Consider the following 89,347-nt stretch of genomic DNA (forward strand, 5'->3'; position numbering starts at 1 on the left):
TTTTTAATATTTTCTTTTGGTCCTCATTTACCCCGGGGGGGGGCGGGGGGGTGTGGGCGGCCCGCCCCGCTGCGGAAGAGCCCGCGAATACGCGCGAAAACTCGCGAGAACTCGCGAAGACCCGGTCAAGGCCGCCGATCAGGCGTCGACCTTCTCCATGACCTCGTCGCTGACGTCGAAGTTGGCGAAGACGTTCTGCACGTCGTCGCTGTCCTCGAGCGCGTCGATCAGCTTGAACATCTTGCGCGCGCCCTCCTCGTCGAGCTCGACCTGCATGCTCGGGACGAAGCTGGACTCGGCCGAGTCGTAGTCGATCCCGGCCTCCTGGAGCGCGGTGCGGACCGCGACCAGGTCGGTGGCCTCGCTGATGACCTCGAAGTTCTCGCCGAGGTCGTTGACCTCCTCGGCGCCCGCGTCGAGGACGGCGCCCAGGACGTCGTCCTCGGTCAGCTCGCCCTTGGGCAGCACGACGACGCCCTTGCGGTTGAACAGGTACGACACCGAGCCCGGGTCGGCCATGGAGCCGCCGTTGCGGGTCATGGCGACGCGCACGTCGGAGGCGGCGCGGTTGCGGTTGTCGGTGAGGCACTCGATGAGCACCGCGACACCGTTCGGGCCGTAGCCCTCGTACATGATCGTCTGGTAGTCGACGCCGCCGGCCTCGAGGCCGCCGCCGCGCTTGACGGCCGAGTCGATGTTCTTGTTGGGAACCGACTGCTTCTTGGCCTTCTGGATGGCGTCGTACAGCGTCGGGTTACCGTCCGGGTCGGCACCGCCGGTCCGGGCCGCGACCTCGATGTTCTTGATCAGCTTCGCGAAGAGCTTGCCGCGCTTGGCGTCGATCACGGCCTTCTTGTGCTTCGTCGTAGCCCATTTAGAGTGGCCGGACATCTGCCTGTCTCCTTCGCGTAACCAACTTCTTGAACGAACCCCAGAGATCCTACAAGGACCGGGTCACCGCTCGGCGCGCACCATGTCCACGAACAGCTCGTGAATCCGGTGGTCGCCGGTCAGCTCGGGGTGGAAAGAGGTGGCGAGGACCCTGCCCTGCCGGACGGCGACGATGTGGCCGTCGTGCTCGGCGAGCACCTCGACCGCGGCACCGACGGACTCCACCCAGGGGGCACGGATGAAGACGCCCTCGACGGGGGTGTCTATCCCGGCGACGGTGACGCCCGCCTCGAAGGACTCGTTCTGCCGTCCGAAGGCGTTGCGGCGCACGATCATGTCGATGCCGCCGAAGGTCTCCTGGCCCGAGCGCGGGTCGAGGATCTTGTCGGCGAGCATGATCAGGCCGGCGCAGGTGCCGTAGACCGGCATCCCCGCGGCGATCCGCTCGCGCAGCGGCTCCATCAGGCCGAACAGCACGGCCAGCTTGGAGATGGTGGTGGACTCGCCGCCCGGAATGACGAGGCCGTCGACCTCGGCGAGCTCCTCGGGGCGCCTGACGGGCCTGGCCACGGCGTCAGCCGCGGCCAGGGCGATCAGGTGCTCCCGTACGTCGCCCTGGAGTGCCAGGACACCAATCACGGGAGTGGTGCTCATCGGTGCTTACCAGCCCCGGTTCGCGTAGCGCTCGGCCTCGGGCAGGGTGTCGCAGTTGATGCCGACCATGGCCTCGCCCAGGTTGCGGGAGGCGTCCGCGATGATCTTCGGGTCGTCGTAGAAGGTGGTGGCCTTCACGATGGCGGCGGCGCGCTTGGCCGGGTCGCCCGACTTGAAGATGCCGGAGCCGACGAAGACGCCCTCGGCGCCGAGCTGGCGCATCAGCGCGGCGTCGGCCGGGGTGGCGACGCCACCGGCGGAGAACAGCACGACCGGCAGCTTGCCGAGCTCGGCGACCTCCTTGACGAGCTCGTACGGGGCGCGCAGCTCCTTGGCGGCGGCGTACAGCTCGTTGTTGTCGAAGCCGCGCAGCTTGGCGATCTCGTTCTTGATCTGGCGCAGGTGGCGGACGGCCTCGACGACGTTGCCGGTGCCGGCCTCACCCTTGGAGCGGATCATGGCCGCGCCCTCGGCGATGCGGCGCAGGGCCTCGCCCAGGTTGGTGGCGCCACAGACGAAGGGGGTGGTGAAGGCCCACTTGTCGGAGTGGTTGACCTCGTCGGCCGGGGTCAGGACCTCGGACTCGTCGATGTAGTCGACGCCGAGGGACTGCAGGACCTGGGCCTCGACGAAGTGGCCGATGCGGGACTTGGCCATGACCGGGATGGAGACGGCGTTGATGATGCCCTCGATCATGTCCGGGTCGGACATGCGGGCCACGCCGCCGTCCTTGCGGATGTCCGCGGGGACCCGCTCCAGGGCCATGACGGCGACCGCACCCGCGTCCTCGGCGATCTTCGCCTGCTCCGGGGTGACGACGTCCATGATCACGCCGCCCTTGAGCTGCTCGGCCATGCCGCGCTTGACGCGGGCGGTGCCGGTCTCGGGGGACTGGGGGGTGGTGGAAGGCGTGGTGGACACGGGTACCTCACATGTGACAACGGGGTTGACGACAAGAGCGAGGAAACAGGCCACGACCGGTCCACATCAAGGGCCAATGTGCAGCCGGTGGATCGTTTTCTCAGCTAACGAAGGCTGAGGCGGGTCAGCTGGGACGATCCGCAAGTGCGGCGGGCGGTTCGTCATCCATTTCGAAGGCCATCGGGAACGGGGCGTGGCCGGCCAGCCGGAACCAGCGCACCTTCCGGTGCCGGCGCAGCGCCCGGGCGGCCCGTACGGCGTCGTTGTGGAAGCGCCGGGCCATCGGGACCCGGCGGACCGCCGCCGCCAGCTCCCCGGCCGCCTCCTCGCCGCCGGGCGCCTCCCGTACGAGCTCGACCTGCTCCGGCTCCCCGAACACCGCGCGCAGCGCCTGGCTGAGCTCGCTCTCCGCGACCTCGCGGTGGTCCTCCTCGGCCTGGCGTGCGGCGTGCGCCGCCTCGTACAGCACGATCGACGCGGCCGGGTCGAGCACGCCGGAGGTGGCGAGCTCCTGGGTGACCGAGGCCCGGCGGAGCAACTGCGCGTCGAGCGCGGCCCGCGCGGCGTCGATGCGCGTGTGCAGCCGGTCGAGCCGCCCGGCGGTCCAGCTCAGGTAGACGCCGACGAGGATCAGCGCGACGACGGTCCAGATCAGGGTTTGGGTCACGGGCGCACAGGCTACCGGGGCAGCGGCAGGGTCCCTTCCCAGAGCTCGTGGTCGTGGGCGAACAGGACGCGCACCTGCCGCCCGGCCGCGAGCTCCCCGATCCGCCCGAGCCACGGGCGGTACGGCTTCCCGAACTCGTGCGCGAAGTCGTACGCCTGTCCCGCGAGGACCGTCAGGCGGTCGCCCTCGTCCAGCACCAGCGACTGGTGGCCCTCGGTGTGCCCGGGCGTCGGGACGACGCGCACTCCGGGTGCGATCTCGTGCTCGCCGTCGATCTCCTCGTACCGGACGCCCGGCAGCAGGGAGTCGATGGTGTGGCCGCCGGCGCGGGCGATGGCGAGCTCGGTGCGCTGGACCAGCACGGGGGTGTCGGGGAAGCGCTGGTTGGCGCCGATGTGGTCGAAGTGCAGATGGCAGTTGACCACGAGGTCGACGTCCTCCGGCCCGATCTCCAGGGGACGGCGCACCGGACGGTAGTGCGCGTCGGTCTCGGGAGACCCGGTCCCCATGCCGGTGTCGAAGAGCAGGCGCCCGCCGTCGTGGCGCACGAGGTACGCGAGCACGGGCTCCTCACGGTCGTGGGGGCCGCCCCACTCCGCGGCGGGGCGGACGAAGTATCCGAGATCGAGGCGCTCGACGGAGATCATCGCCCCAGGCTGCCACGGGCCGGCCGAGCGCGGAACCCGTCCCTTCCTCCGCACCTGAGACTCTCGGCGCCGACTCCGGGCGACGCCGTGACCTGCCGGAAGAGCCGCGTGAAGACCTGGTGAAGGAGATGATCATGGGAGGCCGGCCCCGGCTAGCCTGCCCGAATGAAACTCATGTTCGGACGAAGAAGCCGTGTCGCCCGGCTTGCCCTCGGTGCGGCCGTGGCCGCCTCCGTCCTGCTTCCCACCCAGTCCGCGCAGGCCGCCTCGGGCCTTGACCCGTTCGCCGCGAACTTCAAGCTCACCCGCGTGGACGGCGACAAGACGGCCCTCATCGACTCCGCCGAGGCCTCCGGAGTCACCAGGGCGTCCGTCACCGACGTCCTGGGCGCCCGTACCGGACGCCCGGGGCTGTGTCACGCCACCGGTCTGAACGGCGCCCTGAAGCCCGCCGGGTTCTGCTGGGACGACGAGGACGACCGGTCGAACTACGCCGACGCCGCGGGTGGTTGGATGCCGCAGGGCTTCGCCGGTTCGCATGCCGCCACCGCCGACGGGCTGTACGCGGGCCGGTCCCTCACGGCCACCTCCTGGTACCACGGCACGTACGTCAAGGACCGCACTCCGCCCACCGTCGAGGACTACGCGCGGGTCACCATCGCCGAGTCGGCCGGCGGCCAGGTCCGGTACGGCCACATCGCGCTCGTGGAGCCGATCACCGGCAACTTCAAGCAGCTCGCGTACCCCTCGCACGCGGACGGCGTCGCCTGGTACGGCAACCGGCTGTTCGTCGCCAACGGCGCGGAGCTCCAGGTCTTCGACCTGACGCGGATGTGGCGCATGACCGACACCACGAGCGCCCTCACCGGCATCTCGGCGGGCAAGACCTCTGCCCGCTACCACCTCTGGGCGATGCCGCTCGTCGCCCGCTACAGCACCGTCAGCAGCGCCGCGGTCGACGCCCTCTCCACGGCCTACGTCAACAACAGCCCCCGCGCGTGCGGTCCGTCGGTCAACAACGAGCTGTGCCTGAGCAGCCTGAGCATCGACCGCTCGGGAGCGACCCCTGCCCTGGTCTCGGTGGAGAACAGGAGCCAGGGCGGCGCCCGCATCGTCCGCTGGCCGCTGTCGACCCTCGGCACCGGCCTGCCCGCCACGGTCGCCTCGGAGACCACGGGCTACACCTCTCCCGTGTGGGGCATCCAGGGCACCGCCACGGACGGCACCACCTACTACATGAGCGGCACCTGCCCGACGTACTGGCCGGGCGGCACCGAGCTCTACTCCTGCATCCACGTGGCCAAGCCCGGCGAGGCGCCGCACGTCCTCACCCAGGCGCCGCAGCTGACCCAGGGCCTGTCCTGGGACCCGCTCGCCAAGCGGCTCTGGGGGGCCAACGAGGCCCTGGTGGATTCCAGCGGGCCGCGCAGGGTCGTGTTCGACATCGAGCCCGACGCCGGCAAGCCCGTCGACGGCTGGAGCTGGCTCACCAACTTCCACGTGGTGGGCTCCGTCTGTGCGACGCCCCAGGGCAACGGCACCGCCAACGGCACTCCGATCACCGTGTGGACCTGCACGGGATCGGACGTGCAGCGGTGGAAGTACGAGAACGGCCTGATCGTCCACAAGGCGAGCGGCAAGTGCATCACCCCCGAGGCGAACGGCGCCAACACCAACGGCGCACTGCTGACCCTCTGGACGTGCAATCCGGCCAGTGACGTCCAGCGGTTCTCGCCGTCGGCCGACGGCAGCGCCGTGAACGCCTACGGCAAGGCCATCACGCCGAAGGGCAACTCCCTGAACAACGGCGTGTGGCTGACCCTGTGGACCCAGGGCAGCCCCACCCCCGACGCCCAGGACTGGGTGGTGAAGGGCTTCTAGGCCGTTCCTTTCGGACCAGGACCCGGCCAGGATCCGAAAGAGACGGCCTGGTCCCCGCACCCGGTCCCCCGGACGCGGACACGGACGAAGGGGCCGGCCCCTCCCCAGGGCCGGCCCCTTCGTCCTCACGGCTTCCGGCAGGGGGAAGCCCCGGGCCCTACAGGCCCAGCCTGGCCCGCAGGCCGCCGTTCGCGCGTTCGTCCGTGGCCACCGAGGCCGCGCCGTCCGTCACCGTCTCGTAGACGGCCAGGATGTCCGCGCCGACCGTCGACCAGTCGAAGCGGCGGACATGCGCCGAGCCGCGCTCGCTGAGCTCCGCGCGGCGGGTCTCGTCTCCGAGGAGCGCGATCGCGCGGTTCGCCAGGTCGTCCGCGTCCTCGTTGGCGAAGAGCTCGCCCGCCCCGCCCTGGTCCAGGACCTGGGCGAAGGCGTCCAGGTCCGAGGCGAGGACCGGCGCGCCCGCCGACAGCGCCTCGACGAGGATGATGCCGAAGCTCTCGCCGCCCGTGTTGGGCGCCACGTACACGTCGACGCTCCGCAGCAGCCGCGCCTTGTCCTCGTCGCTGACCATGCCGAGGAACTCGACCCTGGAGCGCATCTCGCGCGGCAGGGAGGCGACGGCCTCCTCCTCGTCGCCGCGGCCGGCGACGAGCAGCCGGGTGTCCGGCCGCTCGGCGAGGATCTTCGGCAGGGCCCGCATGAGGACCGGCAGGCCCTTGCGCGGTTCGTCGATCCGCCCGATGAAGCCGAGCGTGCCTCCGGACCACTCCTTCTTGGGCTCCGCCCGGGCGAAGAAGTCGACGTCGACGCCGTTCGGGATGACGACCGCGTCGCCGCCCAGGTGCTCGACCAGCGTCCGCCGCGCGTACTCGCTGACCGCGATCCGCGCGCTGATCTTCTCCAGCGCCGGCTGGAGGATCGGATACGCGGCGATCATCGCCCGCGAACGCGGGTTGGAGGTGTGGAACGTGGCCACGAGCGGCCCGGTCGCCGCCCAGCAGGTGAGCAGGCCGAGCGACGGGGACGTCGGCTCGTGGATGTGGACGACGTCGAAGGTGCCCTCGTGCAGCCAGCGCCGCACCCGCGCCGCCGACAGGAAGCCGAAGTTGAGCCGGGCCACGGAGCCGTTGTACGGCACGGGCACGGCACGCCCCGCCGACACCACGTACGGCGGCAGCGGGGTCTCGTCGTCGGCGGGCGCGAGGACGGAGACCTCGTGGCCGAGCCTGATCAGGTGCTCCGCGAGGTCGCGGATGTGGAACTGGACGCCGCCCGGCACGTCCCAGGAGTACGGGCAGACGATGCCGATCCTCACGTGCGCCGCTCCCCCTCGCGCTCCTCCAGGTCGGCGAGCCACAGCCGCTGAAGCATGTGCCAGTCCTCCGGGTGCTCGGCGATGCCCCCGGCGAAGACGTCGGCGAGGGCCTGTGTCATGGAGGACGTCTTCTCGGCGCGGGTACCTGACTCGGGTACCTCGATCGGTGCGTGGACCTGCCCCCGCATGACGTCGGTGTCGTCGTACCAGAGCGTCACCGGCAGCAGCAGCGCGCCCGTCTGCTGGGCGAGCATCGCCGGCCCCGCGGGCATCCGGGCCTTCTCGCCGAAGAAGGAGACCTCGACGCCGGAGGCGGACAGGTCCCGGTCCGCGACCAGGCAGACCAGGCCGCCGGCCCGCAGCCGCCGCGCCAGCGTGCCGAACGCGGCGCCGCCGGTGTGCGGCAGCACCTCCATGCCGAGGGACTCCCGGTACGCGACGAACCGGTCGTACAGCGACTCGGGCTTCAGCCGCTCGGCGACGGTCGTGAAGGGGACGCCCAGCGCGCGGGTGACCCAGACGCCGGCGAGGTCCCAGTTGCCCATGTGCGGCAGCGCGAGGATGACGCCCCGGTCCGAGGCGAGGCCGTCCGTCAGATGGTGCACGTCCTTGGGGTCGAAGCTGCCGGCGGCCCGCTCCTTGCTCCAGGTCGGCAGCCGGAAGGACTCCATCCAGTAGCGCATGTACGAGCGCATGCCCGCCTTCGAGAGCTCGGCGAGCCGCTCGGGCGTGGCGTCCGGCACGACCCGGGCGAGGTTGGACTCCAGCCGCAGCACGCTCTTGCCGCGCCGCTTCCACGCCGTGTCGGCGATCCGCCGGCCGAGGCCCTTCGCCACCGGCTCGGGCAGCTTCTTCACGGTGGCCCAGCCGAGGCCGTACAGGCCGTCGGTCACACTGTCCTTGACGCTCACGACGCCGCCTCGCTCCCCCGTGCGGCGGCATCGGCCTCCGCCGCCTCCCTGCGTACGGTCACCACCCGCTGCCCGAGGGTCACCGCCGAACCGACCGCCACGATCCACAGGGCGACGGGCAGCAGCACCTGGATGCCGGGCACGCCGAAGGCGTGGAGTCCGGCCAGACCCGCCGCGACCAGCGAGATCACCAGCCGCTCGGCGCGCTCGACCAGACCGTTGACGGCGACCGGCAGGCCAATCGATTCGCCGCGCGCCTTGGTGTAGGACACCACCTGACCGCTGGCCAGGCAGAAGATCGACACCGCGCAGAGCACGTTGTCGTTGCCGCCGCCCGCGTACCAGAGGGCGAAACCGCCGAAGATGGCCCCGTCGGCGACCCGGTCCAGGGTCGAGTCGAGGAACGCTCCCCAACGGCTGGAGACACCGGCCTGCCGGGCCATGTTGCCGTCGACGAGGTCCGAGAAGACGAACAGCGTGATGACGATCGTGCCCCAGAAGAACTCGCCGCGGGGGAAGAAGACCAGGGCGCCGGCCACGACTCCGGCGGTGCCGATGAGCGTGACGGTGTCGGGGCTGACGCCCCGGCGGAGCAGAAACGCGGCGAACGGTGTGAGGACACGCGTGAAAAACGCACGCGCGTACTTGTTCAGCATGGCCTTGAGGCCTTCCCGAGGTTCGTGGGCCGCGCGGCCCCTACGACCACCGGCTCACCCATCGTAGCCACGCGGGCCCCCGCGGGAGCGGCGGCACCCGCCTGTGGCGTCGGCACCCCGGCGGAGGCCCGGCGCCCGCACCGCGCGCGGCCCGTCGCCGCGCCGCGCGCTTGCCCCGATCGTCCCGTCGCCGCGCCGCGTGCGCGTACGACGTATGGACGAGCCATGACGTCGGTGCAAAGCTCGAAGGACACCTCACCGCACGAGCAGTACGCAGCAGTCGGGAGGAAGAAATCATGGGCGACAAGGCGAACCCCCACTCCGGAGCCGCCGGCAGGGCTCCAACGGCCGACCGGCCCTCGGCCGTACGGAACGTGGTGCTGGTCGGCCACAGCGGATCGGGAAAGACGACCCTCGTCGAGGCCCTGGCGCAGACCGCCGGAGCGGTCAACCGGGCAGGACGGGTCGAGGACGGCGCCACGGTCTCCGACTACGACGAGATCGAGCACCGTCAGCAGCGTTCCGTACAGCTCTCGCTCGTCCCGGTGGAATGGGGCGGCTACAAGATCAACATCCTGGACACTCCCGGATACGCCGACTTCGTCGGGGAGCTGAGGGCCGGTCTGCGCGCGGCGGACGCGGCCCTCTTCGTCGTCTCGGCGGCCCAGGAGGCCGACGCGGTGGTCGGCTCGACCCGCGCCGTGTGGGAGGAGTGCGCCGCCGTCGGCATGCCGCGGGCGATCGTCGTCACCCACCTCGACACGGCACGCACCGACTTCACCGCCCTCACCGAGCTCCTCGGCTCGCTCTTCGGCGGCGACGACCCCGACGCCGTGCTCCCGCTGTACCTGCCCGTACGCGGCGCCGAGGGCGCCGACGGGCACGCGCCCACCACCGGTCTGGTCGGCCTGCTCACGGAGCGGATCTTCGACTACTCCACGGGCGTGCGCCGGGAGGACCCGCCCGACGAGACGCAGCGGCCGCTGATCGCGGAGGCCAGGGCCCGGCTGATCGAGGGGATCATCGCCGAGAGCGAGGACGAGACCCTCATGGACCGCTATCTCGGCGGAGAGGAGATCGACCTCAAGACACTGGTCGACGACCTGGAGAAGGCGGTCGCGCGCGGCACCTTCCATCCGGTGCTCGCCGCGGCCCCGGCGACGGACGGCGGGAAACAGGGCCTCGGCACGGTCGAACTGCTCGAACTGGTCACCGGCGGCTTCCCCAGCCCGCTCGAACGCGAGGCGCAGGCCGTGACCACCCCGGAGGGGCAGTCGCGCCCGGCGGTGACCTGCGATCCCGACGGGCCGCTGGTCGCCGAGGTCGTGAAGACCTCCTCCGACCCGTACGTCGGCCGGATCTCGCTCGTCCGGGTCTTCTCCGGCACCCTGCGGCCCGACGAGACCGTCCACGTCTCCGGGCACGGACTGGCCGACCGCGGGCACGAGGACCACGACGTCGACGAGCGGGTCGGCGCGCTGACCTCGCCGTTCGGCAAACAGCAGCGCACCCTCGCGCACTGCGTCGCGGGCGACCTGGCCTGCGTCGCCAAGCTGGCGCGCGCCGAGACCGGCGACACGCTCTCCTCGAAGGACGCGCCGCTTCTGATGGAGCCCTGGACGATGCCGGAGCCGCTGCTGCCGCTCGCCATCGAGGCGCACAGCAAGGCCGACGAGGACCGGCTCTCGCAGGGCCTCGCCCGCCTCGTGGCCGAGGACCCCACCATGCGGCTCGAACAGAACCAGGACACCCACCAGGTCGTCCTGTGGTGCCTGGGCGAGGCGCACGCGGACGTGGCCCTGGAGCGGCTGCGCGGGCGGTACGGCGTGCAGGTCGACACGGTGCCGCACAAGGTGTCGCTGCGCGAGACCTTCGGCGGGCCCTCGGCCGGGCGCGGCCGGCACGTCAAGCAGTCGGGCGGCCACGGCCAGTACGCGATCTGCGAGATCGACGTGGAGCCGCTGCCGCCGGGCAGCGGCATCGAGTTCGTCGACAAGGTGGTCGGCGGGGCCGTACCGCGCCAGTTCATCCCGTCCGTCGAGAAGGGCGTACGCGCCCAGGCGGCCCGTGGCGTGGCCGCCGGCTATCCGCTGGTCGACATCCGGGTCACGCTGCGGGACGGCAAGGCGCACTCGGTCGACTCCTCCGACGCGGCCTTCCAGACGGCCGGCGCGCTGGCCCTGCGGGAGGCGGCGGCCGAGGCGGCGATCCACCTCCTGGAGCCCGTGGCCGAGGTGAGCGTGCTCGTCCCGGACGAGTACGTGGGCGCGGTGATGAGCGACCTGTCGGGGCGGCGCGGCCGGGTGGTCGGCACCGAGCAGGCGGGGCCGGGCCGGACGGTGGTGCGGGCCGAGGTGCCGGAGATCGAGATCGGACGGTACGCGGTCGAGCTGCGTTCCGTCTCGCACGGCACGGGCAGCTTCGACCGCTCGTACGCGCGGCACGAGGCGATGCCCGCGCATCTGGCGGACAAGATGCGCCAACAGGCGGCGAAGGCCGCGTAGCTGACGCGTCGCCGGCCGACGCGTCGACAGCCGGTGCCGCCCGTCCGACTCCCCTCCGGCGGGCGGCATCCGGCCGACCCCTCGTGCATTCGGCCGACCCCTCGCGCTCCGGTGACGCATGCGTCGCCACCCGGTTACGCTGTGGTGCCCAGCTCAGAAGGTGTGCGGGGCGCGGCAGTTGGGAACAGCCCGCACAGGAACCGTGGTGATGGGGGCGGCAGTGACGATCGGCAGTTTCGGACCCGGGGCGCAGATCCCCCTCCAGGGATCGGACGCACAGACGGCGGCGACCCATGCGCTCGCCTCCGCCGCGTACCGCGACAGCCCGGTCGAGGCGATCCTCGACGCCAACAACGAGTGGCACAAGTCCACCGTCAAGGAAGGGAAATGGAAGAAGCTCTTCCGTCCCGACCTCGGCGAGGCCTTCTCCCGCGCCGTCCAGGTCCGCATGCTCGGCGGCGCCCGCAAGCCCCTCATCCAGTCCTTCGGCGCGGACCCCCAGCCGGTCGTCGAGCACTGCCTGGCCGCCACCGGCATCCGCAAGCAGCGCGACATCAAGCTGACCCTGGTCACCTTCTTCTTCGGCGTGCTGTTCCTGCCCGGTCTGCTGCTGTGGCTGGGCGTGATCCAGCTGCGCCGGATCGCCGCGGGCTCCGAGAACAGGCGCACCAGCGCCGTCGGCACCGCCCTGCTCGCCGCCGCCGGCCTCTTCGCCCTGCTCGTCCTCCTCAAGCTGCCGTTCGACGGGCTGCTGCCGAACTATCTGCGCGCCATGATCGTGGCGCCCGTCGTCGGCTGGTTCCTGGCCCGCCGGATCTGCGAGAGGACCGCCCAGGACCTGCGCGAGCGCTGGACCGCGCTGCTCAGCGGCGGCGGACTCGGCGCCGCCGTGCCCGAGGCGGTACCGAAGGACCCGACCGAGAAGGCCGCCGAGGAGCTGCGCCTCAACCTGGAGAAGCTGGGCGCCGAGCAGCAGTCGAACGTCGTCTTCTACGCCGGCCCCAAGGGAATACTGGGCATGGGCACCCGATGGGGCAGCTGGACCCTCGCCGAGGAGCTGGTGCCCCGCGACGGCAAGGAGATCCACGACTTCCGCGCCTGGGACGTCGTCCGGCAGATCCACACCGAGCTGACGCTCCTCGAGCGCGGCTCGCTGAAGACCGGCTTCCCCAAGCCGACCGTGAAGCACTGGATCGTGTCGCCGGTCGGCGAGGGCGCCGACGAGGTCGCCCGCCCCGAGGGCGAGAACATCGTGCACTTCCAGGTGAAGCCGCACGAGATACAGCGCATCTGCAACGACCAGCAGTTCGGCAGCGGAAACCGGCACTACCTGGGCGTTCAGTTCACGCTCTGGGACGGTCAGCTGGTCCTGACCATGATGGTGACGGTCACCTCGCTCCACCACACCCTGCGCGTCGAGGTCACCGGCCACGCCCTCGGCCCGGTCCACTCGCTCTTCACCACCAAGCCGAAGGCGAAGACCAAGGAGGTCTCCAAGACCGTCAGGTTCTGGGAGACCCGGGAGATCAAGCTTCCGCTGACCGACACCGACGACGTCGTGCGCCAGGCCGTGCGCGCCCCGCTCACCTGGTTCCCGCCGGTCCTGGACTTCCTCGGCGGCAAGCTGGTCCTGCCGGAGCCCTTCGGCCTGCGCCACGCCTGGGCCGGCCAGCCCTGGCGGCACCGCTTCATGGCCGACGACGCGATCCGCGCGGCGACGCCGGTGCTGCGGGCGGTGCACGCCGCGACCATCAGGGTGCTCGACGATCACGGCGTGGACACCGAGCGCTTCAGCGCCCGCTCGCTGGTCCTCAGCGGGGGCATCCAGGACCCCGGCCCGAAGAAGGCCGACATCTACGACGCGTAGGGCGGGCGCCGCGGACGGACCCGGATCAGATGCCGGCCGGCCAGGCGTCGGCCAGCATCTTCCGGGTGTCGGCGAGCAGCTGCGGCAGCACCTTGGTGTGGCCGACCACCGGCATGAAGTTGGTGTCGCCGCCCCAGCGCGGAACGACGTGCTGGTGCAGGTGCGCGGCGATGCCGGCGCCCGCGACCGTGCCCTGGTTCATGCCGATGTTGAAGCCGTGGGCGCCCGAGGCCGCGCGCAGCGCGACCATGGCCCGCTTGGTGAACTCGCCGAGCTCGGCCGTCTCGGCCGCGTCGAGGTCGGTGTAGTCGGCGACGTGCCGGTACGGGACCACCATGAGATGGCCGCCGTTGTACGGGTAGAGGTTCAGCACCGCGTACACGCTCGAGCCGCGCGCTATCACCAGGCCGTCCTCGTCCGACTTCGAGGGGATCGTGCAGAACGGACAGCCGTCCTCGGCACCCGGCCCGGTCGGCTTGTTCTCGCCCTGGATGTACGCCATCCGGTGAGGCGTCCACAGGCGCTGGAACGCGTCCTGCGTTCCCACTCCGATCTGCTGCTCCGGCTCAGTCGTCATGCTGTGCAGCATATTGCTTCGCCCGTTCGGAACGTGTCGCCGGGGCGCGGGATCCATGCAGGGGCCATGCTGATCCGATGAGAGAGAGGCCGCCGATCCCGCCCGCGCAGGAGCGCTGGGACCGCTGGATGGAGACCCCGCTGACGGTGACCGCCCTGGTCTTCCTCGGCGCCTACGCGGTGCGGATCCTCGTCCACCACCTGCCGCCGGCCGTGCGCGACCTGTGTCTCGCCCTCACCTTCGCCTCCTGGGCGGTCTTCCTCGTGGACTACGTCGTACGGCTCCGGCTGAGCGGCCTCGGCCTGGTCCGCTTCGTACGGCACCACCTCCTCGACACGGTGGTGCTGGTCCTGCCGCTGCTGCGCCCGCTGCGGATCGTGAGCGTCTACGACCGGGTGCAGCGCCGCCACGACCAGCCCCGGCTCTCGCTGCACGCCCGGGTCATGGCGTACGCGGGGATGACGGCCGGCCTGCTGGGCTTCGCGGGGGCGCTGACCGTGTACGAGGTCGAGTACGACGCGCCGGGCGCCTCGATCCGCACGTTCGGGGACGCGGTGTGGTGGGCGTGCGCGACGCTGGCGACGGTCGGGTACGGGGACGAGGTCCCGGTGACGCCGGTCGGGCGGCTGACGGCGGTGGGCATGATGGGCTGCGGTCTGGCGCTGCTGGGCGCGGTGACGGGTTCGTTCTCGTCCTGGCTGATCCAGGCGTTCACCCGGGAGGACGAGCGGGAGGACGGGAAGAGGCCCCCGGGGGATTCCCCGGGGGCCTCCTAGCCCCGCTGAGGCGGGGAGCAGGACGCGGTTCCGTACACGCGCTGCAGCATCGGCGGACCATCCTCGCTCACGCGGGGAGCACGTCACACCTGGACGCGTCGCTCCACCACGTCAACGAGCTTGGCCAGCGCCTCGTCACGGGGAACCCCGTTCTCCTGCGAGCCGTCGCGGTAGCGGAACGACACCGTGCCCGCGTTCATGTCGTCGTCGCCAACGATGATCATGAACGGCACCTTGAGCTTCTGGTGGTTCCTGATCTTCTTCTGCATGCGGTCCGACGAGGCGTCCACCTCGACCCGCAGGCCCTTCTTCTTCGCCTCGGCGGCGAACTCCTGCAGGTACTCGACGTGCGCGTCGCCGATCGGGATGCCGACCGCCTGCACGGGGGCCAGCCACGGCGGCATGGCGCCCGCGTAGTGCTCCAGGAGCACCGCGAAGAACCTCTCGATGCTGCCGAACAGCGCACGGTGGATCATGACCGGCCGCTGGCGCGAGCCGTCCGCCGACGTGTACTCCAGGTCGAAGCGCTCCGGCAGGTTGAAGTCCAGCTGGATGGTGCTCATCTGCCAGGTACGGCCGATGGCGTCCTTCGCCTGCACGGAGATCTTCGGGCCGTAGAAGGCCGCACCGCCCGGGTCGGGGGTCAGCGGGAGGCCCTGCTTCTCGGCGACCTGCCGCAGGGTCTCGGTGGCCTCCTCCCACACCTCGTCCGAGCCGACGAACTTCTTCTCGTCCTTGGTGGACAGCTCCAGGTAGAAGTCGGTCAGACCGTAGTCACGGAGCAGGTTCAGGACGAAGGTGAGCGTCTTGTCGAGCTCCTCCGACATCTGCTCACGGGTGCAGTAGATGTGCGCGTCGTCCTGGGTGAAGCCACGGGCCCGGGTCAGGCCGTGCACGACACCGGACTTCTCGTACCGGTACACGGTGCCGAACTCGAACAGCCTCAAGGGCAGCTCACGGTAGCTGCGCCCGCGCGCGTCGAAGATCAGGTTGTGCATCGGGCAGTTCATGGGCTTGAGGTAGTAGTCGGTACCACCGTCGAGCTGCATGGGGGGGTACATGCCCTCGGCGTACCAGTCCAGGTGGCCGCTCTTCTCGAAGAGGGCGCCCTTGGTCGCGTGCGGCGAGTAGACGAACTCGTACCCGTGCTCTTCGTGCCTCTTGCGCGAGTAGTCCTCCATGACCCGGCGGATGATGCCACCGCGCGGGTGGAAGACGGCGAGGCCGGAGCCGATCTCGTCCGGGATGGAGAAGAGGTCGAGCTCGGTGCCGAGCTTGCGGTGGTCGCGCTTCTCGGCCTCGGCGAGGAAGTCGAGGTGGGCCTTCAGCTCGTCCTTCGACGGCCAGGCGGTGCCGTAGATGCGCTGGAGCTGCTTGTTCTTCTCGTCGCCGCGCCAGTACGCCGAGGCGTTGCGCATCAGCTTGAACGCCGGGATGTTGCGGGTGGTCGGCAGGTGCGGACCGCGGCAGAGGTCCTTCCAGCACAGCTCGCCGGTCTTGGCGTCCAGGTTGTCGTAGATGGTCAGCTCGCCGCCGCCCACCTCGACGTTCGCGCCGTCGTCGGTCGACGCGGCGCCCTTGATGCCGATGAGCTCCAGCTTGTACGGCTCGCCGGCGAGCTCCTCGCGGGCCGCCTCGTCGGTCACCACACGGCGCGAGAAGCGCTGGCCACGCTTCTGGATCTCCTGCATGCGCTTCTCGATGGCCTTGAGATCCTCGGGCGTGAACGGCTTCTCGACGTCGAAGTCGTAGTAGAAGCCGTCCCGGACCGGCGGGCCGATGCCCAGCTTGGCCTCGGGGAACAGCTCCTGCACGGCCTGGGCCATCACGTGCGCGGTGGAGTGGCGCAGGATGTTCAGACCGTCCTCGGAGGAGATCTCCACGCCCTCGACGACGTCGCCCTCGGCGAGCTCGTACGACAGGTCCTTCAGCTCGCCCGCGACCCGGGCGGCGATGACGGTGCGGTCGTCGGCGAACAGGGCGCCGGCCGTGGTGCCCGCGCTCACCGTCCTCTCCTCTGAACCTGAGGCGGACCGGACGGTCACACGGACTTCAGACACGGGTGCTCCATACATAGGGGCGCGGGCAGACACGAGGTGCCGGCGCCAACGGTGCACGGCAGAGACGAGGTGCCGCGCAGCCTTGATCCTACCCGGGGCGCCCCGCCCGGCCTCAGTCGTCGCCCGGCCCGCAGGCCTCCCCGAAGAAGTCCGGATCGTGGAGCGACTTCATCATCCGGTCCCGTTCGGCCTCGTCCACCTGCACCGGTACGAGGCCGGTCGCGTCGGTCAGGCGGCGGAAGCCGCCGCGGCTCTCCAGCCGGCCGGTGACCCGGACGGGCAGGCCGAGGAGATGGGCGTGGCCGGCGGTGCGGTAGGCGTCCTCGTCGAGGGTGACCCGGACGTGCCCGACCTCGGCCCCGGCGAGGACGCGCAGCCGCACGGTGCCCTCGCCGCGCGGGCCGGAGCGGCGCATGCGGACCACGGCGCCGGTGATCCGCACCGGTACGGCGGGCTCGTCGCGCAGATAGCGGGCGCCGGCCTCGCGCAGCGCCGGCAGGTCGCCGGGCGAGAACTCGACGGGCTCGGGGCGCGCGGCGCAGCCGGCCGGGGTGCCGGCGGCCGGGGACCATGCGAGGGCGATGCTCGCGCCCTCGGTGCCGCGCACGAGCCCGACCAGCGCCTCGGTGAGCTCGCGGCTGACGCCGGCCTCGACGGCGGTGTCGAAGGCCTCCATGCCGCCGGTCGCGCGCCGGTAGTCGACGGCCTCCCGGGCGGCGTGGAGCGCGTGGTACAGCCGCACCGACACCGGGCGGCCGGGGTCGACGGGCAGGAAGGCGGTCAGGCCGCGGCCACCCGGCGCCGCGCCGACGACGACGGACTCCAGGGAGGTCTGCGCCTGCCGCCGGTGCCGGGCCCCGTGGTAGCCGGCGCGGCCGCGTACGGCGAGGGCGCCGGCGAGCAGCACTCCGCGCGCCGCGCTCCTGAGCTGTTCCTGCACGGGCCAGGGCACGGAGCCGGCGGGTCCCGGCGGCACGTCGCGCCACCAGCGGATCTCGTCGCTGGGGACGGCGAGTCCGGTGAGGACCTCGCGGGCGCTGGGGTCGGCGCTTCGGGCGAGGGCGGTCAGCGCCTCGCCGATCAGGTCCTCGCAGTCGGGGAAGGCGCGGCTCTCCGGTACGAGGAGGCTGGTGCCGCGGCTGACCGACGCCGGTCCGGGCGGTGACCAGCGGCTGTAGCGGCCGACGGCGCCGCCGCGGCGGCGCCAGCCGTGCCGGGCGAGCAGCGCGCCGAGGACCCGCGGGTCGACGCCGCCCGGGTCGGGGGCCTCCGCGGCGTCCGCCCAGGGCCCGACGGGCGCGGCGGGGACGCCGCTCCAGTGACCGGGCAGGTCGCCGGGGGCGGGGTGCGGCTGGGGCCGGAAGGAGGGCGGGCCCGGGTGTGCGGGCGGGAGGCCCCGGTCAAGGCCGTGACCGGCCCCGTTCTCGGGTTCGTCGATCGGCCGGTGCATCAGGGTCTCCCTCCCACGCCGACCCGGGCCATGATCTCGCAGAGCGCCCGGTCGTCGAAGATCCGTGCCGTCGGGATGCGCACGGTGGTCCTGCGCCGTCCCGTGACCGGGTGCCCGGCCAGGTTGATCCAGTAGCAGCAGTGCCGCAGGTCGAGCCCGTCGTGCCCGGCCCGCAGCCAGTCCTCCCGGTCGCGCGGCACGAGCATCACGACCAGGATCTTGTGGACCGCCACCGGGGTCCGCGCGAGCTTCACCAGGTGCTCGTTGTCGAGCGTGAAGGCGAAGGACCCGGTCGCGTCCCCGGCCGACCGGGGCGGCAGCTGGTAGGTGCACTTCAGCTGCACCTTGATGGTCACCTCGTCGTCGACGGTGTGACCGGGAGCGCTGTGACTCACGTGCCAGTCGATGCCGTTGTCCGGAAACGGCTGCGACAGCGAGCAGCCCGCCGCCGCCGCGACCGCGTGGAGGTACCCCACCTGGAGGGTCTCCATGCAGGCGGTGGTGGCGAGTGAGCCGCGCAGCGGTGCTGCCCGCTGGGGCGGCAGCCCATCCGACTCGGGCTGGGCGAGCGCCATGTCAATTCCCTTCCCCGTCACCTGTGTTGTGACCGGTCCGCGTACGGCGCAAACAGCCCGGGTATCAACGATTCGGGCAGGGGGATGGCCATCTGCCGCGCACGTGCGAGGAGTTCGGGGATGACGACGCACTGGTACGAAGGGCCCCTGGCGGCATTCGACACGGAGACGACGGGAGTGGACGTCGAGGAGGACCGGATCGTGTCCGCCGCCCTCGTCGTCCAGGACGCGGCGGGCATGCGGCCGCGGGTGACACGCTGGCTGGTGAACCCGGGTGTGCCGGTGCCGCCCGGGGCCACCGCCGTGCACGGTCTGACGGACGATCACCTCCAGCGCAACGGGCGGTGGCCGTCGCCCGTGATGGAGGAGCTGGCCCGCGCGATAGCCGAACAGAGCGCGGCGGGACGCCCGTTGGTGGTGATGAACGCCCCGTTCGACCTGACGATCCTGGACCGCGAGCTGCGCCGCCATCGCGCCTCCTCGCTGGCCCGCTACACGGAGCACGTCCCGCTCTGCGTCCTCGACCCGCGGGTCCTGGACAAGCACCTGGACCGTTACCGCAAGGGCCGGCGGACGCTGACGGACCTGTGCGAGCAGTACGGGGTGGTGCTGGACGGCGCGCACGACGCGGCGGCGGACGCGCAGGCGGCGATGGAGGTCGTACGGGCGGTGGGGCGGCGGTTCACCGCGCGGCTCGAACGGCTGACGCCGGCCGAACTGCACACGCTCCAGGCGGTGTGGCACGCGGCACAGGCCCGGGGCCTGCAGGCCTGGTTCGCCCGCCAGGGCACGCCCGAGGCGGTGGACCCGGCCTGGCCGCTGCGCCCGGAGCTGCGGACGGCGGCGTGAGGCCGCCGGAAACGGCTGAGGCCGGTCCGTCTGACGACGGACCGGCCTCTCCCGGTGGGCGATACTGGGATCGAACCAGTGACCCCTTCGGTGTGAACGAAGTGCTCTCCCGCTGAGCTAATCGCCCGGGCAACGCGTTGAACCATACAGGCCCGACGGGGCTCGGTTCAAACCGGCGGCGGCGAGGCCCGCAGGTGGGCGGCGAGGCCACGGCGTCCGCCGCGCATCATCAGGGCGTGGTTGGCGCGGAACAGCGGCCGTCCGGGCACGGCGAGCGTGCGCATCAGCGGGCTGCGGACCTCGACCTCCTGCTCGTACAGGGCACGGGTGCCGGCGCCCTCGGCGGCGAGGGTCCAGCGCGCCCAGCCGTCCAGGTCGCCGCGCAATCCGACCTCCAGGACACGGGCGGCCGGGTCGCGGCGCAGGACCTCGGTGGCGACCACGAGCTCGTACGGGAGGACGGAGCGGAAGCGCGCGGTGCCGGTGCGGTCGTCGACGGCGACGACCTCGCGGACCTGGGGCCACCAGCGCGGGTAGTCCTCGGCCCGTTCGAGGACGGCGTAGACGGCGTCGGGCGGCGCGGGAAGACGCCAGACGCTGCGGAAGCGGTAGCGGCACCAGTCCATGGGCCCAGTGTGGGCCACCCGGGCACGGGCCGGTGCGGTCGGCCCGGTCACGACCGGCGCGGCTCGGGCAGGGGCCGGTGGGGGCCACTCGGGCAGGGGCCGGTGCGGCTCGCTCGGGCAGAGGCCGGCGCGGGCGGCCCGGGCAGGGGCTACTCAGACGCGGATCTGAGTACGCGCGCGCATCCCCTTTCCCCGTGTCCGGCGTCACACTCCGGCTATGGAATCCTCCCTGCCTCCCGCGGAAGAGCTGGTGCTCGTCGACCGCGAACTGGCCCGACTCGACGCCCGCCGGGCGCAGTTGCTGCTCCGGCGGGACTGGCTGCTGCGGGTGCTGAACGCGCAGCTGCCCGCCGCGCCGGTGCCGCCGGCGCACGCCGCGGCGTCCGTGGGCGTGCCGGCGTCGCCGCGGGCCGAGGCGACGCCGCGCAGCACCCAGAACGTGCTGCTCACCCTGGGCGGGGTGCTGCTGACCGTCGCCGCGCTGGTCTTCACCCTGGTCAGCTGGGGTTCGATGGGCATCGGCGGCCGGTCCGCGGTCCTGGCGGCGGTGACCTCGGCCGCGCTGTCGGCCCCGGTGGTCCTGCTGCGCCGCGGGCTGCGGTCGACCGCGGAGTCGGTGGCGGCGCTCGGCCTGGTCCTGACGGTGCTCGACGCCTACGCCCTGCACCGGGTGGCGCTGCCGGACACGCGCGGACTCGCGTACGCGGCGGTGGCGTCGGCGGTTCTCGCGGGCGTCTGGGCGGCGTACGGCTCGGCCCTCGGCCGGCTGCGGATCCCGCTTCCGGCCGCCGTGGCCGCCGCCCAACTGCCGCTGCCCCTGGGTGTGCTGGCCGCCGGTGGCGGTGTCGTCCCCTTCGCGTGGGCGGTGCTCGCGACGGCGGTCCTGGACCTCGGCGCCGTGCTGTGGGCCAGGCCGCTGCCGGTGCGGGTGACGGCGGGCGTGGGAGCGGCGGGTCTGGGCGGCTGGGCGCTGCTCACGGGTCTGTTCCTGTCCTTCGCGACCCCGCTGCGCGCGGCCCCGCTGCTGCTCGTGTGCGCCGCGGTGCTGCTGTTCCTCGCGGTGCGCCACCGCGGCTCCGCGCTCGCCTCCGCCGTGGTGGCGGGGGTGGCGGTCGTCGCCGCGGCGGGCGGGCTGGTGCGGGCCGTCGCGCCGGAGGCCTGGGAGGTCCCGGCGTACGCGGTGTGCGGTGCGGCCCTGGCGGCCGGGGCTTGGTGGGCGGCCGGAGTCCGGAACCTCTCCGGCGGTGCGGTGCGGGACGGGCTCGCCCTCGCGGGCGGCGGCGTGCTGGGGCTCGCCGTGGCGTGGGCGGTGCCGCCGGTGGCGGCCGGGTCGCTGGGGCCGCTGGCCCGCCGGACGGCGGTGTGGTCGGGTGAGCACTCCGCTCCCGTCCTGGCCGGGTATCCCGCGACGGCTCCGCTGGTGCTGCTGCTCGCGGCCGCGGCCCTCGCGGTGGTGCCCCGCCTGTGGGCCCGCTGCGGCGCCCTCGTTCTCGGCTGGGCGGTGCTCACCGCGCTGCCGGTGTCGCTGGACCTGCCGTACGCGGCGACGCTCGCGCTCATGCTGGTGACGGCGGCGGCGGCCTCGGTGCTCGCCGTCCGCCCAGGGCCGTCGGCACGGGGGCTCAAGCCGGGCGCAGGGGCGCGACCGGCCCCGGCCCCGGATCCGTCCCTTGCCCCGTCCGGTTGGGCGCTCCGCCCGATGGCCGCGGTCGCGCGGGAGGTGGAGCCCACGGCGGTCCTGGGCCGGCTCGCGTTCGCGTGCGGGCTCACGTCCGCGGGCGGGGCGGTGGCGCTGGGGCTGGACGCGCGCGGCGCCACGTTCGGGGTGCTGGGAGTGCTCGCGGTCCTGTTCGGCGCGGTCGCGGTGGCCGGCGAGGGGGCCCGGCGGCTGGTCGGGGCCTGCGCGGCCGTGCTGACGGTGGCGGGTCTGGTCGGTGCCGGGTCGGCGGCGGCCGGGCTCGGGGTGGCGGTGAGCGGTCTCGTGCTGCTGGCCGTGCCGGCCGGGACGGCCGCGGCCGGTGCGTGGCTGCGGCGCCGTCCGGTGGCGGTGGCGGTGGAGGCCACGGGCGCGGCGGTGGGGCTGTGCGCGCTGGTCCTCACGGTGGGGCGGCCCGCGCTGCTCGCGCCGGCGCTGGCGCTCGGCGGGGTGGTCGCGGCGGCGACGGCGGTACGGCCGGAGCGGCGCCCGGTCGCCTCGTGGGTCGCGGCGGGGCTGTTCCTGCTCGCCACGTGGGTGCGGCTCGCGGTCTGGGAGGTGACGGCACCGGAGGCGTACACGCTGCCGGTGACCGTCCCGGCCCTGGTGGTGGGCGTGCTGCGGCGCCGCCGCGACCCGGAGGCCTCGTCGTGGACGGCGTACGGGCCGGGTCTGGCGGCGACGCTGGTGCCGAGCCTCTTCGCCGCCTGGGCCGACCCCCACTGGACGCGGCCGCTGCTCCTGGGCGCCGCGGCGCTCGGGGTGACGCTGCTCGGCGCACGGTTCCGGCTCCAGGCGCCGCTGCTCCTCGGCGGGGCGGTGCTGGCCCTGGACGGGCTGCACGAGCTCGCGCCGTACGTGGTGCAGGCGGTGGGCGCGCTGCCGCGCTGGCTGCCGCCGGCCCTGGCGGGTCTGCTGCTGCTCGCGGTGGGTGCGACGTACGAGCAGCGGCTGCGGGACGCCCGCAGGCTCCGGGAGCGGCTCGGCCGGCTGCGCTGACCGGCGGCGGGCGGCGGTCCGCAGCGGCGGGCGGCGCCGGGAACGCCGAGGGCCCGGAGACGGTGATCGTCTCCGGGCCCTCGGTCCGGGTGGTGGGCGATACTGGGTTCGAACCAGTGACCTCTTCGGTGTGAACGAAGCGCTCTCCCACTGAGCTAATCGCCCGGGCGCACCGCAAACATTACCCCATGTCAGCGGCCCTCCCGAACCACCTCGGGGTCATTGGTCGATCTTCCACGGCATGACGAAGCCGAACTTCCACAGGTAGACGCCGAGCAGCACGGCGATGATGACCAGACCGACCGTGGTGAGGATGATGTTCCGGCGCCGGACCCTGGGGTCGAGGGCGCGCTGGGCCGCCTCGGTGACCTTGCGCTTGGTCCAGCGCAGCACCAGCTGGGCCCAGACGAACTCGGTCGCCCAGATCGCCATGCCGGCGAAGATCACCAGCCAGCCGGGGCCGGGCAGCGGCAGCATCACGATGCCGGCGCCCACGACGGCCAGGCCGACGACGAAGACACCGACCTGCCAGCTCAGGTGCAGGGTACGGCGGGCCTTGATGAACTCCGGCGCCCGCGATCCCAGGGGCGCTTCCTCGGTGCCCTCGGGCACGCTCTCCGTGGTGTCCGCCGGAGTCTCCGGCTTCTGCGCGCCGCCGCCCCCGTTCGCCGCGGACTCCCCGGTGCGCTCGTCACTCTCCGCATTCATGACCCCAACTTACCGGACGGGACCGGCGGGCTGAAATGGCGGTATTACCCAAAGTTACATACGCCCATACGAGCTACCTGAACGATCACAAAACAGACAGAGGGGTTTACAACGGCACCGTAGGTGGCATGTCGATTTCGCCGACGTGCGAATCCCCGAGCGCACACTGAGCGAAAGGCCCTGGCGCTTATGAACACCACGGTCAGCTGCGAGCTGCACCTGCGCCTCGTTGTGTCGAGCGAGTCATCACTGCCTGTACCCGCGGGCCTGCGGTATGACACGGCCGATCCGTATGCCGTGCACGCCACCTTCCACACCGGAGCCGAGGAGACGGTCGAATGGGTCTTCGCCCGCGACCTTCTCGCCGAGGGCCTGCACCGGCCCACCGGCACGGGCGACGTCCGTGTCTGGCCGTCCCGCAGCCACGGCCAGGGCGTCGTCTGCATCGCACTGAGCTCCCCCGAGGGCGAAGCCCTGCTCGAGGCCCCGGCGAGGGCCCTGGAGTCGTTCCTCAAGCGGACCGACGCTGCCGTGCCGCCCGGCACCGAGCACCGGCACTTCGACCTCGACACGGAGCTCTCCCACATCCTGGCCGACAGCTGAGCCAGGCCGACAGCCGCACGGCGCCGTCCGACTCGGGGAGACGGCGCCGCGCGGACAGTCGCGTACCTCCCCCATCGGCGCTTCCCACCGCGCAGCCGGCGCGGTGCGGGGCGCCGATGCCCGTTTCCGGGTCGCGCTAGAGTCAGCGCAATTCCGCGGGCGCCCGCCCGCAGCCGGCCAGGGAGCGAATCGTGCTGATCCCCCACGACACCCGGATCGCCCTCGACACCGTCGTCGATCTGATGAACACCGCCCCGCGGGGTGACCGCGACGACGAGCTCGGGGACGTCCAGGCGCTGCAGTCCTTCGTGCACGCCCACAAGATCAGCGACGTGGGCACGCTCGGACCGGACGACCTGCGCGCCGTGCTCGAGGTGCGCGAACGCTTCACCGCCGTCTTCTCGGCACCCGACGCGCGGATCGCCGCCACCCTGATCAACCAGCTCGTCGCCGGGGCCGGCACCACGCCGCAGCTCACGGACCACGACGGCTACGACTGGCACGTGCACTACTTCGCGCCGGGCGCCTCGGTCGCCGACCACCTGGCGGCGGACTGCGGCATGGCGCTCGCCGTCATCGTGGTCGCGGGCGAACAGGAGCGGCTGCGCCGCTGCGAGGCGCCGGACTGCGGCCGGGCCTTCGTCGACCTCTCCCGCAACCGCTCGCGCCGCTACTGCGACAGCCGCACCTGCGGCAACCGTCTGCACGTCGCCGCCTACCGGGCCCGCCGCAAGGAAGCCGCGGGCTGACCCCCTCCCGCACTCCGCCCGCCCCGTCCGGCACGCTTCCCGTACTTCCCGTACGCGGCCTCACAGCAGGAACAGGTCGTGGACGGCGGCCATGAGCAGCAGGCCTCCGATCACCGCGAGGAAGATCATCAGCGGCGGCTGGGAGAGCGCGAACAGGCAGCCGCGCGGCTCCTCCGGGGGAGCGTGAGTGGGGGTGGGGACGGGGTCCCGCGAGGTATCCAGCATCTCGGGGGGATGATGGGGCACGGAGCACCCCGAAGATCCCGCAACACACCCCGTGACACGCCCCGTTCACCCCATCCCGTGGCGGGCGCGAGCGAGAAGCGTCAGAACCGGTCAGACAGCGATCGGATCCCGGTCATATTCCGTGCTTCTTCAAGATCGCTTCGATGTCGCTGAAGTCCTCGTCCGCCGCCTGCCCCCGCGGCTTCGCCGCCGGACCGCGCTGACCGGAACCGAGCGACGGCGCCGAGGCGGACGGCGCCACGGCGGCCCGGCCCTCTCCCCCGGCGGTCGCCTTCCGGCCGGCCCGGCGCCGCTCTATCGCCCGCGTCGACGAGAAGAGCAGCCACGCCGCGCCCAGCACGCCGAAGCCGGCCCAGGCGACCGGACTGAAGGCCGTCTCCGACAGCCACTCCACCGCGCCCGTCATCACCAGGCCCAGCGGCACCAACGCGTACGCCGCGATCCGGGCCGCGGCCAGGAACCGCTTGCGGAAGGCCGTGATCGCGGCGATGCCCAGGCCCGCCGCGGCCACCGCGGAGCAAATGGTCTCGGCAAGCATCGATCCTCCTGGTCCCGGCTGATACGTCCCTTCCATCGTGCACCGCCCCGCCCCCGCCCGGCCATGCCCCCGACGCCGGATCAGGGAGATCTCCGGGTCGCCCCCCAGGGAAGGCCGGATGGGAGACTCTTCCCATGAGTGAGTCACCCACCCCCGCCTCCCCCGTCGTCCTGGAGGCCTGGTTCGACCTGCAGTGCCCCGACTGCTTCCAGGCCCTCGACGACGTCCGCGCGCTGCGCGCGACGTACGGCGAGCGCCTCGACATCCAGCTGCGCCACTTCCCGCTGCCCAAGCACAAGCACGCCTACGCCGCGGCCCAGGCCGCCGAGGAGGCCTTCGCGCAGGGCAAGGGCTGGCCGTACACGGAGGCGCTGCTCGCCAGGACCGCCGAGCTCGGCGAGCGCGGCGAGCCGGTGCTCCTGGAGGTGGCGCGCGAACTGGGCCTGGACGCCGAGGAGTTCGACACCGCCTTGATCGACGGCCGGCACCTGCTGACCGTCGACGCCGACGAGGCCGAGGGCAAGGCGATCAAGGTCACCGGCACGCCCACGTACGTCATCGGCGGCGAGCGCCTCGACGGCGGCCAGAGCCAGGACGGCCTGCGCGAGCGCATCGAGGAGATCGCGGACGGCCTGCTGAAGGGCTGACCGGCGAGGCACCGCACGGCCCGGGGCGGTCCGGCGGCCCAGGGCTGTCCGGCGGCCCGGGCCACGACCCGCCCGACAGGCCCTACAGCGTCTTGGAACTGTTGAGGTGGGTCGTGCGGTAGCCCAGCGACTCGTAGAGGCCGATCGCCGTGGTGTTGCCCGCGAAGACATGCAGCCCCAGCAGGGTCTCGCCGGCCGCGAGCGCCGCCCGCTCGGCGACCAGCATCAGCCCCCGGCCGTAGCCCTTCCCCCGCTGCTCCTCGGCGACCTCGACCTCGTACACGAAGCCCGTCCAGCGCCCCGGATCCAGCTCGATCCGGCCCGTCCACAGGTGCCCGACCACCCGCTCGTCCCGCACGGCCGCCGCCAGGGTGACGCCCGGCGTGGCCAGGCCCTGCGGCAGGAAACGACGGCGGCTGTCCTCCGCCTTGGCGCGGGCCTGTTCCTCCGGCACCCCGCGGTCGATCCAGCTCTGTGCGAACGCGTCCTTGGAGCGCGCCGACCACGCGGCGAACTCCTCCTCGGTGACGGGGCGGTGGAGGAAGCCCTCCGGCAGCTCCGGCGGCTCGGACGGCAGCTCCTTGAGCATGTTCCGGCTGCGCTCGGTGTAGCCGAGCGAGGCCGCCATGCGCATCGCACCCGGCACGTCCGTGGGCACCGAGATCCGCACCTGTTCGCAGCCCCAGGAGCGCAGCACCTCCTCGGAGGCGAGGGCCGCCACCGTGCCCCGGCCGCGGCGGCGGTCGGGCTCGTCGACCCGGAGGTCCGAGATCACACCCAGGGCGGCCCCGAAGCCCGGGTCCGTGGCGAGGTGGACGGAGCCGACCCGGCGGCTGTTCACGCAGATGTCGTAGGTGCGCGAACGGCCGCCGTCGGCGGACTGCTGGAGCGGCTCGGACGGCCGCAGGGTCGTGGTCATCACTGGTGTTCTACCCACCCCGCCGCCGTCCGTCATCAGGATTTGCGGCGCCGGTCAGCCGAGCCGCGGGTCCCGGTCCCGCGCCGCGCGCTCCTCGAAGATCCGCATCGCCTTGGCCGTGACCGGCCCCGGCGCCGGGGCGAGCTGCCGGTCGTCCACCCGGTGCACGGCCTGGACGTCCCGCAGGGTCGAGGTCAGGAAGATCTCGTCGGCGCTCTCCAGGACGTCGAGCGGCAGGTCGGCCTCCTCCGCGCCGGTCCACTCCACGGCCAGGGCGCGGGTGATGCCCGCGAGGCAGCCGGAGGAGACCGGCGGGGTGAGGATGCGGCCGTCGACGACCACGAAGACGTTGGAGCCGGTGCCCTCGCACAGCCGTCCGGCCGTGTTGGCGAACAGCGCCTCCGAGGCGCCCCGCTCGTGCGCCCGGGCGAGCGCGACGACGTTCTCCGCGTACGAGGTGGTCTTCAGGCCGGTGAGCGCGCCGCGCTCGTTCCGGGTCCAGGGGACGGTGATCACGGCGGTGGAGTCCGGGCGGCGGCTCGTCCCGCCGAGCGCCACGACCAGGCTGGTGCCGGAGTCACCGCGCTCGGAGCCGAGCGGCGAGACACCGCCGGTGTACGTGATGCGGAGCCGGCCGAGCTCCGTCGGGTTGGCCTCGAGGACGGCGGCGCAGGCGCGGCGGACCTCGTCGAGGTCCGGGTCCGGCAGGCCGAGGCCGCGGGCGGAGCGGGTCAGGCGCTCCAGGTGCAGGGTGAGAGCGAACGTTTCGCCACGCTCGGCCTTGACCGTCTCGAAGATGCCGTCGCCGACGGTGAGACCGTGGTCCAGGACGGACACCCGGGCGGTCTCCGCGTCGTGCAGTCCGCCGTTGACCCAGAGTTTCATCGAGATATGGCCTTTCCGCTCGCCTCGTACGCGCCCGACGCTATCGCGACCAGACGGGCGGCCTTCAGCTCGGTCTCGGCCCACTCGCGCTCGGGATCGGAGCCCCAGGTGATGCCGGCGCCGGTGCCGAAGCGGAGCATCCCCTCGGCACGGTCGATCCAGAAGGTGCGTATGCCCACCGCCAGCTCGGCGGTGCGCCGGTCGGCGTCGACCCAGCCGATGCCGCCGCAGTAGGGGCCGCGCGGGACGGTCTCCAGGGCCTCGATGATCCGCAGGGCGCTGGACTTCGGGGCGCCGGTGACGGAGCCCGGCGGGAAGGTCGCGGCGAGCAGGTCACGCCAGCCGGCCCCGGCGCGCAGCTCGCCGCGCACGGTGGACACCAGGTGGACGAGCCCCGGGTGGGGTTCGACGGCGCACAGCTCGGGCACCGTGACGGAACCGGTCGCGCAGACCCGGCCCAGGTCGTTGCGGACCAGGTCCACGATCATCACGTTCTCGGCGTGGTCCTTCTCCAGGAGGTCCTCGGCCGTCCTGCCGGTGCCCTTGATCGGACCGGACTCCACGGTCGCGCCCGCGCGGCGCAGGTACAGCTCGGGAGAGGCGGTGGCGATCTCCACGCCGTGCGCGGGCAGCCGGACCGTTCCTGCGTAGGGCGCGGGGTTGCCGCGCGCGAGGAGGGCGGTGAGCGCGTCGACGTCGGCTCCGGCCGGGTCCGGCAGCGGTGCGGACATCACCCGGCAGAGGTTCGCCTGGTAGACCTCGCCGCGCGCGATGTGCTCGCGCACGCGGCGCACGCCCTCCGTGTACGCGGCGCGGTCGAGCGAGGACGTCCAGTCGCCGGCGGCCGGTCCGTGCCAGGCGCCCGGCACGGGCGCGGGGACCGGGTCGGGCCGGACGTCACCGAAGCGCGCGCAGGTCAGCCGGCCCTCGAAGTCGGCGACGACGGCCCAGAAGCCGGAGGAGTCCAGGGCCTCGGGGTCGTGGGTGACGTCCCGGAGATCGGTGGCGAGGAGGCCGCCGAAGCGGGCCAGAGGAGCGAGGGAGTGCACATGGCGAGTCTAGGGCGGCGGGGGCGGGCAGGGCCGATGAGAGCGAGGGGACGGAAGGGCCCGGTGGGAAGTCTGCGACAGAGGGGGCGCGGGAGGCGCCGGGAGCCACCTCGGGAACACGTGGAGTGAACGCCGTACGAACGCTCCCGGACCCGTCGGCGGGGGCGCAGGTCAGCACGCTGCGGAAACGCGTTTTTGTGCTGGCCCAGGAATCCGCTAGAGTTCAACACGTCGCCGGGACGCGCAAGCGAAACGGAAACGACAAGCGGACGTGGCTCAGTTGGTAGAGCATCACCTTGCCAAGGTGAGGGTCGCGAGTTCGAATCTCGTCGTCCGCTCGATGTGGGGGATCATCCCGAACCCCCGTATTCACTCCTGGTGGAGTGGCCGAGAGGCGAGGCAACGGCCTGCAAAGCCGTCTACACGGGTTCAAATCCCGTCTCCACCTCCAAGGACGATTAGCTCAGCGGGAGAGCGCTTCCCTGACACGGAAGAGGTCACTGGTTCAATCCCAGTATCGTCCACTGGACCTTCGGGTCCCGGATCCTCGGATCCCCCGCGCGATTAGCTCAGCGGGAGAGCGCTTCCCTGACACGGAAGAGGTCACTGGTTCAATCCCAGTATCGCGCACGCAGTACCCGCACCTCCGGGTGTGCCCGCGCGATTAGCTCAGCGGGAGAGCGCTTCCCTGACACGGAAGAGGTCACTGGTTCAATCCCAGTATCGCGCACCAGAGAGAGCCCCCGGCCGTCCATCGGCCGGGGGCTTCTTCGTGTGTGTCGCGGGCGGGCGGACCCCCGAAGGGGCCCGCGCCCGGCGTCAGGAGGAGAACAGCATCCGGCCGAAGCCACGGTGGTGGCCGCCGTGGTGACCGTGGTGACCGCCGTGGTGCGGAGCGCCCCAGGCGGGGGCCGCGGGCTGCGCCGGGTAGGCCGGCGGGGCGGGCGGGGCCTGCTGCACCCACTGCGACTCCAGGCGGGTCAGGGCCTCGAGCTCCCCGTAGTCCAGGAAAATGCCGCGGCAACCGCTGCACTGCTCTATCTGCACGCCGTTGCGGTTGTACGTGTGCATGGGCGCGTGACACTTCGGACACTGCATGCGGATTCAACTCCCTGCCGTTCGAATGGTGCTCTCACCCTATGGGGACGCCGGCGGAGCCAACTCGGTTCGGAGCGTCGCGATTCGGGCGCAGGTGTCGATCATCACCTGTTCCACCTCGTCCAGCTGGCGGCCCTCGGCGGTGGACTTCGCGAGGGCGAGCGCGGCGGTCTGTACGGTCAGGGCGCGCGCGGGGATGTCGAGGCGGGCCCAGGGGTCACCGCCCGGGCTCCCGGTCGCCGGGCCGCCTGCCGACTCGTACGCGGTGAGGAAGCGCGACCAGACCTCCGGCGGCAGCAGGCCGGCCGCGAACCAGGCCGCCGGGCGCGCCAGGTCCCAGGCGGGGTCGCCGACGCCGAGGTCGTCGACGTCGATCAGCCGCCAGCGCGGGTCCGGTCCTGCCTGCCCGAGCCGGACGAGCTGCCCCAGGTGGAAGTCGCCGTGACAGAGGGCCTGCGGGGCCGGGAGGTCGGGAAGGGTGTGCCAGGCGTGGAGCACCGTGGCCGTGGCCGGATGGCCGGGGACCGCGCGGCGCATGCGCTCCACGGCGAGCGCCGCCTTCACCGGGGCCCGCATGGCGGGCAGGCCGGGCGGGGGCGGGGTCCGGTGCAGGGCGGCGAGCAGTCGTGCGGCCTCCTCCCAGGGCGCGGCGCCGGGCGCGTCCGGGTCGACGGGCGTGCCGTAGGGCCAGGCCGTGAGGGGGCGGTCACCGAGTTCCCGGCGCGGTCTCGGCAGGGGTGCGAGCAGGACCGGCGCCAGGGCGGGCTCCGCCGCGAGCGAGATCCGCGACCGCAGCTCCTCCTGGTGGCCGTCGGGCGCGTGCGCCTTCAGGACGAGGCCGCCGTGCCGTACGACCGTGCCGTCGTCCCGGTCCGCGAGCAGGCCCACCGGGCAGCGACAGGCCGTCGCCCCAGCGGGATGTGCGGCCTCGCGCGCGAGCGCGTGCAGCTGTACGAGAACGGTCTCCTCCACGCGGGGAGCCTACGCGGGGCGGGGAGGCGGGAGGCGTGGGGGCGGGGCCGCGGGGGCGGGGCGGGGCGGCGAGCCTACGCGGGGCGGAGAGGTGGGAGGCGTGGAGGCGGGGGGCGGCGCCGCGGGGGCGGGGCGGCGAGCCTACGCGGGGCGGAGAGGCGGGAGGCGTGGAGGCGGGGCCGGGGCGGCGGTGCCGGGTGGGGCGTGACGGAGCGCGTCCAGGTCGCGTCCGGTCGTCGGGGTGCCCGCCGGGACGGAGTCCGGGAAAGCGCGAGGGCCGGTCAGCTCCCCAGCTGACCGGCCGCACGCTGCCGTCCGCCGCACCCCCGTCCCCACGGGGTTGATGGCCGGATGTCCCCGACCCGGGCCGCTCTCCCGGGTCCGGAGCGCCGCTCAGCGCCCCAGCATCACGCCCACGGACGACGCCTGAGTGACCACCGCGTCCCAGCCGCCGAAGACGACCACGAGCAGGGCCGCGAGAGGGAGGACCATGGCGGTCGCCACCAGCGGGTGACGGCGGCTCGAAGGGCGGGTGTTCATCCGCGGGGCCGGGTACGCCATGGTTCCTCTCCTGTCGTGTCGGACGCGGCGGGTGCGGTGACCTCGGGGGACGAGTGCTGCACCCGCCGCTCGACAACCAATCTAGGCAGCGGCGGGGCCCGGGGCGTCCTGCCTGCGTACCGGCTTCCGGGCCTCCCGGAGGATGACGGCCCTCCGCTCGGCGTACTCCCCTGGGTGGAGACGGGCACCCCGGAGTGGGGGTCTTCCCTGAGGGGACGGCCCGGGGGCGCGGGGAAGGCGAACGGGAGATGGCCGCGGAGCGGCCGGAGGGCGAACGGGTGGCCGGAGGCCGGCCCCCGGAGACGGTGCGTGACGTCGCTCACGTTTGGCGCGGACGGCCGGGGTGTCGGCACGGCGGAATCCCAACCTCCTTGATATGAGGGAGTGTTGGCGAGTGGCGCGACTGACCCCTCCTCAAGTGTCCCCCTCAGCACTGACAATCGATGCGGCCATGAGGGCGCGGCCTGTGAGCACGCCGGGGCGGGGCTACGTAAGCTGTGCCACGTCGAACGGACGAGGGGACGGACATGGCGATGATGCGGCTCCGGCGCGAGGACCCGCGGATCGTCGGGTCGTTCCGGCTGCACCGCAGGCTGGGCGCCGGCGGTATGGGGGTCGTGTACCTCGGCTCCGACCGGCGCGGGCAGCGCGTGGCACTCAAGGTGATCAGGCCCGACCTGGCCGAGGACCAGGAGTTCCGCTCCCGGTTCGCGCGCGAGGTGTCCGCCGCCCGGCGGATCCGCGGCGGCTGCACCGCCCGCCTCGTCGCCGCGGACCTGGAGGCCGAGCGGCCCTGGTTCGCCACCCAGTACGTGCCCGGCCCCTCCCTGCACGACCGGGTCGCCGAGGAGGGTCCGCTGCGGGCCTCCGACGTGGCGGCGATCGGCGCCGCCCTGTCGGAAGGGCTCGTCGCCGTGCACGAGGCCGGGGTCGTCCACCGCGACCTGAAGCCGTCGAACATCCTGCTCTCCCCCAAGGGCCCCCGGATCATCGACTTCGGGATCGCCTGGGCCACCGGCGCCAGCACCCTCACCCACGTCGGCACCGCCGTCGGCTCCCCCGGCTTCCTCGCGCCCGAGCAGGTCCGGGGCGCGGTCGTCACGCCCGCCACCGACGTCTTCTCGCTCGGCGCCACCCTCGCGTACGCGGCGATGGGCGACTCCCCCTTCGGGCACGGCAGCTCGGAGGTCATGCTCTACCGGGTCGTGCACGAGGAGCCGCTTCTGCACGGCGTCCCGGACTCCCTCGCCCCGCTCGTCCGCGCCTGCCTCGCGAAGGACCCGGAGGAGCGGCCCAGCACCCTCCAGCTGTCCATGCGGCTGAAGGAGATCGCGGCGCGGGAGGCCCAGGGCCTGCCCGCCGCCGCCCGGCCGCCCGGCCCGCGGGAGCGCGTCGAGGAGCGCGGCGCCGTGCGGCCCACCGAGCGGTACACGGAACGGACGACCGAGCGCACGACGGAGCGGGCCGTGGACCGGCCGTCGGACCGCTCCACGGAGCGGGGCGGCGAGCAGGGCGGCGAACGGCAGCCGGTCGCGGACCGGCCCACGGGCGGGCAGGGCCGTCCGGGCGGCTCCCGTTCCGCCGCGTCGCGGCCCTCCGCCTCCCGGCCGTCCTCGTCCCGTACGGGCGGGGGCTCGCGCGCGGCGCAGTCCCGCACCGGCACACGGCCGGGCACCCGGTCCGGGGCCCGCTCCACGTCCACCGGACGGCGGCCCGCCAACCCCAGGCTGCTGCGTCAGCGGCTCTTCGTCTTCGTGGTCGTCACGCTCGTCGTCGCACTCGGCATCGCGGCGGCGCAGGCGCTCCAGGGGTAAGGGATAGCCGGGGACGGCCGGGGCTGCGGACCTTGCCCGCTTGAGCAGGTGGTCGGGTCAGCGCTGCGGGCGGCCGGACAGGCCCTAGCGCTGCGGGCACCCGGCTACAGCTGCGGGCGGCCGGCTAGCGCTGCGGGCACCCGGCTACGGCTGCAGGCGCCCCGCTACGGCTGCGGGCGGCCGCTCGTCACCGCGTAGAACGCTACCGCCGCCGCGGCGCCGACGTTCAGCGAGTCCACGCCGTGCGCCATCGGGATGCGCACCCACTCGTCCGCGGCCCGCAGCGCCTGCGTCGACAGGCCCTCGCCCTCGGCACCGAGCATCAGGGCCACCCGGTCCAGCTTGTGCGGCGCGGCCTCGTCGATCGACGCCGCCCGGTCCGCCGGCGTCAGCGCCAGCAGCTTGAAGCCCGCCTCCCGTACCGCCTCCAGGCCGCGCGGCCAGGTGTCGAGACGGGCGTACGGGACGGAGAAGACCGCGCCCATGGAGACCTTCACCGAACGGCGGTACAGCGGGTCCGCGCAGTCCGGGGACAGGAGCACCGCGTCCATGCCGAGCGCGGCGGCGCTGCGGAAGATCGCGCCGATGTTGGTGTGGTCGTTCACCGACTCCATCACGGCCACCCGGCGGGCGGAGGAGAGGAGGTCCGTCGCCGTCGGGAGCGGCTTGCGCTGCATCGAGGCCAGCGCGCCCCGGTGGACGTGGTAGCCGGTGACCCGCTCGGCGAGGTCCGGCTGCACCGCGTACACGGGCGCCGGGACCTCGTCGATGACGTCGCGCATCACGTCCACCCACTTGGCGGAGAGCAGCATGGAGCGCATCTCGTAACCCGCCTGCCTGGCCCGGCGGATCACCTTCTCGCCCTCGGCGATGAACAGCCCCTCGGCCGGTTCCCGTCTGCGCCGGAGCTCGACGTCGGTCAGTCCGGTGTAGTCGTGCAGACGCGGGTCGTCGGGGTCGTCGATCGTGATGAGTTCGGCCACGGGGTGATACTGCCTTGTCCTGGGGGTGGTGCCAATGCGTGCGGGGCCCTGTAGGGGCCCGGGGGTTCTAGGCGAGCGGCTTGTCCGGGCCCTCGTTCACCACGTCGCCGATGACGATCACGGCCGGCGGGCGGACCTCCTGGGCCTTCACCGTCTCCGCCACCGTCGCGAGCGTGGCGTCCACGCGGCGCTGGGTCGCCGTGGTGCCCTCCTGGACCAGGGCCAGCGGGGTGTCGGGCGACTTGCCGTGGGCGATCAGCGCCTCGGCGATCTTGCCGATCTTGTCGACGCCCATGAGGATCACCAGCGTGCCCGTGAGCTTGGCGAGGGACGCCCAGTCGACGAGGGAGCGCGGGTCGTCGGGCGCCACATGGCCGCTGACGACGGTGAACTCGTGGGCGACGCCGCGGTGCGTGACCGGGATGCCGGCGGCCCCCGGGACCGAGATCGAGCTGGAGATGCCCGGGACGACCGTGCAGGCGATGCCCTCGGCGGCGAGCGCCTGGGCCTCCTCCATGCCGCGGCCGAAGACGAACGGGTCGCCGCCCTTGAGGCGGACGACGGACCTGCCCTGCTTGGCGTGCTCGATCAGGGCGTTGTTGATGGCCTCCTGGGCCATGAACCGGCCGTACGGGATCTTCGCCGCGTCGATCACCTCGACGTGCGGGGGCAGCTCGCTGAGCAGGTCGCGCGGGCCGAGGCGGTCGGCGATCACCACGTCCGCCTCCGCGAGGAGCCGGCGGCCGCGGACCGTGATCAGGTCGGGGTCGCCCGGGCCGCCGCCGACCAGGGCGACGAACGGGGTGCGGGCGCGGCGGGCGGGCGCCGCGAGGGAGCCGTCGCGCAGGCCCTCGACGACCGCGTCCCGGACCGCTGCCGAGCGGCGCGGGTCGTGACCGGTGAGGACAGCGACCGTGACGCCCTCGCTGTGGCCGGTGGCCGGGGTCCAGGCGGTGGCCGCCTCGGCGTCGTCGGAGCGGACGCACCAGGTCCGCGTGCGCTCGGCCTCGGCGGAGATGGCGGCGTTCGCCGCCGGGTCCGTGGTGGCGACCAGGGCGTACCAGGCGTCGGCCAGGTCGCCCTCCTGGTAGCGGCGCTTGATCCAGGTGATCTCGCCCGACTCGGCCATCGCGTCGACGGAAGGCGTCGCGGAGGGCGAGATCAGGGTGATGTCGGCGCCCGCCGCGATCAGGGCGGGAAGACGGCGCTGCGCCACCTGGCCACCGCCGAACACGACGACGCGGCGGCCGGCGAGGCGGAGTCCGACGGGGTAGGCGGGGTGCTCGGCGTGGTCGGCGTGCTCGGCCATGGTGCGGGCGGCTCCTCTGGAGGCGGTGCTTGGCGCACCTCACGATATCGGTGGCCTGCGGGTTTCACTGTGTGACGGATGTCCCCTTGGCCGAGCGCCGTCGGTCGGGTGGGTGGGGCACGTTCCGGGCCCCGCGTTCGGGACTGGATGATTCACGGCGCGGATCTGGCGCCACGTTGCTGAACGTCCTTGTTCCGCGCCCCACATCACGCTGCACGTGCCGAACGCGGGGCCCTCCACGTCCCCCGCTCCCGCCGGTGGGGCGCAGGGGACGTGTCGCGGGTTCTGGCTACTTCTCCGTGACGCCCGCGGAGTCGAAGGTCGCCACCTCGTGCATCGCGCGGGCGGCGCTCTGGACCACCGGGAGGGCGAGGAGGGCGCCGGTGCCCTCGCCGAGGCGGAGGTCCAGGTCGACGAGCGGGCGCAGGCCCAGCTTGTTGAGGGCCGCGACGTGGCCCGGCTCGGCGCTGCGGTGGCCGGCGATGCAGGCCGCGAGGGACTCGGGCGCGATGGCCCGGGCCACGAGCGCCGCCGCGCCGGTGGAGACGCCGTCCAGGATGACCGGGGTACGGAGCGAGGCCGCGCCCAGGATCAGGCCGACGAGCGCCGCGTGCTCCAGGCCGCCGAGGGCCGCGAGGACGCCGATCGGGTCCGCCGGGTCCGGCTTGTGGAGGTCGAGCGCGCGCCGGACCACGTCCACCTTGCGCGCGTGCATCTCGTCGTTGATGCCGGTGCCGCGGCCGGTGACCTCGGCCGGGTCCACGCCGGTGTAGACCGAGATGAGGGCTGCGGACGCGGTGGTGTTCGCGATGCCCATCTCGCCGGTGAGCAGCGCCTTGTTGCCGGCGGCCACGAGGTCGCGGGCGGTCTCGATGCCCACCTCGATGGCGGCGACCGCCTCCTCGCGGGTCATCGCCTGGCCGATGGTGAAGTCGGCCGTGCCCGGGCGGACCTTGCGCGGGAGGAGACCGGGCGTGGAGGGCAGGTCGGAGGCCACGCCGACGTCGATGACGCAGACCTCGGCGCCCACCTGGTTCGCGAACGCGTTGCAGACCGCGCCGCCGCCGAGGAAGTTCGCGACCATCTGGCCCGTCACCTCCTGCGGCCAGGCGGTGACGCCCTGGGCGTGCACGCCGTGGTCGCCGGCGAAGATCGCGACGGCGGCGGGCTCCGGGATCGGCGGCGGGCAGACCCGCGAGAGGCCGCAGAGCTGCGCGGAGATGATCTCCAGCATGCCCAGCGCCCCGGCGGGCTTGGTCATGCGCTTCTGGCGCTCCCACGCCTCGCCGAGCGCCTTGGCGTCCAGCGGGCGGATGTTGGCGACGGTCTCCTGGAGCAGGTCGTGCGGCTCCTCGCCGGGCAGGGCACGGCGGCCGTACGTCTCCTCGTGGACGACCCAGGACAGCGGGCGGCGCTTGGACCAGCCCGCCTGCATCAGCTCGGGCTCCTCGGGGAACTCGTCGACGTAGCCGACGCAGAGGTACGCGACCACTTCGAGGTGGTCGGGCAGGCCGAGCGCGCGGACCATCTCGCGCTCGTCGAAGAAGCTCACCCAGCCGACGCCGAGGCCCTCGGCCCGGGCGGCGAGCCACAGGTTCTCGACGGCGAGCGCGGAGGAGTACGGGGCCATCTGCGGCTGCGTGTAGCGGCCGAGGGTGTGCCGGCCGCCGCGGGTCGGGTCGGCGGTCACGACGATGTTGACCGGGGTGTCGAGGATGGCCTCGATCTTCAGTTCCTTGAACTGCTTCGCCCGGCCCTTGGGCAGGGACTTGGCGTACGCCTCGCGCTGCCGCTGGGCCAGCTCGTGCATGGTCCGGCGGGTCTCGGCGGAGCGGATGACGACAAAGTCCCAGGGCTGCGAGTGGCCGACGGACGGTGCCGTGTGGGCCGCCTCCAGGACGCGGAGGAGGACCTCGTGCGGGATCGGGTCGGAGCGGAAGCCGTTGCGGATGTCGCGGCGCTCGCGCATGACGCGGAGGACCGCCTCGCGCTCGGCCTCGTCGTAGCCCGGGGCGCGGTCCCGCGCCTCTTCCTCGGCGGCCGGGACCTCGGCCGGTCCCTCGGCCGAAGCGTCTTCGGCGGGCTGCTCGGCGGCCTGCGGCGCGTCCGGCCGGGGCTCCTCGGGCCCGTCCTGGAGCTGGGGCTCCTCGGCCGCGGGTGCCTGGGCTGCCTCGGGCGCCTCGGCGGCCGCTTCCGGCTGCGACTCCGCGATGTCGTCCGGGACGACCGGGATCTCCTCGGCGACGACCTCGACCGGGGCCGGAACAGCCGCCGCCGGGTCCTCCGGGGCGGGCGCGGGCTCTTCGGACGCGCCTTCGGCGACCGGGGCCTCGGCGACCGCGGGCTCGACGACGGCCGGCTCGGCGACGGCCGCGGGCTCGGCTACAGCCGGCTCGGCGACGGCGGGGTCCGCCACCGGGGCCTCGGTGACCGCGGGCTCCGCCACCGGGGCCTCGGCAGCCACTGCCTCGGCCGCGGGCGCGGGCTCGGCGACGACGGCCTCGACGGGAGCGGCGTCGACAGCGGCGGCCTCGGCCGGCACCTCTACCTCGGCGGGAGCCTCGGCCGGGACCTCGGCGGCGGCCGGCTGCGGCTCCTCGGCCGGGGCCTGGGCTTCCGCCTCGGCCTCGCGGGGGGCGGGCACCGGAGCCGGGGCCTCCATGACGACGGCTTCCTGGGCGACGACTTCCTCGGCGGCGGCGTCCGGAACGACGGCATCCGGAACGACGGCGTCCGGAGCAACGCCCTCCGGGAGGGCCGGCTCGGGAGCAACGGCCTCCTGAAGAGCGTGCTCCGCAGCGACAGCCTCCTCGGGGGCGAGCTCGGAAGCGACGGCCTCCTGCGGAGCGGCCTCCTGAGCGGCCGGCTCGGCGGCCGCGACCTCTTCGGCCACGGGCTCCTGAGCGGCCGGCACCTCGACGACGACCTGGGCGGGCGACTGCTGCGGGTCCTCGGCCGGAGCCTGAGCCGGAGCCTCGGTCGGGGTCTCGGCCTGGGCCGGGAACTCCCCCGCCACCGCATTGGCGGCGGCCGCGACGGGCTCCGCCACCGCCGGCTGCTCCTGCGGTGCCGCCGGGTCGGGCACCGCGGTCGGGGCCAGGTGCGGGGCGGTCGGGAGGGAACCCTCGACCGGGACGAACTGCGCGACCGGCGGGACCGTTTCTGCGGGGGCCGGAGCCTGGGCCTGCTGCTCCTGCGGCTGCGCGGTCCACGGCACGGCCCCCTGCGGGGCGGTCTGGCGGTCCTGCGGCGGCACGTCCAGGTACTCGGGCCCCGTGGTGGGCGGGCCCGGGGTGCGGACCGGCATCGGGGCGGGCGCGGTCGCGGCGACCGGAGCGGGCTGCGGGACCGGGGCGGCGGCCGGGCCGCGGTCGGCGAGCGAGCGCACCACGCCACCGGTGGCGTCGGGGAGGGGCGGACCCATGTGCAGCGGGCGGCGGGCGGGCGGCGGGGTCGGCGCGGTGACGGGGCCGGGCATGCGGACCGCGCTCAGGTCGACGGAGCCGGAGTCGCGGCCGGCCGCCTCGTGGGCGCCGGTGTCGAGGATGCCGGGCTCGTAGCCGTGGTCGACGACGGGCTCGTGCGGAACACCGTGCGCCGGGGTGGCGTGCTGGGGCACCGGCACGCCCTGCGGCGGGGTCGCGGTGACCTGTTCGATGGGAGCGGTCAGCGGGTCCACGGCCGGAGCCGGCACGGCGACCGGCGGCGCGGGCACGACGCCCGGCTGGTGCTCGCTCCAGGCGCCCTGGGCGCCCGGCATCAGGAGCAGGTCGTCTTCCTCGGCTGCGTGCTCGGAGGGGTCCAGGAAGGTGTACGCGCCCGGCGCGGGGATGCCCGGCTGCTCGACCATGCCTGCGTTCTCCGGCAGCCCCTCGCCGGGGACCTGGCCGGTGTCCGTCATGCTGCGTACCCCTCGCCCATCGGTTGTGCTCCTTCAGACCTTCGCCCGTCAACAAGAACGAGCTCGCGCGCCGCGCGGCACGAAGGACGCGCTGACACCCATGCATTGTCGCGGCCTTCGGCCATCCTGGCAGGCGGATCCGCCACGGTTCGCTGTGGACTGCGCCACGTCGCGCCGCCCCCCCATTGCTCCGTACCACATCAGCGGCCCAATGGGGCCGCTACTTCCGGACATTGGCGAACAAACCACCGAACGTCCCGGTGCGGTACAACAATCGGCCAGCCTACCCCGCCCGGCGGGCGGCGCGATCACGGGTGGGGCTGCTCAGGCCCGGCGGCCGGACAGCAGGAAGACCACGGAACGGTCCCGTTCCGTCCAGTCCGCGGGGTCGAGCCCGACGGTCTGCAACAGGGCGCATTCGACCTGGTAGCCGCCGTCGGTCAGGGCCGCGCCGATGGCCTCGGCCTCGTCGCGGGTGGCGGCGTGCGCGACGATCCGTTCGGGCCTGCGGTCACTGCAGGCGGTGACGACCGGGACTCCCCCGCCCCCGATCCGTACGACATCGGGTTCGGGCAGGCGTTCCAGGACGTGCGGGGCGCAGCCGGGCACGGTCTGGAGCTGGACGCCGGCGGCGCGGGCGGCGGCCTCGGTGCGGGCGCAGGCGTCGGGGTCGGCGTCGACGGCGATGACGGCGGCCCCGAAGCGGGCGGCGTCCACGGAGAAGGCGCCGCCGGCGCAGCCGATGTCCCAGACGAGGTCGCCTTCGCGGGGGCCGAGGCGGGCGAGCTGGGCGGCGCGCAGGGTGGCGTCCTGGCCGGCGTGGCCGCCGGTGTCGTCGGCGGGCAGGGCCCAGCCGCGGGTGGCGGGGGTGTCGTGGCCCATGAGCCAGCCGCCCGTGGTGCCGGCGCCGATGCCGCCGATGACCAGGACGACGTTCGGGTCGCGCCAGGCGTGGTCGGCTGCCTTGTCGGAGGTGACGACGGTGACCTGTTCGCGTGCGGTGCCGAGTTCCTCGCAGATGACGAACGTGCGGTGGATCCCGTCGAGGAGCAGGGCGAGTTCGGCGGGGCCGGCGCCGGGCGAGGTGAGGACGGCGACCTTGGGATGGGCGCGGCAGACGTTGACGGCGCGGCGCAGGGTGCGCTGGTGGGCGACGACGATCCGGGCGTCGTCCCAGGGCATGCCGGCGCGGGCGAAGGCGGCGGCGACGGAGGAGACGGCGGGGACGACCTCGACCTCGAGGCCGTGTTCGGGGGCGCGCAGGGCGCGGACGACGCCGAAGAACCCGGGGTCTCCGTCGGCCAGGACGACGGCGGTGCCGCGGTGGCCGGCGATCCGGCGGGCGGCGAGGTCGACGCTGCCGAGGCGGACGCGTTCGGCGCGGGCCGGAACCTCGGGGAGGGCGAGGTGGTGGGCGGCGCCGGCCACCAGGGTGGCGGCGGCGAGCGCGGACCGGGCCGCCGCGGTGAGGGGCGAGCCGTCCCAGCCGATCACCGTGACCCGGTCGGCCATGTGTGTCTGTCTCCCTGGGAGTGTGTGCAGGTCGGGGCGGTGCCGAGCCTACCCGTGCGGTCAGCTCCAGTCGGCGTAGGTGGAGAGTCCGGCCTCGGCCATCTGGTCGGCGACGCCGTCGAGGTCCTCGGGGAGGAGGCTCCAGACGATGAGGTCGGTGCGGAACTCGGCCCACTCGCCGGTCTCGGTCTGGCTGCGCGCTATCCAGGCGTTGCGGAGCACGCCCTCGCTGATGCAGCCGATCTTCTGGGCGACCTGCTGGGAGGCGGTGTTGTCGGCGGCGGTGCGCAGTTCGAGGCGTTCGAAGCCGCGGTCGCCGAAGAGCCACTGGGCGACGGCGAGGACGGATTCGGTGGCGTATCCCTCGCCGCGGGCCCAGGGCGCGGTGACGTAGGCGACCTCGGTGGCGCGGGTGCGCCAGTTGGTGCCGTGGAGGTGGACGGTGCCGACGAGGCGCTGGGTGAGGAACTCGGTGACGGCGAAGACGATGCCGCGGCCCTCGGCCCGTTCCGCAGGAGCGATCCTGCGCACCCATTCCTCGGCGTTCGCGTGTGTGTACGGGTGCGGGACGGAGGTCCAGGCGACCACGAGCTCGTCGTTCATCATCTCCGTGAACGCGGGGATGTCGGCCTCTTCGTACGGGCGCAGCACCAACCGGTCCGTGCTGATGGAGATGGACGGGAAGGTCGTAGTCATGCGCAACTCCATACGTGAAGACCGTGAACGCACAGCATGCAGCATGCGGTGGCCGCCGCGCATGCGCGGGTCAGCCCGAAGGCCCCGGGCGCCGGACGGGGCGCGCGGGGCCTTCGGACGGGAAGGACCGTGGTCCGACGGCTACTTGGCGGGGGCGCCGAAGGCCGGGATGACCGATCCCTTGTAGGTGTCCTCGATGTACTTCTTCACCTCGGGCGAGTTGAGGAGCTTCACGAGCTTCTGCACGCGGGCGTCCTTCTCGTTGCCCTCCTTCACCGCGAGGAAGTTGGCGTAGGGGTTGCCCTCCGCCTTCTCCAGGACGAGGGCGTCCTTGGCGGGCTCCAGCTTGGCCTCGATGGCGTAGTTGCCGTTGATGACGGCGGCGTCGACGTCGTTCAGGGCGCGGGGCACCGTGGCGGCCTCCAGCTCCTTGAACTCCAGGCCCTTCTTGTCGGTGATGTCGGAGAGCTTGGCGTCGGTGCCGACGCCCGCCTTGAGGGTGATGAGGCCGTTGTCGGCGAGCAGGTGGAGGGCGCGGCCCTCGTTGGTTGTGTCGTTGGGGACGGCGATGGTCTGGCCGGCCTTGATGTCCTTCACCGACTTCAGGCTCTTGGAGTAGAGGCCGAGCGGCTCGAGGTGGACGTTGACCACCGGGACGATGTGGGTGTTGTTCTTCTTGTTGAAGTCGTCGAGGTACGGCTTGTGCTGGAAGAAGTTGGCGTCGACCTGGCCGGTCTCGGTGGCGGTGTTCGGCAGGACGTAGTCCGTGAACTCCTTCACCTCCAGCTTCAGGCCCTCCTTCGCGGCGAGCTTGTCCTTGACGTAGTTGAGGATGTCGGCGTGCGGCGTCGGGGACGCGGCGACGACGAGCGGCTTGTCGGCGGAGCCGGCCTGGTCCTTGGCGGAGGACGGGTCGGACGAGGTGCCGCAGGCGGTGAGGCCGAGGGCGAGTGCGGCGGTGGCGGCGATGCCCGCGGTGAGCTTGATGTTGTTGCGCACGAAGAGTGCCTCTTTCCGGTGGAGCGGTGTGTTCGCCTGGACAACAAGTCCGGGCTCTTCTTCGGGTTGCGAAGTCTGAGGTGCCGTCAGGCGGGGCCGTCGGGCGGGGCCGTCACGCGGTGCGGCCGCGGCGGGCGAGCAGGCGGACGATGCCGTCGCCGATGAGCTGGACGACGGTCACGATCACGACCAGGACGACGACGGTGACGAGCATGAAGGTGGTGTCGAAGCGCTGGTAGCCATAGGTGACGGCCTTGGAGCCGAGGCCTTCGCCGCCGACCGCGCCCGCCATGGCGGAGTAGCCGATGAGCACGATGACGGTGGTGGTGACGGCGGAGACCAGGGAGGGCAGGGCCTGCGGGAGCAGCACCTTGCGGACGATGGTGGGAATGCCGCCGCCCATGGCCTGGACGGCTTCGACGAGGCCGTGGTCGACCTCGCGGATCGCGGTCTCGACGAGCCGGGCGAAGAACGGGATGGCGCCGATGGCGAGCGGCACGATCATCGCGGTCGGGCCGATGAAGGTGCCGACGACGAAGGTGGTGAAGGGGATGAGGGCGATCAGCAGGATGATGAAGGGCAGCGAGCGGCCCACGTTCACGATCGCGCCGACGACCTTGTTCACCGGCCGGTTCTGCAGCAGTCCGCCCTTGTCGGTGAGGACGAGGAGGATGCCGAGCGGGAGTCCGCCGAGCACGGTGACGACGGTGGCCCACAGGACCATGTAGAGGGTGTCGACGGTGCCCTGCTCGAGCAGGGGCTGCATCTCGGACCAGGTCACTTGGCACCTTCCTTCACCAGCGCGGGCGCCTGGGCGGGCACGGGCCGGTCCTGCTGTTCGACGACCTCGACCTGGAGGCCCTGCTCGCGCAGGAAGCCGACCGGGACGACGTTCTCCTCGTAGCTGCCGGGGAGTTCGATGCGCATGCGGCCGATCTGCCGGTCGCCGACGGTGTCCATGGCGGCGCCGAGGATCGAGATGTCGATGTTGTACGTACGGGAGAGCTGGGAGATCACCGGCTGGGTGGCGGTCTCGCCGTGGAAGGTGACGTCCACGACCGTGCGGCCGGGCGCGGTGGCGGCGCCGCTGACCGGGAAGAGCTCGGCGGCGAGCTGGGAGCCGGGCGTGGCGAGCAGTTCGCCGACGGTGCCGGACTCGACGACGCGGCCGTGCTGCATGAGGGCGGCGGAGTCGCAGATGGTCTTGACGACGTCCATCTCGTGGGTGATGAGGAGGACGGTGAGGCCGAGCTGCTGGTTGAGGTCGCGCAGCAGCTGGAGGATGGAGCGGGTGGTCTCCGGGTCGAGGGCGCTGGTGGCCTCGTCGGAGAGCAGGACCTTGGGCTTGCCGGCGAGGGCGCGGGCGATGCCGACGCGCTGCTTCTGGCCGCCGGACAGCTGCCCGGGGTAGGCCTTGGCCTTGTCGGCGAGGCCGACGAGGTCGAGGAGTTCGAGGGCGCGGCGGGAGCGTTCGGCGGCGGAGACGCCGAGGATCTCCAGGGGGAGCTCGATGTTGTCCTTGACGGTGCGCGAGGACAGCAGGTTGAAGTGCTGGAAGACCATGCCGATGCTGCTGCGGGCGCGGCGCAGGTCCCGGCCGGCGCGCCGGCCCTTCCCGGCGAGGGCGGTGAGGTCGACGCCGTCGACGGTCACGGTGCCGGAGGTGGGGCGCTCCAGGAGGTTGACGCAGCGGATGAGCGAGGACTTGCCGGCGCCGCTCTGGCCGATCACGCCGAAGACCTCGCCTTCGCGAACGTGGAGGTCGACGCCGTCCAGAGCGGTGACCTGGCGGCCTCGCGACTCGTAGACCTTGGTCAGGCCCGAAGTGGTGATCACAGGGTTTCCGTCACTGTCGAGTGCGCGGCGCATGGGTCCGCCGTGCACGGCATTCGTCTGTCGGACAGTCAGGCGCAGGGCGGCTGGTCGCGGCGGTGGGCCGGGAGGCAGCGCGTGCGCGGGGCGTGCTCGGTCCGGCGCGGGGAAGGCGCGGAACGGCTCGGCCGTCGGGGTCTCGCTTCGGGGCGCGAGGCTCTGGCGGGGGCCCTCAGTTGGCGCACATTCGACACGTACAACGAGCACCGGGCGTCTGGTTCGCCTCGGTCGCAAGGGTGCGGCTGCTCGTCGTGGTCATGGCTGCAAGTAAAGCATGCAAACGTGCGAACGAAAGGCGGCTGTCCGAATAGCGGACATCACTGAGACGCCATGCGGACAGTCCGGGGCGGCCCGCGCGGCCCGGAACCCGGGAGGCAGCGGCCCCGGACGGGGTGGAGCGCGGCGCGTCCCGGTCGTCGGCTGTGGCCAAGGCCACGGTGCGCGGGGCGGGGGCCGCGCGCATCGGGCCATTCGGCCCGTAATACCCTCGGGCGCATGCTTGACGCCCTGACGGTCGCAGTCTCGGTGGCCGCGCTCGCCCTCGCCGCCTGGTGCGGATTCGCCGCCTACCGGAACCAGTCCACCAAGGACTGGCACTTCATCGGCATGGCCGTGGTGACCTTCCTGGCCCTCGTGCAGCTGGTGGTCGGCATCGTGCAGCTGGTCCGCGGCGAGAAGGCGGAGGAGGGCACCACGATCTTCGTCGCCTATCTGCTGGGCGCGCTGTGCGCGGTGCCCGCGGCCGGGCTGCTGTCGCTGACCGAGCGCAGCAAGTGGGGCTCGGCGACGGTGGCGGCGGGCGCCGTGGTGCTCGCGGTGCTGGAAGTGCGTCTCTTCGACATCTGGACGGTGGGCTGACCATGACCGCGACCGATCGCGAGGCCGGAAGCGGGACCGGGAGCGGGACGGGGACCGAACCCGGGAGCCCCCGGTCCGGCCGTCTGGTGAAGGGCCCGGGCCTGCTCGTGGTCTGGCTCTACGGCGTGATGTCGGTGGGCGCGGTCTCGCGCTCGGCGTTCCAGATCGCGACCGAGTTCGACCGGGCGCCGCTGGCCTACAGCCTCTCGGCGGTGGCCGCCGTCGTCTACGCCTTCATCACGTACACGCTGGTACGGGGCGGCGAGACGGCCCGCAGGGCGGCGCTGGTGTGCTGCGCCGCCGAGCTCGCGGGCGTCCTGGTCGTCGGGACGTGGACGCTGCTCGAACCCTCGGCGTTCCCGGACACGACGGTCTGGTCCCAGTACGGGTACGGCTATGTCTTCATCCCGGTGCTGCTGCCGCTGACCGGCATCTGGTGGCTGCGGCGCTCCCGCACGGCCTGATCCGGCCGGATCCGGCCCTGAGCCGCCGGACCCTGAGCCGCGTGCCCCGACCCCGGCCCCGGTACGCCGGACCGGCCTAAAGCGCGGCCAGGACGAGGGCGAGGGCGCCGCAGGCGTCGAAGACGCCGCACCATTCCGACCACTGCCGGGGGGCGACCCGGGCCTTCCGGAAGTGCACGGCGTCCCACACGGCGTGGCCGAGCCAGCCGGCGGCCAGGACCAGCAGCGCGAGGGTGCCGTCCACGGTCACGGCCAGGAGGGCGACGGCGGCGAAGCCGGCGAGACCGGCGAGCTGCACGGCAAGGACGCGCGGGGGCCGCAGTTCGCCGCGGAGTGCGCCGAAGAGCAGGTAGAACAGCGGCATCGCGGCGAGGACCGCGGCCAGGAACCCGGGCGCGGGCATTCCGTCGAGGAAGGTGAGGGCCGCGAGCGCCAGGGCGATCAGCGTGGGCCAGCGGTGCGCGAGCGTGGGCATCGGGTGCCTCCCGGGAGCGTGCCTGTGGGCGGTGCGGCGGCGACTGGACGAGCGCGGCCGTGCGGGTGGGTGCGGTGGGACCACTGTCCGCGGCGGGCGGTCCGCCGGACAGCGATGTGCGGCCCGGTGTCCGTTCCCTTGGGGTAGCCGTCCTTCCGGCATAGGGTCGGGCGCATGGCGGAGCGGCTCATGGTGGTGGTCGGGTACGAGGCGGCCGAGCTGTTGGACATCGCGTGCGTGACCACGACCCTGGCCATGGCCAACGGGATCGGCGCGCCCGCGGTCCCGTACCGGGTGCTCCTGGCGGGTCCGGGCGGCGGGCCGATGGTCTGCGGCTCGGGCCTCGTCCTCGGCAGCGAGCGGTCGCTCGAACGGCTGACCGGCCCTCTGGACACCCTGATCGTCTCGGGCGGTACCGGCTTCGAGCGGGCGGCGGCGGACACCCGGCTCGTCGGGCACGTGAGGCGGCTGGCGCGGGAGAGCCGGAGGGTGGCGTCGGTGTGCACGGGCGCGGGAGTGCTGGCCGCCGCGGGGCTGCTCGACGGCCGGCGGGCGACCACCCACTGGCGGTTCGCACGGCAGCTCGCCGAGCGGCATCCGGAGGTCGTGGTGGACCCGGCCCCCATCTACGTCCGCGACGGGCACGTCTACACGGCGGCGGGGGTGACCAGCGCGCTGGACCTCACGCTCGCCTTCGTCGAGGAGGACCACGGTCCGGAACTGGCCCGCCAGGTCGCCCGGGACCTCGTGGTCTATCTGCAACGGCCGGGGAACCAGGCACAGATGAGCCTGTTCACCGCGACTCCGCCGGCCCGTGACGACATGCTCCGGGGGCTGGTCGAGCACATCGCGGCCCGTCCGGACGGCGACCTGAGCACCCCGGCGCTCGCCGCCCGGGCGGGCGTGACGCCCCGCCATCTGAGCCGTCTCTTCACGGAGCAGCTGGGCCTCTCACCGGGCCGCTATGTGCGGCAGGCCCGTACGGAGGCCGCCGCGCAGCTGCTCGCCTCGACGACGCTGCCGATGGCCGGGGTCGCGGCGCGTTGCGGCTTCGGCAGCGCGGAGGCGCTGCGGCAGGCGTTCACCGAGCGGTTCGGGATCGCCCCGTCCCGCTACCGGGCGGCGATGCGGCCCGCCTGAGAGGGCGGGCCGACGGGACGGGACAGTCCGAAGGGACGGGACTGGACGGTCGGACCGGACGAAGACAGCCGGCCGGGAGGGGGCGGGGCGGCCGGAGCGGAGCCCTAGGCGGCCTTCTCCAGGGTGACCAGGGTGAGCTTCGGGCCCACCTCGTGGGTGGCGACCTGCGCGTAGCCCTTGCTGCGGTAGAGCCGCAGGTTGCCCTCGCTGCGGTGGCCGGTGAAGAGCTGGAAGCGCTTGGCGGCCGGGGCCGGCTCGGCCGCGTAGTGGCCCTCGATGGCGTCGAGGAGACGGCCGCCGATGCCGTGGCGCTGCATGCGCGGGTGGACGATGAGCTTGGCGATGCGTACGGTGCCGTCCTCGTCGAGCCGGCCGCGGACGGAGGCGACGATCTCGTCGCCGAGGCGGGCGACGAAGGCGCGGCCCTCGGTGAGTTCGGCGCGCAGGGCGTCCAGCGACTGGGTCAGCGGCTCGATCGACCAGTCCTGGTAGATCTCGGCCTCGCGCTGGTAGCAGAGGTACTGCAGCTTCAGGATGCTCTCCGCGTCCTGCGTCGCGTCCGCCGCTGAGATGGTCACGCTCATGCCCATGTGCGCATGCCTCCCGCTCATCTGGTCCGCCGTGGGTCTACGGCACCCTTCCCCGCGCGCCCGCGCCGGGAACCTCCGCAGCCAGCATTCTGCGCAGGCATCCCAGGCAACGGGAACGCATCGGCCCCAGACTCCCCTGTGAGATACCCAACGCCCCTGCGATTTCCCGGTAGGTGGGGTCGCCGGGATGGAGCATCGCGGTGAGCAGCCGCGGGCAGTGGCCGGGCGTGCGGCGGACGGCGGCGCGCAGGGCGCGGCGGCGCTCGGCGACGAGGGCGTGGCTCTCGGGCGACCGTCCGGCCTCGTGGGCCGGTTCGTCGTGGTAGGGCCGTTCGCGGAGGCGCGCCCGGCGGGCGCGGCGGGCCTCGGTCCGTACGGCGCGGCGCAGCCAGTCGGCGGGGCGCTCGGGGGCGCCCTCCTCCTGGAGGCGCTCCAGGAGCCGCAGCCAGACGGCCTGTTCGAGGTCTCCGGCCTCGACGCCGGCGGCCGGCGCCTCCGCCCGGGACTCGGCGGCGAGCAGCGGCGTGAGGGTGGCGAGGAGGGTTTCGCGGGAGGTCATGCCCGGCACGATGCGAGGCGGTCCGGGCCCGGTTGCGGGCCCGGCCGTAAACCACCCGGTCGGGGGTACGGGCCGGGCCGCGCGACGACGGGAGGTGTCCGGCGGACCGATCGGGACGGGCCCGGGCGGGGATCAGCGGTCGCGGAAGTCCGCTGCCGCGAGCAGCGCCGTGTCGGCGTTGTCGGAGAAGATCCCGTCGATCCCGGTCGCGAAGAACCGCCGGAGGGCGCCGAAGGCGTCGCCGTACGCCTGCGGGTCGGTGCCCCGCCGGTACTCGGCCGGCAGGAAGGTGTTCTCGTTGCGCTGGGTGTACGGGTGGAGGATCAGGCCCTCCGCGTGCGCGTCGCGCACCAGGGTGGTCTCGGCGCCGAGCCGTCCGCTCGCGTCGCGGGGCAGGATCAGGTCGAGGGTGGGGCCGATGCCCTGCGCGTACGAGGCGATCCAGCGCAGGCCCTCGGGCTTCACGAGGTCGGCGACGGTGCGCGGGTCGCCGGCCTGGACGAAGTCCCAGGGGCGGCTGCCCGCGGCGGAGAGCAGCACGACGCGCGGGGTGTCCGCGAGGCGGGCCAGGCGCTGGATGCTGCTGGGCTCGAAGGACTGGAGGAAGACCGGGGAATGCGCGCGGTGGCGGCCGTGACGGCGCAGGAGCCGGGCGAGCCGCTCCTCGAGGCCGAGGCCGAGGGACCGGAAGTAGGTGGGGTGCTTGGTCTCGACGTGCAGCCATACCTCGCGGCCGCGGCGGCGGCCCTCCTCCTCGGCCCAGCGCAGCACCTCCTCGAAGGTGGGGACCGCCCAGCGGCCGTCGTAGAGCGTGTTCTCCTGGCGGGTGGCCGGAATGCGCTCCTTGGCCCGGAGGGTCTTGAGCTCGGCGAGCGTGAAGTCCTCGGTGAACCAGCCGGTGAGGGTGGTGCCGTCGATCGTCTTGGTCGTGCGGCGGGCGGCGAACTCCGGGTGGTCGGCCACGTCGGTGGTGCCGGTGATGTCGTTCTCGTGGCGGCAGACCAGGTGGCCGTCCCTGGTGGGGACGAGGTCCTGCTCGACGACGTGGGCGCCCATGTCGAGGGCGAGCTGGTAGGAGCCGAGGGTGTGCTCGGGGCGGTAGCCGCTGGCGCCGCGGTGGGCGATGACGGTGGGGACGGGCAGGGAGCGGTAGCCGTGTCCCCGGCCCGCGGTCCCGGCCCCCGGGTCGGTGTCGGCGGCGACGGCGGACTGCACGGCCTGCGCGGTGCCTCCGGCGAGGACGGTCGAGCCGCCGAGGACGGCTGCTCCGGCGGCTCCGAGGACGGCTCGTCGGGCCGGGGTCCGGCGCTCGGGCTGTGTCATGAACACTCCTTCGATGGTGATGTCCCGTGTGATGTCCCGCACCTGTCAACTACGGGCCCGACGCTAGGCAAAGACCCCCTACGAACGGCAGACCTGCGGGGAACATGGCGGAAACACACGTCAACACCGCGTATCCACTCCGTGAACCCGATGTGCGACGCGCCGTGACCCGCGAGTATCGTCGCGATCTGCACTTGTCGGCTCCGCACGAGCCGCCCGCCCGACACCGGAGGAACCGTTGTCCCGTCTCGCGATCATGAAGGCCACCCTCGGTCCGGTCCTGCGCCTCATGTTCCGCCCACGCGTCGAGGGCGCCGAGAACGTCCCGGGCACCGGGCCGGTGATCCTCGCGGGCAACCACCTGACCTTCATCGACTCGATGATCATGCCGATCTGCCTGGACCGCCAGGTGTTCTTCATCGGCAAGGACGAGTACGTGACGGGCAAGGGCGTCAAGGGCCGGCTGATGGCCTGGTTCTTCACCAGCGTCGGCATGATCCCGGTGGACCGCGACGGCGGCCGCGGCGGTGTGGCCGCGCTGATGACCGGACGCCGGGTCCTGGAGGAGGGCAAGATCTTCTCGATCTACCCGGAGGGCACCCGCTCCCCCGACGGCCGCCTCTACCGGGGCCGCACCGGCATCGCCCGGCTCACCCTGATGACGGGCGCACCGGTGGTGCCGTTCGCGATGATCGGCACCGACAAGGTCCAGCCGGGCGGTGCGGGCTTCCCGCGCCCGGGCCGGGTGACGGTCCGCTTCGGCGAGCCGATGGAGTTCTCCCGCTACGACGGCATGGACCGCGACCGGTACGTGCTGCGGGCGGTGACGGACTCGGTCATGGCCGAGGTCATGCGGCTGTCGGGGCAGGAGTACGTCGACATGTACGCCACCAAGGCGAAGGAAGCCGCGTAACGCCCGAGCCGGCCGCGTCACGCACGCGAACGCGAAAGGGCGCCCCCGTGGATCGGGGGCGCCCTTCGCGCGTACTGGTGGGCGTCAGTGCTCGACGCCGTCGGCCAGCTTCTGGCCGCGCAGCAGGAACCAGGCCGCGACCGCGGTCGCGAGGAGGACCGCCGCGCCGGCGCCGGCCGCCATGCGCAGCCCGTCGACGAAGGCGTCCTGGGCGGCCGAGACCAGCGCGCCGGCCTGGGCCGGGGCGAGGCCCGCGGAGGCCTCGACGGCGCCGCCGAGCGAGTCGTGGGCCGCGGCGGCGGTGTCCGCCGGGACGCCGGCCGGGGTGGTGAAGCTCCGGTAGACGCCGGTGACGATGGAGCCGAGCACCGCGATACCGAGGGCCGCGCCCAGCTCGTACGCCGTCTCGGAGACCGCGGAGGCGGCACCGGCCTGCTCCTTGGGGACGCTGGAGAGGATCACGTCGGCGGTGACGGTGAACGCGAAGCCCGCGCCGACGCCGACGACGAGCAGGCTCGCGCCGAGCAGCGGGTAGCCGGTCGTCTGTCCGAGCGTGGTCAGCACCGCGAGGGCGAGACCGATGGCGGCGAGACCGCCGGCGACGACGGACCGCACGGAGAACCGGCGGGCGACGTTGCCCGCGACCAGACCGGCCGTCACCGCGCCGATAGCGGCGGGCAGTTCGGCGAGCCCGGCCTCCAGCGGCTGGCGGCCCTGGACCAGCTGGAAGAACTGGGACAGGAAGAACACCAGCCCGGAGAGGCCGAGGATGGTCAGCAGGTCGGCGAGGACGGCACCGGAGAAGCCGCGGTTGCGGAACAGGCGCATGTCCAGGAGCGGGGCCGGCAGCCGGAGCTGGCGGCGGACGAACCAGGTCAGGCCGCCGATGCCGACCAGCGCGGCGGCGGCCACGTCGAGGGTGACGCCGTGCGCGGCCAGCTCCTTGACCGCGTAGACGACGCCGATCATGCCGACGAGCGAGAGGCCGACGCTGGGCAGGTCCCAGGGGCCCGGGTTCGGGTTCTTCGACTCGGGGATGAGCCGGGCGCCGACGAGGACCAGGACGGCCATGACGGGCAGGTTGATGAGGAAGACCGACCCCCACCAGAAGTGCTCCAGCAGGAATCCGCCGACGACCGGGCCCACGGCGGCACCGGCCGAGGCCATGGCGCCCCAGATGCCGATGGCGAGGCTGCGCTCGCGCGGGTCGTGGAAGAGGTTGCGGATCAGGGCGAGGGTGGACGGCATGAGGGTGGCGCCGGCGACACCGAGCAGGGCGCGGGCCACGATCATCATCTCGGGGCTGGTGGCGTAGGCGTTGAGCACGGAGACGGCACCGAAGGCGACGGCTCCGGTGAGCAGCAGCTTCTTGCGGCCGATGCGGTCGCCGAGGCTGCCCATGGAGACCAGCAGGCCGGCGATGACGAAGGAGTAGACGTCGCCGATCCACAGCAGCTGGGTGCCGGACGGCTTGAGGTCCTCGGAGAGGAAGGGTGTCGCCAGACCGAGTACCGTGGCGTCGACCGCCACGAGCAGCACGGCCAGGACGAGCACGGCGAGGGCGAGCCACCGGCCGGGACGGCGCACGCCCTCGGTATGGCTTTCGAGCTGCTTCGCCCTCGTGACGCTGTCGGTGATCACTTCTCCACGCTCCTACGCGCTCCGCCGAGCAGCAGCTCGGCGATCATGTACTGGAAGTCCTTGGCGGCGACCCGCCCGTCGGCGACGGCCCAGGCGCACGAGCCGACGAGCCCGTAGAAGGCCTCGCTGAGCCAGGCGGGGGTCAGGTCGATCCGGAAGACGCCCTCTTCCTGGCCGCGCCGGAAGAGTCCGGCGATCCGGGCGTCGAGGCGGGCCCAGCCCGCGTTCTGCTGGTCGCCCTCGAAGAGCTGGTTCTCGGTGACGAGGAAGGCCAGCAGCGGTGCGACGGGCTCCGAGGCGCCGATCAGCCGGCGTACGGCCTCGTCGGCCGGCCCCTCGTCGATCCGGGCCGCGTCGAGCGCGGCCTCGGTCTCCTCGATGCACATCTGCTCGAGCGCCCGCACCAGCGCGTCCCGCCCGGCGAAGTGCCGGTGCAGCGTGGCCCGGCCGATCCCGGCGGCCCGCGCGACCTCGTCCATGGTGGCGGTCGCCTTGCGGGAGAGCAGGGCTGCGGCGGCGTGGAGCACCTGGGTGCGGTCGACTGACATGAGACAACCATACACCGACTGAGACATGAATGTCTCATGTGAAATTTCGATGCCTCACCTCGAGACGGGGAGGAATGCTGTGGACATGACGAAGCCGCTGCTGCTGATCGACGTGGACGGGCCGCTGAACCCGTACGCCGCCCAGGCCGAACGCCGGCCCGAGGGGTACACGACCCACCGGATGCGGCCGGGCGGCTGGTTCGAGACCAGGCCGCTGCGCGTGTGGCTCAACCCGGACCACGGCCGGGAGCTGCTCGCGCTGGCGGACGCGTACGAGCTGGTGTGGGCGACGACATGGAAGGGCGACGCGAACGACTGGATCGGGCCGCGCCTCGGGCTGCCCGAGCTGCCGTTCGTCGACTGGCCGAAAATGCACGGGGCCGCCCCGCGCGGGACGTTCTGGAAGACCCAGTACATCCTGGAGTACGCGCAGGGGCGGCCGTTCGCGTGGGTGGACGACGACATCACGTCGTACGACCACGAGTACGTGGAGCAGAACCACCTCGCCGCCGCCCTGCCGCTGTACGTCGACCCCCGGCTCGGACTGCTCCGGCCGGACTTCGACGCACTCGCGGACTGGGCGGCGGCGCTCTAGGGAGGGTGCGGTTCAGTTCTTGGCGGTGACCCAGGCGTGCTGGATCACCAGGTCCGCCTTGACCTCGACCAGCTGGGCGGCGACCGCCGAGGGTGCCGTGCCGCCCCGGCCGTTGCGGGAGGCGAGGGCGCCGGGAACGTTGAGCACCGTGCGGACCTCGGGGGTGAGGTGCTCGGAGATCTTGGCGAACTGCTCGTCCGTCAGCTCGTCCAGCTCCTTGCCCTCCGCCTCGGCGACCTTGACGCACTCGCCGGCCACCTCGTGCGCCACCCGGAACGGCACGCCCTGCTTGACCAGCCACTCGGCGATGTCCGTCGCGAGGGAGAAGCCCGCCGGTGCCAGCTCCTCCATGCGCTCCCGGTTGACGGTGAGCGTCGCCATCATGCCGGTGAAGGCGGGCAGCAGGACCTCCAGCTGGTCGCAGGAGTCGAAGACCGGCTCCTTGTCCTCCTGGAGGTCCCGGTTGTAGGCGAGCGGGAGCGCCTTCAGCGTCGCCATCAGACCGGACAGGTTGCCGATGAGCCTGCCGGACTTGCCCCGGGCCAGCTCGGCGATGTCCGGGTTCTTCTTCTGCGGCATGATCGACGAGCCGGTGGAGAAGGCGTCGTGCAGGGTCACGAAGGAGAACTCCTTCGTGTTCCAGATGATGATCTCCTCCGCGATCCGGGAAAGGTTCACCCCGATCATCGCCGTGATGAAGGCGAACTCGGCGACGAAGTCCCGCGAGGCGGTGCCGTCGATGGAGTTGCCCGCCGAACCCCGCTCGAAGCCGAGGTCCTTGGCGACCGCCTCCGGGTCGAGCCCCAGCGAGGAACCGGCCAGCGCGCCGGAGCCGTACGGCGAGACGGCGGTCCGGGTGTCCCACTGCCGCAGCCGCTCGGCGTCCCGGCCGAGCGCCTGGACGTGGGCGAGGACGTGGTGGGCGAAGAGCACCGGCTGGGCGTGCTGGAGGTGGGTCCGGCCCGGCATGGCGACGTCCGGGTGCGCCTCGGCGAGGCCGACGAGGGCGTCCTGGAGGTCCGCGATCAGCCCGCCGATGATCCGGGCGTGGTCGCGCAGATACATCCGGAACAGCGTGGCGACCTGGTCGTTGCGGGACCGGCCGGCCCGCAGCTTGCCACCGAGCTCGGCGCCGAGGCGCTCCAGGAGACCGCGCTCCAGGGCGGTGTGGACGTCCTCGTCGGCGATGGTGCCCACGAAGGAGCCGTCGGCGACGTCCGCCTCCAGCTGGTCGAGACCGGCCAGCATGCGGGTGAGCTCGTCCTCCGTGAGGAGCCCGGCCTTGTGGAGCACGCGCGCGTGGGCACGGGAACCGGCGATGTCGTACGGCGCGAGCCGCCAGTCGAAGTGGACGGACGCGGACAGCTTCGCCAGGGCCTCGGCGGGGCCGTCGGCGAACCGGCCGCCCCAGAGCCGGACGTCACCGTTGTTGCTGCTCACTGCTGTGCTCCTCAGGACAGTGTCTGGATGTGCGGCCGCCTCCCTGCCGCGTACAGCAGGGAGGCGGCCTGTTCAACGTGCGGGGGTCAGCCCAGGTCGCGCTTGGCGGCGATCTTCGCCGAGAGGGCGAAGATGTCGATGAAGCCCTGCGCCTTCGACTGGTCGAACGTGTCGCCGGTGTCGTAGGTGGCGAGGTTGAAGTCGTAGAGCGACTCCGCGGACTTCCGGCCGGTGACGACGGCGCGGCCGCCGTGCAGGGTCATCCGGATGTCGCCGGTGACGTGCTGGTTGGCCTCGTCGATGAAGCCGTCCAGGGCGCGCTTCAGCGGCGAGAACCACAGGCCGTCGTAGACGAGCTCGCCCCAGCGCTGCTCGACCTGCCGCTTGTAGCGGGCCAGCTCGCGCTCGACGGTGACGTTCTCCAGCTCCTGGTGGGCGGTGATCAGGGCGATCGCGCCGGGAGCCTCGTACACCTCGCGGGACTTGATGCCGACGAGGCGGTCCTCGACCATGTCGATCCGGCCGATGCCCTGGGCGCCGGCGCGCTCGTTGAGCTGCTGGATGGCCTGGAGGACGGTGACGGGCTTGCCGTCGATGGCGACCGGGACGCCCTCCTTGAAGGAGATGACGACCTCGTCGGGCTCGCGGGCGACCGCCGGGTTCTGGGTGTACTCGTAGATGTCCTCGATCGGGGCGTTCCAGATGTCCTCGAGGAAGCCGGTCTCGATGGCGCGGCCGAAAACGTTCTGGTCGATGGAGTACGGGGACTTCTTGGTGGTCGCGATCGGCAGGTTCGCCTTCTCGGCGAAGGCGATGGCCTTGTCGCGGGTCATCGCGTAGTCACGGACCGGGGCGATGCACTTCAGGTCCGGGCCGAGGGCCTGGATGCCGGCCTCGAAGCGCACCTGGTCGTTGCCCTTGCCGGTGCAGCCGTGGGCGACGATCGAGGCGTCGTGCTTCTTCGCGGCGGCGACCAGGTGCTTGACGATGGCCGGCCGGGAGAGGGCGGAGACCAGCGGGTAGCGGTCCATGTAGAGAGCGTTGGCCTTGATCGCCGGGAGGCAGTACTCGTCGGCGAACTCGTCCTTGGCGTCCGCGACCTCGGCCTCGACCGCACCGCAGGCGAGCGCGCGCTTGCGGATGACGTCCAGGTCCTCGCCGCCCTGGCCGACGTCCACGGCGACGGCGATGACCTCGGCACCCGTCTCCTCGGCGATCCAGCCGATGGCGACGGAGGTGTCCAGACCGCCCGAGTAGGCGAGTACGACGCGCTCGGTCACGGGTTTCTCCTAACCTTCCAACCACTGATGGGTATAACTATGCAGTCCTCCGTATGTTTTGTCAACGAGGTGCGGGGAGAGGTGGAAAACCGCAGGCGGGAGGAGGTGCGCGGGCTCTACGCTCCGCGCATGAGGAGCGAGGACACACCGCTGGACGCGGCGATACGAGGGCTGGCGAGCGGCGCGCGGAAGCTCGCCCGGGTCGTGGACGTGACGCGCCCGGAGGCGTGGACCGCGCTGGACGAGGGCATCCGCATCGCGATCGGCTACGGCGAGATCGAGCGCCCGGCGCACCCCTGGACGAGCACGGGCCGGCTCCCCGCCGCCCTGCGGGCGGTGCTGCGCGCCCCGGCGCCCACGGAGGCGGGGCTCGCACTGGCGCTGTGCGACCCCAGCGGGCTGATCCGGGAGGCCGCCCTCCCCCATGCCGCCGGGCGGCCCGCCGTGCTGCCGCTCGTCGCGATCCGCACCACCGACTGGGCCGCTCCCGTGCGCGAGAAGGCCGAGACCGTCCTCGCCGAAGCCCTGCGCGGGGCCGACGCCGGCACGCTGGCGCTCACCGCCCCGGTGATCCTCCGGATCCGGCGCCGGCTGCGCGGCGGCACGGCGGCCGCGCTCCTCGACGAGGCACTGCGCGCCGCGCCGGCCGGCACCGTCTCCGCCCTGCTCCTGAACCCGGACCGGACCACCCGGCGGTTCGCCTTCGGCATCGCCGTCGAGCGCGGGCTGCTCACCCCCGCCGAGCTGGCCCGCACCGCCGCGTACGACGGCGACGTGGCCGTCCAGGACATCGCCGCCACCGCGGCCCTCGCCGCGGGCCTCCCCGACGACACCCTGCCCCTGCTGCTCGCCGCCCGCTCCGGCCGGGTGCGCTCGGCCGGGGTCACCGCCCTGCGGAAGGCCGGCCGGGCCGCCGAGGCCGAGCCGTTCCTGCACGACCGGTCGGGGATGGTGCGGGCCTGCGCCCTGTGGGTGCTCCGCCAGGACGGCCGCGACCCCGTGGCGCGCTACCGGGCCGCCTGCGCGGATCCGGCGACCGTGCCCGACCGGGCGCCGCTCGGACTCGCCGAGTGCGGCGACCCGAAGCGGGACGCGGAGGCGCTGTGGGAACTGTCCGGGCACGAGCGGGCGTTGGTCCGTTCCTCCGCCGTCGCCGGCCTGCGCATGTTCGAGGTCGCCGACTTCACGCGGCTGCTGCCGCTGCTCGACGACCCCGCGTCGGGCGTCGTACGGGAGGCCGCCCGCGCCCTGCTGCCCTGGGCGGACCGCCTGCCGGAGGAGGAGTTCCTGCGCCGCACCGGCCCGGGCCGGCCGCCGCACGTGCGCGTCCGGGCGCTGCTCCTGCTGCGCGAGCACGGCTCGGCGGTGTACGAGAAGACGGCCCGGCGGCTGCTCGACGACCCCGATCCGGTCCTTCGCGTACGCGTCCGCAGCGCCCTCGGCATCGAGGAACCGGCGCCGCGTCCGCAGGGCGGCCCCGGCAGGTTCTGGCGCACCTGAGCGACCCGGGCGACGAAGGCCGGGGCGCCGTCACGAGAATGGCGCCATGGGAAAAACCTATGAACGCATCGACGGACGTCTCCGTGCCTTCATCGAGGACCAGCCGGTCTTCTTCACCGCGACCGCGCCGCTCGCGGGTGACGGCACCATCAACCTCTCCCCCAAGGGGCTGTCCGGCTCCTTCGCCGTCATCGACGAACACACCGTCGCCTACCTGGACTTCGCCGGGTCCAACGCCGAGACCGTGGCACACCTCCGGGAGAACGGGCGGATCACGCTCATGTGGTGTGCCTTCCAGGGGCCGCCGAACATCGTGCGGATCCACGGACGCGGCGAGCCGGTGTTCCGCGACGACCCGCGCTGGGCAGAGCTCATGGGCCACTTCGGCCGGATCGACCCGGAGCCGCACGGACTGCGGGCGATCGTCGTCGTGCACGCCGAACTCGTGCGGGACACCTGCGGCTACGCCGTGCCGTTCATGACCTACGACGAGGACCGCGACCTGCACGCGAAGCGCTTCGCGCGGGAGGACGACGCCTCGCTCGACGCGTACTTCACCAAGAAGGAGCACATCGCGTCCAGCATCGACGGGCTGCCCGGTCTGCCGCTGCCGCTGCCGCCGCTCCCCCACCCGGCCGAGTAGCCTCGCGGCGGCCCCGCCCGGCGCCTAGCGTCGCGCCATGCGCATCCTTCTCGCACTCGGGGTCCTGGCCGCGACGCTGGCCGCCGCGCCCGGGCCCGTACCGCTCCCGGAGCGGATGGCGCACACCGGCGGCGGCTCGCAGCTGATCACCGCCGAGGCCGCGGATCCGGCCGCCACGACGGGCACCCTCACCTGGTGGGACCGGCGCGGCCGGAGGTGGGTGAAGGCCGGGTCGGCGCCCGCGCGGTTCGGGGCGAAGGGGCTCGCCGAGGGCACGACCCGGCGGCAGGGCACGAACACCACGCCGACCGGCCTGTACGGCCTGCCGTACGCCTTCGGGATCGCACCGGCGCCCGCCGGGACCGCCTACCGCTACGCGCGGGTGACCGACCGGTCCTGGTGGTGCCAGGACAACAGGTCACGCGCGTACAACCGCTGGGTGGAGGGGCTGCCCCGGGACTGCCGGGCCGCCGAGGCCGAGCACCTCGTCGCGTACCGCGCGCAGTACGCCCACGCGCTGGTGATCGGCTTCAACTACGACCGTCCGGTGCGCGGACGCGGCGCCGGGATCTTCCTGCACGTCGACGGCCGCGGGGCGACGGCCGGCTGCGTGTCCGTGCCGGCGGGCGCGATGCGCCGGATCCTCGCCTGGGCGGATCCGGGCCGCCGGCCGCACATCGCCGTCGGCACGCGGGGCGGGCCGACGGCGATCACGCGGTACTGAGGCAGGGCCCTGAAAGGCCCGGCCTGGACTCCGCCCAGGGCCTGGCCGGCCTGATCCGGCGGACAGGCCCTAGCGTTCCTTCTGCGCGAGGCGGAGCAGGTGGTCGGCGAGCGCCTGGCCGCCGACCGGGTCGCGGGAGATGAGCAGCAGGGTGTCGTCACCCGCGATCGTGCCGAGGATCGCGTGGAGTTCGGCCTGGTCGATGGCCGACGCGAGGAACTGCGCGGCGCCCGGCGGCGTGCGGAGCACCACCAGGTTGGCGGAGGCCTCGGCGGAGATCAGCAGTTCGCCGGAGAGGCGCCGCATGCGCTCCTCCTTGGCGGACTCGCCGAGCGGTGCCTGCGGGGTGCGGAAGCCGCCCTCGCTGGGCACGGCGTAGATGAGCTCTCCGCCGGTGTTGCGGATCTTCACCGCGCCGAGCTCGTCGAGGTCGCGGCTGAGCGTCGCCTGGGTGACGCTCAGCCCGTCGTCGGCGAGGAGCTTGGCGAGCTGGCTCTGCGAGCGCACCGGCTGCCGGTTGAGGATGTCGACGATCCTGCGGTGGCGTGCGGTGCGGGTCTGCGGAACGGACGGCCCGCCGTGCTCGTTCTCCTGCGCGTCGGTCATCGTCGTCTCATTCTCCGGTTCGTCCTTGCCCGTTCGCCTCGTCCAGGACCCCGGGCAGCGCCTGGAGGAAGGCGTCCGCCTCGGCGTCGGTGAGGACCAGCGGAGGCATGATCCGTACGACGTCGGGGGCGGGCGCGTTGACCAGGAGGCCGGCGTCCTGGGCCGCCTGCTGCACCTGGGGTGCGAGGGGCCCGGTGAGCACGATACCCAGCAGGAGGCCCGCACCACGGACGTGGGAGACCAGCGGATGACCCAGAGCCTCGATTCCCTGGCGCAGCCGCTCCCCGACCGCCTTCACGTGGTCGAGGGCCGCGTCGGCGCCGAGGGTGTCCAGGACGGCGAGTCCGGCGGCGCAGGCGACCGGGTTGCCGCCGAAGGTGGTGCCGTGGTGGCCGGGCGCGAAGAGCTCCGCGGCCTTGCCGAAGGCGACGGTCGCACCGAGCGGCAGTCCGCCGCCGAGGCCCTTGGCAAGGGTCACGACGTCGGGCTCGACGCCTTCGTGGGCCTGGTGCTCGAACCAGTGGCCGCAGCGGCCGATGCCGGTCTGCACCTCGTCGAGGACGAGCAGGGTGCCGGTGGCGCGGGTGATCTCCCGGGCGGCCTCGAGGTAGCCGGGCGGCGGGACGACGACGCCGTTCTCGCCCTGGATCGGCTCGATGATCACGAAGGCGGTGTCCTCGGTGACCGCGGCCCGCAGCGCTTCCACGTCGCCGTACGGGACGTGGGTGACGTCGCCGGGCAGGGGCAGGAACGGCGTCTGCTTGGCGGGCTGGCCGGTGAGCGCGAGCGAGCCCATGGTCCGGCCGTGGAAGCCGCCGTCGGTGGCGATCATGTGCGAGCGGCCGGTGAGCCGGCCGATCTTGAACGCGGCCTCGTTGGCCTCGGCGCCCGAGTTGCAGAAGAAGACCTTGCCGGGCCGGCCGAAGAGACTCAGGAGCCGTTCGGCGAGCGCGACGGGCGGCTCGGCGACGAACAGGTTCGAGACGTGACCGAGGGACGCGATCTGCCGCGACACGGCCTCGACGACGGCCGGGTGGGCGTGGCCGAGCGCGTTGACGGCGATGCCGCCGACGAAGTCGAGGTACTCCTTGCCGTCGGCGTCCCAGACCTTGGCGCCCTCGCCGCGGACCAGCGGCAGCCGGGGCGTGCCGTAGTTGTCCATGAGCGAGCCCTGCCACCGCCGGGTCAGCTCGGTGTTGCCGGTCATCAGTCCCCCTGTCCGTCCGGCACGACCATCGTGCCGATGCCCTCGTCGGTGAAGATCTCCAGCAGGATGGAGTGCTGGACCCGGCCGTCGATGACGCGGGCCGTGGTGACGCCGTTGCGCACGGCGTGCAGACAGCCCTCCATCTTCGGCACCATGCCGCTGGAGAGCTCGGGCAGCAGCTTCTCCAGCTGGCTCGCGGTGAGCCGGCTGATGACCTCGTCGCTGTGGGGCCAGTCCTCGTAGAGGCCCTCGACGTCGGTCAGGACCATCAGCGTCTCGGCGCCCAGCGCAGCAGCGAGTGCCGCAGCCGCCGTATCAGCATTGACGTTGTAGACATGGTCGTCGTCCTGGGAGCGGGCGATGGAGGAGACGACGGGGATGCGTCCGTCGTCGAGGAGCGCCTGGATGGCGCCGGTGTCGATGGCGGTGATCTCGCCCACGCGGCCGATGTCGACCTGCTCGCCCTCGATGAGCGGCCGGTGCTTCGCGGCGGTGATGGTGTGGGCGTCCTCACCGGTGATGCCGACGGCGAGCGGGCCGTGCCGGTTGAGCAGGCCGACGAGCTCGCGCTGGACCTGGCCGGCGAGCACCATCCGAACGACGTCCATGGCCTCGGGCGTGGTGACCCGCAGGCCGGCCTTGAACTCGCTGACCAGGCCGGCCTGGTCGAGGGCGGCGCTGATCTGGGGGCCGCCGCCGTGCACCACGACCGGCCTGAGGCCGGCGTGGTGCAGGAAGACGACGTCCTGGGCGAACGCGGCCTTGAGGTCCTCGTCGATCATGGCGTTGCCGCCGAACTTGATGACGACGGTCTTGCCGCGGTGCCGGGTGAGCCAGGGCAGCGCCTCGATGAGCGTCTGGGCCTTGGGGAGCGCGGTGTGCTTCCGCGTGGCGTTGGTCATGACGAGTAGGCGCTGTTCTCGTGGACGTAGTCGGCGGTGAGGTCGTTGGCCCAGATGACGGCGGACTCGGTGCCGGCGGCGAGGTCGGCGGTGATGACGACCTCCCGGTAACGCATGTCGACGAGCTCGCGGTCCTCGCCGACGGAGCCGTTCCGGCACACCCAGACGCCGTTGATGGCGACGTTGAGCCGGTCCGGCTCGAAGGCGGCGGAGGTGGTGCCGATGGCGGAGAGCACCCGGCCCCAGTTGGGGTCCTCGCCGTGGATGGCGCACTTGAGGAGGTTGTTGCGGGCGATGGACCGGCCGACCTCGACGGCGTCGTCCTCGGTGGCCGCGTTGATCACCTCGATGCGGATGTCCTTGCTGGCACCCTCGGCGTCGCCGATGAGCTGGCGGGCCAGGTCGGCGCACACCTCCTGGACGGCCTGGGCGAACTCGTCCTGGGCGGGGGTGACGCCGGACGCGCCGGAGGCGAGCAGCAGGACGGTGTCGTTGGTGGACATGCAGCCGTCGGAGTCGACCCGGTCGAAGGTGAGCCGGGTGGCCTGCCGCAGCGCGGCGTCGAGGCCCTTGGCGTCGACGTCGGCGTCGGTGGTGAGGACGACGAGCATGGTGGCGAGGCCGGGGGCGAGCATGCCCGCGCCCTTGGCCATGCCGCCGACGGTCCAGCCGTCCTTGGCCGCCACGGCGGTCTTGTGGACGGTGTCGGTGGTCTTGATGGCGATGGCGGCCTTCTCGCCGCCGTGGACGGAGAGCTCGGCCGCGGCCTTCTCCACGCCGGGCAGGAGCTTGTCCATGGGGAGCAGCACGCCGATCAGTCCGGTGGAGGCGACGGCGACCTCGCCCGCGCCGGTCTCCGTGCCGCTCGCGGTGAGGACGTCGGCGACCTTCTCGGCGGTGGCGTGGGTGTCCTGGAAGCCCTTCGGACCGGTGCAGGCGTTGGCGCCGCCGGAGTTGAGGACGACGGCGGTCAGCTCGCCGTCGGCGAGGACCTGCTGGGACCAGAGGACGGGCGCGGCCTTGACACGGTTGGAGGTGAAGACTCCCGCGGCGGCGCGGCGCGGCCCGGTGTTGACCACGAGGGCCAGGTCCGGGTTGCCGTTCTCCTTGATCCCGGCCGCGATGCCCGCGGCCGTGAATCCCTTCGCTGCGGTGACACTCATGGAGCGACTCCCATCGTGGAAAGTCCGGTCGTCTCGGGAAGTCCGAGGGCGATGTTCATGCTCTGCACCGCGCCGCCGGCGGTGCCCTTGGTGAGGTTGTCGATGGCGCTGATCACGATGATCCGGTTCGCCGCCGGGTCGTGGGCGACCTGGATCTGCACCGCGTTGGAGCCGTAGACGGAGGCCGTCGCGGGCCACTGCCCCTCGGGGAGCAGGTGGACGAACGGCTCGTCCGCGAAGGCCTTCTCGTACGCGGTGCGCAGGGTCTCGCCGGTCAGGCCGGGCCTGGCGGTGGCCGAGCAGGTGGCGAGGATGCCGCGGGGCATCGGCGCGAGGGTGGGCGTGAAGGAGACGGTGACCCGCTCGCCCGCCGCCTCGCTGAGGTTCTGGATCATCTCGGGCGTGTGGCGGTGGCCGCCGCCGACGCCGTACGGGGACATGCTGCCCATGACCTCGCTGCCGAGCAGGTGCGGCTTGGCGGCCTTGCCGGCGCCGGAGGTGCCGGAGGCGGCGACGATCACGGCCTCCGCCTCGGCGAGCCCGTTCGCGTACGCGGGGAAGAGCGCGAGGGACACGGCGGTGGGGTAGCAACCGGGCACCGCGATGCGCTTGGCCCCCTCCAGCGCGGCGCGGGCGCCCGGCAGTTCGGGGAGGCCGTACGGCCAGGTGCCGGCGTGCGGGGAGCCGTAGAAGGCCTCCCAGGCGGCCGGGTCCTTCAGCCGGAAGTCGGCGCCCATGTCGACGACGAGGGTGTCCGGGCCGAGCTGTTCGGCGACGGCGGCGGACTGGCCGTGCGGCAGGGCGAGGAAGACGACGTCGTGGCCGGCGAGGGCCTCGGCGGTGGTCTCCTCCAGGATCCGGTCGGCGAGCGGCAGCAGGTGCGGCTGCAGTCCGCCGAGCCGCTGGCCGGCGTTGGAGTGGCCGGTCAGGGCGCCGATCTCGACGTGGGGATGGGCCAGGAGGAGGCGCAGGAGCTCTCCGCCCGCGTATCCGCTCGCGCCCGCGACTGCTGCTCGTACCGTCATCGAAACCCTCCTCATGGATGGCATGACTATACGCAAGAGCGCAGTTTTATGCAAAGCCCTTCGCGTGCCCCCGCCGGCGCCGTGTCACATCCGCGCGCACCACGACGTCACTCAGGTGCACCGACCGCACCGACCGCGGCGGCCACACCGACCGCGGCGGCCACCCTCAGGCACCGACCCGCCCCCGGCACACCAGGAGTGAGACCCGATGGACGAGGAGACCTTTCTGCCCGCGCACCCCGCCGGGGATCCCGTACGGGACCGGGCCCTCGTGGACGTGTTCCTGAGCGCGGTGCGCCACCGGGACCCGCGCGCGCTGGCCGCCGTGCTCCATCCCGAGGTCGTCGCACGCTCGGAGCACGGCACGGCCGTCGGCGCGCCCGCCGTCGCCGAGGGAGCCGCGTCCGCACTGTCCCGGCACACGGCACGGACGGCCCGTGCGGCGCTGGTCGGCGGCGCCCTCGGGGCGGTCGCCTTCGACGGCGGACGACCGGTCACGGCGGTCGCGTTCACCCTGCGCGAGGGACGGATAGCGGCGCTCACCATTACGACGGGCGAGGACCGGGTACGGGCGCTGGGCCTGCGGTTTCCCGAGCAGTGAGGCACCTTCCGGGAGCGGCCGGAGCAATCCTGCGGGGAATGCGGGGGGGGCGGCCGGAGCAACCCGGCGGGAACACGGGAGGCGACCGGTCCCACCCCGGGAGAAAACCCGATGCGTCCGGCCGGCCCGCTCCCGTAGCCTGGAGCACATGTCTACGCCCCGAATTTCCTAGCCAAGGACCCGCTTCCACGCCACCCGTGTGTCCTTGGGTTGTTCGGAGCGTAATCCCATGATCACCGTTCGCGGTGTCGACGTGCGCGTCGGCGCCCGCCTCCTCCTGTCCGGCGTCTCCTTCCACATCGCGCCCGGCGACCGCGTCGGGCTCGTCGGCCGCAACGGCGCCGGCAAGACGACCCTCCTCCACACCCTGGCCGGGCTGCGCGCCCCGGCCGCCGGCAGCGTGCTGCGCACCGGTCCCGTGGCGCACCTGGCGCAGGACTCCCGCGCCGCCGATCCCGCCGTGACCGTCACCGACCGGATCCTGTCCGCCCGCGGCATGGACGTCGCCGTACGGCGTCTGCGCGAGGCCGCCGAGCGGCTCGCGGAGCACGCCGACGACCGCACGATGGACGCCTACGCCCGCGCCGAGGCGGCCTTCGAGGCCTGCGGCGGTTACGCGGCCGAAGCCGAGGCGGCACGCGTGGCGGCGGGGCTCGGGCTGCCCGCCGAGGCCATGGGGCGGCCGGTCGGCACGCTCTCCGGCGGTCAGAAGCGCCGCGTCGAGCTGGCCCGGATCCTCTTCGCCGGGCACGGCCGCGAGGGCACCCTGCTGCTCGACGAGCCGACCAACCACCTCGACGCCGACTCGGTCGGCTGGCTGCGCGGCCATCTCGCCGCGCACCAGGGCGGCCTGGTCCTCATCAGCCACGACCTCGACCTCATCGAGGCGACCGTCAACCGGGTCTTCCACCTCGACCCGCGGCGGGCGGCCATCGACGTCCACAACACCGGCTGGACCGCCTACCTCACCCAGCGGGAGGCCGACGAGCGCCGCCGTACCCGCGAGCGCGCCAACGCCGAGCGCAAGGCGGCCGCGCTCCACGCGCAGGCGGACAAGATGAAGGCCCGCACGTCGACCTCGGTCACCGCCCGCAGCATGGCCCGCCGTGCCGACCGGCTCCTGGCCGGCCTGGAGGACGTGCGGCGCGCCGAGCACGTGGCGCGGATCCGGCTGCCGGAGCCCGCGCCGTGCGGCCGCACGCCGCTCGGCGCCGTCTCGCTGACCAAGGGCTACGGGGGCGGGCGCCCGGTCCTCGACGGCGTCGACCTGGCGGTGGACCGGGGCTCCCGGCTCGTCGTCCTCGGTCTGAACGGCGCGGGCAAGACGACGCTGCTGCGGCTGCTCGCGGGCCAGGAAGCCCCGGACTCCGGCCGCGTCGTCCACGGCCACGGCCTGCGCGTCGGCTACTTCGCCCAGGAGCACGAGACGCTCGACCCGGACCGCACGGTCCGGGAGAACCTGGCCGCGGCCGCCCCGCACCTGACGGACGGCGAGGTCCGTCGCGTCCTCGGCGCCTTCCTGTTCCGGGGCGACGACGCCGACAAGCCGGCCGGGGTCCTCTCCGGCGGCGAGAAGACCCGGCTCGCGCTCGCGGGCCTGGTCCACTCGGGCGCGAACGTGCTGCTGCTCGACGAGCCGACGAACAACCTCGACCCGGCCTCGCGCGACGAGGTCCTGGCCGCCGTCGGCACGTACCCGGGCGCGATCGTCATGGTCACCCACGACGAGGGCGCGATCGACGCGCTGCGCCCGGAGCGGGTGCTGCTGCTGCCGGACGCCGAGGAGGACCTGTGGAACGAGGGCTACCGGGAGCTGGTCAGCCTCGCGTGACGTCCTGGCGGGCGCCGGCCGGCTTGCCGGCCCTCTTCACGGCTCTGAGGACCACGAACTTCGGGTCGCTCGCGACCAGTTCGCTGTTGCCGAAGATCCGCCGCAGGGTGACGTGGTAGCCGAGGTGCCGGTTGCCGACCACCCACAGCTCCCCGCCGGGCCGCAGGGCCCGGCGGGCGTCGGCGAACATGCGCCGCGCGGTGTGGTCGGTGGTGGCCTGGTGGCTGTGGAACGGCGGGTTGTTCAGGACGAGGTCGACCGATCCGGGGGCCACGTCCGCGAGGCCGTCGCCCACGGTGAACTCGGCCTTCCGGCCGTCCCCGGCGTGCGTGCGGAAGTTCTCCTCGGCCGAGGCGACGGCCTGGTAGGACTCGTCCGTGAACAGCAGCTCGGCCTCGGGCTCGGCGAGGGCGACGGCGAGCCCGACGATCCCGTTGCCGCAGCCGAGGTCGGCCACGCGGGCCCGTCCGACGCCGGTCGGCAGGTGCTGCAGGAAGAACCGCGTCCCGATGTCCAGCCGGTCGGCGCAGAACACGCCCGCCTGATTGACGACCGTGCGGCCGGCGAGCCCGGCCGGAGCGTCGCCCGGCAGCGCGTACCGCAGCGGCCACGGATTGGCTCCCGGCCCGCGCCGCTCCCCCTCCGCGCCGGGCGTCGTGTGGATGAGCCGGGCCTTCTTCACCGCCAGCGACGTCCGCGTGGGCCCGAGGATCCGCTCGAACAGCTCCAGCGTCGAGGTGTGGATCTCCTTCACCATCCCGGTGCCGACGATCACCGTGTCCTCGTGAACGGCGGGAGCGAGCCGGTGCAGCTGGTCCTCCAGGAGCGCGAGGCTCTTGGGCACCCGTACGAGCAGCACGTCGACCCGCTCCGGCGGCGGGTCCTGGGTGGTGAGCAGCGTGACCGCGTCGGGGGCGGCGCCCGAGCGGGCCAGGTTCGCCGCCGTGGCGCTCCGCCCGAGGTACGAGTCGGAGATCTGCGTCAGCTGCCCGGCACCGCCCGCCCCGGCACCGCCCACCCCGGCGCCGGCGGCGGCGCGCGCCGCGGCGAGCGCGGTGACCAGCGCCCCCCACCGGTCGCCGACCACGGCGACGGCCCCGGACAGACCGGTGCCGGACTCGGCGAGGTGGTTCAGCAGGTACTCGTCCGCCGCGTCCCAGGCGCGCAGCGGGTCGCGCGGGTCGGCGGGGAAGCGGGTGAGCGGGAAAGTGCCCCATGACGTGGTCAGACGGTTCATCGTGCCACCAGGCTAGCCGGTCAGGACACGGCCGCCGCCAGCTGAAGGTGCCACAGTCCCGGGCGGCCGGTGAGGGTGACCGTGGACAGCGGGCGCACGTCGACGTTCCAGTACGTGGCGGGCGGGGCCTTCAGCGCGTAGACGAGGGCGGCGCGGACGACGGCCGGCTCGGCGACGGCGACGATGGCGCCGTCGTCGGCGGGCCGGGTGTCGAGCCAGCCGCCGACCCGCGTGATGAACGACAGAAGCGTTTCTCCGCCGTGTGGCGCGGTCCGTGGATCGGTGAGCCAGGCGTCGACCGCAGCGGGTTCGAGCGCGGCCACCTCGGCCAGGGTGAGGCCGCGCCAGCGGCCCATGTCGCAGTCACGGAGGGCCGGCTGGGCGAGCGGCGCGTAGCCGAGGGCGGTGCCGGTGGCGCGGCTGCGGGGCGTCGGGGAGCAGTAGCGGAGCTCGGCGGCACCGAGCGGAATCAGCCGCGGCGCGGCGAGCTGCACCTCGTACCAGCCGGCCTCGTCGAGCGGCCGGTCGTCGTCGAAGCGTTCGGCGAGCAGGGAGGAGCTGCGCGCCGCCGCGACGAGCGTGACCCGAAGACCCATGGCCGCGATCGTGAGGCCGGTGGCCCCGCAGGTCAAGGGGTCAATGACACGGTTGCGCGAGGGCCTTGCTCACTGCTGTCCGAGTGCCATCCACTTGTCCGGATTCTGCAGTGGCGTGAAACCGACCTTCTCGTAGACGCCGTGGGCGTCGGCGGTGGCGAGCATGATCCGGCGCAGCCCGTACGGCTCGAGGTGGTCACGGACCGCGGCGACGAGGGCGGTGCCGAGGCCGGTGCCGCGGGCGGGCCGGTCGACGTAGACGTCGCAGAGCCAGGCGAAGGTGGCGTAGTCGGTGACGACCCGGGCGTACGCGGCCATGGCTCCGCTCTCGCGGTCGTAGGCACCGAAGTTGAGGGAGCCGGCGATGGCCGCGTCCTGCTTCTCCCGAGGTCGCCCCATGGCCCAGTAGGCGTCGGTGGAGAGCCAGTGGTGCACTCGTGCGGCGTCGATACGGGCGGGGTCGGCTGAGATCTCGTACGTCCCGTGCATGACGGCGGCGCCCGAGGCGGCGGTGTCGGTCATGGCGGCAGGCTGCCAGGAGCGCCGTCCTGTGTCAGGCGAATTTGCCGGGGGCGTGGGTGGGGCGCGCGGCCGGGCGCGTACGGCCTTCCGCGCGCCCGGTGGGTCACCCGGTGAGCTCGTCGACGGCCGCGCGCAGCCGCCGCACGCCCTCCGCGATCTCCGTGGCGCCCGCGACACCCGCGAAACTCAGCCGGATGTGGCCGGCGGGCGGCTCGGCGCAGAAGTAGGGGCGGCCGGGAGCGGCGGCGACTCCGGCGCGCAGGGCGGCCGCGAGCAGACCGGCTTCGGGGAGGGTGTCGGGGAGCCGGAGCCACAGGTGGTAGCCGCCGGAGGGGATGTGCGGCAGGGCGAACTCGGGCAGGTGGTGCGCGACGGCGCCGGTCATCGTGTCGCGACGGCTCTTCAACTCCTGGGAGACGGCGCGCAGATGGCGGCTCCAGGCGGGCGAGCCGACGAGTTCGAGGGCGGTCTCCTGGAGTGGCCGGGGGACGAAGAAGCTGTCGACGACCTGGATGGCGCGGAGCCGTTCGAGGACGGGTCCGCGGGCGGCGAGCGCGCCGACCCGGAGGCTCGCCGAGGTGATCTTGGTGAGGGAGCAGACGTGGACGACGACGCCGTCGGGGTCGTCGGCGGCGAGCGTTCCTGGCAGCGGGCCGGCGTCGGCGTGGACGAGGCGGCGGGCGAAGTCGTCCTCGACGACGAAGGCGCCGGCGGCGCGGGCGATGCGGACGACGGCCGAGCGGCGTCCGGCGGCGAGTGCGGCGCCGGTGGGGTTCTGGAAGAGCGGCTGGCACACGAACACCCGGGCGCCGGTCGCACGGAACGCGGCTTCGAGCAGCTCGGGCCGGACGCCGTCGGCGTCGGTGGGCACGGGTACCGGCCGCAGGCCGGCGGCGCGGGCGACGGCGAGCATGCCGGGGTAGGTGGGCGACTCGACCAGGACGGGGGTGCCGGGCGGCGCGAGGGCGCGCAGGGCGGTGGTGATGGCGGACTGGCCGCCGGCGGTGATGAGGATCTCGGCGGCGGTGACGCTGCCGCCGATCTCGCGGGCGAACCACTCGCGCAGTTCGGGCAGTCCGTCGGCGGGCGGGCGGCCCCAGGCGCCGGGCCTGCGGCCGGCCCGGGCCAGGGCGGCGGCGAGGGCCCGTTCGGGCTGGAGGGACGGGTGGAGGTAGCCGCCGTTGAACTCGACGACCCCGGGCGGCGGCGCGGCGAGCGTGACGAGGACACCGGAGGCGTCGACGGCGCGCGGGACGAGTTCGGTGGCGGTGTCGGCGCTGAGGGCGAGCTCCTGCCAGGAGGTGTCACCGACGGCGGGTGCGGCGGCGCGGGGTTCGGCCCGGTAGGCGCCGGCGCCGGGACGGGTGACGACGAGCCCTTCGGCGGCGAGCTGGGCGAGTGCCCGGGTGACGGTGACCGGGGAGACGCGGTGGCGCTCGACGAGGGTCCGGCTCGACGGCAGCTTCTCTCCCGGTGAGTAGCGGTCAAGCTCCGCTTTCAGGGTGTTGGCCAGGTCGGCGACACTGCTACGCTCGTGCATGACAGCACAGAATAGCGCTACTACTCCGAACACGATAGCGGTCGCCACCCCCGCGGGCACGACCCCGGCGGGCACGGCCCCCGTGAGCGCGGCCCCCGCGACCGGGGCCCGGGGCGGTTCCGCTCCGGCCGCGCGGAGCGGCACCCTGCTCGCCGCGCTGGGAGTGGTGTCCTTCTCGCTGACCTTCCCGTCCACCGCGTGGGGCCTGGAGAGCTTCGGGCCGTGGTCGCTCGTCGCCGTCCGCTCGGTGCTCGCCGCGCTCGTCGCCGGCGCCTTCCTGCTCGCGGGCCGGGTGCCGCTGCCGGACCGGCGCCACTGGGCGGGGCTCGCGGTCGTCGCGGGCGGAGTCGTGGTCGGCTTCCCGCTGCTGACCACGCTCGCCCTGCAGACCTCCACCACCTCCCACGCCGCCGTCGTGGTGGGCCTGCTGCCGCTGACGACGGCGACGTTCGCCGCGATCCGTACGGGCCGCCGCCCGTCCCGTACGTTCTGGATCGCGGCCGTGTCCGGAGCGGTCGTCGTGCTCGCCTTCACGCTCCAGCAGAGCGGCGGCGCGCTGTCGACCGGAGACCTCTACCTTTTCGGGGCCCTGCTGGTGTGCGCCGCCGGCTACACGGAGGGCGGACGGCTCGCCCGGCTGATGCCGGGCTGGCAGGTGATCGGCTGGGCGCTGGTGTTCTGCCTCCCGCTGATGACGGCGGGCGCGGCCGTGGCCCTGTCGTACGAGCCGGTGCGCCTCACCGCGCACGGCGTCGCGGGCCTGGTGTGGGTGGCCGTCGGATCCACCTTCTTCGGTCTGTACGTCTGGTACCGCGGCATGGCCGTGATCGGCATCCCGCGCGCCAGTCAGCTGCAGCTCGCCCAGCCTCTGCTCACGCTCTTCTGGTCGGTGACCGTGCTCGGCGAGGACCTGGCCCCCGCGGCGCCGGCGGCGGCCGTGGCGGTGCTGGTCTGCATCGCCGTGACCCAGCGGGCGAAGAGCTGAGAGCCAGGTCACAATGGCAGACGTAGGCAGACGTGGGCTCGTCAGCAGGACGAGCCGCGGGCGAACCCGGCCGCGAGGAGGTCACGCCGATGCGTGCGAGCGTGGGCGACAAACTGCTGGTGCACGGCCGGACCGTCGGTCAGCACGACCGTACGGCCGAGGTCCTTGAGGTGAAGGGCGAGGACGGTGCTCCGCCGTACCGCGTCAAGTTCGACGACGACGGTCACGAGGCCCTGATGTCCCCGGGCCCCGACACCGTCGTACGCCACCACCAGGAGCCCGGGAGCATGTAGCCCCCGGGCGGCCGCTCCATCGAACACTTACGGGAAGCGAGAAGGCGTCAGTCGTCGGCGAGGACGGCGGTGAGCGCGCCCAGCGGGTCCTTCGCGACCTCGCGGGCCGCGAAGTAGCAGTGCCCGCCGACACCCGGGTAGCCGCGGGCGAGTTCCACGTGGCGGGCGAGCTCCCCCGGGTCCTGCCACGCCGCCGGCTGGGCGGGATCGCCCACCTTGTACAGCGCCTCGCCGAGGTAGAGCCGTACGCCGGCGCCGCGCGCGGTCCGCTCCCACCACGGCACGAGCTTGGCGTAGTCGGCGGACGGGAAGCCGATGTGCCAGTAGAGCTGCGGCATCACGTAGTCGATCCAGCGCTCGGTGACCCAGCGCCGGGTGTCGGCGTACAGGTCGTCGTAGGTCTGCACGGCCAGGGCGGTGTCGGAGCCCGCCGGGTCGGTGGTGGCGTGGCGCCAGACGCCGAAGGGGCTGATGCCGAAGGCGACGCCGGGCTTGGTCCGCCTGATCCGTTCGGCCGTCCCGGAGACGAGCAGATCGGTGTTGTTCCGCCGCCAGGCGGCCCGGTCGGCGAATCCCGCCCCGTACCGCGCGAAGGCCTCGTCGTCGTCGAGGGTCTGCCCCGCAACGGGATACGGGTAGAAGTAGTCGTCCCAGTGCAGGGCGTCGACGTCGTAACGGCTCACGGCGTCGAGCATGGCGTCCTGGACGTGCCGCCGGACCTCCGGCAGGCCCGGGTTGTACAGCAGCCGCCCGTCGTAGCTGAGCGCCCACTCCGGGTGGAGCCGGACCGGATGGTTCTCCGCCAGGCGCGTGGGGTCGGTGTGGTTCGCGACGCGGTACGGGTTGCACCAGGCGTGGAGCTCGAGGCCGCGCGCGTGGGCCTCGGTCACGGCCGTGCCGAGCGGGTCCCAGCCCGGGTCGGCGCCCTGGACGCCGGTGAGGCACTGGGCCCAGGGCTCGTACGGCGAGGGCCACAGGGCGTCGGCGGAGGGCCGGATCTGGAACATGACGGCGGTCATCCGGCGCCGTACGGCCAGGTCGAGCAGGGCGACGAGTTCGGCGCGCTGCTCGGCGGCGCTCAGTCCGGGCCGGGACGGGAAGTCGCGGTTGGTGACGGTGGCGATCCACATGCCGCGGAACGCGGCACCGTCGGCCTCGACCGCCTCCACGTCCTCCGCCCCCTCCGCCGCTTCCCGGGCCTCCCCGGCCTCCACGGCTTCCCCGTTCTCGACGCTCGTGGAGGCGGCCGCCGGCTTCCCCGCCGGACCGAGACCGAGGCCCGTGAGCGCGGCCCCCGCCCTGGCCATGAACCCTCTTCTACCGATCGGCGGCATTTGTCACCCCTCGCTATCGGATACGTCACAGCCCATCGGACAGCATGCCCACCCCAGAACGATCGATCATCGGGCGTGTCGGGAGTAACGTCGTGGAGTCGAGGCGGACGCACCGGAATCACACGGGCCCCCGCCGCCAGCAGAGAGCGAAAGGCACGAGGTGACGGACTCCATGGCCGACATTGAGCGCGTCGGAGTGGTCGGCTGCGGCCAGATGGGCGCGGGCATCGCGGAGGTGTGCGCCCGCAGCGGTCTTGACGTGAGGGTCGCCGAGACCACCGGCGAGGCGCTGGAGATCGGCCGCACGCGGCTCTACAACTCGCTCGCCAAGGCCGCCGAACGCGGCAAGATCAGCGAGGAGGAGCGCGACGCGACGCTCGCGCGGCTCAGCTTCACCACCGACCTGGGCGAGTTCGCCGACCGCGACCTCGTGATCGAGGCCGTCGTGGAGAACGAGCAGGTCAAGACCGAGATCTTCCAGGTCCTCGACCAGGTGGTCACCCGGCCGGACGCCATCCTGGCCTCCAACACCTCGTCCATCCCGCTGGTGAAGCTGGCGGTGGCGACCTCCCGCCCCGACCAGGTCATCGGCATCCACTTCTTCAACCCCGCGCCGGTGCAGAAGCTGGTCGAGCTGATCCCCGCCCTCACCACCTCCGAGGGCACGATCAGCCGGGCCCAGCTGTTCGCCGAGAAGACCCTCGGCAAGCACGCGATCCGCGCCCAGGACCGCTCGGGCTTCGTGGTGAACGCGCTGCTCGTGCCGTACCTGCTCTCCGCGATCCGGATGTTCGAGTCGGGCATCGCGAGCCGCGAGGACATCGACAACGGCATGGAGTTCGGCTGCGCCCACCCGATGGGACCGCTGAAGCTGTCCGACCTGATCGGCCTGGACACCATCGCCTCCATCGCCGACTCGATGTACGCCGAGTACAAGGAGCCGCTGTACGCCGCGCCGCCGCTGCTCCAGCGGATGGTCGACGCGGGCCGTCTCGGCCGCAAGTCGGGGTCGGGCTTCTACCCGTACTCCTGAGGACCTCGGTCCTCACCCCTGAGACCTCGGCTCCGCTGCCGAGAGGACGGCCCGTACACCGCACAGGTACGGGCCGTCCGCCCTTTCCGCGGCCCCTGCTCAGCCCAGCCTCAGGTGGCGCAGCATGAGCAGCCCGGCCGCCATGTTCGCGGCCGGGACCTCGCCGCGGGCGATCATGTCGGGGACGAGTTTGAGCGGGACCCATTCCAGGCGCGAGGACTCGAAGGCGTCCTGCGGCGGGCCCGTCCAGGTCGCCTCCTCGCTCCAGTAGAGGTGGTGACGGGCGTCGGTGAGGCCGTTGGAGGGCTCGACGGTGAGCAGCGGGCGCAGCGGCCCGGGGCGCCAGCCGGTCTCCTCCTCCATCTCGCGGGCCGCGGCGGCCTCGATCTCCTCGCCGTCCTCGACGACCCCGGCGGCCAGCTCCCAGCCCCAGCTGTCGGTGATGAAGCGATGGCGCCACAGCAGCAGGACCTCGTCGGCGTCGTTGACGGCGGTCGCGGCGGCGACCGGGCGGAGCCGGATCAGATAGTGGTCGAGCCGGCGGCCGTCGGGGAGTTCGACGTCCGCGAGATTGACCCGGAACCAGCGGTTCTCATAAACCGGCTGTTCACTTAGTTTCGTCCACTGCACGTTTTTGCCACCTTCCGACAGGTCGGTGATTACTTGGTGGCAATATCGCAGCAGGCGCCAGGTCGCAAGGAATCGCTCACAGGGGCACGCGCAGCGCACTGTCGACGATTTCGGCCGCCCGGCGCGCCTCCTCACCCCCGCTCGCCAGCAACTGCTCCCGCACCAGCCGGAGCCGGTCCCGCAGCCGCCGCGACTCCATCCCGCGCGCCTGCTCGGTCATCTCCTCGGCCGTCCGCGCCGCCCGGTCCGGCTCCCCCTGCCGCAGCTCGATCTGGCACAGCATGGCGAGCCGGTGCACCCGCCCCCGGTCGTGGGCCGGAGTCCCCACCGCCGCCGCCGCGTGCTCGTGGGCCGCCGCGAGTTCACCCAGACTGAGCAGGGCCTCGGCGACCTGCACGTTGACCAGACCCGGCTGGACGTATCCCGTCTCGGCCGGCTCGCTGCCGGGGCTGATCCGCTCCGCCTCCGCCTCCGCCCGCAGGATGCAGGCGAGCGCCGCGGCCCCGTCGCCGAGGTGCGCGTACGCCTTCGCCTGCATCGCCGTCAGATCGGCGGCGAGCGCGGGCGTGATCTCCCGCCCCGCCGAGCGCAGCGCGGCCTCCGCGAACGCCACGGCCTGGCGGTACTCCCCCATGAACAGCGACTGGTTGACGAGCAGGGCCACCACGTAGGCGCCGAGGCCGCGGTCACCGCTCGCCTTGGCGAGCCGCAGCGCCTGGTGGAAGTAGCGCTGGGCGAGGCCCTGGGCGTCGGAGTCGTACGCGCAGATGCCGGCGACCGCCACCAGGCCGCCGGCCGCCCGGTGCAGCCGCCGCCCGAGCGCGTCCCCGTACGCGCCGCGCAGCAGCGGCGCGGTCCCGGTGCCGAGGAAGCCGACGATCCGGGCGCGCGTCGCCATGCCGCCCGCCTTGCGGTACATCTGCTCGTAGTGGGCGCGGGCGGCGGTGAGCATCGAGACGTCGGCGGCCGAGACCCGCGTGCGGCCCTCGTGGGAGACGTCGACGTCCTCCGGCGGGTTCTCCCACTCCCACACCGGCATCACCGCCGGGGTGCCGGTCACCGCCTGCGCGGCGAGCACGTTGCCGCGCCCCTGCTCGTCGGAGCGCCACAGGGCGGTGGCCCGGTCGACGAAGCCGGAGAGCGGCGTGCCGGGGGCGGGCAGCAGCGTGCCGGGCACGCCGAGTCCGATGTCGTCGAGGGTGACCTGGCGGCGCAGCCGGCCGGCCAGCACCTCGCAGATCAGGTCGGGCACCTGGCCGCGCGGCCGCTGGCCCTTCAACCAGCGTGCCACCGCGGTGTGTTCGTAGCGCAGCGCGAGGCCGCGGGCCCGGCCGGCCTGGTTCACGCGCGCGGCGAGGCCGGCGTTCGAGATGCCCGCCTCGGCGAGCAGTGCGTCGAGGAGGGTGTTGGGCTGGGGCGTGGGCTGCATGGGACCGCTCCGGTGATTCGGTGCGCTCAGACTAGTGAAAGGACGCTTTCGCACGGGGTGTGAACGAAGTGCTCGTTCTTCCGTTCCGCGCGCGCTGCCGAAGTCGCCCCGTTACGGGTTGACTTGGGTCCCTCGCCGAAGGGCGAGGACCGGGCCGCCGGCTCCCCCTCGTACAGTGCGGTCGCCCGGTCGCGTGCGCCGTCCGTGCTGTTGATCTGCCCGACACTCCGTGGCAGCACGGACGGCGCCGGCCAACTGCCCTTCCCTGTCTCACTGGTGCGGACAACTAGTGCGGGGAGGGCGCGGGCCGGGTACGGCGCAGCCCGGGTTCGGCGGGCTGCGCCGGTACCCGCACCCGGTCGTTGCGGACGACGAGCAGGGCGACGTCGTCGGCGAGCCGGCCGCCCGTGTGGCGCAGCAGCGCCGCGTGGACCCGCCGCACGAGCACGGCGGGGGCCTCGCGCGCCGCCCCGGCGAGGACGGCGGGCAGCGGGAAGAACCGGCCCAGGTGGTCCCGGGCCTCCTCGGCACCGTCGGTGTGGAGCACCAGGGTCTCGCCGGGCAGCAGCCGGGTCGCGGGGTACGGCACGAGGTCGGCGGGCAGCGGGAAGGCACCGAGCGGCGGCAGAGGCTCGCCGACGGGCACGGGTTCGACGCGGCGGCCGCCGATCCGGTACGGCCCGGGGTGACCGCAGTCCAGGACCTCGACGAGGCCGTCGGGACGGATCTCCAGGAGCAGCAGCGTCACGAACTCCTCGGCCGCGGGATGCTCGGGCGCCCGCCCGCCCCTGGCCGGGTGCTCCTCGCGGGCCCGCTCGCACAGGTGCCGTCCGAGGGCCCGCTCCAGCCTCCGAAGCACACCGGCGAGTTCGGCCTCGTCGTGCACGGCCTCGCGGAAGCTGCCGAGGAGGGCGACCACCGCCCCGAGCGCGGCGAGCCCGTGCCCGCGCACGTCCCCGATCACGATCCGCACCCCGTACGGCGTGGCCACCGCCTCGTACAGGTCCCCGCCGACCACGGCGCCCCGGGACGCCGACAACTGCCCCGCGGCGACCGCGAGCCCGTCGAGCCGCGCGGGCGGCGGTCGCAGCAGCACCTGCTGCGTGGCGTCGGCGACGGCCCGCACCCGCGCCAGCTCGCGCGTGAGCCCGCACCGCACGCCGAGCACGATCCCGATCCCGACGGTCAGGAAGACGACGCTGGTGGCGATCCGCATCGGCAGCCCGGGCTCCCGCGCCAGCGGACACCACAGCCGCCAGGCGACGGCCACGGCCCCCCACACGACCGGGACCAGCAGCGGAGCCGTCCGCCGAAGCCAGGAGCCTTCGGCAACCAATGACCTGTCACGGAACATCCACGGCCCTTCCCGAGGCCCGCCAGCGCCCGAAGACCCTGCGGCACACAGGCCCGCCCCTGTGGCCGCGTCGATTCTCGCGGGGCCGGAGGACGCGGAGGAACACCCACCGGAGATCTCACCCGAAGGAGTGAGCAACCGGACGGGAACCCGCACGGGAGTGCGGGATGCCGGCAGGCCGTTCCGCCGGCGGGAGCGGGGCCGGGGGCAGGGGCCGGCAGGCGGAGGGGCCGGGGCCAGGGGTGTGCGAAGGGGCCCTGCTCCGGGCCGGTCGGCCCCGGGGCAGGGCCCCTTCGCTCGCTCTGCGCCGTACGGCGTCGCCGTCAGGCGCCGCGCAGTACCGCGCCCGTGTGCTCCGCCGCCGTGGCGACCGCGGCGTCGCGGGCCGCCGTGGCCTCCTCGACCGTCAGGGTGCGGTCGGGGGCGCGGAAGCGGAGGGCGTAGGCCAGGGACTTCTTGCCCTCGCCGACCTGGTCCCCGGTGTAGACGTCGAACAGGCGGATCGACTCCAGCAGTTCGCCCGCGCCGCCGGCCAGGTGGTGCTCGACCACGGCGGACGGGACGTCCTCGTCGACGACCAGCGCGACGTCCTGGGTGGCGACCGGGAAGGCGGAGATGCGCGGGGCCTTCAGCGGGCCCGCGCTCGCGCGCTCCAGGACGTCCAGGTCCAGCTCCATCGCGCAGGTGCGGGCCGGGAGGCCGAGCGCCTTGACCACGCGCGGGTGGAGTTCGCCGCCGTGGCCCGCGAGGGTCTTCACGCCGTCGATCACCACGTGGAACGCGGCGCAGCGGCCGGGGTGCCACGGGGCGTGCTGGTCGGCCTCGATCAGCAGCTCCGCGCCCGCCTCGGCGGCCACGGTGCGCGCGGCCTGGATCGCGTCGGCCCAGTCGGCCGGGCGACCCTTGCTCCACCAGCCGGCCTGCTCGCGCGCGCCGGCCAGGACGACCGCCACGCGGCGCGGCTGCGCGGGCAGCGCGGCGTTGACGCGGGCGATCTCCTCGTCGGACGGACGGCCGTCGACACCCAGGCGGACGGCCACGGCCGGCTGACCCTCGGTGGGACGGAAGACCAGGCCCGTCTCGAAGAGCGCCAGGTCGTGGCTGCCGCGCCCGTCGTTGCGGCGCAGCGCGCCCAGCAGGCCGGGCAGCAGCGTCGTACGGAGCGCGGGCTCCTCGTCGGACAGCGGGTTGACCAGCTTCACGACCCGGCGGCGGGCGTCGTCCGCGTCCAGGCCGAGCTGGTCGAAGACCTGCTCGCCGATGAAGGGGTAGTTCAGCGCCTCGACGTAGCCGGCGCCGGCGAGCGCGCGGCCCACCCGGCGGTGGACGCGCTGGCGCTCGGTGAGACCGCGGCCGGCCGGGGGCTTGGGCAGCGTGGAGGGCAGGTTCTCGTAGCCCTCCAGGCGGATGACCTCTTCGGCCAGGTCGTTCGGCACGTAGAGGTCGGGACGCCACGACGGGACGGTGACGACGAGCTCGTCCTGGCCGTAGACGTCGCAGCCGATCTCCTGGAGACGGCGGACGACGGTCTCGCGGCCGTAGGCCACGCCGGCCACCTTGTCGGGGTGGTTCGCCGGCATCGTGATCGTGTGCGGCGCGGACGGGGCGACGATCTCGGTCACGCCGGCCTCGGCGGTGCCGCCCGCGAGCAGCACGAGCAGGTCCACCGTGCGCTGCGCGGCCGCCGCGGCGGCCTGCGGGTCGACGCCGCGCTCGAAGCGCTTGGACGCCTCCGAGGACAGCTTGTGGCGGCGGGCCGTGCGCGCGATCGAGATCGCGTCGAAGTGCGCGGCCTCGATGACGACCTCGGTGGTGCCGGTGACGATGCCGGTCTCCGGGTCGGTGACCGGGTCGGCGATCTCCGTGTGAGCTCCGCCCATCACGCCGGCCAGGCCGATGGGGCCGCTGTTGTCGGTGATGAGCAGGTCCCCGGAGTCGAGGACGCGCTTGGCGCCGTCGAGCGTGGTGATCGTCTCTCCGGCGGCGGCGCGGCGGACGCCGATGGGGCCGTCGACGCGGCTGCGGTCGTAGGCGTGCAGCGGCTGGCCGAGCTCGATCATCACGTAGTTCGTGACGTCCACGGCGAGCGAGATCGGGCGCATGCCGGCCTTCTGGAGGCGGCGCTGCATCCAGATCGGCGAGCGGGCCTCGGGGTCGAGGCCGACGACCGTGCGCGCGACGAAGCGGTCGCAGCCGACCGGGTCGGCGACCTGGACCGGGTAGCCGTACGCGTTGGGCGCGGGCACGTCGAGCAGCGCCGGGTCGCGCAGCGGCAGGCCGTAGGCGATGGCGGCCTCGCGGGCGACGCCGCGCATCGACAGGCAGTAGCCGCGGTCCGGCGTGACGGCGATGTCGAGGACCTCGTCGTACAGCTCGAGCAGCGCGGTGGCGTCGGTGCCGACCTCGTGCTCCGGCGGCAGCACGATGATGCCGTGCGAGCCGTCGTCGCCCATGCCGAGCTCGTCGCCCGAGCAGATCATGCCGCGCGAGACCCTGCCGTAGGTCTTGCGCTCGGCGATGCGGAAGTCGCCGGGCAGCACGGCGCCGGGCAGGGCCACGACGACCTTGTCGCCCTCGGCGAAGTTCCGGGCGCCGCAGATGATCTCCTGCGGCTCACCGGTGCCGTTGGCCTGACCGACGTCGACGGTGCAGAAGCGGATCGGCTTCTTGAACTCGGTCAGCTCCTCGATGGTGAGGACCTTGCCGACCACCAGCGGGCCGGTGAGGCCCGCGCCGAGCTGCTCGACGGTCTCGACCTCGAGGCCCGCCGAAATGAGCTTGGCCTGCACGTCACGGCCGGTCGCGGTCGCCGGCAGGTCGACGTACTCCCGCAGCCAGGAAAGCGGGACCCGCATCAGATCTCCATCCCGAAAGGCCGGGTGAACCGGACGTCACCCTCGACCATGTCTCGCATGTCTTCGACGTTGTGGCGGAACATCAGCATCCGCTCGATGCCGAACCCGAAGGCGAATCCGCTGTACTTCTCGGGGTCCACACCGCAGGCGACGAGCACCTTCGGGTTGACCATGCCGCAGCCGCCGAGCTCGATCCAGCCCTCGCTGCCGCAGGTGCGGCAGGGACGGTCCGGGTTGCCGACGGACTCGCCGCGGCACACGTAGCAGAGCATGTCCATCTCGGCGGACGGCTCGGTGAAGGGGAAGAAGTTGGGGCGGAGCCGGGTCTTCATGTCGGGTCCGAAGAGCGCCTGGACCATGTGGTCCAGGGTGCCCTTGAGGTCGGCCATCGTCAGGCCCTCGTCGACGGCCAGCAGCTCGATCTGGTGGAAGACCGGGGTGTGGGTGGCGTCGAGCTCGTCGGTGCGGTAGACGCGGCCGGGGCACACCACGTAGACCGGGGGCTCCCGGTCGATGAGGGTGCGGGCCTGCACCGGCGAGGTGTGGGTGCGCAGCACGACACCGGACTCGTCGCCCGTGGTGCCCTCAGGGCCCTGGACGAAGAAGGTGTCCTGCATCTGGCGCGCCGGGTGGTCCGGCACGAAGTTCAGGGCGTCGAAGTTGAACCACTCGGCCTCGACCTCGGGGCCCTCGGCGACCTCGTAGCCCATCGACACGAAGACGTCGGCGACGCGCTCCATGAGGGTGGTCAGCGGGTGCCGGGCACCGGCCGGGATCCGGTCGTACGGCAGGGTGACGTCGACGGCCTCCTCGACGAGGACCCGGGCGTCGCGCTCGGCCTCCAGCTCGGCCTGGCGGGCGGCGAGCGCCTTGGACACGGCACCGCGGGCCTGGCCCACGATCTTGCCGGCCGCGGCCTTGGCGTGCGGGGGCAGGGCGCCGATCTCCCGGTTGGCGAGCGCCAGCGGCGAGGTGCCGCCGGTGTGCGCGGTCTTCGCGTGGGCGAGCGCGTCGAGGTCGCCTGCGGCGGCGAAGGCGGCGATCGCCTCGTCCCGCATGCGCTCGATCTCTTCCGGTTTCAAGGCCTCGACCTCGACCGGGTCGTACGACTTATTGGGTGCCGACATCTCTTCCCGTGCTTCCGTTGGCTTGGCTGGGCGGCCCCGAGCTCGACGTCAAGGGCGCAAACGTGCCAAAGGACGAGTCTAACGGGGCGCGGGGACGCGAATGAGCCCGTGGGCGGTCCGACCGGCTCCCGACCTCGTACGGTCTCGTCAGGCGAGACGCGCGTACGGGTCAGAGGAGGTGTGCCGGGGTGCCGACGGGCAGGATAAATCGGAACTCGGCCCCGCCACGGGGACCGCGTCCGACGGTGATCGTGCCGCCGTGGGCCTCGACGACGCCCTTGACGATGTAGAGGCCGAGCCCGGTGCCGCCGCGCTTGCTGCCCCGCCAGAAGCGGGTGAACACGCGGCCCATCGACTCCTCGGGGATGCCGGGGCCTTCGTCGCTCACGGTGACCTCCGTCCCCTTCTCTCCGTCGCTGGTGGCCGTGGTGGGTGCCACCTCGATGGTGACGGTTCCCTCGCCGTGGCGCACCGCATTTTCGAGCAGGTTGCCGAGGATCTGGTCGATCTTGTCGGGGTCGGCCCACAGCTCGGGCAGGCCGGGCCTGACCCGGACGAAGAAGCGGTCGGGCGACTGGCCTCCGGTGGTGTGGGCGTGCACGTGCCGGCCGACGGCGGCGGCGATGTCCACGGGCTGGCGGCGGACCTCCAGGCGCCCGGAGTCGATCCGGGAGATGTCGAGGAGCTCGGCGATCAGCCGCTTGATGCGGCCCGCGTCGGCGTCGACGGTTTCCAGCATCAGCCGCTTCTGGTCGTCGGTGAAGCGCTCCCACTTGTCGAGGAGCGTGGCGGTGAAGCCCTTGACGGAGGTGAGCGGCGAGCGGAGCTCGTGCGCGACGGTGGCGATGAGCTCGGCGTGGCTGCGCTCGGTGCGCCGGCGCGCCTCCGTGCCGCGCAGCGAGACCACGACCCGCCGCACCGGTCCGCCCGGCCGGGCGCGGACGTAGCGGGCGGAGACGAGCACCTCGCGCCCGCCGGGCAGCAGCAGGTTGCGCTCGGGCTGGCCGCTGCGGGTGGCGAGACCGCCGTACGGATCGGTGAGCGCCCACCAGCGGCTGCCCTTGAGGTCCTCCAGTGGCAGCGCCTCGTCGAGCGGGCGGCCGAGCGCGGCGGCGGCCGGGACGGCGGTGATGCGGCCGGCGGCGGCGTTGAAGCAGACGATCCGGCCGGTCTCGTCGGCGACGACGAGACCGTCGGGCAGGTCGTCGGGATCGATCCCGAGGCCGGTGGCCGTACCGCCGTCGTGCTCGTACGGCGGGGCGGCGGGCTGCCCGGGGACGGACTGCTCGGGTACGGGCAGGGGTGCGCGCTGCTCGGACGCGGGCAGCGGCGCCAGCTGCCCGGATCCGGGCGCCGGTGGCGCCTCCGGCGCGTGCGGCGCGGCGCTCCGTGCCTGTGCGGGACTGCCCGTGCCGACCGTCATCCCCGTAATCCCACCCCTCCGTGTACCGCAGTGGGCCCCGAGAGCGTCACCCTACTAGGCGGGCGGGTCCTGTGGAGGTCTCAGGAGGTGGTTCGGGGGCGTTGGGCGCGCGCGGAGGCGTAGAGGCACACGGCGGCGGCGGTCGCGAGGTTGAGGCTCTCCGCCTTGCCGTGGATGGGGACGCGGACGACGGCGTCGGCGAGGGCCCGGGTCTCCTCGGGCAGCCCCCAGGCCTCGTTGCCGAAGACCCAGGCGGTCGGGCCGCCCATGGTGCCGGCGTCCAGCTCGTCGTCGAGGTCGTCCTCGCCCGCGCCGTCGGCGGCGAGGATCCGTACGCCCACGCTCTTGAGGCCTTCGACGGCCTGCTCGACGGGCACGCCGACGGCGACCGGGAGGTGGAAGAGGGAGCCGACGGAGGCACGCACGGACTTGGGGTTGTACAGGTCCACGGAGGCGTCGGTGAGGATCACGGCGTCGGCGCCCGCGGCGTCGGCGCAGCGCAGCACGGTGCCGGCGTTCCCGGGGTCGCGGACGTGGGCGAGGACGGCGACCAGCCTGGGCCGGGCGGCGATGATGTCCTCGAACGGCGAGTCGAGGAAGCGGCAGACGCCGACGAGTCCCTGCGGGGTGACGGTCTGGGAGACCTCGGCGAGGACGGCGTCGGAGGCGTGGTGGACCCGGGCCCCGGCGGCGCGGGCGGCGTCGACGATCGTGGCGTAGCGCTCGGCGGCCTCGACGGTGGTGAACAGCTCGACGAGGGTCGGCTGTCCGGTGCTGCCGCGGTGCTCGACGGCCTCGCGGACGGCCTGCGGGCCCTCGGCGATGAAGAGGCGGTCCTTGCCCCGGAAATTGCGCTTGGCGAGCCGCCGGGCGGCGACGACGCGCGGCGAACGCGGGGAGATCAGCTCGGGGGCGGGGGTGGACATGTGCCTGCGGCTCTCTGATTCGACGACGGCTCGATGACGGCGGCGGTGGCGGTCAACGCGCCGGACCCGCAGGCACGGGGCCTGCGGGTCCGGGCAGAAGTACTGCGGCCTGGAAGATCAGGCGGCGGCCTTCGGGGCGTTGACGTCGGCCGGGAGGGCCTTCTGCGCGACCTCGACCAGCGCGGCGAACGCGTTGGCGTCGTTGACGGCCAGCTCGGCGAGGATCTTGCGGTCCACCTCGATGTTGGCGGCCTTCAGACCCTGGATGAGGCGGTTGTACGTCATGCCGTTCAGGCGGGCAGCGGCGTTGATGCGCTGGATCCACAGCTGACGGAAGTCGCCCTTGCGCTTCTTGCGGTCGTTGTAGTTGTAGACCAGCGAGTGGGTGACCTGCTCCTTGGCCTTGCGGTAGAGGCGCGAACGCTGACCGCGGTAGCCGGAGGCCTGCTCGAGGATCGCCCGGCGCTTCTTGTGGGCGTTGACTGCCCGCTTGACGCGTGCCACTTCTTAACTCCTTGTAGCGGGGCCGTGGTGTGTTCACACGACCCGGAAAACGGATGGGTCCCGGTCTGTGCCGGATGCCCTCGTCGGACGAGGGCGGGAGATCAGATCAGATGCCCAGCATCTTCTTGATCTTGGCGGAGTCACCCGGGGCCATCTCGGCGTTGCCCGTGAGGCGACGCGTCAGCTTGGACGACTTGTGCTCGAGCAGGTGGCGCTTGCCGGCGCGCTCGCGCAGGATCTTGCCGGAGCCGGTGACCTTGAAGCGCTTCTTGGCACCGGAGTGCGTCTTGTTCTTCGGCATAGCGCCGTTATCTCCTCGTCAGTGGCGCTCCCCCGGTGCGGGCACCGGACAACCGGGAGCGTCAGTCTTCGTTTGGTGGTTCCGGGCGGAACCCTGGGGCTGCCCGGTGAGGCAGCCCCGCGGGATCACGCCTCGGCGTTCTCGGCCGACGTGTCGGCCGAAGCCTGCTCGGCCGGGGCCTCCGCGGCGGCGGAACCGCCCTGGCGTTCGGCCTTGCGCGCGGCCTGGGCCTCGCGCGCCTCGGCCATGGCCTCGGTCTTCTTCTTGTGGGGACCGAGAACCATGATCATGTTCCGGCCGTCCTGCTTCGGGTTGGACTCGATGAAACCGAGCTCCTGCACGTCCTCCGCGAGGCGCTGGAGCAGTCGGTAACCGAGCTCCGGGCGGGACTGCTCACGACCACGGAACATGATCGTGATCTTGACCTTGTCACCCTGCTTGAGGAACCGGACGACGTGACCCTTCTTGGTGTCGTAGTCGTGCGGGTCGATCTTCGGCCGGAGCTTCATCTCCTTGATGACCGTGTGCGCCTGGTTCTTGCGCGCCTCACGGGCCTTCATGGCCGACTCGTACTTGAACTTCCCGTAGTCCATGAGCTTGCACACGGGCGGACGGGCGTTCGCCGCGACCTCAACCAGATCGAGGTCGTACTCCTGCGCGAGCTCCAGGGCCTTGGCAAGGGGGACGATGCCCACCTGCTCGCCGCTGGGGCCGACAAGACGCACCTCGGGAACGCGAATCCGCTCGTTGATGCGGGGCTCGGCGCTGATGGATCCTCCTCGGTAGCACCACGCGACCGCCTCGGCGGACGGACACGTCACGGTAGAACTGTCGGGACCAACCGAGCGGGTGCACGAAAAATGCCCCGGACGGGACACAGGCGGGGCTCCATGAAACCGGAGCACCGCCGCGAACCATCGCGGGGCGCACATCGGGCGGCTCCATCGTCCGTACGGAACGATGGATGCCACCTGACCGGTGACCCGCCGCCCTCAAGGGCGGCCAGGTGGGAGAACGGAGCCTCCACTTGCGGGCCGGGCACGCACGTGTCCGGCCGGTCGTTACACAAGGTTAGCAGGACCCGCCGGTCGGCGCGAACCGTACGTCCGCTTATCGTGGGGGCATGAGCGAGACGCCCCAGAACGAGTCCGACGAGACCCCCGACTTCGCAGCCATGACCCGCGACATCGCGGAGGTCCCGGCGGTCGAGGTGATCGTGACGGTCGCCGTCAACCTGATGAGCGCCGCCGCGGTGAAGCTCGGGCTCACCGAGGAGGGCGACGACCACAAGGACCTCGACGAGGCCCGCAAGCTGATCCACGCCCTCGCGGGCCTGCTCGACGCCGGTGTCACGGAGATCTCCTCCTTCCACGCGGCCCCGCTGCGCGACGGCCTGAAGTCCCTCCAGCTGGCCTTCCGCGAGGCCAGCTTCGTCCCGGACGAGCCGGGCCAGGGCCCGGGCGAGAAGTACACGGGGCCGGTCTACGGCTAGCACGCGGCCCCCCGTCCCATACGGCCGCGGGGCCGGAAGTCAGTTCCTTACGTAGAAGGGCTCGCCGGGAGGCGTCGCCGAGGCCGGCAGGAGTGCCAGGTCGAGGCCGCGCACCAGGCGGGCCCTCAGTGTTTCGTCGGCGGCCAGCGCGCGGGCCACGCGCTGGGCGGCCTCCGCCGGGGCCGCGTCCTCCGCGAGGACGAGCGCCAGGGTGCCGTCGGCGGTGCCGGGGCCCAGGTGGGCCCGGAGCACCGCGGGCTCGGCGGCGACGGCGGCCCGGACCGCGTCCCGCACCGCGGGGTCGTCCAGCGGGTCCGTGGTGCTGCGGCCCTCGGCGAGCGCGAGCAGCGCCGAGCCGGTCACCTGGTACGCCACCGGGCCGGCCAGGTCCAGGACCAGGGTGTCGGCCTTCTCGTGGACGAGCGCCGCGAGCGCCTGCCGCAGCGGGACGGCGACGGGCCGGGCGGCCGGGTCCCACAGGTGCAGCGAGGCGATCGAGGTGAACGCGGGCAGCGCCCGGCGGTCGCCGGCGGTCAGCGTCGGCACCGCCATGTCGCTGGTCTTCTCCTGCTTGAGCCCGGTCTCCGGGTCGATCTCCACCTCGCCGAGGACGGCGACGACGGGGACGAGCAGCCGGGCGCCGCGCAGCGCCTCCAGGACCGGCCCGTGGGCGGTCCGGTCCTCCGCCCAGGCCGCGAGGGCCGCGGCGAGCCGCGGGTCGGCGGAGCCGTCGTCGTCGGAGAAACCGGGGTCGGGGATGTTCTTGAGCGCCACGCCACGAGCCTAACCGCCGCCTTCCGGGCCGGATGACCAGGGCCGACCCGCCCTCGTCATCCGCTCGCGCGCGGGGCGCGGCGGCGGTGCGTTCAGCGGGTGCGGCCGCCGCGCCAGAGGGCCACCGCGGCGGCGAGGAAGAGGACGCCGGCGCCGCCCGCGAGCGGCGCGAGGAGGCCGACGGGGTGCGACTCGTCGGCGGCGGGCTGGGGACCGGGCCCGAAGTAGCGACCCGTCCAGCCCGCGACGGCGGTCTTGGGATCGGCGCCCTTCAGTCTGGCGCCCGCCTCGATGGCGGCGGCGGGGTCGACCGTGCCGTACCCCTTGTCGTCGCTGCGCCCGCCCTTGGGCCGGCTGCGCGCGGTGTCGACGAGCAGCTGCTTGATCTGCGCGGGGGTCAGGTCGGGGTGGGCGGACCGGACGAGCGCGACGGCGCCGGAGACGAAGGCGGCGGCGGCGCTGGTGCCCCAGCCCTCGTAGTAGCGGCGGTCGGGGTCGGCGATGACGATGTCGACGCCGGGGGCGCTGACGGTGGCGTACCAGCGGCTGGTGGAGAAGGAGGCATGGGTGCCGTAGCGGTCGACGGCCGCGACGGCGATGACCCCGGGGTAGGCGGCGGGGTACGAGATGTGGTCGCCCTTGTCGCCCCCGTTGCCCGCGGAGGCGACCACGGAGACGCCCTTGGAGAGGGCGTACTGGACGGCGGCGTCCTCGCCCGCGTCCGGGTGGGCCGACTCGGAGTCGTCCCCGAGGGAGAGGTTGATGACGTCGGCGCCGTGGTCGGCGGCCCAGCGGATGCCTTCGGCGAGGGCGGTGCCCCGGGTCTTGCGCGCCTTGTCCCGGGCCTTGTCGGTGCCTTCGAGGATGACGCGGACGGGCAGGACCCGGACCTTCGGCGCGATGCCGAGGACGCCGTCCTGGCCGCCGGGGCCGTGGCCGTGCCCGGCGATGATGCCGGCCATGGCGGTGCCGTGCCGGGCCCAGGCGCGGTCGCCGCGTTCCGCGCCGAAGCCGACGAGGTCGGTGCCGGGCAGCACCGAGCCTTCGAGGTCGGGATGGCGCGCGTCGACGCCGGTGTCGAGGACGGCGACGGTGATGCCCTCGCCGCGCGTGGTCTGCCAGGCCTTGCCGGTGTGCAGGGCTTCGAGCCCCCACTGGCGGGCGCGGATGGTGTCGGCGTACGCGGGCGTGGTCGTCGCCGGCAGGACGGCGAAGGCGGCGGCGAGGACCGCGACGGCGGAACGGCGGACGGCCGGGCGGGCGGTCACCGTCCGTCCTCCTCGACAGCGGCGGCGACGGTCGAGCGCAGGGTCCGTTCGACGGCGTCGGCGACGCCCTTGGCCTCGTGGCCGAGGCCCGCCTGGGCGACGGCGGTCGTGCGCTTGGGCGTCATGGCGCGCTCCGCGTGCTCGGGCACGCCGACGACGCGGCCGTCGGCGAACCCGGAGACGGCGGTGACGACGACGGGCAGGTCGGTCAGGACGTGCCGCCACCAGCTGGCCCGCTGGCGGTCGCCGAAGCGGGCCGCCACGGTGCCCGGCGCGGAGAGGGTGGGTGCCGGTTCGTCGGCGGCGCGGGAGCCGAGGGTGCGCATGGTGGCGGGATCGGCCTGGGTGAAGACGAGGGCGACGGTCACGACGTGGGAGGAGGTGGCGTCGGTGTAGGTGGCGCGCAGCACGCGGTCGCAGCCGACGGTGCCCAGGGCGGTGTGGAGGGCCCGGGGCAGGCTGGTGGCCGTGCAGGGCGCGTCGGGGGCGACGACGATCCGGCTCCAGGTGCGGGTGGCGCCGCCGGGGCCGGCGGCGGGTCCTGAGAGGGTGCGCGGGAAGAGGGTGTCGACCGGGGCGTCGTGCCAGAGCCCGCGGGCCTGGCTGAAGCCGGGCGGTTCGGCGGGTTCACCGGCGCCTGTACCGGCGAGCACGGCGCCGGTGAGGGCGCCGCCGACGAGCCCGAGGGCGAGGACGGCGCAGACGGCGGCGGCGACGACCCGGCCGGTGCCGCGTTCCCGGATCGGCCGGAGCCGGGTGGTGGTCTCGGCGGGGGTCTCCTCGGGCACGCCGCCGCCCAGGGCCCAGGCGTCGTACGCGTACGCCGGAGCGGGGCGCGGGGCGGCGCCGGGCGGGGGGCCCGCGGGCGCGGGGTACGCGGGCCGGGCCTGGGCGGGCCGCGGAGGCGTGCCGCGGTGCGGAGCCTGTCGGCCGTCCCGTACGGGACGGAGCCGGGTGGTGGTCTCGGTGGGCGCTTCGGCGCCCGGGGCCGGCCGCGCGGGCCGCGGCGGCCGGGCCGGCTGCTCGGGCGGCAGCGGCTGCGCGGCCCGGCGGGGCCGCCCGGCCTCGCCGGTGCGGTCCGCCGGTGCGGCCGCCGGCACCGGAGCCGTGGAA

85 protein-coding genes and 7 tRNA genes are annotated in these 89,347 nt (G+C 73.3%); 29 read left to right on the forward strand and 63 right to left on the reverse strand.

What is annotated here, in order from left to right:
- Positions 1-138 precede the first annotated feature (138 nt).
- The 5 genes from ACFVGS_RS25360 to ACFVGS_RS25380 all read right to left on the reverse strand — a co-directional run bounded on the left by ACFVGS_RS25360 (position 139) and on the right by ACFVGS_RS25380 (position 3,780).
- Positions 139-891, reverse strand: a complete 753-nt coding sequence (locus ACFVGS_RS25360) for a YebC/PmpR family DNA-binding transcriptional regulator (RefSeq protein ID WP_384416607.1) — start codon at positions 889-891, stop codon at positions 139-141.
- Between the two features lie 63 nt (positions 892-954).
- Positions 955-1,545 carry a pyridoxal 5'-phosphate synthase glutaminase subunit PdxT gene (gene pdxT, locus ACFVGS_RS25365; RefSeq protein WP_384416604.1) on the reverse strand — a complete coding sequence of 197 codons (591 nt, stop codon included), beginning with the start codon at positions 1,543-1,545 and terminating at the stop codon, positions 955-957.
- A gap of 6 nt (positions 1,546-1,551) precedes the next feature.
- Positions 1,552-2,466: a pyridoxal 5'-phosphate synthase lyase subunit PdxS gene (gene pdxS, locus ACFVGS_RS25370; protein WP_384416601.1), complete on the reverse strand. Its 915-nt coding sequence runs from the start codon at positions 2,464-2,466 to the stop codon at positions 1,552-1,554.
- A gap of 124 nt (positions 2,467-2,590) precedes the next feature.
- Positions 2,591-3,133, reverse strand: coding sequence for a hypothetical protein (locus ACFVGS_RS25375; RefSeq protein ID WP_384416598.1), 543 nt, complete (start codon positions 3,131-3,133; stop codon positions 2,591-2,593).
- Between the two features lie 11 nt (positions 3,134-3,144).
- Positions 3,145-3,780, reverse strand: a complete 636-nt coding sequence (locus ACFVGS_RS25380) for an N-acyl homoserine lactonase family protein (protein WP_385693767.1) — start codon at positions 3,778-3,780, stop codon at positions 3,145-3,147.
- A 165-nt stretch (positions 3,781-3,945) separates the two neighbouring features.
- Here ACFVGS_RS25380 and ACFVGS_RS25385 point away from each other — a divergent pair, with 165 nt between their 5' ends.
- Positions 3,946-5,661: a ricin-type beta-trefoil lectin domain protein gene (locus ACFVGS_RS25385; RefSeq protein ID WP_384416593.1), complete on the forward strand. Its 1,716-nt coding sequence runs from the start codon at positions 3,946-3,948 to the stop codon at positions 5,659-5,661.
- 157 nt (positions 5,662-5,818) lie between these two features.
- On the opposite strand, the gene ACFVGS_RS25390 is transcribed toward ACFVGS_RS25385, so the two are convergent.
- Genes ACFVGS_RS25390 through pgsA form a run of 3 tightly spaced genes read right to left on the reverse strand, consistent with a single transcriptional unit; the run spans position 5,819 to position 8,543 of the window.
- On the reverse strand, positions 5,819-6,976 hold the full coding sequence (locus ACFVGS_RS25390) for a glycosyltransferase family 4 protein (RefSeq protein WP_384416590.1): 1,158 nt from the start codon (positions 6,974-6,976) through the stop codon (positions 5,819-5,821).
- The gene (locus ACFVGS_RS25395) at positions 6,973-7,887 is read right to left on the reverse strand and encodes a phosphatidylinositol mannoside acyltransferase (RefSeq protein ID WP_384416587.1); all 915 of its coding nucleotides are present in this window, start codon (positions 7,885-7,887) and stop codon (positions 6,973-6,975) included. The genes ACFVGS_RS25390 and ACFVGS_RS25395 overlap by 4 nt, the downstream gene beginning before the upstream one ends.
- Positions 7,884-8,543, reverse strand: coding sequence for a phosphatidylinositol phosphate synthase (pgsA, locus tag ACFVGS_RS25400; RefSeq protein WP_384416584.1), 660 nt, complete (start codon positions 8,541-8,543; stop codon positions 7,884-7,886). The genes ACFVGS_RS25395 and pgsA overlap by 4 nt, the downstream gene beginning before the upstream one ends.
- Before the next feature lie 296 nt (positions 8,544-8,839).
- Between pgsA and ACFVGS_RS25405 the strand changes: the two genes are divergently transcribed.
- Positions 8,840-11,047 carry an elongation factor G-like protein EF-G2 gene (locus ACFVGS_RS25405; RefSeq protein WP_384416581.1) on the forward strand — a complete coding sequence of 736 codons (2,208 nt, stop codon included), beginning with the start codon at positions 8,840-8,842 and terminating at the stop codon, positions 11,045-11,047.
- Between the two features lie 208 nt (positions 11,048-11,255).
- Positions 11,256-12,914 carry a hypothetical protein gene (locus ACFVGS_RS25410; RefSeq protein ID WP_385693768.1) on the forward strand — a complete coding sequence of 553 codons (1,659 nt, stop codon included), beginning with the start codon at positions 11,256-11,258 and terminating at the stop codon, positions 12,912-12,914.
- A 25-nt stretch (positions 12,915-12,939) separates the two neighbouring features.
- Here the strand turns inward: ACFVGS_RS25410 and ACFVGS_RS25415 are convergent, their stop codons facing one another.
- Entirely contained in the window at positions 12,940-13,503 is a 564-nt protein-coding gene (locus ACFVGS_RS25415; protein WP_384416576.1) for an HIT family protein, read from the reverse strand.
- A gap of 65 nt (positions 13,504-13,568) precedes the next feature.
- On the opposite strand from ACFVGS_RS25415, the gene ACFVGS_RS25420 reads away from it, so the two are divergent.
- Complete coding sequence (locus ACFVGS_RS25420; RefSeq protein WP_384416573.1) at positions 13,569-14,267, forward strand: potassium channel family protein; 699 nt, start codon at positions 13,569-13,571, stop codon at positions 14,265-14,267.
- An 83-nt stretch (positions 14,268-14,350) separates the two neighbouring features.
- Here the strand turns inward: ACFVGS_RS25420 and thrS are convergent, their stop codons facing one another.
- From thrS to ACFVGS_RS25435, 3 genes are all read right to left on the reverse strand, one after another.
- On the reverse strand, positions 14,351-16,327 hold the full coding sequence (gene thrS, locus ACFVGS_RS25425) for a threonine--tRNA ligase (protein ID WP_385693769.1): 1,977 nt from the start codon (positions 16,325-16,327) through the stop codon (positions 14,351-14,353).
- A gap of 112 nt (positions 16,328-16,439) precedes the next feature.
- On the reverse strand, positions 16,440-17,777 hold the full coding sequence (locus ACFVGS_RS25430) for a hypothetical protein (protein WP_385693770.1): 1,338 nt from the start codon (positions 17,775-17,777) through the stop codon (positions 16,440-16,442).
- Positions 17,777-18,352: a DUF4365 domain-containing protein gene (locus ACFVGS_RS25435; RefSeq protein ID WP_384416565.1), complete on the reverse strand. Its 576-nt coding sequence runs from the start codon at positions 18,350-18,352 to the stop codon at positions 17,777-17,779. Before ACFVGS_RS25435 ends, ACFVGS_RS25430 begins: the two co-directional genes overlap by 1 nt.
- A gap of 120 nt (positions 18,353-18,472) precedes the next feature.
- Here ACFVGS_RS25435 and ACFVGS_RS25440 point away from each other — a divergent pair, with 120 nt between their 5' ends.
- Positions 18,473-19,201 carry a 3'-5' exonuclease gene (locus ACFVGS_RS25440; RefSeq protein WP_384416562.1) on the forward strand — a complete coding sequence of 243 codons (729 nt, stop codon included), beginning with the start codon at positions 18,473-18,475 and terminating at the stop codon, positions 19,199-19,201.
- A gap of 55 nt (positions 19,202-19,256) precedes the next feature.
- Here ACFVGS_RS25440 and ACFVGS_RS25445 read toward each other — a convergent pair.
- Positions 19,257-19,328 (reverse strand) — tRNA-Val (locus ACFVGS_RS25445).
- Between the two features lie 40 nt (positions 19,329-19,368).
- Positions 19,369-19,827 carry an SRPBCC family protein gene (locus ACFVGS_RS25450; protein ID WP_385693771.1) on the reverse strand — a complete coding sequence of 153 codons (459 nt, stop codon included), beginning with the start codon at positions 19,825-19,827 and terminating at the stop codon, positions 19,369-19,371.
- Positions 19,828-20,044: 217 nt separating this feature from the next.
- On the opposite strand from ACFVGS_RS25450, the gene ACFVGS_RS25455 reads away from it, so the two are divergent.
- Complete coding sequence (locus tag ACFVGS_RS25455) at positions 20,045-22,522, forward strand: SCO7613 C-terminal domain-containing membrane protein (RefSeq protein WP_385693772.1); 2,478 nt, start codon at positions 20,045-20,047, stop codon at positions 22,520-22,522.
- A 90-nt stretch (positions 22,523-22,612) separates the two neighbouring features.
- Here ACFVGS_RS25455 and ACFVGS_RS25460 read toward each other — a convergent pair.
- Together ACFVGS_RS25460 and ACFVGS_RS25465 are read right to left on the reverse strand one after the other, a co-directional pair.
- Positions 22,613-22,687 (reverse strand) — tRNA-Val (locus ACFVGS_RS25460).
- Positions 22,688-22,741: 54 nt separating this feature from the next.
- Entirely contained in the window at positions 22,742-23,230 is a 489-nt protein-coding gene (locus ACFVGS_RS25465; RefSeq protein ID WP_384416553.1) for a TIGR02611 family protein, read from the reverse strand.
- Between the two features lie 189 nt (positions 23,231-23,419).
- On the opposite strand from ACFVGS_RS25465, the gene ACFVGS_RS25470 reads away from it, so the two are divergent.
- Both ACFVGS_RS25470 and ACFVGS_RS25475 read left to right on the forward strand, forming a co-directional pair.
- Positions 23,420-23,833, forward strand: a complete 414-nt coding sequence (locus ACFVGS_RS25470; protein WP_015032345.1) for an SsgA family sporulation/cell division regulator — start codon at positions 23,420-23,422, stop codon at positions 23,831-23,833.
- A 191-nt stretch (positions 23,834-24,024) separates the two neighbouring features.
- Positions 24,025-24,582: a CGNR zinc finger domain-containing protein gene (locus tag ACFVGS_RS25475; RefSeq protein ID WP_384416550.1), complete on the forward strand. Its 558-nt coding sequence runs from the start codon at positions 24,025-24,027 to the stop codon at positions 24,580-24,582.
- 60 nt (positions 24,583-24,642) lie between these two features.
- On the opposite strand, the gene ACFVGS_RS25480 is transcribed toward ACFVGS_RS25475, so the two are convergent.
- Together ACFVGS_RS25480 and ACFVGS_RS25485 are read right to left on the reverse strand one after the other, a co-directional pair.
- Complete coding sequence (locus tag ACFVGS_RS25480) at positions 24,643-24,807, reverse strand: hypothetical protein (protein ID WP_384416547.1); 165 nt, start codon at positions 24,805-24,807, stop codon at positions 24,643-24,645.
- A 133-nt stretch (positions 24,808-24,940) separates the two neighbouring features.
- A complete protein-coding gene (locus tag ACFVGS_RS25485) occupies positions 24,941-25,366 on the reverse strand; it encodes a hypothetical protein (protein ID WP_384416545.1) in 426 nt (141 codons plus the stop codon).
- A 134-nt stretch (positions 25,367-25,500) separates the two neighbouring features.
- On the opposite strand from ACFVGS_RS25485, the gene ACFVGS_RS25490 reads away from it, so the two are divergent.
- The gene (locus ACFVGS_RS25490) at positions 25,501-26,013 is read left to right on the forward strand and encodes a DsbA family protein (RefSeq protein ID WP_385693773.1); all 513 of its coding nucleotides are present in this window, start codon (positions 25,501-25,503) and stop codon (positions 26,011-26,013) included.
- 82 nt (positions 26,014-26,095) lie between these two features.
- Here the strand turns inward: ACFVGS_RS25490 and ACFVGS_RS25495 are convergent, their stop codons facing one another.
- From ACFVGS_RS25495 to ACFVGS_RS25505, 3 genes are read right to left on the reverse strand one after another with little or no spacing between them, the layout of a single operon-like run.
- Positions 26,096-26,932: a GNAT family N-acetyltransferase gene (locus tag ACFVGS_RS25495; RefSeq protein ID WP_384416540.1), complete on the reverse strand. Its 837-nt coding sequence runs from the start codon at positions 26,930-26,932 to the stop codon at positions 26,096-26,098.
- Positions 26,933-26,986: 54 nt separating this feature from the next.
- Positions 26,987-27,817 carry an aminotransferase class IV gene (locus ACFVGS_RS25500; protein ID WP_384416538.1) on the reverse strand — a complete coding sequence of 277 codons (831 nt, stop codon included), beginning with the start codon at positions 27,815-27,817 and terminating at the stop codon, positions 26,987-26,989.
- Positions 27,814-28,866: a chorismate-binding protein gene (locus ACFVGS_RS25505; RefSeq protein ID WP_384416535.1), complete on the reverse strand. Its 1,053-nt coding sequence runs from the start codon at positions 28,864-28,866 to the stop codon at positions 27,814-27,816. The genes ACFVGS_RS25500 and ACFVGS_RS25505 overlap by 4 nt, the downstream gene beginning before the upstream one ends.
- A gap of 265 nt (positions 28,867-29,131) precedes the next feature.
- Between ACFVGS_RS25505 and ACFVGS_RS25510 the strand changes: the two genes are divergently transcribed.
- The 5 genes from ACFVGS_RS25510 (at position 29,132) to ACFVGS_RS25530 (ending at position 29,599) form a co-directional block, all read left to right on the forward strand.
- Positions 29,132-29,204 (forward strand) — tRNA-Gly (locus tag ACFVGS_RS25510).
- 39 nt (positions 29,205-29,243) lie between these two features.
- Positions 29,244-29,317, forward strand: a tRNA-Cys gene (locus ACFVGS_RS25515).
- Between the two features lies 1 nt (position 29,318).
- A tRNA-Val gene (locus ACFVGS_RS25520) sits at positions 29,319-29,390 on the forward strand.
- A 34-nt stretch (positions 29,391-29,424) separates the two neighbouring features.
- Positions 29,425-29,496, forward strand: a tRNA-Val gene (locus ACFVGS_RS25525).
- Between the two features lie 28 nt (positions 29,497-29,524).
- Positions 29,525-29,599: transfer RNA gene (locus ACFVGS_RS25530), tRNA-Val, on the forward strand.
- 86 nt (positions 29,600-29,685) lie between these two features.
- Here the strand turns inward: ACFVGS_RS25530 and ACFVGS_RS25535 are convergent.
- From ACFVGS_RS25535 to ACFVGS_RS25545, 3 genes are all read right to left on the reverse strand, one after another.
- Complete coding sequence (locus tag ACFVGS_RS25535) at positions 29,686-29,964, reverse strand: zf-TFIIB domain-containing protein (RefSeq protein WP_384416532.1); 279 nt, start codon at positions 29,962-29,964, stop codon at positions 29,686-29,688.
- Between the two features lie 39 nt (positions 29,965-30,003).
- The gene (locus ACFVGS_RS25540; protein WP_385693774.1) at positions 30,004-30,936 is read right to left on the reverse strand and encodes a phosphotransferase family protein; all 933 of its coding nucleotides are present in this window, start codon (positions 30,934-30,936) and stop codon (positions 30,004-30,006) included.
- A 393-nt stretch (positions 30,937-31,329) separates the two neighbouring features.
- A complete protein-coding gene (locus tag ACFVGS_RS25545; RefSeq protein WP_361580021.1) occupies positions 31,330-31,497 on the reverse strand; it encodes a hypothetical protein in 168 nt (55 codons plus the stop codon).
- A 527-nt stretch (positions 31,498-32,024) separates the two neighbouring features.
- Here ACFVGS_RS25545 and ACFVGS_RS25550 point away from each other — a divergent pair.
- On the forward strand, positions 32,025-33,311 hold the full coding sequence (locus ACFVGS_RS25550; protein WP_384416527.1) for a serine/threonine-protein kinase: 1,287 nt from the start codon (positions 32,025-32,027) through the stop codon (positions 33,309-33,311).
- Between the two features lie 164 nt (positions 33,312-33,475).
- On the opposite strand, the gene ACFVGS_RS25555 is transcribed toward ACFVGS_RS25550, so the two are convergent.
- The 8 genes from ACFVGS_RS25555 to ACFVGS_RS25590 all read right to left on the reverse strand — a co-directional run bounded on the left by ACFVGS_RS25555 (position 33,476) and on the right by ACFVGS_RS25590 (position 44,547).
- Complete coding sequence (locus ACFVGS_RS25555) at positions 33,476-34,294, reverse strand: TrmH family RNA methyltransferase (protein WP_384416525.1); 819 nt, start codon at positions 34,292-34,294, stop codon at positions 33,476-33,478.
- A 67-nt stretch (positions 34,295-34,361) separates the two neighbouring features.
- Positions 34,362-35,603: a uroporphyrinogen-III C-methyltransferase gene (gene cobA / locus ACFVGS_RS25560; protein WP_385693775.1), complete on the reverse strand. Its 1,242-nt coding sequence runs from the start codon at positions 35,601-35,603 to the stop codon at positions 34,362-34,364.
- Positions 35,604-35,892: 289 nt separating this feature from the next.
- Positions 35,893-39,504, reverse strand: coding sequence for a nicotinate-nucleotide--dimethylbenzimidazole phosphoribosyltransferase (cobT, locus tag ACFVGS_RS25565; protein WP_385693776.1), 3,612 nt, complete (start codon positions 39,502-39,504; stop codon positions 35,893-35,895).
- 324 nt (positions 39,505-39,828) lie between these two features.
- Entirely contained in the window at positions 39,829-41,016 is a 1,188-nt protein-coding gene (gene cbiE / locus ACFVGS_RS25570) for a precorrin-6y C5,15-methyltransferase (decarboxylating) subunit CbiE (protein WP_385693777.1), read from the reverse strand.
- 60 nt (positions 41,017-41,076) lie between these two features.
- Complete coding sequence (locus ACFVGS_RS25575) at positions 41,077-41,724, reverse strand: GNAT family N-acetyltransferase (protein ID WP_385693778.1); 648 nt, start codon at positions 41,722-41,724, stop codon at positions 41,077-41,079.
- A gap of 129 nt (positions 41,725-41,853) precedes the next feature.
- The gene (locus ACFVGS_RS25580) at positions 41,854-42,711 is read right to left on the reverse strand and encodes a MetQ/NlpA family ABC transporter substrate-binding protein (protein ID WP_385693779.1); all 858 of its coding nucleotides are present in this window, start codon (positions 42,709-42,711) and stop codon (positions 41,854-41,856) included.
- A gap of 112 nt (positions 42,712-42,823) precedes the next feature.
- Positions 42,824-43,492 carry a methionine ABC transporter permease gene (locus ACFVGS_RS25585; RefSeq protein WP_384416508.1) on the reverse strand — a complete coding sequence of 223 codons (669 nt, stop codon included), beginning with the start codon at positions 43,490-43,492 and terminating at the stop codon, positions 42,824-42,826.
- Entirely contained in the window at positions 43,489-44,547 is a 1,059-nt protein-coding gene (locus ACFVGS_RS25590) for a methionine ABC transporter ATP-binding protein (RefSeq protein ID WP_384416504.1), read from the reverse strand. Before ACFVGS_RS25590 ends, ACFVGS_RS25585 begins: the two co-directional genes overlap by 4 nt.
- 531 nt (positions 44,548-45,078) lie before the next feature.
- Here ACFVGS_RS25590 and ACFVGS_RS25595 point away from each other — a divergent pair.
- Both ACFVGS_RS25595 and ACFVGS_RS25600 read left to right on the forward strand, forming a co-directional pair.
- Positions 45,079-45,441 carry a hypothetical protein gene (locus tag ACFVGS_RS25595; RefSeq protein ID WP_384416502.1) on the forward strand — a complete coding sequence of 121 codons (363 nt, stop codon included), beginning with the start codon at positions 45,079-45,081 and terminating at the stop codon, positions 45,439-45,441.
- A gap of 2 nt (positions 45,442-45,443) precedes the next feature.
- On the forward strand, positions 45,444-45,905 hold the full coding sequence (locus ACFVGS_RS25600; RefSeq protein WP_384416499.1) for a hypothetical protein: 462 nt from the start codon (positions 45,444-45,446) through the stop codon (positions 45,903-45,905).
- Between the two features lie 76 nt (positions 45,906-45,981).
- Here ACFVGS_RS25600 and ACFVGS_RS25605 read toward each other — a convergent pair whose 3' ends face one another.
- The gene (locus tag ACFVGS_RS25605) at positions 45,982-46,380 is read right to left on the reverse strand and encodes a hypothetical protein (protein WP_384416496.1); all 399 of its coding nucleotides are present in this window, start codon (positions 46,378-46,380) and stop codon (positions 45,982-45,984) included.
- A 174-nt stretch (positions 46,381-46,554) separates the two neighbouring features.
- Here ACFVGS_RS25605 and ACFVGS_RS25610 point away from each other — a divergent pair, with 174 nt between their 5' ends.
- Positions 46,555-47,520 (forward strand): GlxA family transcriptional regulator, encoded by a 966-nt coding sequence (locus tag ACFVGS_RS25610; RefSeq protein ID WP_385693780.1) that lies wholly within the window; start codon positions 46,555-46,557, stop codon positions 47,518-47,520.
- Between the two features lie 104 nt (positions 47,521-47,624).
- On the opposite strand, the gene ACFVGS_RS25615 is transcribed toward ACFVGS_RS25610, so the two are convergent.
- The 3 genes from ACFVGS_RS25615 to ACFVGS_RS25625 all read right to left on the reverse strand — a co-directional run bounded on the left by ACFVGS_RS25615 (position 47,625) and on the right by ACFVGS_RS25625 (position 49,992).
- Complete coding sequence (locus ACFVGS_RS25615) at positions 47,625-48,110, reverse strand: GNAT family N-acetyltransferase (protein ID WP_384416633.1); 486 nt, start codon at positions 48,108-48,110, stop codon at positions 47,625-47,627.
- 37 nt (positions 48,111-48,147) lie between these two features.
- The gene (locus ACFVGS_RS25620; protein ID WP_384416490.1) at positions 48,148-48,669 is read right to left on the reverse strand and encodes a sigma-70 family RNA polymerase sigma factor; all 522 of its coding nucleotides are present in this window, start codon (positions 48,667-48,669) and stop codon (positions 48,148-48,150) included.
- Positions 48,670-48,801: 132 nt separating this feature from the next.
- Positions 48,802-49,992, reverse strand: a complete 1,191-nt coding sequence (locus ACFVGS_RS25625) for a glycerophosphodiester phosphodiesterase (RefSeq protein ID WP_385693781.1) — start codon at positions 49,990-49,992, stop codon at positions 48,802-48,804.
- A gap of 238 nt (positions 49,993-50,230) precedes the next feature.
- Between ACFVGS_RS25625 and ACFVGS_RS25630 the strand changes: the two genes are divergently transcribed.
- Entirely contained in the window at positions 50,231-50,905 is a 675-nt protein-coding gene (locus ACFVGS_RS25630; protein ID WP_384416484.1) for a lysophospholipid acyltransferase family protein, read from the forward strand.
- 84 nt (positions 50,906-50,989) lie between these two features.
- Here ACFVGS_RS25630 and ACFVGS_RS25635 read toward each other — a convergent pair whose 3' ends face one another.
- Entirely contained in the window at positions 50,990-52,546 is a 1,557-nt protein-coding gene (locus ACFVGS_RS25635; RefSeq protein ID WP_385693782.1) for an MFS transporter, read from the reverse strand.
- A complete protein-coding gene (locus ACFVGS_RS25640; RefSeq protein WP_384416478.1) occupies positions 52,543-53,094 on the reverse strand; it encodes a TetR/AcrR family transcriptional regulator in 552 nt (183 codons plus the stop codon). Before ACFVGS_RS25640 ends, ACFVGS_RS25635 begins: the two co-directional genes overlap by 4 nt.
- An 85-nt stretch (positions 53,095-53,179) precedes the next feature.
- Between ACFVGS_RS25640 and ACFVGS_RS25645 the strand changes: the two genes are divergently transcribed.
- Positions 53,180-53,689, forward strand: coding sequence for an HAD domain-containing protein (locus ACFVGS_RS25645; protein ID WP_384416475.1), 510 nt, complete (start codon positions 53,180-53,182; stop codon positions 53,687-53,689).
- 12 nt (positions 53,690-53,701) lie between these two features.
- On the opposite strand, the gene argH is transcribed toward ACFVGS_RS25645, so the two are convergent.
- Positions 53,702-55,129 (reverse strand): argininosuccinate lyase, encoded by a 1,428-nt coding sequence (gene argH / locus ACFVGS_RS25650; protein ID WP_385693783.1) that lies wholly within the window; start codon positions 55,127-55,129, stop codon positions 53,702-53,704.
- An 86-nt stretch (positions 55,130-55,215) separates the two neighbouring features.
- Positions 55,216-56,409, reverse strand: coding sequence for an argininosuccinate synthase (locus ACFVGS_RS25655; protein ID WP_385693784.1), 1,194 nt, complete (start codon positions 56,407-56,409; stop codon positions 55,216-55,218).
- Between the two features lie 129 nt (positions 56,410-56,538).
- On the opposite strand from ACFVGS_RS25655, the gene ACFVGS_RS25660 reads away from it, so the two are divergent.
- From ACFVGS_RS25660 to ACFVGS_RS25670, 3 genes are read left to right on the forward strand one after another with little or no spacing between them, the layout of a single operon-like run.
- Positions 56,539-57,909 (forward strand): hypothetical protein, encoded by a 1,371-nt coding sequence (locus ACFVGS_RS25660; protein WP_385693785.1) that lies wholly within the window; start codon positions 56,539-56,541, stop codon positions 57,907-57,909.
- Positions 57,910-57,955: 46 nt separating this feature from the next.
- Positions 57,956-58,552, forward strand: a complete 597-nt coding sequence (locus ACFVGS_RS25665) for a pyridoxamine 5'-phosphate oxidase family protein (protein WP_384416464.1) — start codon at positions 57,956-57,958, stop codon at positions 58,550-58,552.
- A 37-nt stretch (positions 58,553-58,589) separates the two neighbouring features.
- Complete coding sequence (locus tag ACFVGS_RS25670) at positions 58,590-59,276, forward strand: L,D-transpeptidase (RefSeq protein WP_385693786.1); 687 nt, start codon at positions 58,590-58,592, stop codon at positions 59,274-59,276.
- A 69-nt stretch (positions 59,277-59,345) separates the two neighbouring features.
- Here ACFVGS_RS25670 and ACFVGS_RS25675 read toward each other — a convergent pair whose 3' ends face one another.
- Genes ACFVGS_RS25675 through argC form a run of 5 tightly spaced genes read right to left on the reverse strand, consistent with a single transcriptional unit; the run spans position 59,346 to position 64,179 of the window.
- Complete coding sequence (locus tag ACFVGS_RS25675; RefSeq protein ID WP_046911235.1) at positions 59,346-59,882, reverse strand: arginine repressor; 537 nt, start codon at positions 59,880-59,882, stop codon at positions 59,346-59,348.
- Positions 59,883-59,889: 7 nt separating this feature from the next.
- Positions 59,890-61,089, reverse strand: a complete 1,200-nt coding sequence (locus ACFVGS_RS25680) for an acetylornithine transaminase (RefSeq protein ID WP_385693787.1) — start codon at positions 61,087-61,089, stop codon at positions 59,890-59,892.
- On the reverse strand, positions 61,089-61,991 hold the full coding sequence (gene argB / locus ACFVGS_RS25685) for an acetylglutamate kinase (RefSeq protein ID WP_384416456.1): 903 nt from the start codon (positions 61,989-61,991) through the stop codon (positions 61,089-61,091). Before argB ends, ACFVGS_RS25680 begins: the two co-directional genes overlap by 1 nt.
- Positions 61,988-63,154, reverse strand: coding sequence for a bifunctional glutamate N-acetyltransferase/amino-acid acetyltransferase ArgJ (argJ, locus tag ACFVGS_RS25690; RefSeq protein ID WP_384416453.1), 1,167 nt, complete (start codon positions 63,152-63,154; stop codon positions 61,988-61,990). The genes argB and argJ overlap by 4 nt, the downstream gene beginning before the upstream one ends.
- Positions 63,151-64,179 (reverse strand): N-acetyl-gamma-glutamyl-phosphate reductase, encoded by a 1,029-nt coding sequence (gene argC, locus ACFVGS_RS25695; protein WP_384416451.1) that lies wholly within the window; start codon positions 64,177-64,179, stop codon positions 63,151-63,153. Before argC ends, argJ begins: the two co-directional genes overlap by 4 nt.
- A 208-nt stretch (positions 64,180-64,387) precedes the next feature.
- Here argC and ACFVGS_RS25700 point away from each other — a divergent pair, with 208 nt between their 5' ends.
- Complete coding sequence (locus tag ACFVGS_RS25700; protein ID WP_384416448.1) at positions 64,388-64,780, forward strand: hypothetical protein; 393 nt, start codon at positions 64,388-64,390, stop codon at positions 64,778-64,780.
- 229 nt (positions 64,781-65,009) lie between these two features.
- Complete coding sequence (locus tag ACFVGS_RS25705) at positions 65,010-66,611, forward strand: ABC-F family ATP-binding cassette domain-containing protein (RefSeq protein WP_385693788.1); 1,602 nt, start codon at positions 65,010-65,012, stop codon at positions 66,609-66,611.
- On the opposite strand, the gene ACFVGS_RS25710 is transcribed toward ACFVGS_RS25705, so the two are convergent.
- The 4 genes from ACFVGS_RS25710 to ACFVGS_RS25725 all read right to left on the reverse strand — a co-directional run bounded on the left by ACFVGS_RS25710 (position 66,598) and on the right by ACFVGS_RS25725 (position 70,506).
- Positions 66,598-67,848, reverse strand: a complete 1,251-nt coding sequence (locus tag ACFVGS_RS25710) for a methyltransferase (protein ID WP_384416442.1) — start codon at positions 67,846-67,848, stop codon at positions 66,598-66,600. The two genes, ACFVGS_RS25705 and ACFVGS_RS25710, sit on opposite strands and share 14 nt — an antisense overlap.
- Positions 67,849-67,868: 20 nt before the next feature.
- Positions 67,869-68,444 (reverse strand): histidine phosphatase family protein, encoded by a 576-nt coding sequence (locus ACFVGS_RS25715; protein ID WP_384416439.1) that lies wholly within the window; start codon positions 68,442-68,444, stop codon positions 67,869-67,871.
- Between the two features lie 69 nt (positions 68,445-68,513).
- A complete protein-coding gene (locus ACFVGS_RS25720) occupies positions 68,514-68,966 on the reverse strand; it encodes a GNAT family N-acetyltransferase (RefSeq protein ID WP_385693789.1) in 453 nt (150 codons plus the stop codon).
- A 103-nt stretch (positions 68,967-69,069) separates the two neighbouring features.
- Positions 69,070-70,506, reverse strand: a complete 1,437-nt coding sequence (locus ACFVGS_RS25725; RefSeq protein ID WP_385693790.1) for a PLP-dependent aminotransferase family protein — start codon at positions 70,504-70,506, stop codon at positions 69,070-69,072.
- Here ACFVGS_RS25725 and ACFVGS_RS25730 point away from each other — a divergent pair.
- A complete protein-coding gene (locus tag ACFVGS_RS25730) occupies positions 70,505-71,491 on the forward strand; it encodes a DMT family transporter (RefSeq protein ID WP_385693791.1) in 987 nt (328 codons plus the stop codon). The two genes, ACFVGS_RS25725 and ACFVGS_RS25730, sit on opposite strands and share 2 nt — an antisense overlap.
- An 89-nt stretch (positions 71,492-71,580) precedes the next feature.
- Entirely contained in the window at positions 71,581-71,784 is a 204-nt protein-coding gene (locus ACFVGS_RS25735) for a DUF1918 domain-containing protein (protein WP_384416428.1), read from the forward strand.
- Positions 71,785-71,831: 47 nt separating this feature from the next.
- On the opposite strand, the gene ACFVGS_RS25740 is transcribed toward ACFVGS_RS25735, so the two are convergent.
- Complete coding sequence (locus ACFVGS_RS25740; RefSeq protein ID WP_384416425.1) at positions 71,832-73,091, reverse strand: glycoside hydrolase family 10 protein; 1,260 nt, start codon at positions 73,089-73,091, stop codon at positions 71,832-71,834.
- A gap of 199 nt (positions 73,092-73,290) precedes the next feature.
- Here ACFVGS_RS25740 and ACFVGS_RS25745 point away from each other — a divergent pair, with 199 nt between their 5' ends.
- On the forward strand, positions 73,291-74,151 hold the full coding sequence (locus tag ACFVGS_RS25745) for a 3-hydroxybutyryl-CoA dehydrogenase (protein WP_384416423.1): 861 nt from the start codon (positions 73,291-73,293) through the stop codon (positions 74,149-74,151).
- 99 nt (positions 74,152-74,250) lie between these two features.
- Here the strand turns inward: ACFVGS_RS25745 and ACFVGS_RS25750 are convergent, their stop codons facing one another.
- The 10 genes from ACFVGS_RS25750 to infC all read right to left on the reverse strand — a co-directional run bounded on the left by ACFVGS_RS25750 (position 74,251) and on the right by infC (position 85,521).
- On the reverse strand, positions 74,251-74,781 hold the full coding sequence (locus ACFVGS_RS25750; RefSeq protein ID WP_384416420.1) for an NUDIX domain-containing protein: 531 nt from the start codon (positions 74,779-74,781) through the stop codon (positions 74,251-74,253).
- A 76-nt stretch (positions 74,782-74,857) separates the two neighbouring features.
- On the reverse strand, positions 74,858-76,210 hold the full coding sequence (locus ACFVGS_RS25755) for a transcriptional regulator (RefSeq protein ID WP_384416417.1): 1,353 nt from the start codon (positions 76,208-76,210) through the stop codon (positions 74,858-74,860).
- Positions 76,211-76,496: 286 nt separating this feature from the next.
- Positions 76,497-77,564, reverse strand: coding sequence for a PP2C family protein-serine/threonine phosphatase (locus ACFVGS_RS25760; protein WP_384416414.1), 1,068 nt, complete (start codon positions 77,562-77,564; stop codon positions 76,497-76,499).
- 323 nt (positions 77,565-77,887) lie between these two features.
- Positions 77,888-80,419 (reverse strand): phenylalanine--tRNA ligase subunit beta, encoded by a 2,532-nt coding sequence (gene pheT, locus ACFVGS_RS25765; protein WP_384414695.1) that lies wholly within the window; start codon positions 80,417-80,419, stop codon positions 77,888-77,890.
- Complete coding sequence (gene pheS / locus ACFVGS_RS25770; protein WP_384414692.1) at positions 80,419-81,546, reverse strand: phenylalanine--tRNA ligase subunit alpha; 1,128 nt, start codon at positions 81,544-81,546, stop codon at positions 80,419-80,421. The genes pheT and pheS overlap by 1 nt, the downstream gene beginning before the upstream one ends.
- Positions 81,547-81,715: 169 nt before the next feature.
- Positions 81,716-82,969 carry an ATP-binding protein gene (locus ACFVGS_RS25775; protein ID WP_384414690.1) on the reverse strand — a complete coding sequence of 418 codons (1,254 nt, stop codon included), beginning with the start codon at positions 82,967-82,969 and terminating at the stop codon, positions 81,716-81,718.
- An 80-nt stretch (positions 82,970-83,049) separates the two neighbouring features.
- Entirely contained in the window at positions 83,050-83,895 is an 846-nt protein-coding gene (locus ACFVGS_RS25780) for a TrmH family RNA methyltransferase (protein WP_384414687.1), read from the reverse strand.
- A gap of 117 nt (positions 83,896-84,012) precedes the next feature.
- The gene (gene rplT, locus ACFVGS_RS25785; protein ID WP_019884941.1) at positions 84,013-84,399 is read right to left on the reverse strand and encodes a 50S ribosomal protein L20; all 387 of its coding nucleotides are present in this window, start codon (positions 84,397-84,399) and stop codon (positions 84,013-84,015) included.
- 106 nt (positions 84,400-84,505) lie between these two features.
- Positions 84,506-84,700: a 50S ribosomal protein L35 gene (rpmI, locus tag ACFVGS_RS25790; protein WP_041128339.1), complete on the reverse strand. Its 195-nt coding sequence runs from the start codon at positions 84,698-84,700 to the stop codon at positions 84,506-84,508.
- Between the two features lie 125 nt (positions 84,701-84,825).
- Positions 84,826-85,521 (reverse strand): translation initiation factor IF-3, encoded by a 696-nt coding sequence (infC, locus tag ACFVGS_RS25795; protein ID WP_384414684.1) that lies wholly within the window; start codon positions 85,519-85,521, stop codon positions 84,826-84,828.
- Positions 85,522-85,823: 302 nt separating this feature from the next.
- On the opposite strand from infC, the gene ACFVGS_RS25800 reads away from it, so the two are divergent.
- On the forward strand, positions 85,824-86,192 hold the full coding sequence (locus ACFVGS_RS25800) for a DUF1844 domain-containing protein (RefSeq protein ID WP_384414681.1): 369 nt from the start codon (positions 85,824-85,826) through the stop codon (positions 86,190-86,192).
- A gap of 39 nt (positions 86,193-86,231) precedes the next feature.
- Here ACFVGS_RS25800 and ACFVGS_RS25805 read toward each other — a convergent pair whose 3' ends face one another.
- The 3 genes from ACFVGS_RS25805 to ACFVGS_RS25815 form a co-directional block, all read right to left on the reverse strand.
- Complete coding sequence (locus ACFVGS_RS25805) at positions 86,232-86,966, reverse strand: SseB family protein (RefSeq protein ID WP_385693792.1); 735 nt, start codon at positions 86,964-86,966, stop codon at positions 86,232-86,234.
- Between the two features lie 92 nt (positions 86,967-87,058).
- On the reverse strand, positions 87,059-88,234 hold the full coding sequence (mycP, locus tag ACFVGS_RS25810; protein WP_385693793.1) for a type VII secretion-associated serine protease mycosin: 1,176 nt from the start codon (positions 88,232-88,234) through the stop codon (positions 87,059-87,061).
- On the reverse strand, positions 88,231-89,347 hold a 1,117-nt coding region (locus tag ACFVGS_RS25815; protein ID WP_385693794.1), incomplete at its 5' end, for a hypothetical protein. The genes mycP and ACFVGS_RS25815, both read right to left, overlap by 4 nt.

Source organism: Streptomyces sp. NPDC127114 (assembly GCF_042677525.1).
In the GTDB taxonomy this organism is placed as follows: domain Bacteria; phylum Actinomycetota; class Actinomycetes; order Streptomycetales; family Streptomycetaceae; genus Streptomyces.

What these genes read in the sequence shown, in the direction of transcription:
- ACFVGS_RS25575 (WP_385693778.1), bottom strand. Translation starts at nt 41,724, where the DNA reads ATGGAGTTGCGCATGACTACGACCTTCCCGTCCATCTCCATCAGCACG.
- argC (WP_384416451.1), bottom strand. Translation starts at nt 64,179, where the DNA reads ATGACGGTACGAGCAGCAGTCGCGGGCGCGAGCGGATACGCGGGCGGA.
- ACFVGS_RS25660 (WP_385693785.1), top strand. Translation starts at nt 56,539, where the DNA reads ATGAGGAGCGAGGACACACCGCTGGACGCGGCGATACGAGGGCTGGCG.
- cbiE (WP_385693777.1), bottom strand. Translation starts at nt 41,016, where the DNA reads ATGGCCGACCGGGTCACGGTGATCGGCTGGGACGGCTCGCCCCTCACC.
- ACFVGS_RS25745 (WP_384416423.1), top strand. Translation starts at nt 73,291, where the DNA reads ATGGCCGACATTGAGCGCGTCGGAGTGGTCGGCTGCGGCCAGATGGGC.
- rpmI (WP_041128339.1), bottom strand. Translation starts at nt 84,700, where the DNA reads ATGCCGAAGAACAAGACGCACTCCGGTGCCAAGAAGCGCTTCAAGGTC.
- ACFVGS_RS25415 (WP_384416576.1), bottom strand. Translation starts at nt 13,503, where the DNA reads ATGCTGCACAGCATGACGACTGAGCCGGAGCAGCAGATCGGAGTGGGA.
- pgsA (WP_384416584.1), bottom strand. Translation starts at nt 8,543, where the DNA reads ATGCTGAACAAGTACGCGCGTGCGTTTTTCACGCGTGTCCTCACACCG.
- ACFVGS_RS25640 (WP_384416478.1), bottom strand. Translation starts at nt 53,094, where the DNA reads ATGTCAGTCGACCGCACCCAGGTGCTCCACGCCGCCGCAGCCCTGCTC.
- pheS (WP_384414692.1), bottom strand. Translation starts at nt 81,546, where the DNA reads ATGTCGGCACCCAATAAGTCGTACGACCCGGTCGAGGTCGAGGCCTTG.
- pheT (WP_384414695.1), bottom strand. Translation starts at nt 80,419, where the DNA reads ATGCGGGTCCCGCTTTCCTGGCTGCGGGAGTACGTCGACCTGCCGGCG.
- ACFVGS_RS25480 (WP_384416547.1), bottom strand. Translation starts at nt 24,807, where the DNA reads ATGCTGGATACCTCGCGGGACCCCGTCCCCACCCCCACTCACGCTCCC.
- ACFVGS_RS25610 (WP_385693780.1), top strand. Translation starts at nt 46,555, where the DNA reads ATGGCGGAGCGGCTCATGGTGGTGGTCGGGTACGAGGCGGCCGAGCTG.
- ACFVGS_RS25675 (WP_046911235.1), bottom strand. Translation starts at nt 59,882, where the DNA reads ATGACCGACGCGCAGGAGAACGAGCACGGCGGGCCGTCCGTTCCGCAG.
- cobA (WP_385693775.1), bottom strand. Translation starts at nt 35,603, where the DNA reads ATGGCCGAGCACGCCGACCACGCCGAGCACCCCGCCTACCCCGTCGGA.
- ACFVGS_RS25710 (WP_384416442.1), bottom strand. Translation starts at nt 67,848, where the DNA reads ATGAACCGTCTGACCACGTCATGGGGCACTTTCCCGCTCACCCGCTTC.
- ACFVGS_RS25735 (WP_384416428.1), top strand. Translation starts at nt 71,581, where the DNA reads ATGCGTGCGAGCGTGGGCGACAAACTGCTGGTGCACGGCCGGACCGTC.
- ACFVGS_RS25775 (WP_384414690.1), bottom strand. Translation starts at nt 82,969, where the DNA reads ATGACGGTCGGCACGGGCAGTCCCGCACAGGCACGGAGCGCCGCGCCG.
- ACFVGS_RS25670 (WP_385693786.1), top strand. Translation starts at nt 58,590, where the DNA reads ATGCGCATCCTTCTCGCACTCGGGGTCCTGGCCGCGACGCTGGCCGCC.
- cobT (WP_385693776.1), bottom strand. Translation starts at nt 39,504, where the DNA reads ATGACGGACACCGGCCAGGTCCCCGGCGAGGGGCTGCCGGAGAACGCA.
- ACFVGS_RS25760 (WP_384416414.1), bottom strand. Translation starts at nt 77,564, where the DNA reads ATGTTCCGTGACAGGTCATTGGTTGCCGAAGGCTCCTGGCTTCGGCGG.
- argB (WP_384416456.1), bottom strand. Translation starts at nt 61,991, where the DNA reads ATGACCAACGCCACGCGGAAGCACACCGCGCTCCCCAAGGCCCAGACG.
- ACFVGS_RS25470 (WP_015032345.1), top strand. Translation starts at nt 23,420, where the DNA reads ATGAACACCACGGTCAGCTGCGAGCTGCACCTGCGCCTCGTTGTGTCG.
- ACFVGS_RS25360 (WP_384416607.1), bottom strand. Translation starts at nt 891, where the DNA reads ATGTCCGGCCACTCTAAATGGGCTACGACGAAGCACAAGAAGGCCGTG.
- ACFVGS_RS25500 (WP_384416538.1), bottom strand. Translation starts at nt 27,817, where the DNA reads ATGAAACTCTGGGTCAACGGCGGACTGCACGACGCGGAGACCGCCCGG.
- ACFVGS_RS25430 (WP_385693770.1), bottom strand. Translation starts at nt 17,777, where the DNA reads ATGCACCGGCCGATCGACGAACCCGAGAACGGGGCCGGTCACGGCCTT.
- ACFVGS_RS25605 (WP_384416496.1), bottom strand. Translation starts at nt 46,380, where the DNA reads ATGCCCACGCTCGCGCACCGCTGGCCCACGCTGATCGCCCTGGCGCTC.
- ACFVGS_RS25680 (WP_385693787.1), bottom strand. Translation starts at nt 61,089, where the DNA reads ATGACCGGCAACACCGAGCTGACCCGGCGGTGGCAGGGCTCGCTCATG.
- ACFVGS_RS25620 (WP_384416490.1), bottom strand. Translation starts at nt 48,669, where the DNA reads ATGACCTCCCGCGAAACCCTCCTCGCCACCCTCACGCCGCTGCTCGCC.
- ACFVGS_RS25800 (WP_384414681.1), top strand. Translation starts at nt 85,824, where the DNA reads ATGAGCGAGACGCCCCAGAACGAGTCCGACGAGACCCCCGACTTCGCA.
- ACFVGS_RS25405 (WP_384416581.1), top strand. Translation starts at nt 8,840, where the DNA reads ATGGGCGACAAGGCGAACCCCCACTCCGGAGCCGCCGGCAGGGCTCCA.
- ACFVGS_RS25615 (WP_384416633.1), bottom strand. Translation starts at nt 48,110, where the DNA reads ATGGGCATGAGCGTGACCATCTCAGCGGCGGACGCGACGCAGGACGCG.
- ACFVGS_RS25485 (WP_384416545.1), bottom strand. Translation starts at nt 25,366, where the DNA reads ATGCTTGCCGAGACCATTTGCTCCGCGGTGGCCGCGGCGGGCCTGGGC.
- ACFVGS_RS25600 (WP_384416499.1), top strand. Translation starts at nt 45,444, where the DNA reads ATGACCGCGACCGATCGCGAGGCCGGAAGCGGGACCGGGAGCGGGACG.
- ACFVGS_RS25455 (WP_385693772.1), top strand. Translation starts at nt 20,045, where the DNA reads ATGGAATCCTCCCTGCCTCCCGCGGAAGAGCTGGTGCTCGTCGACCGC.
- ACFVGS_RS25410 (WP_385693768.1), top strand. Translation starts at nt 11,256, where the DNA reads ATGGGGGCGGCAGTGACGATCGGCAGTTTCGGACCCGGGGCGCAGATC.
- ACFVGS_RS25465 (WP_384416553.1), bottom strand. Translation starts at nt 23,230, where the DNA reads ATGAATGCGGAGAGTGACGAGCGCACCGGGGAGTCCGCGGCGAACGGG.
- ACFVGS_RS25730 (WP_385693791.1), top strand. Translation starts at nt 70,505, where the DNA reads ATGACAGCACAGAATAGCGCTACTACTCCGAACACGATAGCGGTCGCC.
- ACFVGS_RS25450 (WP_385693771.1), bottom strand. Translation starts at nt 19,827, where the DNA reads ATGGACTGGTGCCGCTACCGCTTCCGCAGCGTCTGGCGTCTTCCCGCG.
- ACFVGS_RS25700 (WP_384416448.1), top strand. Translation starts at nt 64,388, where the DNA reads ATGGACGAGGAGACCTTTCTGCCCGCGCACCCCGCCGGGGATCCCGTA.
- ACFVGS_RS25380 (WP_385693767.1), bottom strand. Translation starts at nt 3,780, where the DNA reads ATGATCTCCGTCGAGCGCCTCGATCTCGGATACTTCGTCCGCCCCGCC.
- ACFVGS_RS25740 (WP_384416425.1), bottom strand. Translation starts at nt 73,091, where the DNA reads ATGGCCAGGGCGGGGGCCGCGCTCACGGGCCTCGGTCTCGGTCCGGCG.
- ACFVGS_RS25545 (WP_361580021.1), bottom strand. Translation starts at nt 31,497, where the DNA reads ATGGCGTACCCGGCCCCGCGGATGAACACCCGCCCTTCGAGCCGCCGT.
- ACFVGS_RS25665 (WP_384416464.1), top strand. Translation starts at nt 57,956, where the DNA reads ATGGGAAAAACCTATGAACGCATCGACGGACGTCTCCGTGCCTTCATC.
- ACFVGS_RS25715 (WP_384416439.1), bottom strand. Translation starts at nt 68,444, where the DNA reads ATGGGTCTTCGGGTCACGCTCGTCGCGGCGGCGCGCAGCTCCTCCCTG.
- ACFVGS_RS25550 (WP_384416527.1), top strand. Translation starts at nt 32,025, where the DNA reads ATGGCGATGATGCGGCTCCGGCGCGAGGACCCGCGGATCGTCGGGTCG.
- pdxT (WP_384416604.1), bottom strand. Translation starts at nt 1,545, where the DNA reads ATGAGCACCACTCCCGTGATTGGTGTCCTGGCACTCCAGGGCGACGTA.
- ACFVGS_RS25645 (WP_384416475.1), top strand. Translation starts at nt 53,180, where the DNA reads ATGACGAAGCCGCTGCTGCTGATCGACGTGGACGGGCCGCTGAACCCG.
- ACFVGS_RS25535 (WP_384416532.1), bottom strand. Translation starts at nt 29,964, where the DNA reads ATGCAGTGTCCGAAGTGTCACGCGCCCATGCACACGTACAACCGCAAC.
- ACFVGS_RS25490 (WP_385693773.1), top strand. Translation starts at nt 25,501, where the DNA reads ATGAGTGAGTCACCCACCCCCGCCTCCCCCGTCGTCCTGGAGGCCTGG.
- ACFVGS_RS25705 (WP_385693788.1), top strand. Translation starts at nt 65,010, where the DNA reads ATGATCACCGTTCGCGGTGTCGACGTGCGCGTCGGCGCCCGCCTCCTC.
- ACFVGS_RS25755 (WP_384416417.1), bottom strand. Translation starts at nt 76,210, where the DNA reads ATGCAGCCCACGCCCCAGCCCAACACCCTCCTCGACGCACTGCTCGCC.
- ACFVGS_RS25720 (WP_385693789.1), bottom strand. Translation starts at nt 68,966, where the DNA reads ATGACCGACACCGCCGCCTCGGGCGCCGCCGTCATGCACGGGACGTAC.
- ACFVGS_RS25595 (WP_384416502.1), top strand. Translation starts at nt 45,079, where the DNA reads ATGCTTGACGCCCTGACGGTCGCAGTCTCGGTGGCCGCGCTCGCCCTC.
- ACFVGS_RS25725 (WP_385693790.1), bottom strand. Translation starts at nt 70,506, where the DNA reads ATGCACGAGCGTAGCAGTGTCGCCGACCTGGCCAACACCCTGAAAGCG.
- ACFVGS_RS25420 (WP_384416573.1), top strand. Translation starts at nt 13,569, where the DNA reads ATGAGAGAGAGGCCGCCGATCCCGCCCGCGCAGGAGCGCTGGGACCGC.
- argJ (WP_384416453.1), bottom strand. Translation starts at nt 63,154, where the DNA reads ATGAGTGTCACCGCAGCGAAGGGATTCACGGCCGCGGGCATCGCGGCC.
- ACFVGS_RS25625 (WP_385693781.1), bottom strand. Translation starts at nt 49,992, where the DNA reads ATGACACAGCCCGAGCGCCGGACCCCGGCCCGACGAGCCGTCCTCGGA.
- ACFVGS_RS25440 (WP_384416562.1), top strand. Translation starts at nt 18,473, where the DNA reads ATGACGACGCACTGGTACGAAGGGCCCCTGGCGGCATTCGACACGGAG.
- ACFVGS_RS25435 (WP_384416565.1), bottom strand. Translation starts at nt 18,352, where the DNA reads ATGGCGCTCGCCCAGCCCGAGTCGGATGGGCTGCCGCCCCAGCGGGCA.
- ACFVGS_RS25780 (WP_384414687.1), bottom strand. Translation starts at nt 83,895, where the DNA reads ATGTCCACCCCCGCCCCCGAGCTGATCTCCCCGCGTTCGCCGCGCGTC.
- ACFVGS_RS25385 (WP_384416593.1), top strand. Translation starts at nt 3,946, where the DNA reads ATGAAACTCATGTTCGGACGAAGAAGCCGTGTCGCCCGGCTTGCCCTC.
- ACFVGS_RS25495 (WP_384416540.1), bottom strand. Translation starts at nt 26,932, where the DNA reads ATGACCACGACCCTGCGGCCGTCCGAGCCGCTCCAGCAGTCCGCCGAC.